The organism is Caballeronia sp. LZ034LL (assembly GCF_031451215.1).
Classification (GTDB): domain Bacteria; phylum Pseudomonadota; class Gammaproteobacteria; order Burkholderiales; family Burkholderiaceae; genus Caballeronia.
In genome coordinates, this window is sequence record NZ_JARUXR010000001.1 from 1,745,815 (window position 1) to 1,839,668 (window position 93,854).

The 93,854-nt window shown below is 64.5% G+C and carries 80 protein-coding genes and 7 tRNA genes (1 of these 87 running past the window's edge); 37 read left to right on the top strand and 50 right to left on the bottom strand.

The genetic code is table 11. From position 1 onward, the window contains the following. From QCE83_RS08000 to QCE83_RS08010, 3 genes are all read left to right on the top strand, one after another. Positions 1-826, top strand: the 3' portion of a protein-coding gene (locus tag QCE83_RS08000) for a quinone-dependent dihydroorotate dehydrogenase (protein WP_309808532.1). It extends 197 nt beyond the left edge of the window; only the last 826 of its 1,023 coding nucleotides appear in the window; its start codon lies off the left edge, out of view; the stop codon is at positions 824-826. Between the two features lie 125 nt (positions 827-951). Then, positions 952-1,752 (top strand): cystine ABC transporter substrate-binding protein, encoded by an 801-nt coding sequence (locus QCE83_RS08005; protein WP_309808534.1) that lies wholly within the window; start codon positions 952-954, stop codon positions 1,750-1,752. A 148-nt stretch (positions 1,753-1,900) separates the two neighbouring features. Next, the gene (locus QCE83_RS08010; RefSeq protein ID WP_309808535.1) at positions 1,901-2,560 is read left to right on the top strand and encodes an amino acid ABC transporter permease; all 660 of its coding nucleotides are present in this window, start codon (positions 1,901-1,903) and stop codon (positions 2,558-2,560) included. Between the two features lie 18 nt (positions 2,561-2,578). Here QCE83_RS08010 and QCE83_RS08015 read toward each other — a convergent pair whose 3' ends face one another. The 4 genes from QCE83_RS08015 to QCE83_RS08030 all read right to left on the bottom strand — a co-directional run bounded on the left by QCE83_RS08015 (position 2,579) and on the right by QCE83_RS08030 (position 6,904). Next, on the bottom strand, positions 2,579-3,577 hold the full coding sequence (locus tag QCE83_RS08015) for a Gfo/Idh/MocA family oxidoreductase (RefSeq protein ID WP_309808536.1): 999 nt from the start codon (positions 3,575-3,577) through the stop codon (positions 2,579-2,581). Between the two features lie 152 nt (positions 3,578-3,729). Beyond that, positions 3,730-4,491, bottom strand: a complete 762-nt coding sequence (locus QCE83_RS08020) for an FCD domain-containing protein (protein ID WP_309808537.1) — start codon at positions 4,489-4,491, stop codon at positions 3,730-3,732. A 505-nt stretch (positions 4,492-4,996) separates the two neighbouring features. Further along, positions 4,997-6,148, bottom strand: coding sequence for a glycosyltransferase family 4 protein (locus QCE83_RS08025; RefSeq protein ID WP_309808538.1), 1,152 nt, complete (start codon positions 6,146-6,148; stop codon positions 4,997-4,999). A 219-nt stretch (positions 6,149-6,367) separates the two neighbouring features. Continuing rightward, positions 6,368-6,904 carry a GNAT family N-acetyltransferase gene (locus tag QCE83_RS08030; protein WP_309808539.1) on the bottom strand — a complete coding sequence of 179 codons (537 nt, stop codon included), beginning with the start codon at positions 6,902-6,904 and terminating at the stop codon, positions 6,368-6,370. A gap of 373 nt (positions 6,905-7,277) precedes the next feature. On the opposite strand from QCE83_RS08030, the gene QCE83_RS08035 reads away from it, so the two are divergent. From QCE83_RS08035 to QCE83_RS08045, 3 genes are all read left to right on the top strand, one after another. Next, entirely contained in the window at positions 7,278-8,303 is a 1,026-nt protein-coding gene (locus QCE83_RS08035) for a DUF1839 family protein (protein WP_309808540.1), read from the top strand. Positions 8,304-9,315: 1,012 nt separating this feature from the next. Next, positions 9,316-10,062: a Crp/Fnr family transcriptional regulator gene (locus tag QCE83_RS08040; RefSeq protein ID WP_014191659.1), complete on the top strand. Its 747-nt coding sequence runs from the start codon at positions 9,316-9,318 to the stop codon at positions 10,060-10,062. 31 nt (positions 10,063-10,093) lie between these two features. Continuing rightward, positions 10,094-11,509 (top strand): undecaprenyl-phosphate glucose phosphotransferase, encoded by a 1,416-nt coding sequence (locus QCE83_RS08045; RefSeq protein ID WP_309808541.1) that lies wholly within the window; start codon positions 10,094-10,096, stop codon positions 11,507-11,509. Between the two features lie 90 nt (positions 11,510-11,599). On the opposite strand, the gene rpiA is transcribed toward QCE83_RS08045, so the two are convergent. The 5 genes from rpiA to rnr all read right to left on the bottom strand — a co-directional run bounded on the left by rpiA (position 11,600) and on the right by rnr (position 17,089). Then, positions 11,600-12,289: a ribose-5-phosphate isomerase RpiA gene (gene rpiA, locus QCE83_RS08050; protein WP_309808542.1), complete on the bottom strand. Its 690-nt coding sequence runs from the start codon at positions 12,287-12,289 to the stop codon at positions 11,600-11,602. A 64-nt stretch (positions 12,290-12,353) separates the two neighbouring features. Further along, entirely contained in the window at positions 12,354-12,749 is a 396-nt protein-coding gene (locus QCE83_RS08055; RefSeq protein WP_309808543.1) for a SirB2 family protein, read from the bottom strand. 19 nt (positions 12,750-12,768) lie between these two features. After that, positions 12,769-13,623 carry an N-acetylmuramoyl-L-alanine amidase gene (locus tag QCE83_RS08060; RefSeq protein WP_309808544.1) on the bottom strand — a complete coding sequence of 285 codons (855 nt, stop codon included), beginning with the start codon at positions 13,621-13,623 and terminating at the stop codon, positions 12,769-12,771. Positions 13,624-13,630: 7 nt separating this feature from the next. Then, positions 13,631-14,374, bottom strand: coding sequence for a 23S rRNA (guanosine(2251)-2'-O)-methyltransferase RlmB (gene rlmB, locus QCE83_RS08065; protein WP_035970564.1), 744 nt, complete (start codon positions 14,372-14,374; stop codon positions 13,631-13,633). A 123-nt stretch (positions 14,375-14,497) separates the two neighbouring features. Continuing rightward, the gene (gene rnr, locus QCE83_RS08070) at positions 14,498-17,089 is read right to left on the bottom strand and encodes a ribonuclease R (RefSeq protein WP_404984314.1); all 2,592 of its coding nucleotides are present in this window, start codon (positions 17,087-17,089) and stop codon (positions 14,498-14,500) included. 178 nt (positions 17,090-17,267) lie between these two features. Here rnr and QCE83_RS08075 point away from each other — a divergent pair. From QCE83_RS08075 to QCE83_RS08105, 7 genes are all read left to right on the top strand, one after another. Then, positions 17,268-17,354: transfer RNA gene (locus QCE83_RS08075), tRNA-Leu, on the top strand. 172 nt (positions 17,355-17,526) lie between these two features. Beyond that, positions 17,527-17,613, top strand: a tRNA-Leu gene (locus tag QCE83_RS08080). 498 nt (positions 17,614-18,111) lie between these two features. Then, positions 18,112-20,046 carry a DUF2957 domain-containing protein gene (locus tag QCE83_RS08085; RefSeq protein WP_309808545.1) on the top strand — a complete coding sequence of 645 codons (1,935 nt, stop codon included), beginning with the start codon at positions 18,112-18,114 and terminating at the stop codon, positions 20,044-20,046. A gap of 42 nt (positions 20,047-20,088) precedes the next feature. Beyond that, positions 20,089-21,330, top strand: coding sequence for a DUF2957 domain-containing protein (locus QCE83_RS08090; protein WP_309808546.1), 1,242 nt, complete (start codon positions 20,089-20,091; stop codon positions 21,328-21,330). A 19-nt stretch (positions 21,331-21,349) separates the two neighbouring features. Beyond that, positions 21,350-22,180: an OmpW family outer membrane protein gene (locus QCE83_RS08095; RefSeq protein ID WP_309808547.1), complete on the top strand. Its 831-nt coding sequence runs from the start codon at positions 21,350-21,352 to the stop codon at positions 22,178-22,180. A gap of 17 nt (positions 22,181-22,197) precedes the next feature. Continuing rightward, positions 22,198-24,648, top strand: a complete 2,451-nt coding sequence (locus tag QCE83_RS08100) for a DUF6351 family protein (protein ID WP_309808548.1) — start codon at positions 22,198-22,200, stop codon at positions 24,646-24,648. Between the two features lie 321 nt (positions 24,649-24,969). Beyond that, positions 24,970-26,196: an MFS transporter gene (locus QCE83_RS08105; protein WP_309808549.1), complete on the top strand. Its 1,227-nt coding sequence runs from the start codon at positions 24,970-24,972 to the stop codon at positions 26,194-26,196. A 71-nt stretch (positions 26,197-26,267) separates the two neighbouring features. Here the strand turns inward: QCE83_RS08105 and QCE83_RS08110 are convergent, their stop codons facing one another. After that, complete coding sequence (locus QCE83_RS08110) at positions 26,268-26,618, bottom strand: hypothetical protein (RefSeq protein ID WP_309808550.1); 351 nt, start codon at positions 26,616-26,618, stop codon at positions 26,268-26,270. A gap of 499 nt (positions 26,619-27,117) precedes the next feature. On the opposite strand from QCE83_RS08110, the gene QCE83_RS08115 reads away from it, so the two are divergent. From QCE83_RS08115 to QCE83_RS08155, 9 genes are all read left to right on the top strand, one after another. Continuing rightward, positions 27,118-29,622, top strand: coding sequence for an acyl-CoA dehydrogenase (locus QCE83_RS08115; protein ID WP_404984318.1), 2,505 nt, complete (start codon positions 27,118-27,120; stop codon positions 29,620-29,622). Positions 29,623-29,688: 66 nt separating this feature from the next. After that, complete coding sequence (locus QCE83_RS08120; protein ID WP_309808551.1) at positions 29,689-31,137, top strand: 3-oxoacyl-ACP reductase; 1,449 nt, start codon at positions 29,689-29,691, stop codon at positions 31,135-31,137. Positions 31,138-31,151: 14 nt separating this feature from the next. Next, on the top strand, positions 31,152-32,051 hold the full coding sequence (locus QCE83_RS08125; RefSeq protein WP_309808552.1) for a MaoC/PaaZ C-terminal domain-containing protein: 900 nt from the start codon (positions 31,152-31,154) through the stop codon (positions 32,049-32,051). Beyond that, complete coding sequence (locus QCE83_RS08130) at positions 32,048-33,343, top strand: acetyl-CoA C-acetyltransferase (protein ID WP_309808553.1); 1,296 nt, start codon at positions 32,048-32,050, stop codon at positions 33,341-33,343. The genes QCE83_RS08125 and QCE83_RS08130 overlap by 4 nt, the downstream gene beginning before the upstream one ends. Positions 33,344-33,412: 69 nt before the next feature. Then, positions 33,413-35,161: an AMP-binding protein gene (locus tag QCE83_RS08135; RefSeq protein ID WP_309808554.1), complete on the top strand. Its 1,749-nt coding sequence runs from the start codon at positions 33,413-33,415 to the stop codon at positions 35,159-35,161. A 15-nt stretch (positions 35,162-35,176) separates the two neighbouring features. Next, a complete protein-coding gene (locus QCE83_RS08140; protein WP_309808555.1) occupies positions 35,177-36,088 on the top strand; it encodes a DUF1571 domain-containing protein in 912 nt (303 codons plus the stop codon). A 208-nt stretch (positions 36,089-36,296) separates the two neighbouring features. Continuing rightward, positions 36,297-36,539 carry a hypothetical protein gene (locus QCE83_RS08145; RefSeq protein ID WP_309808557.1) on the top strand — a complete coding sequence of 81 codons (243 nt, stop codon included), beginning with the start codon at positions 36,297-36,299 and terminating at the stop codon, positions 36,537-36,539. Between the two features lie 90 nt (positions 36,540-36,629). Further along, positions 36,630-37,418, top strand: a complete 789-nt coding sequence (gene surE, locus QCE83_RS08150) for a 5'/3'-nucleotidase SurE (RefSeq protein WP_309808559.1) — start codon at positions 36,630-36,632, stop codon at positions 37,416-37,418. Between the two features lie 188 nt (positions 37,419-37,606). Continuing rightward, positions 37,607-38,026: a DUF2147 domain-containing protein gene (locus QCE83_RS08155; protein ID WP_309811558.1), complete on the top strand. Its 420-nt coding sequence runs from the start codon at positions 37,607-37,609 to the stop codon at positions 38,024-38,026. An 18-nt stretch (positions 38,027-38,044) separates the two neighbouring features. On the opposite strand, the gene QCE83_RS08160 is transcribed toward QCE83_RS08155, so the two are convergent. The 5 genes from QCE83_RS08160 to QCE83_RS08180 form a co-directional block, all read right to left on the bottom strand. Then, positions 38,045-38,434 (bottom strand): transposase, encoded by a 390-nt coding sequence (locus tag QCE83_RS08160; RefSeq protein WP_309808561.1) that lies wholly within the window; start codon positions 38,432-38,434, stop codon positions 38,045-38,047. Positions 38,435-38,575: 141 nt separating this feature from the next. Continuing rightward, on the bottom strand, positions 38,576-39,673 hold the full coding sequence (gene zapE / locus QCE83_RS08165; protein WP_309808563.1) for a cell division protein ZapE: 1,098 nt from the start codon (positions 39,671-39,673) through the stop codon (positions 38,576-38,578). Positions 39,674-39,777: 104 nt separating this feature from the next. Then, positions 39,778-41,208, bottom strand: coding sequence for a dihydrolipoyl dehydrogenase (gene lpdA / locus QCE83_RS08170; RefSeq protein ID WP_309808565.1), 1,431 nt, complete (start codon positions 41,206-41,208; stop codon positions 39,778-39,780). A gap of 90 nt (positions 41,209-41,298) precedes the next feature. Continuing rightward, positions 41,299-42,600, bottom strand: a complete 1,302-nt coding sequence (gene odhB, locus QCE83_RS08175; protein WP_309808567.1) for a 2-oxoglutarate dehydrogenase complex dihydrolipoyllysine-residue succinyltransferase — start codon at positions 42,598-42,600, stop codon at positions 41,299-41,301. 84 nt (positions 42,601-42,684) lie between these two features. Continuing rightward, entirely contained in the window at positions 42,685-45,549 is a 2,865-nt protein-coding gene (locus tag QCE83_RS08180) for a 2-oxoglutarate dehydrogenase E1 component (RefSeq protein ID WP_309808569.1), read from the bottom strand. Between the two features lie 450 nt (positions 45,550-45,999). On the opposite strand from QCE83_RS08180, the gene QCE83_RS08185 reads away from it, so the two are divergent. Beyond that, a complete protein-coding gene (locus QCE83_RS08185; RefSeq protein ID WP_309808571.1) occupies positions 46,000-46,545 on the top strand; it encodes a hypothetical protein in 546 nt (181 codons plus the stop codon). A gap of 134 nt (positions 46,546-46,679) precedes the next feature. Here the strand turns inward: QCE83_RS08185 and typA are convergent, their stop codons facing one another. Beyond that, positions 46,680-48,506, bottom strand: a complete 1,827-nt coding sequence (gene typA, locus QCE83_RS08190) for a translational GTPase TypA (RefSeq protein WP_309808573.1) — start codon at positions 48,504-48,506, stop codon at positions 46,680-46,682. Positions 48,507-48,842: 336 nt separating this feature from the next. Between typA and QCE83_RS08195 the strand changes: the two genes are divergently transcribed. From QCE83_RS08195 to QCE83_RS08210, 4 genes are all read left to right on the top strand, one after another. Beyond that, positions 48,843-49,358, top strand: a complete 516-nt coding sequence (locus QCE83_RS08195) for a MarR family transcriptional regulator (protein ID WP_309808575.1) — start codon at positions 48,843-48,845, stop codon at positions 49,356-49,358. 75 nt (positions 49,359-49,433) lie between these two features. Then, the gene (locus QCE83_RS08200) at positions 49,434-50,975 is read left to right on the top strand and encodes an efflux transporter outer membrane subunit (RefSeq protein WP_309808577.1); all 1,542 of its coding nucleotides are present in this window, start codon (positions 49,434-49,436) and stop codon (positions 50,973-50,975) included. A 54-nt stretch (positions 50,976-51,029) separates the two neighbouring features. Next, positions 51,030-52,301: an EmrA/EmrK family multidrug efflux transporter periplasmic adaptor subunit gene (locus QCE83_RS08205; protein WP_309808579.1), complete on the top strand. Its 1,272-nt coding sequence runs from the start codon at positions 51,030-51,032 to the stop codon at positions 52,299-52,301. Between the two features lie 13 nt (positions 52,302-52,314). Continuing rightward, complete coding sequence (locus tag QCE83_RS08210; protein WP_309808581.1) at positions 52,315-53,874, top strand: DHA2 family efflux MFS transporter permease subunit; 1,560 nt, start codon at positions 52,315-52,317, stop codon at positions 53,872-53,874. Between the two features lie 65 nt (positions 53,875-53,939). Here the strand turns inward: QCE83_RS08210 and truB are convergent, their stop codons facing one another. The 9 genes from truB to QCE83_RS08255 form a co-directional block, all read right to left on the bottom strand. After that, positions 53,940-54,878, bottom strand: a complete 939-nt coding sequence (gene truB / locus QCE83_RS08215; protein ID WP_309808583.1) for a tRNA pseudouridine(55) synthase TruB — start codon at positions 54,876-54,878, stop codon at positions 53,940-53,942. 3 nt (positions 54,879-54,881) lie between these two features. Beyond that, positions 54,882-55,268, bottom strand: coding sequence for a 30S ribosome-binding factor RbfA (gene rbfA, locus QCE83_RS08220; RefSeq protein ID WP_309808585.1), 387 nt, complete (start codon positions 55,266-55,268; stop codon positions 54,882-54,884). A 96-nt stretch (positions 55,269-55,364) separates the two neighbouring features. Then, positions 55,365-58,364: a translation initiation factor IF-2 gene (gene infB / locus QCE83_RS08225; protein WP_309808587.1), complete on the bottom strand. Its 3,000-nt coding sequence runs from the start codon at positions 58,362-58,364 to the stop codon at positions 55,365-55,367. A gap of 93 nt (positions 58,365-58,457) precedes the next feature. After that, positions 58,458-59,933 carry a transcription termination factor NusA gene (gene nusA / locus QCE83_RS08230; protein ID WP_309808590.1) on the bottom strand — a complete coding sequence of 492 codons (1,476 nt, stop codon included), beginning with the start codon at positions 59,931-59,933 and terminating at the stop codon, positions 58,458-58,460. After that, on the bottom strand, positions 59,930-60,388 hold the full coding sequence (rimP, locus tag QCE83_RS08235; RefSeq protein WP_309808592.1) for a ribosome maturation factor RimP: 459 nt from the start codon (positions 60,386-60,388) through the stop codon (positions 59,930-59,932). The genes nusA and rimP overlap by 4 nt, the downstream gene beginning before the upstream one ends. A 358-nt stretch (positions 60,389-60,746) precedes the next feature. Then, complete coding sequence (rluB, locus tag QCE83_RS08240) at positions 60,747-62,645, bottom strand: 23S rRNA pseudouridine(2605) synthase RluB (RefSeq protein WP_309808593.1); 1,899 nt, start codon at positions 62,643-62,645, stop codon at positions 60,747-60,749. 131 nt (positions 62,646-62,776) lie between these two features. Next, on the bottom strand, positions 62,777-63,718 hold the full coding sequence (gene scpB, locus QCE83_RS08245) for an SMC-Scp complex subunit ScpB (protein WP_309808595.1): 942 nt from the start codon (positions 63,716-63,718) through the stop codon (positions 62,777-62,779). A gap of 374 nt (positions 63,719-64,092) precedes the next feature. Then, the gene (locus QCE83_RS08250; RefSeq protein ID WP_309808597.1) at positions 64,093-65,328 is read right to left on the bottom strand and encodes a pyridoxal phosphate-dependent aminotransferase; all 1,236 of its coding nucleotides are present in this window, start codon (positions 65,326-65,328) and stop codon (positions 64,093-64,095) included. A gap of 87 nt (positions 65,329-65,415) precedes the next feature. Continuing rightward, entirely contained in the window at positions 65,416-66,318 is a 903-nt protein-coding gene (locus tag QCE83_RS08255) for a LysR substrate-binding domain-containing protein (RefSeq protein WP_309811562.1), read from the bottom strand. A 428-nt stretch (positions 66,319-66,746) separates the two neighbouring features. Here QCE83_RS08255 and QCE83_RS08260 point away from each other — a divergent pair, with 428 nt between their 5' ends. Together QCE83_RS08260 and QCE83_RS08265 are read left to right on the top strand one after the other, a co-directional pair. After that, entirely contained in the window at positions 66,747-67,148 is a 402-nt protein-coding gene (locus tag QCE83_RS08260; RefSeq protein ID WP_309808600.1) for a transposase, read from the top strand. Positions 67,149-67,396: 248 nt separating this feature from the next. Then, positions 67,397-67,654 (top strand): hypothetical protein, encoded by a 258-nt coding sequence (locus QCE83_RS08265; RefSeq protein WP_309808603.1) that lies wholly within the window; start codon positions 67,397-67,399, stop codon positions 67,652-67,654. Positions 67,655-67,941: 287 nt separating this feature from the next. Here the strand turns inward: QCE83_RS08265 and QCE83_RS08270 are convergent, their stop codons facing one another. After that, complete coding sequence (locus QCE83_RS08270; RefSeq protein WP_309808605.1) at positions 67,942-68,253, bottom strand: hypothetical protein; 312 nt, start codon at positions 68,251-68,253, stop codon at positions 67,942-67,944. 337 nt (positions 68,254-68,590) lie between these two features. Here QCE83_RS08270 and QCE83_RS08275 point away from each other — a divergent pair, with 337 nt between their 5' ends. Further along, the gene (locus QCE83_RS08275) at positions 68,591-69,244 is read left to right on the top strand and encodes a YdcF family protein (protein ID WP_309808607.1); all 654 of its coding nucleotides are present in this window, start codon (positions 68,591-68,593) and stop codon (positions 69,242-69,244) included. 316 nt (positions 69,245-69,560) lie between these two features. Then, complete coding sequence (locus QCE83_RS08280) at positions 69,561-69,806, top strand: hypothetical protein (RefSeq protein ID WP_309808610.1); 246 nt, start codon at positions 69,561-69,563, stop codon at positions 69,804-69,806. Between the two features lie 111 nt (positions 69,807-69,917). On the opposite strand, the gene QCE83_RS08285 is transcribed toward QCE83_RS08280, so the two are convergent. Continuing rightward, complete coding sequence (locus QCE83_RS08285) at positions 69,918-70,337, bottom strand: gamma-glutamylcyclotransferase family protein (RefSeq protein WP_309808612.1); 420 nt, start codon at positions 70,335-70,337, stop codon at positions 69,918-69,920. Between the two features lie 161 nt (positions 70,338-70,498). Between QCE83_RS08285 and QCE83_RS08290 the strand changes: the two genes are divergently transcribed. Then, entirely contained in the window at positions 70,499-71,350 is an 852-nt protein-coding gene (locus QCE83_RS08290; protein WP_309808614.1) for a helix-turn-helix transcriptional regulator, read from the top strand. 7 nt (positions 71,351-71,357) lie between these two features. On the opposite strand, the gene QCE83_RS08295 is transcribed toward QCE83_RS08290, so the two are convergent. From QCE83_RS08295 to gltX, 7 genes are all read right to left on the bottom strand, one after another. Then, complete coding sequence (locus QCE83_RS08295; protein ID WP_309808616.1) at positions 71,358-71,822, bottom strand: GNAT family N-acetyltransferase; 465 nt, start codon at positions 71,820-71,822, stop codon at positions 71,358-71,360. Between the two features lie 176 nt (positions 71,823-71,998). Continuing rightward, a tRNA-Asp gene (locus QCE83_RS08300) sits at positions 71,999-72,075 on the bottom strand. A 70-nt stretch (positions 72,076-72,145) separates the two neighbouring features. Next, positions 72,146-72,221, bottom strand: a tRNA-Glu gene (locus QCE83_RS08305). 84 nt (positions 72,222-72,305) lie between these two features. Beyond that, positions 72,306-72,382, bottom strand: a tRNA-Asp gene (locus tag QCE83_RS08310). A gap of 69 nt (positions 72,383-72,451) precedes the next feature. After that, positions 72,452-72,527: transfer RNA gene (locus QCE83_RS08315), tRNA-Glu, on the bottom strand. Between the two features lie 164 nt (positions 72,528-72,691). Then, positions 72,692-72,767, bottom strand: a tRNA-Ala gene (locus QCE83_RS08320). A gap of 151 nt (positions 72,768-72,918) precedes the next feature. Then, on the bottom strand, positions 72,919-74,328 hold the full coding sequence (gene gltX / locus QCE83_RS08325) for a glutamate--tRNA ligase (RefSeq protein WP_309808618.1): 1,410 nt from the start codon (positions 74,326-74,328) through the stop codon (positions 72,919-72,921). A 324-nt stretch (positions 74,329-74,652) separates the two neighbouring features. Between gltX and QCE83_RS08330 the strand changes: the two genes are divergently transcribed. Beyond that, positions 74,653-75,597, top strand: coding sequence for a patatin-like phospholipase family protein (locus QCE83_RS08330; protein WP_309808620.1), 945 nt, complete (start codon positions 74,653-74,655; stop codon positions 75,595-75,597). A gap of 86 nt (positions 75,598-75,683) precedes the next feature. On the opposite strand, the gene iscX is transcribed toward QCE83_RS08330, so the two are convergent. The 10 genes from iscX to QCE83_RS08380 form a co-directional block, all read right to left on the bottom strand. Next, the gene (gene iscX / locus QCE83_RS08335) at positions 75,684-75,881 is read right to left on the bottom strand and encodes a Fe-S cluster assembly protein IscX (protein ID WP_309808622.1); all 198 of its coding nucleotides are present in this window, start codon (positions 75,879-75,881) and stop codon (positions 75,684-75,686) included. Between the two features lie 14 nt (positions 75,882-75,895). Next, on the bottom strand, positions 75,896-76,237 hold the full coding sequence (gene fdx, locus QCE83_RS08340) for an ISC system 2Fe-2S type ferredoxin (protein WP_061138726.1): 342 nt from the start codon (positions 76,235-76,237) through the stop codon (positions 75,896-75,898). 27 nt (positions 76,238-76,264) lie between these two features. Further along, positions 76,265-78,130, bottom strand: a complete 1,866-nt coding sequence (hscA, locus tag QCE83_RS08345; RefSeq protein ID WP_309808626.1) for a Fe-S protein assembly chaperone HscA — start codon at positions 78,128-78,130, stop codon at positions 76,265-76,267. Between the two features lie 36 nt (positions 78,131-78,166). Beyond that, on the bottom strand, positions 78,167-78,697 hold the full coding sequence (hscB, locus tag QCE83_RS08350) for a Fe-S protein assembly co-chaperone HscB (protein ID WP_309808629.1): 531 nt from the start codon (positions 78,695-78,697) through the stop codon (positions 78,167-78,169). 83 nt (positions 78,698-78,780) lie between these two features. Then, positions 78,781-79,104 (bottom strand): iron-sulfur cluster assembly protein IscA, encoded by a 324-nt coding sequence (gene iscA, locus QCE83_RS08355; protein WP_309808632.1) that lies wholly within the window; start codon positions 79,102-79,104, stop codon positions 78,781-78,783. Between the two features lie 81 nt (positions 79,105-79,185). After that, positions 79,186-79,614 (bottom strand): Fe-S cluster assembly scaffold IscU, encoded by a 429-nt coding sequence (gene iscU / locus QCE83_RS08360; protein ID WP_309808634.1) that lies wholly within the window; start codon positions 79,612-79,614, stop codon positions 79,186-79,188. A 44-nt stretch (positions 79,615-79,658) separates the two neighbouring features. Continuing rightward, positions 79,659-80,882, bottom strand: coding sequence for an IscS subfamily cysteine desulfurase (locus QCE83_RS08365; protein WP_309808637.1), 1,224 nt, complete (start codon positions 80,880-80,882; stop codon positions 79,659-79,661). Positions 80,883-80,970: 88 nt separating this feature from the next. Then, entirely contained in the window at positions 80,971-81,498 is a 528-nt protein-coding gene (iscR, locus tag QCE83_RS08370) for a Fe-S cluster assembly transcriptional regulator IscR (RefSeq protein ID WP_309808638.1), read from the bottom strand. 129 nt (positions 81,499-81,627) lie between these two features. Next, entirely contained in the window at positions 81,628-82,110 is a 483-nt protein-coding gene (locus tag QCE83_RS08375) for a low molecular weight protein-tyrosine-phosphatase (RefSeq protein ID WP_309808640.1), read from the bottom strand. 116 nt (positions 82,111-82,226) lie between these two features. Further along, complete coding sequence (locus QCE83_RS08380) at positions 82,227-83,447, bottom strand: patatin-like phospholipase family protein (RefSeq protein WP_309808641.1); 1,221 nt, start codon at positions 83,445-83,447, stop codon at positions 82,227-82,229. A gap of 337 nt (positions 83,448-83,784) precedes the next feature. Between QCE83_RS08380 and QCE83_RS08385 the strand changes: the two genes are divergently transcribed. Beyond that, positions 83,785-84,630, top strand: a complete 846-nt coding sequence (locus QCE83_RS08385) for a 23S rRNA (adenine(2030)-N(6))-methyltransferase RlmJ (RefSeq protein ID WP_309808644.1) — start codon at positions 83,785-83,787, stop codon at positions 84,628-84,630. 19 nt (positions 84,631-84,649) lie between these two features. On the opposite strand, the gene QCE83_RS08390 is transcribed toward QCE83_RS08385, so the two are convergent. After that, a complete protein-coding gene (locus tag QCE83_RS08390; RefSeq protein ID WP_309808646.1) occupies positions 84,650-85,015 on the bottom strand; it encodes a hypothetical protein in 366 nt (121 codons plus the stop codon). Between the two features lie 110 nt (positions 85,016-85,125). On the opposite strand from QCE83_RS08390, the gene QCE83_RS08395 reads away from it, so the two are divergent. Next, a complete protein-coding gene (locus QCE83_RS08395; protein ID WP_309808648.1) occupies positions 85,126-85,524 on the top strand; it encodes a DUF305 domain-containing protein in 399 nt (132 codons plus the stop codon). Between the two features lie 99 nt (positions 85,525-85,623). On the opposite strand, the gene QCE83_RS08400 is transcribed toward QCE83_RS08395, so the two are convergent. Next, a complete protein-coding gene (locus tag QCE83_RS08400; protein ID WP_309808650.1) occupies positions 85,624-85,770 on the bottom strand; it encodes a DUF3563 family protein in 147 nt (48 codons plus the stop codon). A 230-nt stretch (positions 85,771-86,000) separates the two neighbouring features. Continuing rightward, positions 86,001-86,387 (bottom strand): Cu(I)-responsive transcriptional regulator, encoded by a 387-nt coding sequence (cueR, locus tag QCE83_RS08405; protein ID WP_309808652.1) that lies wholly within the window; start codon positions 86,385-86,387, stop codon positions 86,001-86,003. Positions 86,388-86,485: 98 nt separating this feature from the next. On the opposite strand from cueR, the gene QCE83_RS08410 reads away from it, so the two are divergent. Beyond that, positions 86,486-86,692, top strand: a complete 207-nt coding sequence (locus tag QCE83_RS08410; protein ID WP_309808654.1) for a heavy-metal-associated domain-containing protein — start codon at positions 86,486-86,488, stop codon at positions 86,690-86,692. Beyond that, entirely contained in the window at positions 86,689-87,627 is a 939-nt protein-coding gene (locus tag QCE83_RS08415) for an SDR family oxidoreductase (RefSeq protein ID WP_309808656.1), read from the top strand. Before QCE83_RS08410 ends, QCE83_RS08415 begins: the two co-directional genes overlap by 4 nt. Here the strand turns inward: QCE83_RS08415 and QCE83_RS08420 are convergent. The 3 genes from QCE83_RS08420 to imuA form a co-directional block, all read right to left on the bottom strand. Further along, on the bottom strand, positions 87,621-91,025 hold the full coding sequence (locus tag QCE83_RS08420) for an error-prone DNA polymerase (protein ID WP_309811565.1): 3,405 nt from the start codon (positions 91,023-91,025) through the stop codon (positions 87,621-87,623). The genes QCE83_RS08415 and QCE83_RS08420 overlap by 7 nt on opposite strands. 106 nt (positions 91,026-91,131) lie before the next feature. After that, positions 91,132-92,712 (bottom strand): DNA polymerase Y family protein, encoded by a 1,581-nt coding sequence (locus tag QCE83_RS08425; protein ID WP_309808658.1) that lies wholly within the window; start codon positions 92,710-92,712, stop codon positions 91,132-91,134. Next, positions 92,660-93,520 (bottom strand): translesion DNA synthesis-associated protein ImuA, encoded by an 861-nt coding sequence (imuA, locus tag QCE83_RS08430; RefSeq protein WP_309808659.1) that lies wholly within the window; start codon positions 93,518-93,520, stop codon positions 92,660-92,662. Before imuA ends, QCE83_RS08425 begins: the two co-directional genes overlap by 53 nt. Positions 93,521-93,854 lie beyond the last annotated feature (334 nt).

The window sequence follows — 93,854 nt, forward strand, 5'->3', positions numbered from 1 at the left end:
CCTCGACAAGGACGGCGCCTGCATCGACGGGCTCGCCGCACTCGGCTTCGGCTTCATCGAAGTGGGCACGGTGACGCCGCGCGCGCAGCCTGGCAATCCGCGCCCGCGCATCTTCCGCCTGCCGGAAGCCGGCGCGCTCATCAACCGGATGGGCTTCAACAACGGCGGTGTCGACCAGTTCGTCGCCAACGTGCAGGCCGCGCGCTATCGCGGCGTGCTGGGCCTCAACATCGGCAAGAACGCCGATACGCCCATCGAGCGCGCCGCCGACGACTATCTCTACTGCCTCGAACGCGTGTATCCGTTCGCGAGCTACGTGACCATCAACATTTCCTCGCCGAACACGAAGAACCTGCGCCAGCTGCAAGGCGCGGGCGAACTCGACGCCCTGCTCGGCGCGCTCAAGGACAAGCAGCAGCGCCTGTCCGACCTGCACGGCAAGCTCGTGCCGCTCGCGCTGAAGATCGCGCCCGATCTCGACGACGAGCAGATCCAGTCGATCGCGGGCACGTTGCTGGCTCACAGGATCGACGGCGTGATCGCCACCAACACCACGCTGTCGCGCACCGCCGTCACCGGCATGCCCAACGGCGAAGAAGCCGGCGGCCTGTCCGGAAGGCCGGTCTTCGACGCATCCAACGAAGTGATCCGCAAGCTGCGCGCGGAAGTCGGCACGGAGGTGCCGATCATCGGCGTCGGCGGGATTTTCTCGGGCGCGGATGCGCGCGCGAAGCTCGCCGCGGGCGCGTCGCTCGTGCAGGTCTATACCGGGCTCATCTATCGCGGCCCGGCGCTCGTCAAGGAATGCGTCGAAGCCCTCGCCTGAGGAATATAGAAATGAACAAACGATCTGACACGGCGATTGCATTTTCACTATGATCGCCGCACTTGTCGTTGCATGAAGCAAGCGGCTCGACGCGCTTGCCCTGGCCATCAGAGGAGAACAACACAATGAAACTGTCCACGCTCAAGAAACTCGTTGCCGCCAGCCTGATCGGCGCGGCCTTCACCGCCGTCACCAGCGCCGCGCACGCGGAAGACCTGCTCGACCAGGTCAAGCAGCGCGGCACGCTGCGCATCGGCCTGGAAGGCACCTTCCCGCCGTTCAACTCGAAGGCGACCAACGGCGAACTGGTCGGCTACGATGTCGATATCGCCAAGGCCGTCGCCGCCAAGCTCGGCGTCAAGCCGGAATTCGTCACGACCGAATGGAGCGGCATCATCGCCGGACTGCAGGCGGGCAAGTTCGACGTGATCGTGAACCAGGTCGGCATCACCGATGCGCGCAAGCAGACGCTCGATTTCTCGCCGGCCTACACGTATTCGAACGCGCAGCTGATCCAGCGCAACGACGACAAGCGCGAATTCAAGTCGCTCGATGAACTGAAGGGCAAGAAGCTCGGCGTCGGTCTCGGCACGAACTACATGGACATGGCGAAGTCGGTGCCGGGCATCGACGTGAAGACCTATCCGGGCGCGCCCGAGTATCTGCGCGACCTCGCCGCCGGCCGCCTCGACGCCGCGCTGAACGACCGCCTGATGCTCGCCTACCTGCTGAAGAACTCGCAATTGCCGCTGCGCACCGGCGCGAACGTCGGCGCCGGTAATCCGTCGGGCATTCCGTTCAAGAAGGGCAATCCGAAGTTCGCCAAGGCGATCGACGACGCGATGACCCAGCTCGAAGCCGACGGCACCTTCACGAAGATCTCGGACAAGTGGTTCGGCATCGACGTGACGAAGCCGGCGAAGTAAGCCGCGTTTTGCAGGGCGCTCGAGGGCGGCATCGGCGACGGTGCCGCCCTTGCCTTTTGCCGCGACGGTTTAAGATGGGCCCTTCGTGCGCGCCGCCGGGCCGGATTGCGCCCCTGAGTTGCACCCTTTCCTCACTGCATTCCCGTTCATGTCCACGACTTCCCTGCTCGTCCAATCGGCGCCCGTCCTGGCGCAAGGCGCGGTACTGACGATCAAGTTCGCGCTCTATTCGATGTTCTTCGGCCTCATCGCGGCCGTCGTGCTGGCATTGATGGGCATCAGCACGAACCGCACGCTGGTCGCGCTCGGGCGATGCTATGTGAGCGTCATGCGCGGCACGCCGCTGCTCGTGCAGATCTTCGTGATCTATTACGGCCTGCCGAGCCTCGGCATCTCGCTCGAACCGACGCCCGCCGGCGTGATCGCGCTGTCGGCGAATGTAGCCGCTTATCTGTCGGAAAGCATGCGCGGCGCGATCCTCGGCATCAACAGCGGCCAGTGGCTGGCGGCCTATAGCCTTGGCTTGTCGCGCACGCAGACGCTGCGCTTCGTGATCGGGCCGCAGGCGCTGCGCATCGCGGTGCCGAGCCTGTCGAACAGCTTGATCAGCCTCATCAAGGACACGTCGCTGGTCTCGGTCATCACCGTGACCGAACTCCTGCGCAGCGCCCAGGAAGTGATCGCGGCGACCTACCAGCCGCTGCCGCTCTATCTCGCGGCCGCCTTCGTCTACTGGGTGCTGTGCAGCGTGCTGGAATTCGTGCAGCGGCGCTTCGAGCGGCGTCTCGCGCTGCCCGGGCGTCATTGAACGCGCCCGCCGGCGGATTCAGTCGGTTTCGAAAGGAAAGCGCAGCTTCAGGTCGCGCCGCGCGGCATCGATGATCGCGATCATGCGCATCGAGGTCGCGTGGGACATGATCGGACTTTCGATCGCGCCCGCGCGCAGCAGCTCGCAAAAATGGGCGGTTTCGTAATTGAGGCCGCCGCCGCTGAAGGGCTCGTCCAGCTCGACCTTGCGGCCATCCGTATAGGCGATGGTCGCGCGCACCGGATTCCACCAATTTTCGTGAATCGTGACGGTGCCGAGCGTGCCGCCGATCAGCGCGTCGCCGCGGCCTTGCAGATCCAGGCCGCAGAACAGCTGCGCGATGCCGCGCTCGTGGCGCACGTTCAGGCTCGCGAACACATCGACGCCCGTCTCCCCCAGCCGGCCGATGGTCTGCACGTCGAGCGCCTCACCGAGCCAGTCGACCGCGAGAAACGCCTCATAGACGCCGATATCCAGCAGCGCGCCGCCGCCCGCCTCCAGCGAGAACGACGGATGATCGGACGGCACGTTGGCGATCGAGCAGCCCGCGCGCACCAGCCCGATCTCGCCGATGCCGTCCGCCTGCAAGTGCGCGCGCAGGCGCTGGTAGAGCGGATAGAACGGCGGCTTCATCGCTTCCATGAAGAGCAGCTTCGCGGCGCGCGCCGCGTCGATCATCTGCTGCAGCGTGCGCGCATTCACGGCCGCGGGCTTCTCGCACAGCACCGGCTTGCCCGCCGCGAACGCGCGCAACGCATAGTGCGGATGGCTGTCCTGCAGCGTCGCGATATAGAGCGCGTCGATGTTGTCGAGCAGCGCGTCGAAGCTTTCGCAGGCCTGGGCGCCGCAGCGGCCGGCGAGCGCATGCGCCGGCTCTGCGCGGCGCGACCAGACGGCCGCGAGGCGGGCGCCCGGCACGTGCGCGAGACTGTCGGCGAAGCGCTGCGCGATGCGTCCCGCGCCGACGATGCCCCAACGCACCTCGCTAGTGTCGCTGTCGATATTGATCTCCGGCAAAACTCCCTCCTTGTGCAATGTTCGTGGTCCGACGCATTGTGCCTGATTGCACGGCATGGCGATTTCACGGACGGCGCAGACGACAAAAAGCCGGGACATGTCCCGGCTTTCTGCTTGACGAGCGCTTTGCTCAGGCGCTGTCTGTCGACCCTTCACGCCGCGCCGGCCGACGCATTCACGTTCGGCGTGACGGGCGCGGGCTGGCTGCTGACGCGCTCCAGCGAGAACGCACGGCCCACTTCCTCGGCCGCCAGATCCACCAGCGCGCGCGTCGCGGCCTCGGCGGCGCCCGGGTCCTTCGCCTCGATCGCCTCCACCACGCTGCGCTGCGCGGCGAGCGTCGCTTCGCGCACGGACTCGATGCCGTCGACGATCGGATTCACCGTCACGAGCGCGCCGCGCACGATGGCCGTCATCTGGCGGAAGAACTGGTTGCCGCTGGCGGCCACGATGCGCGTGTGCAGCACCTCGTCGGCCGCCTGGTATTCCGGCTCGCCGACCTGCATGCGGGACAGCGCATCGAAGGCATCGCGGATGCCCGCGATCTCGTCGGGCGTCGCGCGCGCCGCCGCCAGCGCAGCCGCGCGCGGCTCGATCAGCATGCGGAATTCGATTACATCGCGCAGGAAGGTTTGATCCGGCTTGGCGCGAAAACGCCAGCTGACCACGTCCTCGTCGATCAGGCGCCAGTCGCTCATCGGGCGAATGCGCGTGCCCGTCTTGGGCCGCACGTCCAGCATATGCCGCGCCAGCAGCATGGAGAGCGCCTCTCGCATGACGGTGCGGCTGACGTCGAACTCTTTCGAGAGGATGTCTTGCGGCGGCAATATCGCGCCGTACTTCTGCTCGACGATCCCGGAGACGAGTCCGTCCATCACCTTTGCCACCAGCGATCGCTCTTTGTTTTCATCCATCTCGCTTCTCCCCTTCTCGCCTGATCCGTAGCCGTGTGTGTGGGCGCATCACTTTCGCTTTCCCCGGACTGCGAAAGGCACGACGAACGACGCTCAGTCAATTCGTCATGCTTGATACGTTGCGTCTTCGTTGCTTCGAATGCCAGTTAGGAAATTCCTGACAGGGTAATCCCTTTGGCTTCGACGTCGATGTTGGTGTGTCGTTCTTACCGCTTCACGTTGCCGTGGCACGTGTCCGTGCTGCGCTTGCGCCGCGCGCGCGCCGGCATTCGTCAGGGAAACTGAAGAATGGCGGCGTCGCAGCGCGGCGCAAGCGGTCGATGTGACGGCCCGGACGACGCTCGGACCGTTCATGCACTCATTTGAGCAAGCATCTCGTAGGCTTTCTGTGCGAACGCGAACGCTCCTCAGTTGGCATATGGCTTTTGTATGATCCGCCCGCTTGCGCCAGGCGGATGCTCAGCGGGTGTTTTGTGCCGCTTTTGCCGATTCGCCGCGTGCCCGCTCATATGGCGCCGTCGGGTGCGCGGGCGCGGCGCGCGTCCATCGCGCCCTGGCGGCGGCGCAGCGATTCGCGCTCGGCAAGCGTGTGCTGGTAAATCGCCATGTATTCGCCGCTCACGCGTTCCACCGAAAGCTGCTGCAGGTTCTGGCGCGCGCGTGCCGCGTACTGGCCGCGCGCCTGGCCGTCGATCAGCAGCCAGTGCAGCTTCGCCGCCGCCTGCGCGGGTTCGCCGGGCGGCACCAGCACGCCTGCGGCGCCGCCGTCCAGCATTTCCGGAATGCCGCCCACGCGCGTCGCGACGATCGCGCAGCCCGCCTCGCGCGCCTCGGCGATCACCAGCGGCGACGGATCCTGATGCGACAGCAGCGCGAACACGTCGGCGCTGGCGAGATACGGCCGCGCATCGGCGACGAAGCCCGTGAAATGCACCGCTTCCGCGATGCCGAGCTCCACCGCGAGCGCTTCCATGGAGCCGCGATCGGGACCGTCGCCGACGAGGTACAGGTGCGGCTCCGGCAGGAATTCGGTCTGGCCGGCGGCCTGCTCACGCACGTGCGCAAAGGCCTGCAGCAGATCCGCGATGCCCTTGCGCCGGTACATCCCGGCCACGCACACGATGTTCGGGTGTCGCAACCTCACGGGCCGGGCGGCGGGCCGCAGGACGAGGCGCGGCGCGCCGACTGCGCCGTTGAGGACGATCGACAGCCGTCCCGCGCCGATGCCGCGCGCCTCGAGATCGTCCGCCACGGCCTGGCTGACGGCGACCATGCGATCGCCGGCACGGACCAGCGCGGCGCTCTTCTGCAACTCGTGATGCACCGTGGTGACGAGCGCGAAGCGCCGGCGCATGCTGCCGAAGCGCGAGATGAGCGCGCCGGTCATCATGTGCGCGTGCACGATATCCGGATCGAAGCGGTCGATGAGGCGATTGAAGCCCGCGATCATCGACGGCACGCGCCAGGGCTGGCGCGACTGCTGCAAGGGAATGTGCGTGATGCCGTGGCGCCGCAACAGCGGCTCGAATCCGCCTCCCGACGATGCCACCACGACCTCCTGGCCCATGCGCGCCTGCACGCAGGCAAGGTCGACCATCATGTTGACGGTGCCGTTGCCTATCGTCTGCGCATGGTTGGCGAGATGGACTATTCGCATGAAAGTGTCGTTTGCACGCGCGCCGGCTTGCGCCGGCGGCGTTGTTCTTATTGTGGTCGAGGCGTGTTTCGGGGCGGCACGAGCCGCCCTCTGTGGTTGTTCTTGCCTCGATGCCCGACAGGCTCTCGCCCGTGATGCCGCCGGTGTTTCGGCCATGCCGTGCGCTTGCCCGGCGGCCGCTGCCCTTACCTCTGCTGCTGGACCTTTCCTCGCGGACTGCTACAGCAATTCGAACGTGCTCGTGTAGTCGACGGGACCCGCGAACTGCACGCGGGACGGGCTCGCCGTTTCGCGCGACTGCCGGCTCTTGCGCGTGAGACCGATGAACGGCATGCCGTGTTCGAGGAACGGTCCTTCGGTCTTGCGAAAGCCGAATGCTTCATAGAAGCCGCGCAGACTCACCGGCGCGGTCAGACGCACGCCGCGGCCCGGCCAGCGTTCGGCGGCCACGGCCAGCACGCGCTCGATCAGCGCATGCGCGGTGCCGTCGCCGCGGCGCAGCGGGCTCGTCAGGATCTTGTCGACCACGACTTCAGGTTCTTCCGCATCGCCTCCGTGAATGCGCGCATAGGCGAGCACCGGCATCGAGCGGCTCATGTCTTCCGCTGCGAACACATGCAGGCCGGTTTCATCGCGTCCATCGGGATCAAGATGCACATGCGACTGTTCGACGACGAACACCGCACTGCGCGCGCGCAAAATCAAATAAAGCTCACGCGCAGTGAGTTGTTCGAAATCCAGCGTTTTCCAGTTCATTGATTATCTCCAGGCGAGACCGGGATTAACCGGCGTTGCGACGATTCAACCTTACGTGGCGCCCCCCCGCGGCACAGTGCGCCATCGCACCGACCCGAAACGCCGCGCCGCTTCAAATAGGGCCGACCACACGCAAAAGAGGCGTCCGGGGAATAAAGACGCCAGCTCGACCAACATGGCCTTACGCGACTGTCCTTCACCGGTCAGCCGCGTGCGCGCGCATGCGTCGATAGCACTCGCGTCATCCGGCACCTTCATGGGAAAATCAAAATGCATACCGCCATCAAACGCGACAAAGACGCACAACCACAAGCCCGTCCGCTTTGCGCGACCGCGGTATCGGACGCCGGTTTTCCCGGTCCGAGGTAACGGCATGAGCGCGTTCCATACGAGCGGTGTGACGGATTCGAACGCGGGACGTTCCCGCGTCGTGTCACTCGACCCTCTGCGCCTGCGTGCACGGCGTCATCATGCCCACGCGCTGCATCGCGGCGAGCGCATCTGGCGCGAAGGCGTGGCGCCCGTGGACCTGTGGATCGAACTGCTGCACGGCAACGGCCTCGAACCGCGCGCGGCGCTCGCATTCAGCGTCACTCAGGACTTCGAAGACGATCAGTTCACGCTCGGCAAACTTCCTCCCGACGACATCGAAAAGCTCTATGGCCTGCAGGTGCAGGAACTCGCGGTATTCGACTCGCTCGAAGAACGCGCGCTCGTGCAGACGCGCCGCGCCAACATCGTCTTGCTCGAGACGGATGCCTTCTTTCTGCCCGATACCCGTGCCGATGCCTATCATCGCGAGCATGCGCGCACGACCATCGGCATCGATGTAATCGATCCTGGCGCGCGCCGTCTGGGCTACTTTCATCACACCGGTTATCACCTGCTCGACGGCGCCGACTATGACGGCATCCTGCGCCCCGCCACGGATTCTGCAGCGCTGTTTCCCCATGTCGAATTCGTCAAACATGTGAGAGATGCACTGACGGGCACGCCGCTCGCGGAGACCTCGGCCGACCTGCTGTGCACGCATCTGCTGCGCCGCCCGCTGCATAACCCGATCTCGCGCTGGCGCCAGGCCTTTCCCGCCCATGTCGAGACGATGCTCGAACGCGGCGAAGCGTATGCGCGTCACTATGCGTTCAACGTGATGCAGCAGCTCGGCGCGAACTTCGAATTGCTGGCGCACTACCTGCAATGGATGCGCGAGCAGGGCTTCGACATTCCAACGTCCGCGCATGCGGGCGCACGCAAGATCGCCAGCGAGACGATGGTGTTGCAGTGCCGTCTTGCACGTGCGTTGTCGCGTGGCCGCGAAGACCTCTGCGATGCTTCGTTCGACGTCATCGAGGAGGCCTACGCACGTGTCGTTCCTCCGCTCGCGGATATCGTCTGTTGATCATTCAATTGGCCGCTCGAAACGCGATTCGCGTTGTGATGATTCGCGTTTTGAAGCATTCGCTTTAAAACACGTTTGAGCCCATGTTTCAAGGGCTTTTTCAATCGCTTACCGGATACGGCTCATGCTCGAAAACATGACGCCGTGATGTCGGTCAGGCATCTTTTGCGCTTGTCGATTCACACGGCTCCGGCATTGTCCTCAATGAAACATTTCGGCGCATCGGAGCGATGCGCGTTCATGCTCGCCACATGGCGTTGATCCGACGATCGGAGAGCAAACGTTTTACGATCGCCAGGACATCCCATGCCGTGTTCGTGCCTTCATGCAAGCGGCATGTGGGCTGCCATTCAACTGCGGAAGCATTGAACGCATGCTCATGTCGGGGCCTGCTTCCATGCACTTTTCATCACGTGCAACGCACGCAACGTTTCCCTATCACGCGCGCTTGAAGAGCGGCATTTCCGGAGCAAGCGCAAAGCCTTGCCCATCAACGGCTCTGCAGGAATCAACAGGCGCCTTTCGTACAAGGTGTTCGCTGCCCCACTCAGGCCATGGAACACGGATGAATCATTTTTCTTTAACCCTACGAAAGAAGGAGTGTTGTCGAAGCTGTGTCGACTCACGAGGCTTGTTCCGTGGTCCTTTGACTCATTCTTCCCTTCATCAGAAGGGATTGGACTGATGAAACGAATCGGGGCGCACACGTATTCCTAAGACCACCCATGTTCAATACTGAAACAAAAACGGCGCGCTGCGGTGCATCAAGAAATTGTCCTGCGCAATGAGGCCCCGCCAGCATTGCGATTGCCCACACTGGCACAGTCCTCGCTATAAAGCTCCCGCGATCCGAAGCGCGGCCAGAACAAGAACAGAACACCGTCGACGGATTGCTACGGGGCTGGGGTGAAGCGTTTTCGATCAGGGCCGCACGAGCGATCGATTCAGAGAACGGTCACACCAGTAAATAAAAATGTGAAGCGCAACGCGCGAAGTTACGAGAGAACCAATCATGCTGACCCTCCAGTCCGACCTGCACGGCAATCACCTGCTTGGCGCACTTCCGGCCCACGAATGGCAGGCACTGACTCCGCATCTCGAACTCGTCCAGCTGCGCACCGAGCAACTGCTGTGCGATTCTGGCCAACGCATCCACCACGTCTATTTCCCGACCACGGCGATCATCTCGCTGCTCCACACGATGGAAGACGGCGGCTCGGTCGAGATCGCCGCGGTGGGCCGCGAAGGCATGACGGGCGTGCCGGTGTTGACGGGCGGTGAAACCATGCCCACGCGCGTGCAGGTGCAGTGCCCGGGTTTCGCGTATCGGATGAGCGCGCAAGCCCTGCGCGAACAGTTCGGCCGTTCCGATTTCCTGCGCCGCCTGATGCTGCTCTACATGCAGGCGCTGCTGACCCAGGTCGCGCAGACGGCTGCATGCAACCGTCACCACTCGCTCAACAAGCAACTTTGCCGCTGGCTGCTGATCGAGATCGACCGCACCGCGTCGAACGAACTCCAGGTGACGCAGCAGCTGATCGCCGACATGCTGGGCGTGCGCCGCGAAGGCGTGACCGAAGCGGCCGGCAAACTGCATGACGCGGGCCTGATCCATCACAGCCGCGGCTGCATCAAGGTCGTCGATCGCGAAGGCCTCGAGGCCCGCGCCTGCGAGTGCTACGGCCTCGTGAAGCGTGAATTCGACCGGCTGCTGCCGCGTCTCCGTGCCACCGAGGCAGCATCGGCCTCCAGCGTTTAATGGTTCAATGATGCAAGCTAAAAATCAAAACATGTTTGCGTGGTCGGCACGCTGCCTGGACGTTTCCCTGATCGTGGCCGGCGGCCTGATCGCGCATTCGATGCGCTTCGCCACCCTCGACATCAGCGACATCGAACGGCTGCTGACTGCTTTCAACTGCGTTCTCGCGCTGTTGCTGTTCCCCGCGTTCGGCGTGTACGACACCTGGCGCGGCAAGCCCCTGCCGGTCATGCTGGCGCGCGTCACGCTCGCCTGGATGGCCGTGGTGGCTGCGGGCCTGCTGCTGGCCTTCACGCTGCACCGGATGGATTCGGTCTCGCGGCTGTGGTTCGCCTATTCGACGGTGATTACCGGTGCATTGATCATCGGCATCAAGTGCGTGGTGTACAGCAGCCTGCGTGCGATGCGCGGACGCGGCCTGAATCAGCGCAGCGTCGCCATTGTCGGCGCGCAGGGTTTTGCCCGCACGCTGCTCGCGCATCTGAGCAGCACGCCGGAACAAGGCTTCACGCCGGTCTGCCTGCTCGACACCACCGGCGACGAGGAACTCCACGCCACCGGCGTCAGGCATGCGCCGACGAGCGCGATCGGCACGGGCGGTTCGCGCCTGCCGGTGCTGAACGACTTCGACGAACTCGTCGCCAAGGTGCGCGCCGAGGAAATCAACGAAGTGTGGCTCGCGTTGCCGCTCTCGCAGGAACATACGATCTATCGCTTCGTGCACGCGTTGCGGCATGACTTCGTGAACCTGCGGCTGATTCCCGATACGCGCAGCATCTCGCTGTTCAACCATTCGATGACGGATGTCGCGGGCCTGGCGACCATCAACCTGACGACCTCGCCGGTCAGCACGCTGCGCATGTGGCCGAAGCTCCTGTTCGACAGGCTGTTCGCGGCGACCGCCCTGCTCGCACTCTCGCCTCTGCTGATCGGGATTGCGATTGCGGTGAAATCGACCTCGAAGGGACCGGTGTTCTTCACACAGAAGCGCAAGGGCGCGGACGGACGGCCCTTCCCGATCTACAAGTTCCGTTCGATGGCGGTGCACAAGGAAACCAGCGGACACGTCACGCAGGCGACGCGCAACGATCCGCGCGTGACCAAGATCGGCGCGTTCCTGCGGCGCACGAGTCTCGACGAGCTGCCGCAGTTCCTCAACGTGCTGTTCGGCCATATGTCGGTGGTGGGTCCGCGTCCGCATGCGCTGGAGCATGACGACCTGTACAAGGATCTCGTCTACGGCTACATGTTCCGCTATCGCATCAAGCCGGGCATCACGGGCTGGGCGCAGGTGAACGGCTATCGCGGCGCGACCGAAAAGGTCGAGAAGATGCAGAGCCGGGTGAAGTTCGACCTGTTCTACATCCACAACTGGTCGTTCTGGTTCGACGTGAAGATCGTCGCGATGACGATGTTCAAGGGCTTCATCGGACGCAACGCGTACTGATCGGTCTCGCCAGAATCCAGAAGAAAGAAGGCCCGGCGCTGCGAAGCGGCCGGGCCTTTGTTTTTGTGCTGCCTTGCTGCGTGGCGGAGCTTACGCGTAGTCGATGCGCTCCACGCCCGACTCGGCGCCGAGCAGACAGAGATTCGCGCCGCGCGCCGCGAACAGTCCGACCGTCACGACGCCCGGCCATGCGTTGATGCTGGCTTCGAGGGCGCGGGGATCGTCGATGGAGAGGCCTTTCACGTCGATGATCTCGTTGCCGTTGTCGGTGATGAACGGCGCGCCGTCCTTTGTTACGCGCAGCACGGGCACGCCGCCGAGCGCCGCGAGCCGGCGGCCGATCGCGGTGCGCGCCATCGGCACGACTTCGACCGGCAACGGGAACGTGCCCATGACGGGCACGCGCTTGCTGGCGTCGGCGATGCACACGAACACGTCCGCGACCGACGCGACGATCTTCTCGCGCGTGAGCGCCCCGCCGCCGCCCTTGATCATGGCGCCGCTGGCGTCGATTTCATCGGCGCCGTCCACGTAGACCGGCAGCGACTCGATCTCGTTGAGGTCGAACACCTTGAAGCCGTGGCCTTCGAGCCGCGCGGTGGTGGCGAGCGAGCTCGACACGGCGCCGCGATAGCGCGCCTTCGAGCGCGCGAGCGCGTCGATGAAGCAGTTGGCCGTGGAGCCGGTGCCGACGCCGATGATCGCGCCTTCCGGCACGTTCGAGTTCACGTAGTCGGCGGCGGCCTGGCCGACCCGTTGCTTGAGTTCGTCTTGAGTCATGGGAGGGTGCTGCGCGAGAGGAGAAATTCGAATTTTATCGGACTGCGCGCAGGACGCATGCCGATCATGCCCAGCCGCGCAGGAAGCCGAGCGGATCGTGGCTGTGCGCCACCGACGCGATGTACGCGAACACCACGATGGCCAGCACGCCGTAGACGGCGCGCGCGCCCCGGGTGCGGCCGCGCTTGAGCGCCAGCGTGCCGAGCACGATATAGATGACGAGCCCCGCGATCTTCGCGCTGAGCCAGGCGGCGTTCGCGGAGAAGCCGATGATCGCGACTAGCCCGACTGCGCTCAGCAGCAGGAGCGTGTCGATGATGTGCGGCAGGACTTTGGCCGGGCGAGTGTGAAGCAGGCGTGAGCCGCTGAGCATCCAGATCCAGCGCAGCACGAATCCGGCGATGGCGAGGCCTGCGCAGGTCATGTGGAGCGTGCGCAGTGTGAGGAAGGTGTCGCCCATGGCGGATAGCGGAAAGCGGTTAGTGGTTGAAGTACTTGTCGAGCAGGGCCTGGGCGATGGCGTCACTTTCGGCGTCGGCGTTGCCCGCGTAGTCGGACGGCCGGAAATGCATCTGGAACGCGCTGAAGACGCGGCGCGTCCTGTCGTCGAGCACGCCGTCTGTGGCGACGTCGTAGCCGTAGCGCTTCAGCTTGTCCTGCAGCGCCTGCACGTCGGACGGCGCTTTCGGATCGCGGCCCGCGAGATGGGCGGCGACCGCGTCGGCATCGGGCCATGCGCCCACGCCGGCATCGTACAGCGTGCGCCAGGGAAAAAGCGGTCCTGGATCGATCTTGCGCTGCGGCGCGATGTCGCTATGACCGACGACGCGGGTCGGCGGAATCTGATAACGCGCGACGATGTCGCGGGAGAGCTTGACGAGGGCGTCGACTTGCGCGGGCGGATAGGGTTGCCACTTGCCGTCGCTGAGCGGACCTGTCGGACCTGTCGATTTTATAGGGCCGAGGTTGACGTTCTCGATGCCGATCGAGGACGCGTTCAGTTCGGTCGCGCCTTGCCATGAACTGACGCCCGCATGCCAGGCGCGCTTGTCTTCCGGAACCAGCTGATAAACGACCGGCTCGCCATGCTCGATGCACGGCGCATCGGGCACGACGTAATGGACGCTGACCTGATCGCCGGTGAGCACCGCGAGCGAGCCGGCTTCGTCGATCTCGGTGTAGTGCATCACGAGGAAACGGATGCGGGAGTCGGCGTTTTTGGCGGGGTGGGTCAGGTCGGCGATGTAGGTGCCGCGGTCGAGGTGGGTGGGGGTGCAGGCGGACAGCGCCAGGGCGGCGCAACCGAGCGCAAGACCGGCAGAACGCAGAAGCATCCCCACGTTACTTCTTCACCCCCCTCTGCCTCACCGCCTCAAACAAACACACCCCGCTCGCCACCGACACATTGAGACTTTCAACCGTCCCCGCCATCGGGATATTCATGATCTCGTCGCAGGTTTCGCGCGTGAGCCGGCGCATCCCCTCGCCTTCCGCGCCCACCACGATCGCCACCGGGCCGTCCAGTTTCGTCTCGTACAGCGACGCCGTCGCCTCGCCCGCCGTGCCGATCACCCACACGCCCGCATCCTTCAGTTCGCGCAGCGCCCGCGCCAGATTCGTCACCGTGATGTACGGCACGCTCTCGGCCGCGCCGCTCGCCACCTTCGCTGCCGTCGCGTTCAAGCCCGCCGACCGGTCGCGCGGCGCGATCACCGCATGAGCGCCCGCCGCATCCGCGACGCGCAGGCACGCGCCGAGATTGTGCGGATCGGTCACACCGTCCAGCACCAGCAGCAAGGGCGTGCCCGAAATGCCGTCGAGCAGCTCGGCCAGGTTCTGCGCGAGCGGCAGGTCATTCGCGCGCGCCACCACGCCCTGATGCTGGATGTTGCCCGCCAGCCCCCAGAGACGCGACTCGTCCGCCGCGATCAGCCGCACGCCGGCTTCCTTCGCGGTCCGCAGGAAGTCCTGCATGCGCCGATCCTTGCGCGTCGGGTCGTACAGCACCTCCTCGATCGACGATGCATCCGCCCGCAAACGTGCGGTGACTGCGTGAAATCCGTAGAGAACCTTGAGACGTGACATGACTGATTCGAACCTTCGCTGAAAACTTTAAAAGCACGACGCGGCCCGAAGCACGAAGCATCGGACCGCGCGTAATGTGTCGCAGCGCGAATGGCGCGAACGGCGCGCCGCTCGCCGGGACCGTCAGCGCTTCTTGCGCGCCGGCCGCCCCTGCGACGCCGATTTCGACGCCGCGCCACGCTTCTTCGCCGCACCGCCGCGGGCGCCGGCCGCCAGCGCCGCACCCTTGTTCGTGCCGCCGCGGGTACGCGTGCCGGGCACGGCGTCGTCGTCGGACAGCGCGTCGGAAAGCGGCCGCACGCGCGCACCTGAGCCACCACCGCCCGCCGCATCGCTCACCGCCGCCGCCGAACGCGCCGGCGGCTTGACCGGCGCGTCGCGCACGAGACGGAAGTCGATCTTGCGCGCATCGAGATCGACACGGCTCACCTGCACGCGCACGCGATCCGACATGCGATAGCGAATGCCCGTGCGCTCGCCGCGCAGCTCGTTCTTGATCTCGTCGTACTGGAAGTAATCCGAGCCGAGCTCCGTGACATGCACGAGCCCTTCGATGAACAGCGAATCCAGCTGCACGAAAATGCCGAACGACGTCACGCCGTTCACCATGCCGCCATATTCCTCGCCGAGCTTGTCGCGCATGAAGTAGCACTTGAGCCAGGCTTCGACGTCGCGCGAGGCTTCGTCGGCGCGGCGCTCGTTCGACGAGCAATGCAGCCCCAGCTCTTCCCAGATCGCGACGCTGTTGCGCGCACGGCCGCGCGCCGTGTCGTCGGCCTTCTGCATTTCGCGCGCGGCCTTCGTGAGACCCGTGCTCAGGAACACCTCGTGGCCGATCTCCGGCAGATACTTCTTGCCCTGCAGGATGGCGTAGATGGCGCGATGCGTGAGCAGGTCGGGATAACGGCGAATCGGGCTCGTGAAGTGCGCATACGCCTCGTACGCCAGACCGAAGTGACCGATGTTGTCCGGGCTGTACACGGCTTGCTGCATCGAACGCAGCACCATCGACTGGAGCATCTGCGCGTCGGGCCGGTCGCGGATCTGCGCGATCAGCGCGGCGTAGTCGCTCGCGTGCGGCTTGGCGCCGCCGGTCAGCGTCAGTCCGACGCCGCGCAGGAACGTGCGCAGGTTCTCCAGCTTCTCTTCGGTCGGCCCGGCATGCACGCGGTACAGGCCCGGATGCTTGTTGCGCTTCAGAAAATCCGCCGCGCAGACGTTTGCCGCCAGCATGCATTCCTCGATCAGCCGATGCGCGTCGTTGCGATGACGCGGCACGATCTGCTCGATCTTGCCCTGCGAATTCACGACGATATACGTCTCGGTCGTATCGAAGTCGATCGCACCGCGCTTCTGCCGCGCCGCGTGCAGCGACTTGTAGACGCCATGCAGGTTCTGCAGCTGCGGAAGGATGTCGGCGCGCTTCGCGGCTTCCGGTCCCTTGGTGTTGGTGAGCACCGCCGCGACTTCGGTATAGGTGAGCCGCGCCGCCGAATGCATCACGCCCGGATAGAACTGATAGGCCTTGATCTCGCCGCGCGCGGTGATGACCATGTCGCACACGAGCACACAGCGATCGACCTGCGGATTCAGCGAACACAATCCGTTCGACAGCTTCTCCGGCAGCATCGGAATCACGCGGCGCGGGAAGTACACCGACGTGCTGCGGTCGAGCGCATCGACGTCCAGCGCTTCGTTCGCGCGCACGTAATGCGAGACATCGGCGATGGCCACCAGCAGGCGAAAACCCTGGCCGCGTCCGACCGTGACCGGCTCGCAATACACGGCGTCGTCGAAGTCGCGCGCGTCTTCGCCGTCGATCGTGACGAGCGGCACGTCGCGCAGATCCACACGATGGCGGATGTCCACCGGCCGCACTTCGTCCGGCAGCTTGGCGGCCTGCGCGAGCGCGGCGTCGCTGAACTCGTGCGGCACGCCATACTTGCGCACGGCAATCTCGATCTCCATGCCGGGATCGTCGATATCGCCGATCACCTCGACCACCCGTCCCAGCGGCTGCGAATGCCGGCTCGGGAAATCCGTCAGGTCGACGGACACCACCTGCCCGACCTTCGCCTTCTTCGGGTTCTGCGTGATGAGAATGTCGTGGCCGATGCGCTTGTCTTCAGGCACGAGAATCAGCGCGCCGTTCTCGTTGATGAGCCGCCCGATGATGCGCTTGTTGGCGCGATCCGTGACCTCGACGATATGCCCTTCCGGACGCCCGCGACGGTCATAGCCGACGATGCGCGCCAGCACGCGGTCGTTGTGCATGACCTTCTGCATTTCGCCGTTGGGCAGGAAGAGATCGTCCTGGCCGTCGTCGCGAATCAGGAAGCCGAAGCCGTCGCGATGGCCCTGCACGCGGCCCGCAACGAAGTTCGACGGATGAGTGAGTTGATAGTGGCCACGCTTGTCGAGCCGGATTTGCCCGTCTCGTTCCATGGCCGCCAGGCGCTTGAAAAATCCTTCACGCTCCTGGCGTTTGATCGACAGCGCCTCGGCGATGTCGTTCGCGGCATGCGGAGTCTCGCTCGTGCGCAGCACGCCGAGAATCTCTTCGCGGCTGGGAATCGGATACGGATATTTGCTCAAGGGCTTGATCGTGTTGTTCTCGTTGGGCTGGAAAGTCGGCCGTCGTGTGTTGCCGTTCGCGCCTGCATTGTTCGCTTGCTCGTTCGCCTGCAGCGTTCGTCTGATTCTAACACCCGCCATTCAGACGCCACTGACCTCCCCGCCCGCTCCACGGCGCCCGGCAAGGCTGCGGACGTCGATGGCATAAACGCTTGACAGACTCGTTACGGTCGATATAATTGCGTTCTCTGCTGTTGAGCAACCCGCCAAAAACGGTCTGCACCAACGAATTGAAGAAATTGAAGCAGAGCACACCCTTGCCCAGGTGGCGGAATTGGTAGACGCACTAGGTTCAGGTCCTAGCGGTGGCAACACCGTGGAGGTTCGAGTCCTCTCTTGGGCACCAGATGTTTGAAAAAGCCACCTTTGGGTGGCTTTTTCTTTTTATGCAGGGATCGTGTTTCCGGACGGCTTCAGGTGGGTGCTTCAGGTGGTTTTTTGAACATCTCCAGTTGTCAGACTTTTCGGTTGACACGGTTTCGGTTCCCGCTAAAATAGCGGGCTCGCTGTACCCCTTGGCCCAGGTGGCGGAATTGGTAGACGCACTAGGTTCAGGTCCTAGCGGTGGCAACACCGTGGAGGTTCGAGTCCTCTCCTGGGCACCAAGGTCCTCTTTCGCGAGACGCTGATCGAAGCGCATCGCACGCAAAAACCCCACGCACTGACGTGGGGTTTTTCGTTTCCGGCTCTGCTTTGCAGCCCGGATCTGAGCGCGTCACCCCTCTTCCCTATTTCAGTCGGAATTTAATTCACGATTTTCACCGTGAAAATCATGATGAACGGTTCCGTTTTCCAATTCAATTCAATTCACCCGATTAACCCCAGCATCTGATTTAGAAGGTTTCATCGATTGACACTGAAAACCGCCTTTATCAGAATCCGGCTTCAGAACGATGACCGCTACAAGTCATTACGAAAAATCCTTAGTCAATGGCCACTTCCCAGACGCATGGGACGGATTTCTTTCGTCAGTGTCATCGATTAACGTTCGGAATAATAAATCTGACGTTCGCATTCGGCGAACGATATTGAAACATAAAAGAAGCGTCAGCCGATAATCGACGACGCGCTTAATCAATAAATAGAAAAACAGGAGACGTGGAATGGCGCTCCGCCATTTTAAGAACCGGTTCGCCTGTGTTGCCGCTCTCGCCACTCTGGCTTCGTGCAGCGACGGGAATGTCAGCCAACCCGCCGCCATCAACGTGCCGCAGTGTTCGGGATCCGCCTGCGGGGCGCAGGGGCAGCCCGTTTCCGCACCGACGAGCAACGCACAGCTGTGCCCGGCCGATCAGGCCATATCCGGCAACACGTATCTGGGTGGGGCTGGGAGCGGCGAGGTGGTGAGTCTCCATATCGACGCAACAGCGATGACCTACACGCTGAAGTGGCTGGAGTCGTCGGTGCCGCTGGCTGCGGGTACGCTGACGCCCACTCGAAAGGGCGTGACGATTTCCGGCAATCTGACCCATCCGCCCGCCGGCACGCTGCCGACCGCTCAACAGACCCGCTGCGCATTCGTGCTGATGCCTGGCAGCAGCGACTCCGGCTATTCCACGTCGAATGACTTCAATCAAGCCAATCCACCGACGATTCTTCTGGGCTTCGGCATCGCGGGAGGCGGCATTCCCGGCGCGACGATGGAATTCGACGGCTATTCGGCCATCGCGACGGTCGCGCAGAATCCCGGCTTACAGCAGTTCCTGGGTATTTTGACGAATGCGAACGATCTGCAAACCGCCAGCGCGTTCCTGAATAATGTGATCGCGCCGCCCTTCAGTTTCGCGGGAATCGCCTGGGCGTTAATCCGAGGAGGCTTTGGTGCGGTTGGAATTACTCCGGATCAATTGAACATGGTGCAGCAGGTCCTGATCGGGCTGCAAACACCGGCTGTACAGCAAACTCTGGTCGAGGTTCAAAGTACCCTGAATACCAATCCCCAGGCTCTGAATTCCTTATTGAACAGCAGCCTGAAAATCCCTTCCATGATCGGTGCGGTTCCGAACCGGCACGTCGATTTTTATCCGTTCCTCGGTTTCTCCAGTGTTTCGAATAATCCTGCGGACCTCCAGGGAACGTATAACGGCCTGCTATATCACGTCGTTCCGTCCGGCGGCTATGCAACCAGTGGCACGATCACCCACGAAACCTTTGATAAAGACGGACATTGCACCAGCACCAACGCCGTCAATACAAATTACACGTCGAGCGCCACTGGCTGCCTGACAACCGGCGGCGCCTGGGCCATCAACCCGACCGGCTATTTCGACAGCGCGGCGGCGCCCCAGATCGGCACGCAATTCAGTGCGCTCTTCAGCCCGTCCCAGATCCAGGCCACCGTTGCGACGATCAACGGCATAGTCGGCGGCTTGAGCAATCAAACGCTCATCGGACTTTCGGGAATCGTGGATCCGGCCGTGGTACCTGTCCTGCAGCAGACGGCCCAGGCCCTCGGCGGCACGATCCCCCTGCTCTCCGCGCTGACGCTGCCGAAGGCCGGCCTGATTGCATCGGCGCATATGGTTCTAGGCCAGCTGAACGGCGCAACCATTCCGGTCATTGTGCGAACCGGCCTCATGATTCCCGGCACCGCGCCTTACTTCACCAATGCACAGGTCGACGACGAATCCGGCATTGCCGTCCTGAGCCCCGCAACCGCGCTGAAGAGCGGCGCGATCGACGGCGCTTACGCCGGGGCCGACTCCAATTTCAAGTACACGGGAACGGTCATCAACGGCGCCGCCGGATCGTTCATCGACCCGACAAGCCAGCAGCCTGAAAGCGCATTCACGCTCGACTACGGGCAGTCGACGCCCGGCCTCATTCACCTTGCAGAGAGCGGCAATGCGCCGTACCAGGGCGACCTGATTACAGCAGGCGGCCTGTACGCGGCCTTGATTCAAGGCTCGGCGAACGGCGGCCTCGCGTCGACCTCGTCCGGAATCGGGATGGGCGCCGCCATCACACCGGCTGCGGCCTCGCCCTACTTCAGCGTAGGCGCGCTGTCCGGCGCGGCCGCCCAGCCCGGCAATCCATAAGAAGACAGGCGCTTTCGAACGGAAGCGCCGCGGAGGAGATCCATGAAAAACACCATCCGATCGACGATGGCGGGCGCCGCGCTTGTGCTCTCGGCGTGCGGAGGGGCGACCGACAACACGACGCCGCTAGTGCAGGCGTCACTGTGTCCGTCGTCGCTCGACTACGGGACGGTCTTCACGGGCGGTGCCGGCGACGGCGAACTGGTCAGGATCCAGCTCGACACCACCCGACTCACCTGGCAGGTCACCTATGTGGCATCACCGATCCCGCAAACGCCGGGCACCGTGGTGCCGACACGCGCAGGCACGCTCGATAGCGGCACGCTCACCCCGGAAACGCAGTTCGCGACGCAAAGTCTCAACCGCTGCGCGTACCGGCTGAATGGCGCGAGCCTCGATCCTGCACGGCCGGCGCGCGTGTTCGTCGGCGACGGCGTGGTCGGCGGCACCATTCCGGGCAAGGAGCTGGCGTACGCGGGCAACGACGGCGCGGGCGCCATCCCTGACACGACCTTTCCCTACTTCCCGTTCATCGGGTTTGCGACGCTCGATACGAATCTGGCCGACATCACCGGAACGTACAACCAGATCGGCTACGCCCAGGTGCTCTCGCAGAACTTTGCGCCGACGACCATCAACGCCAGCGTGACGATCAATCCGGACGGCAGCTGGTCGCGCTGCGACACGACAGGCCTCTATGCCGGCACATGCAGACAGCCGGGCACGAACCTGACGGCTTCCTCGAACGGCAGCGGCGCGTTCGAGACGGATCACTACCAGGGGCAGATCCAGCCGACGCTGGCGCCGGTGGCGCAGGCGAAGGGCTACCTGATCGTCGGCACGTTGCGCGGCCAGCGGGTGCCGATCATGATCCGCACCGGTGCGGCAAACCCGGGCACGCAGCCTGACGCGAACGGCGTCCCGCCCCTGACCGCCGACGACGAATCGGGCATTGCCATCCTGGCGCCGCAAACGAAGCTTGGCTCCGGCGCCCAGAACGGCGAGTACATCGGCGCCGACAGCCGGTTCGACTACCGCGCGACCGCGCTCGCCGACACACGGGCCACGCTGTTCGATCCGTTCAACGCGTCCCAGGCCTCGCTGGCGACCGTCCTGACGCTCGACTACACGCAGACGCTGCCGGGCGCGATCGGCACCACGCACGCGGATGCGGCCAGCGCAACGCCCACCGGCACGTTTCTTTTCACAGGAGGCGTGTTTGGCTTCCTGGACATGTCCACTCCCGCGTCGCCCTACTTCCTGATCGGCGCGTTCGTGCAGTGACGGGAACCCGGAGCCTCCGATGAAACGAATCTTCCATGCCGTGGCGTGTGCGGCGTTCCTGCTGCCCTGCATCGCGTCGGCACAAAGCGCGGGCAGCAACGTCGTGTCGCTGGGATGGCTGCATGCGTTTCCGCAAGACAGCAGCAGCTCGCTGACCACGTACGTCGCACCCACGCCGATGAACGGCGCGCTGGGCCTGCCGCCGTCGTTCAATTCCCCGGGCACGGGCTTAAGCGTCGGGCAGGCAGACACGCTCGGCATCACCTTCTCCCACTTTCTGACGGATCAGTTTGCCGTCACCGCATTGGCCGGCGTGCCGCCGAAGTTCCAGGTGTACGGAAGCGGCACGATTACCCCACCCGGCCCGGCAGGCACGCTGGGCACCCAGAACATCGGCCTCGGAGCGGTCAATCCCGTCGTGAAGTCCGCGCGCCTGTGGAGCCCGGCTGTCATCCTGCAGTATTACATCGGACAGCCAACTTCCCGATTCCGGCCCTTCCTCGGCGTCGGCGTCTCGTACAACTGGTTCAGCGACGTCCAGCTTGGCAACAACTTCATCGCGCAGACACGTAACACGCTGGGTCAGGTTCTGGCGGCGGGCGCAGGAAAACCCGGTCCGACGCAGGTGTCGGGCGATGCATCGTCGTCATGGCAGCCGGTGTTCAACGCGGGCTTCCTGTTCAACATCACGGAGCACTGGGGATTGCTTGCATCGCTGTCCTATATCCCGTTGAAAACCACCTCTTCGGTGACGATCAAGGCTGCCGACGGCACGACGCTCGCCGTATCCAAGTCCGACTTGAAGGCGGATCCCCTGATCACGTTTCTCGCCGTGTCCTACAAATTCTGAACAATCGGGAACTAGCGATGGCAAGCCGACTTCACTTCCTCAGACAGCACGGGCTGCTGGCATTGGCGTTATCGCTGCTGGTCGGATGCGGCAGCGGGTCCGGGTCGAACGACTCGTCTTCGAGCCCTTCGACCAATACCGGAGCCGCGGGAAGCAACGCCGCCACAACCGCTTCCAACGCGCCTCCACCCGTCATCAAGGTGCTGTCCGGCCGCGCGGATCTGGTGAGCGGCGGCGATGCCCTGATCGAACTGGACCTGCCGCAAGGCGCGGACGCACAGAACATCTATGTATCGCTGAACGGCATCGATGAGCGCAAGGCGTTCGCTTACGACGCCTCGGGCGCCTACATCGGGCTCGTGACCGGCTTGTCGCCGGGATCCAATACGTTATCGGTATCGGGACCGGGTTTCACGACGGCGCAGCAGACCCTCATCGACCATTCCGCGGGTGGGCCGGTGTTCTCCGGGCCCCAGATTCAGCCCTGGCCCTGCCAGCCGGGAGCGACCGACGCCCAGTGCAACCAGGCGCCCATCTACAGCTGGCTCTATCTGTCGACCAATCCGTCACTGCAAGGGCTGCAACCCTACAACCCGGCCCGGCCGCCGCAGGATGTCGCCTCCGTCACGACTGAGCGGGGCGTGACGGTGCCGTTCATCGTCCGGCTGGAAACGGGCTATCAGGACCGCAGCCAGTATCAGATCGCGACGCTTTACCAACCGGCGCTGGCGTGGACCGCAATCAGCCCCCAGCCGCAATTCAATCGCACGCTGTATATCACGCACGGCAGTTCATGCGGGGTCTCCTTCGGCGAGTCTGCCAATCCATCGGTCGTCACGGATGGCTCGCTCGCCGCCAATGACAGCGTGCTGTATGCGCTGGGGAAAGGATTCGCCGTGCTGAGCACCGCACTGGCCAATAGCGGCATCGATTGCGATGTCGCCATTCAGGCTGAATCGCTCATCATGGCCAAGGAATATTTCATCAAGAACTATGGCCGCCTGCGCTACACCATCGGGATAGGCGGCTCTGGCGGTTCCCTGGCCGAGCAATGGATTCAAAATGCCTATCCCGGCGTGTATCAGGCGTTGCTGGCGTCCGCCGCATTCCCCGATGCCTGGGGGTCCGCCGCGCAGTTCGCGGATAACCACCTGTTGCTGCGCTATTTCGGCCAGAACGGCGTCAGTGCCAGCGGAGTCCCCTGGAGCCCGCTAGCCCAGCAGGCTGTCTACGGCGATTCCGGCAGCCGGTGGGGTACGCAGGACGTCGCAAACGCAGCGTACATACTGAGCATTATCACGCCAACAGCGCTTACTTCGTCGCTGGTCGGTCTGGCGGGAAGCAGTGCTGTCCCTGCGAACGTCGATCAGAATATTTTCTTGACGGATCTTGTTTTGTTCCCGGCCGTCTATCCGGATGGCATCCCTGCTTCGCCAACCGCGAGCGGTTCATGCGCGGGAATCAACAACCCTGCCGTCATCTTCAAAGCGGACACCAACCCCGGCGGCGTTCGATGCAGCATCACCGATCTGGCCGCGAACATCTTCGGCCTGCGTGCGCAAAGCGTCTGGTCGGCGGCCGAACAAGCGCTGGGTCACGGTTTCGCGGGCCGTCCGTACGACAACGTCGGGGTACAGTACGGATTGAGCGCGCTTCAGGACGGTGCGATATCGCCGGCGCAGTTTCTCGATCTCAATCAGAACATCGGCGGCCTGGACATCAATGGCGCTCCCACTGCAACGCGCGTGACGGCGGACGAGCCGGCGCTCCAGAATGCCTATCGGGCAGGCATGATCAACGAAGCCAATCACCTGGGCGCTACACCGATCGTGGATTGCCTCGGCCCCAACGCGGCTGGCCACGACACCTCGCGCACGTTCGCGCTTCGAGCTCGCCTGGATCACGCGTTCGGGAATCACGCCAATCATGTGATATTCGGCGGTCCAGCCTTTTTTTACGGTGACGCGACCTGCTTTCTGGAAGCGTTCAAGACGCTGGAAACCTGGCTGAACAACATCGAGGCCGACGCCAGTGCGCTATCGCTCGCGCAGAAAGTGTCGGCGGACAAGCCCGCGAACGCCGTGGACAGCTGCTTCGATGCAAGCGGCAACCTTCAGCCTGGGCTGTGCAGCAACAGCGTCATACCGGTCTATCAGACGCCGCGCATCGTGGCGAGGCAGTCCGTTGCGATGGATGTCAACAAGTGCGGGCGCAAGTCGCTGAACCGGTCGGACAATTACGGTCCGATTCCATTCAGCGATCAGCAATGGGCCCAGATGCAGGCGATCTTCCCTTCCGGGATCTGCGATTTCTCCCAGCCCGGCGTCGATCAGACCGGTACCGTTCCGTGGATGACGTATCAGAACCAGGACGAATCGGTGATCTATGGCGGCCAGGCGATGCCTGCCGCTGACCGGAACTGGAGCGGCGGCTGGGCCAGCCCGGCATTCGCCCTGTCTCTGTATTAATGACGAGTTTTGCCAGTATCCAAACCAGCGTCACATTCAGAGACTCTTCAGAATCTTGCATATCTCGGGATGTTTTCTTTCATTAATGATTCACGCACTCACCGAAATCAACGAAACTGAATCACTCGTGTATTAATTGATTCAGATTCACTGCCAGTCTGCTCCAAACAAGAGCAGTTTGATCAAGCATGAGTTGGCCGGCCGCCGTAGACTCGCCGTTGCGCGGGGCCGGTGAGCCGTCGCGCCTGCGGGCGGCGCATATATTGCTGCGTCGCTCTCTGTTGATCTGCCAATTCGATTCAAACAATTCCAACGGAGCACGTGGCAATGAACTGGACGCGCGAACAGAGAAACGTAACGATCGCCGCTTATCTGGGCTGGACGCTCGACGCATTCGATTTCTTCCTGATGGTTTTCGTATTGAAAGACATCGCCGCCGAATTCAATACGAAAATCCCCGACGTCGCATTCGCCATTACGCTGACGCTGGCCATGCGCCCGCTCGGCGCGCTGATATTCGGACGCCTCGCCGACAAGTTCGGCCGCCGCCCGACACTGATGGTCAACATCGCGATCTATTCGATGCTGGAGCTGCTCTCCGGCCTCTCGCCCAACCTGATGACACTGCTGGTCCTGCGTGCGCTGTTCGGCATCGCGATGGGCGGCGAATGGGGCGTCGGTTCCGCGCTGACCATGGAAACCGTGCCGCCTTCGGCGCGCGGCTTCGTGTCCGGCCTGCTGCAGGCGGGCTATCCCAGCGGCTACCTGCTGGCCTCGATTGTTTTCGGCGTGCTGTACCAGTTCGTGGGCTGGCGCGGCATGTTCTTCGTCGGCGTGATCCCGGCCCTGCTCGTGCTCTACATCCGCGCGCATGTTCCCGAATCCCCCGCCTGGCGCGCGATGGAAAAGCGCCCGCGCCCGAGCCTCATCGCCACGCTCAAGCGGAACTGGACGCTGTCGCTCTATGCAATCGTGCTGATGACCGCGTTCAACTTCTTCTCGCACGGCACGCAGGATCTCTATCCGACCTTCCTGCGCGAGCAGCATCATTTCGATCCGCACACCGTGTCGGTCATCACGATCGTGCTCAACATCGGCGCGATTGTCGGCGGGCTGTTCTTCGGGTCGCTGTCCGAGAAGATCGGGCGGCGTCTGACGATCTTCATCGCCGCACTTATCGCGTTGCCGGTGCTGTACCTCTGGGCCTTCTCGACGACGCCGGTCATGCTGGCGATCGGCGCGTTCCTCATGCAGATCTCCGTGCAGGGCGCGTGGGGCGTGATTCCCGTGCACCTGAACGAGATCTCCCCCGACGAGATTCGCGCGACCTTCCCCGGACTCGTCTATCAGCTCGGCAACCTGCTTGCCGCCGTCAATGCGACGATGCAGGCTGAGATCGCCACATCGCACGGCAACAACTACGGCATGGCCATGGCGATTGTCGCGGGCGTGGTCGCGGTGGTGATCGCGGGGCTCATCTTCTTCAGCCGCGAACGCAGGGGTATCGACATGACGCGATCGGCGGAAAGCGCGGGCGCCGGCAGCTAGACGCTGCGCGCAATGCGGGATCGACCAGGCGCGCGGACCTTATCCGCGCACCTCGCCCCTTCCGATCACTGCTATGCCTTGATCTCACCCTTGAGCGCGAGCGTCCGCAGGCTCTGAAACGCGCTGTCCTCGTGCGCATGAGCGGCACACGCCTCCCGCTCGCGTCGCAGGCGGTTCAGGATGCGTTCGGGCACGCCGAGTTCCTGGCAGATCGCAGCCGGCGGGATGGCCTGCTCCAGACAGACGAGTCCGATGTACCTCCCGACCGACGTCAGGCGTCCTCCAGGATCCCGGTACAGCGAGAAGCCGCTCGCGCAGCCCGCGGCCTGGATCGTCGCGATCAGCGATTCGTCCAGCGGCACGCGCAGGTAACGGCATGCGCCGTTCGTCCCGAAGAAAATATAGAGCACGTAACCCTGCATGCAGGCCCAGTCCGGAAACGTGGCTTCAACCGGAACAGCGCCTATGTTTAGCCTCTCCAAGTGATCGAGATGGTTCGAGTTCAACTATGCTCCTCCAACCACGTGCACGTGCAGGTGGTCGCAACTAGAAGCACTCCGAGTTGTGACTGGCTGTGGTGGACTCCGGCAAGATGAACCCACAGCGCCCTTTTGATCCCCGCTCCGCGCGGGGATCGATATCGACGGCGGCACACCGGCCTTCGAGGCCATGCGCGAGACCGAAACGCACCCATTCTTGCTCGCCCGGTCCCAACTCGAAACGCGAAATTTCCCCATTTTGAGTTTTTCAGAGTTATCGCAGCCTGGAGCGGCATACCTCCCGATCAAGCCTCTGCCTGACCACTGGCTTCCACGCTGTTCATCTGTTTAGAGGCACGCATCAACACGGACGGCACGTGACGTGCTGCTTCCATCGACATGGAGAGCCTCGTGCCCGAGGCTTCTGGTCCCGGAGGCCGTGATGCTGGCTCTGTACGTCGTCATCTTCCTGCTGCTTACCGGCGCGCTGACGTTCTGCCGCGCACCCGCGCTCGTGTGGCTTGCGGCATTCGCACTCTGGGTCGGCGCGGGTCCCTTGACCAGCGTGACGGGAATGGCGGCAGCGGCATTGCTGGCCATCGTCTTCGTGCTGCCCGCACTGCTGCTGGCGATCCGCCCGCTGCGCCGCGCGCTGCTCAGCCGGCACGTGTTCGCCGTGTTCCGCCGCATCCTGCCGGACATGTCCTCGACTGAGCGCGATGCCATCGAAGCCGGCACGGTCTGGTGGGACGCCGAGCTGTTCTCCGGACGCCCGCACTGGGATGCGTTGCTCGCGCACGGCGCGCCGACGCTCACGCCTGAGGAACAAAGCTTCATCGACAACGAATGCGCGCGTCTTTGCGAACTCGCCAACGACTGGGACACCACGGCGGTCTGGCAGGATCTGTCGCCGCAGGCATGGCAGTACGTGAAGGAGCAAGGCTTCCTCGGCATGATCATTCCGAAGCGCTATGGCGGAAAGGCCTTCTCGGCGTATGCGCATTCGCAGGTCATCATGAAGCTGTCGACGCACTCATCGGCGGCTGCCGTCTCCGTGATGGTCCCGAACTCGCTCGGCCCGGCCGAACTCCTGCTGCACTACGGCACCGAGGAACAGAAGAACCACTATCTGCCGCGGCTCGCGCGCGGCGAAGAGATTCCCTGCTTCGCGCTGACGAGCCCCTATGCCGGCTCCGATGCCGCCGCGATTCCCGATGTCGGCATCGTGTGCCGCGGGCTGCACGAAGGACGCGAGACGCTCGGTTTCCGCGTCACCTGGAACAAGCGCTACATCACGCTGGGCCCGATCGCCACCGTGCTCGGCCTCGCGTTCCGCGCGCTCGACCCGGAGCATCTGCTCGGTCCCGACGACGCGCCCGGCATCACCTGCGCGCTGATCCCGACGCGTCATCCGGGTGTGCATATCGGCCGGCGCCACTGGCCGTTGAACGCGGTCTTCCAGAACGGACCGAACTGGGGCACCGACGTCTTCATCCCGCTCAACTGGGTCATCGGCGGACGTGCGCAGGTGGGCCGCGGCTGGCGCATGTTGATGGAGTGCCTGGCCGCGGGCCGGGCGATCTCGCTGCCGTCGTCGAATGTCGGCATGGCGAAGCTCGCGGTGCGCGGCACCGGCGCCTACGCGGCGGCGCGGCGCCAGTTCCGCATGCCGGTCGGGCGCTTCGAGGGCATCCAGGAAGCGCTCGGCCGCATGGGCGGCAATCTCTACGTGATGGACGCCGCGCGCCGCCTGTCGGCGCAGGCGGTAGATCTCGGCGAGAAACCGTCGGTCATCTCCGCGATCGCGAAATATCACATCACCGAGCGCGCCCGCAAGGTCATCAACGACGGCATGGACGTCGTCGCGGGCAAGGGCATCTGCATGGGGCCGTCGAACTTCCTGGCGCGCGCCTACCAGCAGATGCCGATCTCGATCACCGTCGAAGGCGCGAACATCCTGACGCGCTGCCTGATCATCTTCGGCCAGGGGGCGATCCGCTGCCATCCTTACGTGCTCAAGGAAATGGCCGCGGCGCGCGAGGCCGATCAGGCGCGCGCGCTGCACGCGTTCGATGACGCCTTCTTCGGCCACGCGAGCTTTCTCGCGTCCAACGCGCTGCGCAGTCTGGTGTACGCGTGCGGCGGCGGCGCGCTGATCCGCCGGCCGGTGCGCGCCGATGCGCGTCTCGCGCCGTACTATCGCGCGGCGACGCGGCTCTCGACGGCCTTCGCGTTGTGCGCCGATGTCTCCATGCTCGTGCTGGGCGGCGAGTTGAAGCGGCGCGAGCGTCTGTCCGCGCGGCTGGGCGACATCCTTTCGCAGCTCTATCTCGTCTCCGCGACGCTCAAGCGTTTCGAAGACGAAGGCCGCCCGGAAAGCGACCTGCCGCTGGTGCGCTGGGGCGTCGAGGATGCGCTGCATCAGGCGTGCATGGCGTTCGACGGCCTGCTCGCCAACACGCCCAACCGCGCCGCGTCCGGGTTCCTGCGCGCGCTGGCGTTTCCGTTCGGCCTGCCGCACGGACCCTGCGCCGATGCCCTCGGCAATGAAGTCGCGCGCCTGCTGCAAACGCCGGGCGAGGCGCGCGAGCGGCTGGTCGCGGGAGCGCACGTTTCGCCGAACGAGCACGATCCGATCGCGCGCGGCGAGAAACTGCTGGCGTTGACGCCCGCTGTCGCCGCCGTCGAAACCCGTCTGCGCGATGCCGTGAAAGCCGGCCAGATTGCCCCGCTGCCGCAGAGCCCGGAGGCCGTCGAGGCCTGGGCGCGGACGGCCGAGGCGCGCGGTCTGATCGATGCGGGCGAGCGGAGTCTGCTGGCCGAATGGGCCGTCCATGCACGCGAAGCCGTGAAAGTCGATGATTTTTCTGCAGACTTCGGTATCCTCGAAGCATTGCAGAAACGTCGCGAGGCGCTCGAACAACAGGCGCCCGAGACGATCGCCTGAACCGCGGCCCGTGCCCGTCGATCCAGGAGACCTCCTCCGCGCCGCCCGACGACCGAACGCCAATCGATGAAAGACCGCTACCTCGACTTCGTCAATTCGCCTTTCGGCATGAGCATTGCCCGCTCGCTCGGGCTGCCGCGTCCCTCCATGCTGCGTCGCCTGCGCCCCGGCGAGCCCGAATTCCATGGCCTTGCTGCAATCGGCGCGGGGCCATCACCCGCTCTCTTCGACGCCCTCATGAACGTGCTCGCTGCGCTCGGCATGACGGGCGTCGCGCACGCAAGCGCGGCCGGCTGGCTGCCGGTCGCCGCGCGCCACGGCGCGATGAGCGGACGCTTCGAGCCGCGCGCGAGCAGCGCGCGCGACGATGCCCGCACGGATGATCGCGTGCAGGCCTTGATCTTCGACGCGACCGGCATCGAGGACAGCAGCCAGCTTCACGCGGTGTATGCCTTCTTCCACGACGCGCTGCGCTCGCTTGCGAAAAGCGGACGCATCGTCGTGCTGGGGCGGCCGCCCGGGACCTGCACGAGCGTCGCCGCCAGCACTGCGCAACATGCGCTGGAAGGCCTGGTGCGCTCGCTCGGCAAGGAGGCGCGCAACGGCATCACGTCGAACCTGCTGCGCGTGGCCGAAGGTGCGGACCTCGAAGCCGCGCTGCGCTTCTTTCTCTCGCCGCGCTCCGCTTATGTGTCGGGACAGGTGGTCACGCTCGACGCTCCGTCCAACCCTTCCGCCGTACCTCTCGACTGGAGCAAACCGCTCGCGGGCCGGCGCGCGCTGGTGACGGGCGCGGCGCGCGGCATCGGCGCGGCGATCGCGGCGGTGCTGGCCGGGCATGGGGCGATCGTCACCGGGCTCGATGTCGAAGCCGCCCGCGACGCGCTCGACCAGACCATGCTGTCGATCGAAGACGCGTCGCCTTCGGGCGGCGCGCATGCAGCGCTCATCGCGGACATCGCCGCACCCGAGGCGCCCGAGGCCATCGCCGCCGCGCTGCGGGCAGCGGGCGGCATCGATATCGTCGTGCACAACGCGGGCATCACGCGCGACAAGACCATCGCGCGCATGAGCGCGGAACTGTGGGACAGCGTGATCGACATCAACCTGCTGGCGCAGGCGCGCATCGACGAGGCGCTACTCGCCGGAAACGTCCTGCAGCACGGCGGACGCATCGTCGCGGTGTCGTCGATCAGCGGCATCGCGGGCAATCGCGGCCAGACCAACTACGCGACCTCGAAAGCCGGCGTGATCGGCCGCGTGCATGCGATGGCGCCGCCACTCCGCGCGCGCGGCATCACGATCAACGCGGTGGCGCCAGGCTTCATCGAAACGCACATGACCGCGCGCATGCCGTTCAGCGTGCGCGAGGCCGGCCGGCGGCTCAATTCGATGGGCCAGGGCGGCCTGCCCGTCGATGTCGCCGAGACCGTCGCCTGGCTCGCGAGCCCGGGCAGCGCGGGCATCACGGGCAACGTGGTGCGCGTGTGCGGTCAGAGCCTGATCGGCGCGTGAGGAGCCAGCCCGCCATGCACGCACCGACCCTGCCGCGCGCCCGCACCGTCGTCGTCGAGACCTTGCCGCCGCCCGCCCGGCTCTACGGCCGCGCGCTGCCCGGCTTGTTCCGGCGCAGCCACGCGCCGCAACTGCCTGCCATCCGGCTGGTGCGGCCCGATGTCAAGCTCGACCCCGAGGCCATCGGCCGTTATGCGCGCGTCTGCGGCTTCATTCCTGAGCAGGGCGTGCCGCTCACCTTTCCGCACGTGCTGGCGTTTCCACTGCATCTGATGATGCTGACCGATCCGTCGTTTCCGTGGTCCGCGCTCGGCGTCGTGCATCTCTCGAACCGCGTGCACCTGCGCCGTCCGCTGATGGCGGGACAGGCGCTGCGCATCGAAGTCGAATGCGGGCCGCTGATGCCGCATCAGAAAGGTCAGGCCTTCTCGCTGCACACGCGCATTTTCCGGCGCGGCGAAGCCGTCTGGGACGGCGACAGCGTCTACCTGAAGCGCGGCGTGCGCAGCGCGAGCGCTCCTGACGCGCCGGATGCGGTCGAGGCAGTCGCCCGCCCGCTGCTTGCCCGCGAAGCGCGCTGGCAACTGCCGCCGCAACTCGGCCGCGATTATGCGAAAGCATCCGGCGACTTCAATCCGATCCACCTGCACATGCTCACGGCAAAGGCGTTCGGCTTTCCGCGCGCGATCGCCCACGGCATGTGGACGCTGGCGCGCACGCTCGCGGCGCTGCATCCGGTCAAGGCGCTGGCCGCCGGTCACGCGCACGGCGATTTCAAGACGCCGCTGTACCTGCCCGGCGAAGCGACGCTGTGGAGCGCGGCACCCTCGTCCGTCGCGCGCGATTTCGAAGTGCGCGATATCGCGGGCGATGTTCCGCATCTGCGCGGCCACTTCGAATGGGAGCTGCCATGAATGCCGTGCGCCGTGTCGCGATCATCGGCAGCAACCGGATTCCGTTTGCGCGCGCGAACACGGCGTATGCACAGGCGTCGAATCAGGACATGCTGAGCTTCGCGCTGCAAGGGCTGGTCGACCGCTTCGACCTGCACGGCATGCGCGCAGGCGAAGTCGCTGCGGGCGCGGTCGTCAAGCATTCGCGCGACTTCAACCTGACGCGCGAGGCGGCGCTCTCGACCACGCTGGCGCGGGAAACGCCCGCCTACGACGTGCAACAGGCTTGCGGCACCGGCCTCGAAACGGCGATCCTGGTCGCCAACAAGATCGCCCTCGGGCAGATCGAGATGGGCATCGCGGGCGGTGTCGATACGGCTTCCGACGCGCCCATCGCCGTGAACGAACGGATGCGGCGGATCCTGCTCGAAGCGCATCGCGGGCGCTCGGCGGGACAGCGCGTCGGCGCACTCGCGAAGCTCCGGCCCGGCATGTTCTTCAAGCCGCAATTGCCGCGCAACGCGGAGCCGCGCACCGGCCTCTCGATGGGCGAGCACTGCGAGCTGATGGCCAAGCGCTGGAAGATCTCGCGCGAGGCCCAGGACGCGCTCGCGCTGGAAAGCCACATGAAGCTGGCCGCGGCCTATGCGCGCGGGTTCTTCAACGACCTGATGACGCCCTACAAGGGACTCACGCACGACAACACGCTGCGGCCCGATCTGTCGTCCGACCGGCTCGCACAACTGAAGCCTGTCTTCGACCGCGACGCCGGCACGCTGACCGCGGGCAATTCGACGCCGCTCACCGACGGCGCCTCGGCGGTGCTGCTCGCGTCCGAGCAATGGGCCGCCGAACGTGGGTTGCCGGTGCAGGCGTTCCTGAGTTTTTCGGCGACGGCGGCCGTCGATTTCTTCGACCAGCGCGAAGGCCTGCTGATGGCGCCCGCCTACGCAGTGCCGGCGATGCTGGCGCGCGCCGGCCTCACGCTGCAGGACTTCGACTTCTACGAGATTCACGAAGCGTTCGCCGCGCAGGTGCTGTGCACGCTCGCCGCATGGGAAGACGACGAATACTGCCGCACCGCGCTGGGCCTGGACGGCCCCCTCGGCGCGATCCCGCGCGAGCGTCTCAACGTGAACGGCAGCTCGCTTGCGACCGGCCATCCGTTTGCGGCGACGGGCGGACGCATCGTGGGCACGCTCGCGAAGATGCTGGCCCACGCGCCGCCGCGTGCCGACGGCCAGCCGCTGTGCGGCCTGATCTCGATTTGCGCGGCAGGCGGCCAGGGCATCGTGGCGATACTGGAACGTTGATTAGCACGTAGCAAAAGCAGCAGCAAAAATAAAAGGCGCGGCGGATCAGGCGCGCCAACGGAGACACGCATGAGCCCGGGACACGCAGGGCCGCGCGCGGCGTTCGAGCCGCACGCGACGGACGGCATCTGGTACGCGTCGTATCCGCCGGACGTGGCGCGCGAGATCGATCCCGAACGCTATCGCTCGCTCGCGCATTTCTTCGACGACTGCGTCGCGCGCTTTCGCGAACACATCGCCTTCGTGAGCCTCGGCTCCGAGATGAGCTTCGCGACCCTCGGCGCGCACGCGCATGCGTTCGCGTCGTATCTGCAAGGCATCGGCGTGAAGCCCGGCGATCGCGTCGCGCTGATGATGCCCAATACCCTCGCCTATCCCGTCACGCTCTTCGGCACGCTGCTCGCGGGCGCGATCGTCGTCAACGTCAATCCGCTCTATACCGTGCGCGAGCTCGGTCATCAACTGAAGGACAGCGGCGCGCAGACGGTCGTCGTGTTCGAGAACTTCGCGAAGACCGTGCAGGACGCACAGCCGGGGACGCGGGTGCGCAATGTCATCGTGACCGGCATCGGCGATCTGCTCGGCGGCGGCCTCAATCTCAAGGGCCGCGTGCTCGACCTCATCCTCCGGCATGTCAAAAAACAGGTGCCCGCCTACGCCCTGCCCGATGCCGTGCGCCTGCCGCAGGCGCTCGCGCGCGGTGCGCGGCGCCGCTTCGAACCCGTGCGCGTGGGTCTCGGCGACATCGCGTTCATCCAGTACACGGGCGGCACCACCGGCACCGCGAAGGGCGCGATGCTCACGCATCGCAACGTGATCGCCAACCTGCTGCAGGCACTCGGCTGGGCGCGCAGCCGGCTCGTCGACGGGCGCGAGATCGTCGTCACGCCCTTGCCGCTCTATCACATCTATTCGCTGACGGTGAATGCGCTGACCTTCCTCGCGATCGGCGCACGCAACGTGCTGATCGTCAATCCGCGCGACCTGCATGCGCTGATGCGCGCGTTGCGGCACGAGAACTTCACGGCCATTACCGCGCTCAATACGCTCTACAGCGCACTGCTCGACAACGACGACTTTCGCCGGCGCGACTTCTCCTCGCTCAAGCTCGCGATGGCCGGCGGCATGGCGACGCAGCGCACCGTGGCCACGCGCTTCAAGGAACTGACGGGACAGACGCTCATCGAAGGTTATGGCCTGACCGAGTGCGCGCCGCTCGTCTGCGCCACGCCGCTCGATGCGCACGGCGGTCATGCATTCGACGGCACCATCGGGCTGCCGGTGGCCTCCACGCTGGTGCGCCTGCGCCGCGAAGACGGCACTTGGGCGGCGGTCGACGAAGCGGGTGAACTCTGCGTGCACGGCCCGCAGGTGATGAAAGGCTACTGGAACCGGCCGGAAGACACCGCGAAAGTCATTGACGCCGACGGCTGGCTCGCCACCGGCGATATCGGCGTGATGGATGCGCGCGGCTTCATCCGTCTCATCGACCGCAAGAAGGACATGATGATCGTGTCGGGCTTCAACGTGTATCCGAACGAGATCGAGGACGTGCTCGCCGCGCATCCGAAGGTGCGCGCGGTCGCGGCGGTCGGCGTGCCGGACCCGGTGACCGGCGAACGCGTCAAGGTATTCGTCGTGAAGCGCGATGAATCGCTGACGATGGAAGAACTGGTGAAGTTCGCCCGTTTACACCTGACCGGCTACAAGGTGCCCGCCTTCGTCGAGTTCCGCGACGCGCTGCCGCAGACGACCATCGGCAAGGTGTTGCGGCGCAAGCTGCGCGAAAGCAAGGCGCCGATGAACCCGCCGGACTGATCATCGGAGAACCTGATGCCGCACACGCGACGCCGTGGCGCTTCGACCTTGCGAAACGCCTGCGCCGCGCTCCAGGCGTGTGCGATTTTCGCCAGCGCGCTTTCATGCGCCCAGACGCCTGACACGCCGCCCATTGCCTCCGCGACCGCCGCCGCCGTGCTGCCCGCGAATCTCGACGCCGCGGGCCAGGCGCAGTGGCTCGCGCAGGCGGCGTCGAGCGGCGCACTCGCGAGACTCGACGATGCCCAGCTCGTCGCGCTGTTCCGCGCGCTCGATCCGGGCGCGCTGCCGCGCTATCTCGAACAAGGCTTGAGTGCCTTCGCGTCCTACGAGTTCACGATGGTGCGGCGCGAGCGGATCAAGGGCGCGTGGCCGAAGCGTGCCGATCACATGCTCGTGCGGGTCACGCGCGAACCGCTGCGCATCTATGCGCGCTGGCTGCCCGACGGCGCGCACGCGGGCCAGGAAATCATCTACGACGACTCGAAACGTCCCGACCAGCTCTACGGCCATCTGGGCGGTTTCCTGGGCGTGCTGCCCATCTGGACCTCGGTGAACGGCACGCTTGCGCGTTCGCAGTCGAATCATTCGATCCGCGAGCTGGGCGTCGAGGCGATCACCCGGCGTTTCATCGACGAAGGGCAGCGCTTTGCGGAAGCGGGCATCACGCAGCCGGCGGATATCGAAGTGAAGACCGTGCGCGGCGTGCGCGTGGTGGCGCTCACCTACGAGACACCGACCGGCCAGCCGGCGTTCTATGCGAAAAAGGAAGTGCTTGGCCTCGATCTCGAGCGCCCGTTCTTCCGCTCGCTCGAATCCTTCGACAACGACGGCGAAATCTTCGAAAGCGTGGTGTTCGAGCGCGTCGAGCCCATGCCGTTCGACGACCTCACGTTCGACCCGAAAAACCCCGACTATCGCTTCTGAGCGCGACGCTTGCAAGGCGGCGCAATGTGCGTGCAAGACGTGACATTCAATGTAACAACTGCGGCGGGCGTGGAGCGCGATTTTTAAGTCTCGCCTAAGTGTCGGCCGATAACCTGCGCGCATTCCATCGACATCAAAGCACGCGCTACACCCCGGTATCGCCGGGACCCAGGCGCCGCACATCGTCATGCACACTTGAGGAAATACAATGAACTTCGTCCGTCCGGCTTCGGCTCCCGTCCGAGCCATCAAGCGGCTCCTCAGCCATCACGAAATCGCCACGCTGCTCCTGCTGCTGCACGCGCCCATCGACGTCATGGCGGCCACGCCCGACGTCGCCTCGCTGCAGGAGTATGGCTATGTCGAGATCGTGTCGCCGGACGCGAGCGGCCCCCAGGTGCGCCTGACCGAAAACGGCAACGCTGTCCTGCGCGGTCTGGGCGTCAAGTAAGCCCGTTGTATCGGGGACGCGAAGGCCCCGTCATGCGAACTCTGCAATAATCGGTCGATCCCTTTCACCATCGACCAGGAGTGATTCGCGATGTCCGCCTCTTCGCCCATCTTGCAACGCGTGCTCATCACCAACGACGACGGCATCGACGCCCCCGGACTGGCCGTCCTCGAGGCCGTGGCGTCCGAACTCGGGCACGAGGTCTGGGTGGTCGCGCCGGAGCACGACCAGAGCGGCACCTCGCATTCCATCAGCCTGCATTCGCCGCTGCGCGTATCGCGCCGGAGCGAGCGACGCTTCGGCGTGCAGGGCACGCCCGGCGACTGTGTCGTAATGGCCGCGCGCCACCTCATGAAGGACGCGCCGCCCACGCTCGTGCTGTCCGGCATCAATCGCGGCGCGAACCTCGGTGTGGAGACGATGTTCTCGGGCACCGTGGGCGCCGCGATGACGGGCTTGCTGCTCGGCTTGCCTTCCATTGCGCTCAGCCAGACCTTTCGCGATCGCGACAACGTCCGCTGGGACACGGCGCGCATGCTCGCGCCCGGCGTGATCCGTCAGTTGCTGGCGATCTCGCACGACGCGCCCACCTGCCTGAACGTCAACTTCCCCGACTGCGATGCCTCCGCCGCCGGACCGCTCACGGTCACGCGCCAGGGCGTGGGTCTGGTCGAAGGCATCGACGTGGTCGCCGAGGTGGATCCGCGCGGCATCGACTATCACTGGCTGCGCTTCCAGCGCGGCCCGCGTCCGAATTCGCCCGATAGCGAGACCGCGGTGGTGGGTTCCGGACGTGTCGCGGTAACACCGCTGCACTTCGATCGCACCGACGAGCGTACCTTCGCCACGCTTCAGGCGGGACTGGCGCGCAAGGGCTAAGGCGGACCCGCGCGGGCGCGCGCTGGCACGACTAGAAGCTTCCCTCTCGAATCCGCGCGTCGCTTTCCCGTATGCTGAGCCGGTCCGGCGGCAGCGTGCGCGCGCCCGGCCGGCCACAATCAAAATCAGAACAAGGAGGCAACATGACCCGTTTCATCGGTCCGCGCGGCGTGCGTTCCCTGCTCGGCATGCTGTGCACGATGCTGGCCGCCAGCGCGTTCGCGCAAAACGCCACGCCGGTCGGCACCTGGCAAACCATCGACGATCAAAGCGGCAAGCCGAAGGCGATCATCCAGATCGTCGACGAAGGCAACGGCCAGCTGTCCGGCAAGGTGGTGCGCGGCATCGGCGAATTCGATCAACCGGACAAGCGCTGCACCGCCTGCACCGACGAACGCCACGATCAGCTGGTCAAGGGCATGACGATCATCACGGGCATGCGTCAGGACGGCGACACGTGGGACGGCGGCCATATCCTCGATCCGGACAGCGGCAAGCTGTACAAGTGCAAGATGAAGCTCGACGACAACGGCCAGAAACTCGTGGTGCGCGGGTTCATCGGCGTGTCGCTGCTGGGTCGTTCGCAGACCTGGCTGCGGCAGCAGTAAAGCCGACGGGCGGCGGGCTCAAGCAGCCTGCCGTTCCGCCACTTCGGCCTGCACCTCTTCGAGCGCACATGAAGCCGCGTGTTCGAACTCCGCGGGCACGCGCATGCGCGACATCATCAGCGTGTACAGCGATTCACCCGATGGCCCGAACAACTGCGTCATCACGCGCAACAGCACACCCGATTCATACCAGGCCTTGAAACGCCGATGACACGTCTGATACGACGGGTACTTGCGCGGCAAGGTGGACCACGACGCGCCGCTGTACATCACCCACAGCACGCCATTGAGTACCGCGCGCGTATTGGCGAGCGGCCGGCCGCGCAACTCCGAGCGCGGCCGTAGTTCGGGAAGCAGCGGCGCCACCATCTGCCATTCATCGTCGGACATATCGCGGTAGGGCTTCACGTTCATCTCTCCAATCGCTGACTGATAACCGGGATCGACAATACCGAGTCCCTGCCAGCCCGCACATCAGAGTGATCCGAATCTTGAAAATGCCCTCTAGCCTTACGCCGTTTGGACGGTCGTCCTTCGCCTGTTCTCTTATTAATTAAATGTAATATCCGCGACCCGGCGTGGCGCTTCGAGGTATTCCTTCGACTGCATTTCGACGATCCGCGAAACAGTGCGCGCGAATTCGTTCGCCATCGGTCCTTCGACGTAAAGCTCCTCTGCCGGCACCGCGGCGGACATCAGCAGCTTGACCTTGTGGTCATAGAACACGTCGATGAGCCACGTGAAGCGGCGCGCTTCCGAGGCCATGCGCGGACTCATCTGCGGAACATCGGACAGGATCACCGCGTGAAACCGGTTCGCCAGTTCGAGGTAGTCGTTCTGCGAGCGCGGACCGCCGCACAGCGTCGCGAAGTCGAACCAGACGACACCATCCGCGCGACGCAGCGCCTTGATCTCGCGCTTCTCGATGTGCAGGATCGGACTCTCGTCGGGCACCGCCGCGAGCTTCGCGAAATCGGCGCGCAAGGCCTCGCTCGCCGTCGCGCCGAGCGGCGTGTGATACGCCTTCACCTGCGACAGCGTGCGCTTGCGATAGTCGGTGCCGGCATCGACGTTGAGCACGTCGAGATGCTCCTTCAGCAATTCGATGGCGGGCAGCAGGCGGTCGCGATGCAGCCCTTCCGGATACAGCGTGTCCGGCTCGTAGTTGGACGTCATCACGAACTGCACGCCCGCCTTGAACAGACGGTCCAGCAGGCGATAGAGGATCATCGCGTCGGCGATGTCGGACACGTGGAACTCGTCGAAGCAGATCAGCCGATAGCGCTTCGCAATGCGTTTCGCGACTTCGTCGAGCGGATCGGCCTGGCCTTTCAGCTCTTCCAGCTGGCGATGCACCTCGCGCATGAACTCGTGAAAATGCAGGCGCGTCTTGCGCTGCACCGGCACGACCGCATAGAAGCTGTCCATCAGGAAGCTCTTGCCGCGCCCGACGCCGCCCCACAGATACGCGCCGCGCGGCAACTCCGGGCGCACCAGGAACTTCTTCAGCGCGTTCGAGCGGCGCGCCTTGTAGGCGACCCACTCGTCATAGCAGCGCTGCAGACGCGCGACCGCCGCGAGCTGGGCCTCGTCCGATTGATAACCCCGCGTGCGCAGTTCGTTTTCGTAGTATTCGGTGACGTTCATGATGCCGCGTCTGTGCGTCGATGACGTTGAAAGTGACGAAGGCGAGCGGTTTGATCCGCTCGCCTTCGTTGCGATGCCTTGCGTATTGCCCGAAGCCGAGCTGCTTACATGTTCAGCGCGCGCTTGTCGACGGCGAGCGCCGCTTCACGCATCACTTCCGACAGCGACGGATGCGGATGGCAGATCCGGCCGATATCTTCCGAGGCCGCCTTGAACTCCATCGCCACGACCGCTTCCGCGATCAGGTCCGATGCGTCCGCCGCAATCACGTGCACGCCGAGGATCTCGTCGGTCTTCGCGTCCGCGATCATCTTGACGAAGCCTTCCGCCTTGCCGATACCCAGCGCGCGGCCGTTGGCCATCATCGGGAACTGGCCGGTCTTGATCTCTCGGCCTTCGGCCTTGAGCTGCTGTTCCGTCTTGCCGACCCACGCAATTTCCGGTTCCGTGTAGATGACCCACGGCACGCAGTTGTAGTCGATATGCGGCTTCTGACCGTCGATGATCTCCGCCACTGCCACGCCTTCGTCTTCCGCCTTGTGCGCGAGCATCGGGCCGCGCACCACGTCGCCGATCGCGTAGACGCCCGGCACGCTGGTCGCGCAGTGATCGTCCACGTCGATGAAGCCGCGCTCGTTGGCCTTCAGGCCGATGGCTTCCAGACCGAGGTTGTCGGTGTTCGGCACGCGGCCGATCGACACGATCAGGCGATCCGCTTCCAGCTCTTTCGCGTTGCCCGCATTGTCCGTGTAGGCGATCGACACGCCCGCGTCCGACGTCTTCACTTCGCCGATCTTCACGCCGAGGTGAATGTCGAGACCCTGCTTCTTGAACTGCTTGGCGGCTTCCTTCGCCAGCGCTTCGTCTGCTGCGCCAAGGAACTGCGGCAGTGCTTCGAGCACCGTCACGTCCGCGCCCAGGCGGCGCCACACCGAACCGAGTTCCAGACCGATCACGCCCGCGCCGATCACGGCGAGCTTCTTCGGCACGGCGTCGAACGACAGCGCGCCTTCGTTGTCCGCGACGATCTTGTTGTCGACCGGGATGTTCGGCAGATGACGCGCCTTCGAGCCCGTCGCAATGATCACGTTCTTCGCCGTGACGACTTCCGTCTCGCCTTCGCCCGACACTTCGATCTGCACGCCGGCGTCGTTCTTGCCGGTGAACTTGCCATGGCCCTTGAGCCAGGTGATCTTGTTCTTGCGGAACAGGAATTCGATGCCCTTGGTCATCTTCTCGACGATGCCGTCCTTGCGGGCCAGCATCTTCGAAACATCGAGCTTTACGTCCGACACAGTGATGCCGTGGTCGGCCAGATGCTTCGACGTGTTCTCGAACTCCTCCGACGACGCCAGCAGCGCCTTCGACGGAATGCAGCCCACGTTGAGGCAGGTGCCGCCGAGCTTCAATGCGCCCGCCGGGTTCTTCCACTTCTCGATACACGCAACCGTCTTGCCGAGTTGCGCTGCGCGAATCGCCGCGATATAGCCGCCCGGGCCCGCGCCGATCACGACGACATCAAATTCCTTGGACATGACTTTCCTTGATCGTGACTCCGCTCTTGCGGAGACGCCTTTCCGAAGGCGCGCGCGAGCCTATCGCGCGCGCCCGAAGGCACTGAGTTCTTACAGGTCCAGCAGCAGACGGGCCGGATCTTCCAGCGCATCCTTCATCGCGACCAGCGACAGCACGGCTTCGCGGCCGTCGATGATGCGGTGGTCGTACGACATGGCGAGATAGTTCATCGGACGGATGACGATCTGGCCGTTCTCCACGACCGCGCGTTCCTTCGTCGCGTGCACGCCGAGAATGGCCGACTGCGGCGGGTTGATGATCGGTGTCGAGAGCATGGAGCCGAACACGCCGCCGTTCGAGATGGAGAACGTGCCGCCCGTCATTTCCTCGATCGACAGCTTGCCGTCCTTGGCCTTCTGGCCGAATTCGGCGATCTTCTTCTCGATGTCGGCGAGGCTCATCTGGTCTGCGTTGCGCAGGATGGGCACCACCAGGCCGCGCGGCGAACCGACCGCAATACCGATGTCGAAGTAGCCGTGATAGACGATGTCGTTACCGTCGATCGACGCGTTCACGAGCGGGAACTTCTTCAGCGCGTGCACGGCGGCCTTCACGAAGAACGACATGAAGCCGAGCTTCACGCCGTGTTCTTTCTCGAAGCGGTCCTTGTACTTGTTGCGCAGCTCCATGACCGGCGCCATGTTGACTTCGTTGAACGTCGTCAGGATGGCGTTGGTCTGCTGCGACTCGAGCAGACGCTCGGCGATACGGGCGCGCAGACGCGACATCGGCACGCGTTGTTCCGGACGGTCCTTGAGCCACTGGTCGGCCGAACCGGGTGCGCTGACTTGCGGCAGCGCAGGCTTCGCGGCCTTTGCGGGCGCCGGGGCTGCTGCGGGCTTGGCCGATGCAGCTGCGGGTGCGCCCGCTTGTGCGGCGAGTGCGTCGCCCTTCGTGATGCGGCCGTCGCGGCCCGAGCCCGACACCTGATCCGCCGACACGCCCTTCTCGGCCAGGATCTTGGTCGCAGCCGGCGATGCGGCGCCGCCCGTCGATGCGCTGGCGGCAGCAGCCGGAGCCGATGCCGTGGCGGCAGCCGGTTCGGCTTGCGGCGCGGGCTTCACTTCGGCGTCGCCGGCAGCGGCGGCGGCGGGTGCTTCGCCGGCCTTCGCTTCGGTGTCGATCTTCGCGATGATTTCGTCGGCGGTGACGATGTCGCCGTCATGCTTGATCACTTGCGCGAGCACGCCGGCCGACGGCGCGGGCACTTCGAGCACGACCTTGTCGGTTTCGATTTCGATGAGGATTTCGTCCTGGGCGACAGCCTCGCCCGGCTTCTTCTTCCACTGCAGCATGGTGGCTTCCGAGACCGACTCGGAAAGCTGGGGAACCTTGACTTCTACGATAGCCATTTCTGTATTGTCCTGATGCGTGTTCGTGTGTGTTCGAGCGAAGAACCGGCGAGCGTGCGCTCAGCCGGTTCCTTCAAGCGATGCTTACTTCGCGATGACCTGCGCGCCCTTCAGGCGGCCGAACGCGCCTTCCACGAGCGCCTTCTGCTGCTCGTAGTGCTTCGCGTAGTAGCCGACCGCGGGCGACGCCGAAGCCGGACGGCCGCTGTAGGCGAGCTTCATGCCTTCGCGCATGCCTTCGCGCAGATGGTGCTCGATGTAGAACCAGGCGCCCTGGTTCTGCGGCTCGTCCTGCACCCACACGACTTCCGTCGCGTTCTCGTACTTCTTGAGTTCCGCGTCGAACTGCTTGTGCGCGAACGGATACAGCTGCTCGATCCGGACGATCGCGACGTCATTCGCCTTCGCTTCACGGCGATGCGCGACGATGTCGTAATACACGCGGCCCGAGCAGCAGATCACGCGCTTGACCTTCTTCGGCTCGATGCTCTCGTCCACTTCGCCGATGACCGGCTGGAACGAACCCTTCGCCAGTTCCGACAGGTCCGACACCGCTTCCTTGTGACGCAGCAGCGACTTCGGCGTGGCGATGATCAGCGGCTTGCGGAACAGGCGGATCATCTGACGGCGCAGCAAGTGGAAGATCTGCGCCGGCGTCGTGGGCTGGACCACTTGCATGTTGTGGTCCGCGCACAGTTGCAGGAAGCGCTCGATACGCGCCGACGAGTGCTCCGGACCCTGGCCTTCATAGCCGTGCGGCAGCAGCATCGTGAGGCCCGAGACACGGCCCCACTTCACTTCGCCCGACGAGATGAACTGGTCGATCACGACCTGCGCGCCGTTCACGAAGTCGCCGAACTGCGCTTCCCACGCGACGAACGTGTTCGGCTCGGCGGTCGAATAGCCGTACTCGAAACCGAGCACCGCTTCTTCGGACAACACGGAGTCGATCACATTGAACTTGGCCTGGCCTTCCGCGATGTTCTGCAGCGGAATGTACGTGCCGTCGTTCCAGCGCTCGCGGTTCTGGTCGTGCAGCACCGCGTGACGGTGCGTGAACGTGCCGCGGCCCGAGTCCTGGCCCGTCAGACGCACGGCGTAGCCCGATGCCACCAGTGACGCGAACGCGAGATGCTCGCCCATGCCCCAGTCGAGCTTGGCTTCGCCGAGACCCATGGCGCGGCGGTCGTTGATGACGCGCTCGACCAGCGGGTGAACCTTGAAGTTTTCCGGAATCGTCGTGATGCGCTCGGCCAGACGCTTCAGTTCCGCGAGCGGCACGGCGGTGTCGGCCGCGTCGGTCCACTTGCGGTTCAGGAACGGCACCCAGTCGACCGCGTACTTGCTCTTGTAGTTCGAGAGCACCGGATCCACCGTGTGATGGCCTTCGTCCATCGCCTGGCGGTATTCCTTGACGAAGTTGTCCGCGTCCGCTGCCGTGATGACGCCCTGCTGCACCAGCTTCTCGGCGTAGACGGCGCGCGTGCCCGGATGCTTCGCGATGGTCTTGTACATCAGCGGCTGCGTGACCGCCGGCGTGTCCTGCTCGTTGTGACCCAGCTTGCGGAAGCAGATGATGTCGACGACCACGTCCTTGTGGAACTTCATGCGGAAGTCGATGGCCAGCTGCGTGGCCAGCACGACCGCTTCGGGGTCGTCGCCGTTCACGTGCAGCACCGGCGCTTCGATCATCTTGACCACGTCCGAGCAATACAGCGTGGAGCGCGCGTCGCGCGGGTCCGACGTCGTGAAGCCGATCTGGTTGTTGATGACGATATGCAGCGTGCCGTGCGTGCCGTAGCCGCGCGTCTGCGCGAGGTTCAGCGTTTCCATCACGACGCCCTGGCCGGCGAATGCAGCGTCGCCGTGCACTTGCACCGGCAGCACCTGCAGGCCTTCTTCGTCGCCGCGGCGGTCCATACGCGCCTTCGCCGAACCTTCGACCACCGGGTTCACGATTTCCAGATGCGACGGGTTGAATGCGAGCGACAGGTGGACCGGTCCGCCTTCGGTGGACACGTCTGACGAGAAGCCCTTGTGGTACTTCACGTCGCCGGCCGGCAGGTCATCGACGTGCTTGCCTTCGAATTCGGCGAACAGGTCCGCCGGCATCTTGCCGAGCGTGTTGACCAGCACGTTCAGACGGCCGCGGTGAGCCATGGCGATGACGATTTCCTGCACGCCGCTCTTGCCGCCGTGACGCACGACTTCGTCCATCGACGCGATGAAGCTCTCGCCGCCTTCCAGCGAGAAGCGCTTCTGGCCGACGTACTTGGTGTGCAGGAAGCGCTCGAGGCCTTCGGCGGCCGTCAGGCGATTCAGGATGTGCTTCTTCTTGTCGTTCGAGAAGTCGGGCGTGGAGCGGATGGACTCCAGCTTTTCCTTCCACCAGCGCTTCTGTTCCGGGTCGCTGATGTACATGTACTCGGCGCCGATCGTGCCGCAGTACGTGTCGCGCAACGCCTTGACGATGTCCCGCAGCGATGCCTGTTCGAAACCGAAGTACAGGTTGGTCGCGTTGAACACCTGGTCCATGTCGGCTTCGGTGAAGTCGTAGAAACCGGGTTCGAGTTCGGGAATGGCGGGACGCTCGCGGCGCTTGAGCGGGTCGAGATTGGCCCACTGCGAACCGAGGAAGCGATAGGCGCCGATCAGCGACTGGACGTAGACCTGCTTGCGCGCAGTAGTGAGGTCGCCGGTGCTGGCGCTTTCGCGCGGCAGGAAGGCATTGGCCTTCGCGCGCTGGGCGAAGGATTCGACGATGGGGCCGTGAGCCACGTCGTTGTGGGCCGTGCCGTCGGAGGCGGGCACGTTCTGCAACGCGTCGAAATAGGCGCGCCAGGTCTCGGGCACTGACGCAGGATTATCGAGATATTGCTCGTACAACTCTTCGACGTACGGAGCATTACCGCCGAACAAATAAGAGTTCGACTGGAATTGCTTCATCATTTTACGCTCACCTTTCTTCGAGTTTCTCGAGGAAGTGCGGGTTACAAAACCTTCCGCGCCACGGCCTGACCGTTTAGCGGATTGCGCGAATCAAGTCTGCTTGGAAGGACCTAATAGCACTAGCTAATCCGAGAAGCATAGCACAGAACACCATTGCTCTGAAGTTCAGGAAGCCCGCAAACGCTTGTCCCATGCCGACGACCGGGATTGCAAGCGGCACTTTGCCGTCGCTCGCCGCCGGTTTCGACGCATGCTGAAGCGCGCGGTGCGATATCGGCGCGATATCCGCGCGATATCCGATTGACACCGCGACCGACCTCAAGCTTTGCACACTGCATTACCCGAGCGAACTACGTCGCGACGGGTCGGAACGCGGCAAGGATCGGACATGCCGAGACGTGGCGCTTCCGGATCGCAACCCAACGCACGCAATGTGCTTCAGGAGTGAATATGCTATCCAGCTTCAATTTTTCAAACGCTTCGTCCCAGTCTTATCAGGGCATGTCGGGCGCGCCTCTCGTGCCGCCAGTCGTCACCAGCCGGTCGAGTTCCACGCAGTCGTCGTCTTCCGGATCCGGCAGCAACTATTCGACCTCGTCCACCTCGTCGGTCAGCGCGCCACCGACCCCTTATCCATCGACGCCGACCGCTTTCTACGGCTCGGATTCAAATACGGATGAGTTCTCGTCGATGATGAGCGACCCGAATGTGGTGGCCCAGATGCGGGACGCAGCGGTGGATCGGGCGGGGCAGATTCTCGCGGCACAGGGCGCACAGCAGCAAGTCGCACCGCAGATCATCCAGCCGCAGATTGTTCAACCGCAGATCGTGCAGCCGCAGGTCGTGCAGCCGCAGGACACGCAGGCTCAGGCTCCCGCCGAGCAGCAAACCCAGGGACCGCTGACGGCCGCGCTCCATGATGTGGCGAACTTCGGGCAACACGTCCTGCAAACCGTTCTGCAGCCCTTGGCCGGCCTTGCTGATCTGGTGAAATAAGCCGCCGCGCGATAGCTCAGGCAAGAAGCTATTGCACATGCTTCGCGCCTGAGACAAAAAAGCCCGGCGGTGCATGACGCACCGCCGGGCTTTTCATGGTTCGCTACGCGCCGCGAACCGCGACGCGCGTCCTCTTACTCAGCGTTGGCTTCGCGGCTGGCGCGACGACGCTCGTGTTCCTTCAGGTGACGCTTGCGCAGACGGATGTTCTGCGGCGTGACTTCGACCAGCTCGTCATCGTCGATGAACTCGACCGCGTATTCCAGCGACATCGAGATGGGCGGCACGAGGCGCACGGCTTCGTCGGTGCCCGACGCGCGCACGTTGGTCAGCTGCTTGCCCTTGATCGGGTTCACGACGAGGTCGTTGTCGCGGCTGTGAATGCCGATGATCATGCCTTCATACAGCGCATCGCCCGGCGACACGAACATGCGGCCGCGATCCTGCAGCTTCCACAGTGCATAGGCGACAGCCGCACCGTCGTCCTGCGAGATCAGCACGCCGTTGCGGCGCTCGCCCACCGAGCCTTCCTTGACGGGCGCGTACGAATCGAACGTGTGGCTCATCAGGCCCGTGCCGCGCGTGAGCGTCAGGAACTCGCTCTGGAAGCCGATCAGGCCGCGCGCCGAAATCTTGTACTCGAGACGCGTGCGGCCGCGGCCGTCCGACGTCATGTCGAGCATTTCGCCCTTGCGACGGCCCAGCTCTTCCATCACGCCGCCCTGATGCTGGTCTTCGATATCCACCGTCAGGTTTTCGTACGGCTCGCACTTCACGCCGTCGATCTCCTGCAGCACCACGCGCGGACGCGACACCGCGAGCTCATAGCCTTCACGGCGCATGTTCTCGACCAGAATGGTCAGGTGCAGTTCGCCGCGGCCCGACACTTCGAACGTGGTTTCGTCGCCGGTGTCCTTCACGCGCAGCGCGACGTTGTGATTCAGCTCCTTCGTCAGACGGTCGCGAATCTGGCGGCTCGTCACGAACTTGCCTTCCTTGCCCGCGAGCGGCGACGAGTTCACGAGGAAGTTCATCGTCAGGGTGGGTTCGTCGACGGTGATCATCGGCAGCGCGTCGGGCTGTTCCGGCGAGCAGATGGTCACGCCAATGCCGATTTCCTCGATGCCGTTGATCAGCACGATGTCGCCGGCCTGCGCTTCCTCGACCTGCACGCGCTCGAGGCCGTGGAACGACAGCACCTGGTTGATCTTGCGGTTCAGGATCGCGCCGTCCGGACCCGAACGCACCGCCACCTGCATGCCGGGACGGATGCGGCCGCGCGCCACGCGGCCCACGCCGATACGGCCCACATACGAGTTGTAGTCGAGCGAGGTGATCTGGAGTTGCAGGGGACCGTCCGGATCGGCCGGACGAACGGGAACGTGCTGGAGAATGGCTTCAAACAGCGGGCGCATCGTGCCTTCGCGCACTTCCGGATCAAGGCCGGCGTAGCCGTTCAGGCCCGACGCGTAGACGACCGGGAAGTCGAGCTGTTCTTCGGTGGCGCCGAGCTTGTCGAACAAGTCGAACGTCTGGTTGATCACCCAGTCGATACGCGCGCCCGGACGGTCCACCTTGTTGATCACGACGATCGGCTTCAGGCCGAGGGCGAGCGCCTTCTTCGTGACGAAGCGCGTCTGGGGCATCGGGCCTTCGACGGCGTCGACCAGCAGCAGCACGGAATCGACCATCGACAGCACGCGCTCCACTTCACCGCCGAAGTCCGCGTGTCCCGGCGTGTCGACGATATTGATGTGCGTGCCTTCGTATTCGACGGCGCAATTCTTGGCCAGAATCGTGATGCCGCGTTCCTTTTCGATGTCGTTCGAGTCCATGACCCGCTCGGCGACCTGCTGGTTTTCCCGGAACGTGCCCGACTGGCGGAGCAACTGGTCGACGAGCGTGGTCTTGCCGTGGTCGACGTGGGCAATGATGGCGATATTGCGGAGGGCGCGAGTCATATAGAGGTATCTTGGTTGTGCGCCGTCGAGCGAATCCCGAATCCCGTTCAGGGGATAGGCGAGACTTCTATGCCCGGCAGCCCCTCAAGAACCGTCATGCAAGCATGACTTCGCGGGCTCGGCGCGGTGAGAACCGTAAATTATAGCACGCACAAATGTCGTTCCCTCGCAATAGGACGCAACCCGGGACCGTTTTGCGTACCGCGCCGGCATAACAGCCCTACCACCTGAAGCCCCCACGACTGTTAAGTCTTTTCCGAAAACATTCTTGCAGCCCAGGAGACGCTTACTTATAATCCTGCCTAGTCAACTATTGCAAGCGCACCAAGTTTTCTCATGAGCGACGCCCCGAAATCCACCGCGATCAGCGAATACGTGCTTAACGAGAGCGTCGGGTATTTGATCGGCCGCGTGCGCTCGACCATGTGGAACATGGTCACGCAGCACACCACTTCCGAACTCAACATCACCGGCACGCAGGCCAGCATTCTCTTCATGCTGGCGGTCGGCAAGTGCGTGACGGCCGCCGATATCGCGCGTGAATACGGCATCGACGCCAGCGCGGTCACGCGGCTCATCGACCGGCTGGAGAAGCGCGGATTGCTGTCGCGGGTACGCAGCGAGGAAGACCGGCGTGTCGTGCGGCTCGCGCTGACCGACGAAGGCCACGCCACTGCCGAGCGGGTGCCGGCCATCTTCACGCGCGTGCTCGATCACCTGCTCACCGGCTTCACACCCGAGGAAGCGGGCTTCCTGAAAAGCATGCTGCGGCGCATCCTCGCGAACTCGTGCGACCCGTCGGTGGCCGGCCTGGCCTGCGCCACCGACCGTGCCGCCAGTTCCTTGCGATGACAAGCAAATCGCCGATCGCCAGCTTGCAAACTGATTGCAATGTCCATTATTGATGCTCATCTCGAGAGACGGGAAATGAAACACCTCTCCTTGTCCGCGCTTCGCTCCGGAGCCCGGCCGCTCAGCCGCGCCAGAAGCGCCGCCGTGGCTGCGGCGGCCGCCTTCGTGGTGGCGGGCTGCGCGAACTACGCCGGCATTTCCAGCGACAAGACCATCGCCACGCCCGACAATTTCGCGGCAAGCGAAAGCGTGCCCAGCCAGGGCGGCCAGTGGCCGACGCTCGACTGGGCCCGGCAGTTCGGTGATCCGCAACTGCCGCAGCTGATCGACGAAGCGCTCGCCGACAGCCCGACCATCGCGCAGGCGCAGTCGCGTATCGCGAAGGCGTCGTCGTACATCGAAACCTCGCGCTCGGCGCTGTATCCGAAGGTCAACGGCTCCTATTCGTGGACCCGCGAACTCTATTCGGGCAATGCCCTCTTCCCGCCGCCCTACGGCGGCACCTGGTTCAGCGAGAACAACGTGCTGGCGAGCGCGTCGTGGGACCTCGACCTGTGGGGCAAGAACCGCGCACGGCTGAATCAGGCGGTCTCGCAGCAGAAGGCCGCCGAAGCCGACATGCAGCAGGCGCGCGTGACGCTCGCGGCCTCGGTGGCGCGGACCTATAACCAGCTCGCGCTGCTCTACGCGCTGCGCGACGTCGCCGCGCGCGAGATCGCCAACCGCCAGGATGTCGGTCGCATCACCGACGGACGCGTCGCGGCCGGCATCGATACGAACGTCGAACGGCGCACCGCGGAAGGCAATGTCGCGACCAGCCAGACGAATCTCTCGGAACTGGATGGCCAGATCGAGACGGTGCGCTATCAGATCGCCGCGCTGCTCGGCAAAGGCCCGGACCGCGGCCTGCAGATCGCGAAACCCGCACTCGATCAGAAAGTGGACGTGACCCTGCCTGACAACGTCCCCGCCGATCTCGTCGCGCGCCGCCCGGATATCGTCGCCGCGCGCTGGCAGGTGGAAGCCGCGACGCACAACATCAAGGAAGCGAAGGCCGAGTTCTTCCCGGACATCAATCTCGCGGCCGGCTTCGGCTTCGATGCGTTCGGCTGGGGCCGCTTCCTGCAATCGAGCAGCCGGCAGATCCAGGCGGGGCCGGCGGTGCATCTGCCGATCTTCGACGCCGGCGCCCTGCGCGCACAGTTAAAGGGCCGTTACGCCGACTTCGAGGGCGATGTCGCGAACTACAACCAGACGCTGATCAACGCGATGAACGACGTGGCCACCAACATCTCGGCCATCCGCTCGCTCAACAAGCAGACCGCCGACGCCCAGCGCGCCCTCGCGGCTGCGGAGAGCGCGTATCAGCTCGCCGTGATCCGCTATAAGGCGGGACTCTCGCCGCAGTTGCAGGTGCTGAACGCCGATTCGAACCGGCTCGCCAACGAGCAGACGTTGACGAACCTGCGGCTGAAGCGCACCGACTTGCAGATCGCGCTGATCAAGGCGCTCGGCGGCGGCTTCGACGCCGCCAGCAGCAATCTGGCGATCGACGGCAGCGGACAGCAGCAGGCGGCAAATCAGGCCACGAATCAGGCCACGGCGCCGGCGCAATAAAGCGCACACACAGAACACGCATCAGGACATAACAGGAATACTCGGAGTCATTTCATGAGCGACCCTCAACAAAACGCCGCGGCCGCGCCCGCGCAGAAAGCGGGCAACGGCAAACGCCGTCGGCTGATGACGCTGATCGTGCTCGTCATCATCCTCGCCGCCGTCGCGTACGGGCTGTACTACTTCCTCGTCGCGCGCTTCCACGAAAGCACCGACGACGCCTACGTGAACGGCAACGTCGTGCAGATCACGTCGCAGGTCGTGGGCACGGTCATCTCCGTGAACGCCGACGACACGCAGACCGTGAAGGTCGGCGATCCGCTGGTCGCGCTCGATCCGGCAGATTCGAAGGTCGCGCTCGACCAGGCCGAAGCGAACCTCGCGCAGACCGTGCGCCAGGTCCGCACCTTCTTCGTCAACAACAACCAGTACGAAGCGCAGATCGCGCTGCGCCGCTCGGACCTTCAGCGCGCGCAGGACGACCTGAAGCGCCGCATGATGGTCGCGCAGACCGGCGCCGTGTCGCAGGAAGAGATCTCCCATGCGCGCGACGCCGTGCGCGGCGCACAGGCATCGCTCGATGCGGCCCAGCAGGAACTGGCGTCGAACCGCTCGCTGACCGCGAACACGACCATCGCCGATCATCCGAACGTGCTGGCGTCCGCCGCCAAGGTGCGCGACGCGTACATCAACTTCGCGCGCAACACGCTGCCGGCGCCGGTGACGGGCTATGTGGCGAAGCGTTCGGTGCAGGTCGGCCAGCGCGTCTCGCCGGGTAATCCGCTGATGGCCATCGTTCCGCTGAACGCCGTGTGGGTCGATGCGAACTTCAAGGAAGTGCAGCTGAAGCACATGCGCATCGGCCAGCCGGTCGAGCTCACGGCCGATCTGTACGGCTCGGGCGTCGTGTTCCATGGCAAGGTGGTCGGTTTCTCGGCGGGCACGGGTTCGGCGTTCTCGCTGCTGCCCGCGCAGAACGCGACGGGTAACTGGATCAAGGTGGTGCAGCGCCTGCCGGTGCGGATCGAACTCGATCCGAAGGAACTGGAGCAACATCCGCTGCGCATCGGCCTGTCGATGGACGTCGACGTGACCATCAAGAACGACCAGGGCGGCCAGCTCGGCAACGCGCAGAACACGGTCTACCAGACCAACGTGTTCGACAAGTATGGCGCGGAAGCGGACCAGGAAATCGCACGCATCATCCAGCAGAACGCGGGTACCGGTACGGGTTCGCAGGGCGCGGCGGCATCGACGTCGTCGAGCTCGTCGAGCAAGCCGCGCGGCAAGGCGACCCAGTCCGCCTCGGCCACCAAGCTGATGTAAGCGGGCCCGCGTCATGTCTACGCAAAACGTCGTCCATCCGCCGCTGTCGGGCGCGAAGCTCGTCATCGGCACGATCGCCGTGTCGCTCGCGGTCTTCATGAACGTGCTCGACACGTCGATCGCGAACGTCTCGATTCCGTCGATCTCGGGCGACCTCGGCGTGTCGTCGGACCAGGGCACGTGGGTCATCACGTCGTTCGCCGTCGCCAATGCCATCTCGGTGCCGCTCACCGGCTGGCTCACGCAGCGCATCGGCCAGGTGCGGTTGTTCCTCGGCTCGATCATCCTGTTCGTGATCGCGTCCTGGCTGTGCGGCCTCGCGCCGACGCTGCCCTTCCTGCTCGCCGCGCGCGTGCTGCAGGGCGCCGTGGCCGGACCGATGATCCCGCTGTCGCAGACGCTCCTGCTCGCGAGCTATCCACGCGAGAAGGCGCCGGTCGCGCTGTCGATGTGGTCGATGACCACGCTCATCGCGCCGGTCGCCGGGCCGATTCTCGGCGGCTGGATCTCCGACAACATTTCCTGGCCGTGGATCTTCTACGTGAACATCCCGGTGGGGATCATCGCGGCAGGCGCGACCTTCGCGATCTTCCGCGACCGCGACTCGGCGATCCGCAAGGCGCCGATCGATTCGGTCGGCCTGGCGCTGCTCGTGATCTGGGTGGGCTCGCTGCAGGTCATGCTCGACAAGGGCAAGGATCTCGACTGGTTCAACTCCACGACGATCGTCGTCCTTGCGCTGGTCGCGGTGATCGCGTTTGCGTTCTTCATCGTGTGGGAGCTGACGGCCGAGCATCCGGTGGTCGACCTGTCGCTGTTCGCGCTGCGCAACTTCTCGGGCGGAACGATCGCGCTGTCGGTGGGCTACGGGCTGTACTTCGGCAATCTGGTGCTGTTGCCGCTGTGGTTGCAGACGGTCATCGGCTACACCGCGACCGACGCGGGGCTCGTGATGGCGCCGGTCGGACTGTTCGCGGTGCTGCTCTCGCCGATCACCGGCAAGTTCCTGCCGCGCACCGATCCGCGCCGCATTGCGACGGCCGCTTTCATCGTCTTCGCGCTGTGTTTCTGGCTGCGCTCGCGCTACACCACGGGCGTCGATACCTGGTCGCTGACCTTGCCCACGCTGATCCAGGGCATCGCGATGGCGGGCTTCTTCATTCCGCTCGTGTCCATCACGCTGTCGGGGCTGCCGGGGCACCGGATTCCGGCAGCGTCGGGTCTCTCCAACTTCGTGCGTATCATGTGCGGCGGCATCGGCACGTCGATCTTCTCGACGGCGTGGGAGCATCGGACCATCGTGCATCACGTGCAACTGACGGAACAGGCCAACGCTTTCAATCCGAACTTCGCGAATTCCATGCAGCAACTGAACGGCATGGGGTTCTCGCAGGAGCAGACCTACGGCCTGTTCAACAGCATGGCGACCCAGCAGGCCGCGCAGCTCGGGGTGAACGACATGTTCTATATCTCGGCGGGTATCTTCATCGCGCTGATCGCGCTGATCTGGATCACGCGGCCCGAACGCTCGGGCGGCGGGGATTCGGCGGCGGCGGCATCGGCTGCGCACTGAGCGCATTGAACGCGTTGCGGATGCTGCAATGACAAAAGCCTGGATGAGAATCCAGGCTTTTGTCTTTATTGCGCCGTAACGATCAACCGTTCCGGCGCCAGCACGCCCTCGCCCGCGCGCGCCACGCCCAACAGCCGGCCATCTTCCTGCGTGTAGACCCGCACGCGTCCGTCATCGAATGGCGACGAGACGAGGTCCGCGAGCCGCAGACGCTGGCCGTGCAGGAAGCGCTTCGCCGCGTCGGCATCGAGGCGAATCTCGGGAAAGGTCGACAGCAGCGCGTCCACCGGCTGAAGCCGTTCGTCGCGTTGCGCTTCGCTCAGATCGGCGAGCGCATCGAGCGTGACCGCGTGTTCGAGCGTCAGCGCGCCGACGCCCGTGCGTCGTAACGCCGTCAGATGCGCGCCGCACCCCAGCGTCTCGCCGATGTCCTCGGCAAGCGTGCGCACGTACGTCCCCTTGCTGCACGTCACGCGAAACGTAACGAGCGGCAACGCGCACGCCAGCATCTGCAATGCGTGGATCGTCACTGGACGTCCCTCGCGCTCCACGGTCTGACCCGCGCGCGCGTATTCGTAAAGCGGCTTGCCGTCGCGCTTCAGTGCCGAGTACATCGGCGGAATCTGCACGATGTCGCCGAGAAACTGCTGCATCGCGCTAACCACGGCCGCTTCGTCGCAGGTCACGTCGCGCGTCTGCACCGCCTCGCCTTCGGCGTCGCCAGTGGTCGTGCGCACGCCCAGACGCAGGGTCGCCTCGTAGGTCTTGTCGGCTTCCAGCAGATCCTGCGAAAACTTCGTCGCCTCGCCGAAACACAAGGGCAGCAAACCGGTTGCGAGCGGATCGAGCGTGCCCGTATGGCCGGCCTTCTTCGCGAGGTAGATGCGCTTCGCCTTGATCAGCGCGTCGTTGCTCGACAGCCCGAGCGGCTTGTCCAGCAGCAGCACGCCATCCAGCGCGCGGCGCGGAAGCTTCGGCCGCGACTGTTTCTCCGAACCGCTCATGGCTTACGCGCCTTCCTGACCGTCGTCGGCGTCTTTCGCGCGCGTCGCGTTCGCTTCGTCGATCAGGCGCGACATCTCCACCGCCTTCTCGATCGTCTTGTCGTAGTGGAAATGCAGCGTCGGCACCGTGTGGATGTGCAGGCGCTTGAACAGCAGATTATGCAGATGCCCGGCCGCGTGATTCAGCCCTTCCTGGGTCTGTTGCGGATCGCCGGTGAGCGTCGTGAAATAGACTTTCGCGTGCGCGTAGTCCGGCGTGAGCTCGACGCTCTGGATCGTCACGAGCCCGATGCGCGGATCCTTCACTTCGCGCATCAGCTCCGACAGGTCGCGTTGAATCTGGTCCGCAATCTGCACATTGCGGTTCGCGGAGGTCTTTCGTTTAGCCATGATGTTTGTTTCCATATCTCTTTCGCGCCGCTGCAAATGAAAAAGGCGGAGCGAGCCTTCAGGCCCACCCCGCCCTCTATCCAGCGGCTCAGCGCATTACAGCGTACGTGCCACTTCGGTCACTTCGAAGACTTCGAACTGATCGCCTTCGACGATGTCGCTGAAGTTCTTGATCGACATACCGCACTCGAAGCCCTGACGCACTTCCTTGACGTCGTCCTTGAAGCGCTTGAGCGAATCCAGCTCGCCGGTATGGATCACGACGTTGTTGCGGATCACGCGCACCGACGAGGAACGCTTGACCACACCGTCCGTGACCATACAACCCGCGATCAGGCCGACCTTCGGCACGCGGATCACCTGGCGCACCTCGACCATGCCCGTCACCGTCTCGCGCTTCTCCGGCGCGAGCATGCCGGACATTGCCGCCTTCACCTCATCCACTGCGTCATAGATGATGTTGTAGTAGCGGATGTCGATGCCGTTCGCCTCGGCCACCTTGCGCGCCTGAGCATCTGCACGCGTGTTGAAGCCGATGATGACCGCCTTCGAAGCCGTGGCCAGGTTGACGTCCGACTCGCTGATCGCGCCGACCGCGCTGTGCACGATCTGCACGCGCACTTCGCTGGTCGAAAGCTTGAGCAGCGACTGCACCAGCGCTTCCTGCGAGCCCTGCACGTCCGCCTTGACGATGAGCGGCAGGTTCTGCACTTCGCCTTCGCCCATTTGCTCGAGCATGTTCTCGAGCTTGGCGGCCTGCTGCTTGGCCAGCTTGACGTCGCGGAACTTGCCTTGACGGAACAGCGCGATTTCGCGCGCCTTGCGCTCGTCCGGCAACACGATGACTTCTTCGCCCGCCGCCGGCACTTCCGACAGACCCTGGATTTCCACCGGGATCGACGGACCCGCCGACTTCGTGGGCTTGCCGGTTTCGTCCAGCATGGCGCGCACGCGGCCATATGCACTGCCGGCCAGCACCACGTCGCCGCGGTTCAGCGTGCCCGACTGCACGAGGATGGTCGCGACCGCGCCCTTGCCCTTGTCCAGCTTCGCTTCGATGACGAGACCCTTGGCGGCGGCTTCCACCGGCGCGGTCAGTTCCATCACTTCGGCCTGCAGCGAGACGTTTTCCAGCAGGTCGTCGATGCCCTTGCCGGTCTTCGCCGACACTTCGAGGAACGGCGAATCGCCGCCGTACTCTTCCGGCACCACGCCTTCCGCGACGAGTTCCTGCTTCACGCGGTCCGGGTTGGCATCCGGCTTGTCGATCTTGTTGATTGCGACGACGATCGGCACGCCGCCCGCCTTCGCGTGAGCGATGGCTTCCTTCGTCTGCGGCATCACGCCGTCATCGGCGGCAACCACCAGGATGACGATGTCGGTTGCCTTCGCACCGCGCGCACGCATGGCCGTGAAGGCCTCGTGACCCGGCGTGTCGAGGAAGGTGATGACGCCACGCGGCGTGTCGACGTGATATGCGCCGATATGCTGCGTGATGCCGCCCGCTTCGCCCGCCGCCACTTTCGCGCGACGAATGTAGTCGAGTAGTGAGGTCTTGCCGTGATCGACGTGACCCATGACCGTGACGACCGGCGGACGCGGCAGCTTCTCGGCCGTGTCTTCCGTGGCTTCGCCTTCGATCAGCAGCGCTTCCGGGTCGTCCAGCTTGGCCGCGACCGCGCGATGGCCCAGTTCCTCGACGACGATCATCGCCGTTTCCTGGTCCAGCACCTGGTTGATCGTGACCATCTGGCCGAGCTTCATCATCACCTTGATGACTTCCGAAGCCTTAACCGACATCTTGTGCGCGAGATCCGCCACCGAGATGGTTTCCGGCACGTGCACTTCGCGCACGATGGGTTCGGTCGGCGCCTGGAACGACGTGTTCTGGTCCTGATGCTTGCCGCGACCCTTCGGACCGCCGCGCCAGCCGCGATCGACACCGCCGCTGCTGTCGCCGCGCGTCTTGATGCCGCGGCGCTTCGATGCGTCGTCCTGCCAGCCGCCCTTGCCGCCGGCCTTTTTCTTGTCGCCGGCGCCTGCGGGCGCCGTGGAGGCGGGCGCTGCCGTGGTGCCGGGCGCCGGGCGCTTGGCCACTGCCGGACGGGCCGCCTGCGCACCTTCCGGCTTGGCCGGCTTGTGCAGCGTGCCCTTGGCCTCGGCGGCCTTCGCCGCTTCGGCCGGCTTCGCGGCGGGCGCCGGTTCCGGCGCCTTCACCTGCGCCTTGCGCGGCGTGTTCATCATTTCGCGGATGGCGCGCGCTTCGGCTTCGGCCGCCGCACGACGCTTCGCGATGGCTTCCTGCTCGAGACGCGCCTTTTCCGACGCAGCACGTGCGTCTTCTTCCGCCTTCTTGGCGGCTTCGCGTTGCGCGGCGCGTTCGCTGGCGGCCTTTTCTTCGGCAGCCTTTTCCGCGGCTTCACGCTGCGCGTCTTCGTTTTGCTTGGCCTCGGCGGTTGCCTGGGCGCGCGCTTCTTCACGCGCTTCCTCGCGGGCTTCCTGACGCGCGGTCTGCGCTGCACGGGAGATTTCCGCCGCCTGGGCCGCGGCCGCCGCACGGCGCTCCGCTTCCTCTTCCTGCTTGCGACGTTCGGCTTCCGCCGCTTCCTCGCGGGCACGGCGCTCGGACTCTTCCTGCTCGAGCTTCGCCTGACGCTCCTTCAGCTCGCGCTCTTCGCGCTCGAGCTGCTCGGCGGCGTGGCGCGCTTCTTCCTCGCGCCGCTGCAGTTCGGCTTCGTCGACCTCGGGTTCCTCGACGTGATTCGACGCCGCTTCGCCCTGCTCCATGCCGGGCTCGTCGCGCTTCACGAACACACGCTTCTTGCGCACCTCGACCTGAATGGTGCGAGCCTTACCCGTTGCGTCGGATTGCTTGATCTCCGACGTATGCCGGCGGGTCAGAGTGATCTTGCGTTTGTCGGCATCGGCGGAACCGTGCGACTTGCGCAAATGATCGAGCAGGCGCGCCTTGTCCGTCTCGGAGAGATCGTCGTTCGCGCTCGCTTTCTGTACGCCAGCCGCCTGCAGTTGTTCCAGCAGTACGCCTGCAGGCATTTTTAGTTCCGCGGCAAATTGGGCTACGTTGTTACTCGCCATTCATTCCTCTTGATGCAAGGACAGATCCTTGCGGTTAGATCGGGGTCACGCGGCCAGACAGGCCGCCAAATATCAGTGCGCCATGGTCATTTCTCACTGGAACCAGTGTTCACGTGCTTTCATGATCAACGCCTTAGCGGCATCCTCTTCCATACCGGTCATTTCAACCAGTTCGTCGACTGCCAGTTCCGCGAGGTCGTCGCGGGTCTGAACCTGGTGCTCGGCGAGTTTCGCGAGCAGCTCGTTGTCCATGCCTTCGAGACTCTTCAGGTCGAGCGCGACGCCTTCCACCTTCTCTTCATTGGCGATGGCCATGGTCAGCAGCGCATCGCGCGAGCGGTTGCGCAGCTCGTGCACGGTGTCTTCGTCGAAGGCTTCGATTTCGAGCATTTCGTTGAGCGGCACGTACGCGATTTCTTCAAGGCTCGTGAAGCCTTCGTCGATCAGGATGTCGGCGACTTCCTCGTCCACATCCAGACGCGCCATGAACAGGTCGCGCAACTTGCCACGCTCTTCGTTCTGCTTCAACGCCGATTCGTCCGGCGTCATGATGTTGATCTGCCAGCCGGTGAGTTCGCTTGCGAGTCTCACGTTCTGGCCTGCGCGGCCGATGGCGACGGCGAGCTCGTTCTCGTCCACGACGACGTCCATAGAGTGCTTTTCTTCATCGACGACGATGGACTGGACGGCTGCCGGCGCGAGTGCGCCGATCACGAACTGCGCGGGGTCTTCCGACCATAGCACGATGTCGACGTTCTCGCCACCGAGCTCATTGCGCACGGCCTGCACGCGCGAACCGCGGATGCCGACGCAGGTACCGATGGGATCGATGCGCTTGTCGTAGGCAATCACGCCGATTTTCGCACGCACGCCGGGATCGCGCGCAGCCGCCTTGATTTCCAGGAGGCCTTGTTCGATTTCCGGCACTTCGAGTTCGAACAGCTTCATCAGGAACTCGGGCGCGGTGCGCGAGAGCTCGATCTGCGGGCCGCGCGCGGTGCGGTCCACCTTCGCGATGTAGGCGCGCACGCGGTCGCCCACGCGCAGGTTTTCCTTCGGGATGAGCTGGTCGCGGCGCAGCAGCGCCTCGACACGGCCCGATTCGACGATGAAGTTGCCCTTGTCCAGGCGCTTCACCGAGCCGGTCATGATCTTTTCGCCGCGCTCGAGGAAGTCGTTCAGGATCTGCTCGCGTTCGGCGTCGCGCACCTTCTGCAGGATGACCTGCTTGGCGGCCTGCGCGCCGATGCGGCCGAATTCGATGGAGGGAATCGGCTCTTCGATGAAGTCGTCGACTTCCGCGTCGGCCTTCTGTTCCTTCGCTTCGAACAGCAGGATTTCCTGATCCGGCTCCTGCAGACCGGCTTCGTCCGGCACCACGCGCCAGCGGCGGAAGGTTTCGTGCTCGCCGCTTTCGCGGTCGATCGCGACGCGGATGTCCACGTCTTCTTCGAAGAGCTTTTTCGTAGCAGAAGCAAGCGCAGCTTCCAGCGCTGCGTACACGACGTCCTTGTTGACGTTCTTTTCGCGTGCCAGCGCATCCGCCAGCATCAATACTTCGCGACTCATTGTTTGCGGCTCCTAAAGTCAACCTTGGGGACGAGACGTGCGCGATCGAGGTCCGCGAGCGTGAAATCCAGCATCGCGGCGCCGTCCTTCCCTTCAAATTCCAATCCGATCGTTTCGCCTTCGGGGGCGTGCAAGATGCCACGGAACGACTTGCGCCCGTCCAGCGGTTTTTTCAACGTGATGGCGACTTCGCTTCCCGCGAAGCGCTCGAAATCGGCCAGCTTCTTGAGCGGCCGATCGAGGCCTGGCGACGAGACTTCGAGCCGGCCGTAGTCGATGTTCTCGACTTCGAACAAATATTGGAGCTGGCGCGTGACCTTCTCACAGTCTTCGATGGCGATACCGGCCGGCTGGTCGATATACACACACAGCAACCCGCCTCCCGACCGTTCGAGATCGACAAGCTCGTAGCCGAGGCCCGAGACCGTGGTTTCTATCAATTCCGTCAGTTGCACAGTAACTCCAAGGTGTTCGCGCGCTCCACGCCGAAACACCCGCGGGCAGCGCCTACATGCGGGCGCGCACCCCTGCTCCCGAGATGCCGAACCGAAAAGCCAAAAAAAAATGGGCCAATGCCCATCTTTTTCAACCAGGTCGCACCCGGGCAGCAGAAAAACTACGTGCCCAGCGACTTCGTAATTTTAGCCGTTTTTCGCGACGAACGCAAACGTACGGCACGCTTTCAGGCCCGTTGAAGCCCTGTTGATGCCGGTTTCAACGCGTCTGATCCCGGTGCTGCAAGGCCGTTCGCCGTCGCTGCGCGTGGGAACGAAGGCGGGCTGGCGCCTGCTCGCTCCCGCCTTGCTCCGCGTCTTAACGCCCGCGCGAGCGATTACGCGCGCCGCGATTCGCGCCGCCCGGCTTGCCCTGCCCGCCGGCCGGCTGACCGCCGCCCGAGCGATTGCCGCGCGGTGCGTTGTTGCCTGGACGCTTGCCGGCGCCGGCCATGCCCTGCGTATTGCCTTGCGGACGCGCGCCGCGCTGCCCCGGCCGGCCGCCGCCGTTGGCGCGATTGCCGTTCGGCTCCTGGCCGATGCGATTGCCGTTCGGCTCCCGGCCGCCGCGACGACCCGCGCCGCCGCCATTGCCTGCGTTGCCCGTATTGCCGCCGAGTCCGCCCATGCCGCCGAGGCCGAAGCTGCTGGCCATGCCGCCCGGCTGCCCGCGGCGGCCGCCACGACCCGGCGTCGTCTGCTGCGTCATGCGCGAATGCGAGCTCAGCACCGGCTCGCGCGTGATGAAGCCCATCGACGTCTGCATCGGGTCGGGCTGCACGCGCGGCGCGGACTGGCGTCCACCCTTTTCCTCCGTCGGCAGCTTCAGTCCGACCGACGCCATCAGGCTGCGCACCTGATTGTCCTCGAGCTCTTCCCAGCGGCCGCGCTTGAGGCCGCGCGGCAGTGCGATCGGGCCATGGCGCGTGCGGATCAGGCGGCTGACCATCAGGCCCGCGGCCTCGAACATGCGGCGCACTTCGCGGTTGCGGCCTTCCGCCAGCGCGACGTGGTACCAGTGATTCGTGCCTTCGCCGCCACCGTCCTGGATGCGCAGGAAGTTGGCGGGGCCGTCGTCGAGTTCGACGCCCTTGAGGAGCTTCTGCTTCATCCCTTCCGACAGCTGCCCGACCACGCGCACCGCGTATTCACGCTCGACGCTATAGCGCGGATGCATGAAGCGGTTCGCCAGGTCGCCGGAGGTCGTGAGCAGCAGCAGGCCTTCGGTATTGAAGTCTAGACGGCCGACGGCGAGCCACTTGGCCGTCTTCATCGACGGCAGCTTGTCGAACACCGACGGACGGCCTTCCGGGTCCGCATGGCTGACGATCTCGCCGGTCGGCTTGTGGTACAGCAGGATCCGCGGCGGCTTGCTGGCGAGCTTGCGGCGGACCGGCTTGCCGTTGATGCGCACCTGATCGGTCGGCATGATGCGCTGGCCGATGTGCGCCGGCTCGCCGTTCACCGACACGCGCCCCGCGATGATCAGCTCTTCCATGTCGCGACGCGAACCCATGCCCGCGTCGGCGAGCACCTTGTGCAGCTTCGGCGCGTCATCGTCCGGCTCCAGCACGCGCTTTTGCTGCTGGGCCGCGCGGCCACGACGCAGCATCGGTGCGCGGACGCCGCCGGTGTTGTCGGCGTCGAAGGCCGGCGAGGTCACGTAGGCGAAGACGTCGTCGACCGCTGCGGCCGCGGCGCTTTCGACCGTCGCGGGGCCGCCGTCATTGCGCTTGCCGCGCTTCTGCTGCGGCTGGGCCTGCTTGCGGCGCGCGCCTTCGCGTGCGGGCTGGGCAGGCGCGGCGGCCTGGCCGGTAGCGGCTTCCGCAGCCTGGAGCGGCGCCTCGCCGCTGGCCTCGCCCGCTTCGGCGCGCGGGTTCTTGCGGCCGCGCGGCTTGGCGCCTTCCTTGCGCGGGCCCTTTGCGTTCGGATCCTTGCGCGGCGTGCGCACCTGGGCTGCCACGACGCCGTCCGGCGGCGTTTCGGTCACGGCGGCCGGCGCGTCCGGCGATGCTTCGCCGCCCTTCGTCTTGGCGACAGCGCGACGCCGTGCGATCAGGCTGCGCGGCCCGCGGCGCAGACCGCGGCGCGGACGATCGTCGCCCTCGCCATTCTCGTCGTTGCGCGTGCGTTCGCCGGCATCGGCCGACTCGGGTGCATCCGCGTCGTGCACGCGGCGTGCGGATTCAGGCGAATCGCTGTCGTGGGAGTGTGTCAAAACAACCTCAAATGTCGAATTGCGCGCCCATCGCGGGCGCGACAAAAAATCCGCTGATCGGTCCGGCTGGTCGTCTCGAAATGTTCTTTATGGAGAGCCGGGTTCCGGATCAGGGGCCATGCGTCTTTGCGTCAGGCGCGGCGCGCCTTCGGTTCTTCGGAGTCGTTGTCCAGTTCGTCTTCGTACACTGGAGCCGCGTCTTGCGCGTCGTCGCGCGGCGCCGGAGTCAGAGCCGGCGCGGTGTGCGCATCCTGCGCGGTATTCAGTTGTTGCGGGTGAAGCTCGGCGGAAACGGCTTCGGCCGGATCGATGCCATCCGCTGCGGCCTGCGCAGGTTCCGTACCGTGTCCTGCGTCTTTCTCGCCCTGCTGTCCTTCGAGGACTGCGGCGGGCGCCTGAGATTCCTCTTCCGGCTCGGCGGACGCGCCCGATGTATCGAGCGTCTCATCGGCGTTGACCGGCGCCTCAGGTTGATGTTCCCCGGCAGCGGAAGCATCCGTTGCCGCGCTTTCGGGAAATTCGATCGAATGCTGCGCGAGCAACGACGCTTCGAATTGCGCCGACGGATTATCCAGCGCCGGCAGTTCGTCGAGCGCGCTCAGGCCGAGGTCGTCGAGAAACTGCTTGGTCGTGGCATACAGCGCCGGACGTCCCGGCACATCGCGATGACCAATGACTTCAATCCAGCTGCGGTCTTCCAGTTGCTTCACGACCTGCGTGTTCACGGTCACGCCCCGAATCTCTTCGATATCGCCTCGCGTCACCGGCTGCCGATAAGCAATGATCGCGAGCGTTTCGAGGACCGCGCGGGAATACTTGGGCGGCTTCTCCGGATGCAGGCGGTCGAGATAAGTCCGCATCGCCGGCTTGCTCTGGAAGCGCCAGCCCGAGGCGAGCGCCACGAGTTCCACGCCACGGCCCGACCACTCGGCCTGAAGCGCTTCGAGCAAGGTGCGCACGGTGTCCGCCGAGATGTCGTCGGCGAACAACTTGCGCAAATCATGCAGCCTCAGCGGTTCCTGCGCGCAAATCAGGGCAGTCTCGAGGACGATCTTCGCCTCTTGGGTATTCATGCAGCTTGGGTCAACCCTGTATGGTCAATGATTCGATTCAAAGCGAGCTTGAGCAGATTCGAACGCCACCGAAGCGGTGCGAACGATAAAGCTGTACGCGGAATTTCAAGACGCGCTCGCCCGATTTCTCGCCCGATCGGAACCGGTCATATTGATTGGGAGCACGCACCGGGGAGAGGCAGCATTGGGCGTTCGGTGAGCGAGCGCCGGGCCAGTCCAGCCGGTCGAGGTGGCGCTTTCCAAGACGAAAGCGCGTGACTGAGCGCCATATTACGCAAAAAGAACCGGGGCGTAAAGGTGAAGCAGCATCGCGGCCGAAACTCACTCGACGGCGCCGGCAGCCGACCGGTAGTGTCGGCCTGCCGGCATTCCGCCTACGCCGCGCCGCGCGCCGCCAGGAAGCGCCGCAGACGCTCGACACCCGCATCGAGGCGCGCCGGATCGCAGGCGTAGCACCAGCGCACGAAGCCTTCGCCTTCCGCGCCGAACGCACTCCCCGGCGCGAGCCCGAGCCCGGCGTCGCGCACCAGCGACTTGCACAAGTCGAGGCTGTGCGCCGCGCCCGGCAGCGAGAAGAACAGGTACATGGCGCCGTCGGGCGCGCGCACGTCGACGCCTTCGATCCCCTGCAACGCGCTCACGAGGTGATCGCGGCTCGCGCACAGATCGGCGACGAGCGACTGCGTGAAGCTCTCGCCTTCCGCGACGGCGACCACGCCCGCCCTCTGCACGAAGGACGGCGCGCACGACGTGTTGTATTCCACCAGCTTGCCGAGATCGTCCATCAGCTGAGTGGGCGCGACGAGCCAGCCCAGCCGCCAGCCGGTCATGAGCCAGGCCTTCGAAAAGGAATTCACCGCGATCACGCGCTCGTCGCGCGCGGCGAGATCGAGGAAGGAAGGCGCGGCGCCGCCGTCATCGCCGTAATAGAGACGCTCGTAGACCTCGTCCGCGACGATCCAGATGCCATGGCGCCGGCAATGCGCCAGCACGGCGCGCTGGTCGTCGCGGCTCATGGTCCAGCCGGTGGGGTTGTTGGGCGAGTTGATCATCAGCATGCGCGTGTCGGGCGTGAGCGCAGCCAGCAGACGGTCGAGATCGAGCGTCCAGCCGTGTGCGCCGTAACTCAGCGACACCGTTTCGACGCTCGCTCCCAGAATTTTCGGAATCTCGACGAGATTCGGCCACAGCGGCGTCACCGCGACCACGCGATCGCCCGCGCCGACCACCAGCTGGGCCGCGAGCATCAGCGCATTGACGCCGGCGCTCGTCACCGCGACGTGTTCCGCCGAGGTCGCGCCGTGCAGGCCGCTCACATAAGCGGCGAGCGCCTCGCGCAGCGGCGCGATGCCGAGATTGTGCGTGTAGAAGGTGTCGCCGTCGGCGAGCGCGCGGCTGGCGGCATCGCGGATGAAGGGCGGCGTCACTCGATCGGATTCGCCGAACCAGAACGGCAGGACGTTCGGGACGCCAAATCCCGCGTTGGCCACTTCGCGGATCTGCGACGGGCGCAGCGCCCGCACGGCATCACGCGCATTCGGCGCACCGAATCCGTGCGGGCTGCCTAGTTGACTCAATTCGCTGATCACTGCTCCTTCCGATTCCCTCATTGCCCGCCCCGTTGCGTTGTCGATTCAAGGAAATCAAGTCTAACGCGCCGCTGCCGGTTCAGCGGCGCAGCGCCGGTCCAAGCCGGTTCAAATCAGATCTTCCGCACGGCGCGGCAGCGAGGCGATCAGCGACCAGACCGACTCGGCCGCCGGCGACAGCGAGCGATCGCGCCTGCGCACGAGTTCCACCGTGCGCTCCGCCCGCGGCTCGAGCGGCAACGCCACCAGCGACGACTCCGCCGGCAACGGCAGCGCGAGCCACGGCAGCACGCTCACGCCGACGCCCGCCTCGACGAGCCCGAATACCGTCGCCGAATGCCCCAACTCCTGCACGACCTGCGCGTCGACGCCGTGCTCGCGCATGACGGCATCGATGAGCGGCCGGCTGCCGGAGGCGTAGTCGAGCATCACGAGGCGCTCGCCGGCGAGCTTCTCCCATGGCACGGCTTCCCGGCGGCCGAGCGGATGATCGCGGCGCGCCACGAGGCAGAACGAATCGGTCATGACGGGCTCGCCGTACAGGTCATCCGACGCAAACGGGCCGATCACGACGCCGAAATCTACCTCGCCGGACTTGACCTTGCGCAGGACGTCGGACTGGACGTCGTCGCGCAGGCCGAGCGAAATCAACGGGAACTGCTTCAGGCACGAAGCGACGACGCGCGGCATCAGCCGGCACGCGATCGTCGGGCTCGCCGCGACGATCACCCGCCCGCGGCGCTGCTGCCCCAGGTCGCGGACTTCGCGCAGCGCCTCGTCCAGATCCGCGAGCAGCCGCGACACCGTGCCGACGAGGTTCAGGCCGACATCGGTCAACTGCACTTCGCGGGTCGTGCGATCGATCAGCTTGAAACCAATCTCGCCTTCCAGTTCCCGCACACAGCGGCTGACAGCCGACTGCGTGAGGCCGATTTCATCGCCCGCGCGGCTGAAGCTGCGCAGGCGCGAGACCTCGATGAAGACGCGCAGCTGCCGCAGGGTCACGTTCAAGGGCGCGTTCATTCCGTTCGCTCATTAATTTGGTTGTTTCAGTCGGAATTATAGGTTTCCCTTGCCGGAATGGTTGCGCGAACGACCGTTTCGCTGCGGTGCAGCACATTCCGGAAACGCACGCCGGATGGGCCTATTGCACTGGATTGGTGATTGTCCCGATTTCTTAATTGGTTCATTTCGGGTCTGATACGGGCCATGCTGACATCGCGTCAGCCTACTGCCATGCGGGTTTCCCGGATTTCGCGACACGCATGGCACGGTTCTCGCATTTCATTGCGCACAGAGGTCGGAGCACTTGCACGGAAACACGAAATGATCGTTCACCGTTATCCGTTCCGGCCTTTCCTGGGTATTCGTTCATCGGATTCCGACCAGAGTGCGCGGCGCGGGGCAGCGCACCGGGGTTAGCTTCGCTGAGGTGAGATATGGTGCTGTTCGACGATTTGAGAGATAACGAGTGGGCGCTGGTTGAGGCGTTGTTCTGTGCCGAGCCGGCCCGTAGCGAGCGGCGCGGCCGTCCGCGCGTCGAAGCGCGTGCGGTGGTCAATGCCGTGTTGTGGGTGCTCTCGACAGGCGAAGGCTGGTCGAAGCTGCCCGGCCGCTACCCTTCCCCGCCGACCTGCCGTCGACGCTTCGACGAATGGCAAGCCGACGGCACGCTGGCCGAGATCGTCAAGCGCCTCGCGGGCAATGGCCGCGAAGTGTCGCTACGCGGCCGCATCGGCTCGAGCGCTGCCAAGCCGCCCACGCCGCCGAGCCGCGACCGCCTGCGCGGCGCGTTCTGGACCAACCCGGAATCGTGGCGCGCTCCGGCAAAGATGGCCTGACCATCCTGCCGTGCCGAGGCCGTCGTCAGGCGGCCTCGATGCCTCCTCGTCCTGCTGCGCAAGCTTGCCCTGCGCCCTGTTTCTTCTCTCCATCGCTTGGTCCGTGCGGCTCTGTACGCTAGCAGAGCTCGTCGGCGCACGCGTGGAGCGAAACAACTCTTTACTATTCCTTACAGCGCGGACGCGGCCCGGCGCTTAATTTGGTGAATGATCGAACAAGCTCCACGAGGGCTTGGAGGGATTTCGCCATGAAGGCATCGACTCTGCTCGCCCCCGGCGCACTGGTTGCGCTGATGAGCACGACGGCGATGAGCCAGGCTCAGCCGCCGCCTGCCGCGTCCGATTTCCATGTCAGCACCCGGGCAGCCATGGAAGCGCCCCAAGGCGGTCCGCGTACGCGCAGCGTGACGCCTCCGGCGCCCCGTGGCGACCTGCGCGGCGATATCGCCAGCAATGTGCGCGCACGGCCGGACGCCGAGCGCGACGGACGGCCGCAACATCATTAGGTTTGGCTTTTAACGAGTGCGCGCGTGATCCCGCGTTCGCGCGGCAAGGCAACGAGACAACGAGAAGGAACCCTGCTCGTCAACGACAGTCACAGGTTTTGCCATGCACGTAGCGTGGCAACAGTGAGATCCGGAATGCCCGTATCCTCGTGATACGGGCTTTTTTTTGGCTGCCGCTCCGGCGGCCGCATTCGGACTTGGATCAGGCAAACAGGCGAAGCGTATCCCTCGGCCTTCGCCGATCGCTTGCCGCCCGAAACAGGACGACGAAAGCGCTGTCCTGCAGACTAGACCTTCGCCTCCGCCAGCGTTTCCTGACCGCCGAACGTGTAGCGTTCCGTGCGGCGCAGGTCCCAGTCGGTGGAGCGCTCGTCGCGCGAAAGTCTCGAGAATTCGTTTTTTCCCCGCTCGGTCACGACAGCGATGTCGACCGGGGCATGAAAGCCTGGCGCGGGCGCGACGGTACGCTGACGGGTCAATTCCAGCAGGCCAAGCGCGCGCAGGAGATCGAAGACATTGGGGCGTTTCGCCCAGGGAACCTGACGATACTGCGCTCGGCGAAGTGCTTCGAGTACGGCTTCGTTGGAATACGTGGTCATCTCGTTCTTTCTTCCTATGCAGCCATGACGACGCTCGTGACGGTCGCAAGACGGTCCGCGACGTCGACTAAACGCGGCGCGCCGAATCTCGTTTGCGAGCAAGGCGACTCGCAGCCGAATGTTTGGCCGCCGCTTGCGTTAGGTGCTGCTTTCTATTACAAGCCCCCGATGAGAGCGCGCTGATCACGCGCTTTGCTGCCAACCCGCCGATGCGCCCCAATGTGCGCGATGACGAAACGATTTGTCTTAAAACCAATACGTTACCCCAATCAAATTGGTTCTATTCACTTTATTCCTGCTTTTTTTTGCATCATTCGCGCTATGGCGACGCCGTCGCGTGCAGATCGCAATCGTCATGGCGACGCTGGCGTGGGGCGTCGGAGCGGGCTGGTTCGCCGCGCCGCTGCTCGCTGTCGCGCAGCGCGGCTACGTCCGTACGGCCGCGCCCAGCTTCGGTCCGGACACGATCATCGTGCTGATGGGCGGCGGAACCGATCGCAGCGACACGGGGCTCGTGCCCAAGCCCGACTCGATGCAGCGCATTGCGGCGACAGCCGCGCTGTACCGTGACTGCCGGGCAGCGGCGCGATCGTGCAAGGTGATTGTGAGCGGCGGGGATCCCGAACATCACGGCCAGGCCGAAGCCGACAAATACGCGCCCTATGTGCTCGCCCAAGGCGTCCGGCCCGATGATCTGGTGCGTGAGAACCAAAGTCTCAATACCTGGCAGAACGCCCGCAACGTCGCTGCCATTGTGGGCCGCGCACATGACAATCGTTTGATCATCGTAACCTCCGCCTATCACATGCGGCGTTCGCTCCGCGCGTTTCAGGCGTTCGGCTTCGATCCCCAGCCCTACGTATCCGGCGCCCGGCGCGGCCACGTCACGCTTCTTCCGCGCCTCGGAAGTGTCGAGACGAGCGAGATCGCGCTGCACGAACTTGTCGGGCTGGCGCGATTCAGGGTGTATCGTTGGTTGCACCTGTATTGAATCGAAGTCGCGAAATCGGACGAATCGTCTGAAAAGCGCTGGGGTTCGGCTGTATCGATTGATCAGTACTAGCAACTGAAACAATCCGCCGATATGATTTTCAACGGTCAAAACTGGCAAGGCGCTGGACTGGCGCCGGACATCGCCCGACACGTCTGTCCTGTTCCGCGCCTATTATAGGAAGGTCCGGATCGCGGACACTCGGCTTCAAGAAGGATGCTCGCTGGCAGCGGGAGCGTTTATTGCTCACACCCAAGCGCTTTTCCACCGGATCGGACAGGCGATTCCCGGGTTCAACACCTACTAGGAGGTAACAATGAAGAAAGTGTCCCTGGCTGTTCTGTTGTCCCTCAGTGCAATCGCGACAGGCGCTTATGCGCAGAGCGATCAAGGCGTGACCATGAGCACCGATCCCGCCAAGATTTCCGACATCGAAACGCGTGCGCAAAACCTGCAGTCGCAGCAGGACAACACGCAAAACATGCATTCGCAATCGTCGTCGCACAAGTCGATGCATCACAAGAAGTCACACAGCAAGGCGATGAGCGGCTCGAGCCAGTAACGATCGAACCGCCCTTTTTGCTTCGGGGCCATTCACGCCGCCTTTGATGCAATATCGCGTCAAAGGCGGCGCGGACATATGCAGCAGCGCTTCCTGCGTTGGCTTGCCGGCTTAACGGGTTCGGCTGGCGCGATGCGCGACCCAGTCGCCGCTCTCGATGCGCGACAGACCCGCTACCGCCTGCGCCGTGACGGGATAGATCATGCAGTCGAGCCGGTCCCTGCGGCCGTCGAACTCCACTTCTACGTGCAGCCGGTGCGCCCGGAACAGTCCTTCCACGCCCGGATAGACTTCCTCGATTTCATCGAGCACCGGCACCAGCGCATCCTCGATGCGGTACACATCGCCGTGAACCGGCTGTCCCTGGTCATCGATCACGAGGCCCGGGTAAGCGCCGAAATCGAAGAGCTGTCCTTGGACGTGCGCCCGGCCCAGGCACTGAGGCGCCGCAATGCCGTGCCGTTCGGCCGCCTGGTTGATATCGTTCGCCTCGCCCGCGCGCAGCGTGCCGTACACGAAAACGTATTGCATCGGGAATGCCGCTCCTGTCGTTGATTTCATCGATGGCGAATTATGCGCCGGCCAAGTCCGCCTGCGAGCTGGGCCAAAAATAGCTGCTTTCGGCTAACATCGTCGGCTGATAGCTGCGTGTCGGCGTGCGGCCAACCTGCACCTCCATTCATCGGGCACATATGGTCAACCTGGTCGAAGCGGCATCGTCGGACGAGGAAGTCGAGCATCTCGACATCCCGCCCGAGCATGCGCCCACGCTCGCCCATCCGATTCGCGTACGCTCCAGACCCGTGCCCTATGGCGTACGGATCGCCCTGCACACGCATCCGTGGGCGCAAGTCGCCTATACGTCGCGTGGCGTGTTGCGCGTCGCGACCGTCGATTCGACCTGGATGGTCCCGCCCTCACGCGCCATCTGGGTGCCGCCGAATGTCACGCACGAAGTGGTGATCGTCGAGGATGCCTACCTGCGCACCCTATATGTCGATGCGAGCGTGGTGCCCGCGGGCCTCGGCGCGTGCCGCGTGGTGGAAGTGTCGGCGCTGCTTCGCGAGGTGATCGCCGCCCTCGATGACGCTTCCATCTTGCCGGAGCGGGAACGGCTGCTCGGCACACTCGCGCTGGACGAGATCATCCGCTCGGAACCTCTGCCCCTCTCGGTGCCGATGCCCAACGAGAAGCGCCTGCGCGCGCTGTGCAACGCCGTGCTCGCCGATCCGTCTCATTCCGATCTGGAGCGCTGGTCGTCCGAGGCGGGCGCCAGTCCGCGCACCATCGCGCGGCTGTTCAGGCGGGAGCTCGGCGTCAGCTTTTCGCAGTGGCGCCAGCAGGCCGTGCTCGCGCGCGCGATTCCGTTGCTGAGCCAGGGCCGTCCGCTCGCGCAGGTGGCGCGCGAACTCGGCTATCAGAGCCAGAGTGCCTTCTCGGCGATGTTCCGACGCGCATTCGGCGAAAGTCCGCGTGCCTTCTTCGCGCGCGACAACGGTGACAGCCGTGAAGATCGAAGCACGCGCGATCCGGACAGCGCTTGAGGACCGGTCAGACGCGTCGCACCATGTGACGGATCGCGCCGAGTTGCGCGAGACGCGGCCCGGCCAGCCGATAGCCCATGCGCAGGTATAGACGAGCCGCGGGGTTGTCGACGAACACGCGCAACTGGCATTCGGCCAGCCCACGCGCTCGCGCCCAGCGATGCGCCGTGTTAAGCAGGAACGTACCCGCCCCGCGCCCGCGATACCCTTGCGCGATCTGCACGTCGCGAATGTGCAGTGAGTCACCCTCTTCGGTGACACGCATGACGCCGATGGGCGTGCCATCCGCCTGCAGGATGAAATTTTCGGATTCGCGCCAGCTGGAAAGAAAGAGATCGCCGCGCCAGACGAGATTGTGGCGTCGATAGTAGCCAGCCATGTTGTCGTGCATGAGCGCTTCGGCGAATGCGAAGTCGGCCATGGTCGCCTGGCGTAGTTGATACAGCGAGAGGTCTTCGGTGGGGTCGAGCATCGCCGGGTGCGGGCACGAGAACAGGTGCCTCAACACTAAGTCAGTGCGGGCGGGCTGGCAATGGCCATTACTACGGGCGATCGTCCGTTCATCCGAGTACGAAACGGAAGGCAGCATTAAGGCGAATCAACCAGCCAAAAAAAATCCAGCCCAAAGGCTGGATTTTTCTTTTCTGCTGGCGGAGCGGACGGGACTCGAACCCGCGACCCCCGGCGTGACAGGCCGGTATTCTAACCAACTGAACTACCGCTCCACTTTCTTGCTATCGGTGCGTCATGTCACTGACGAACGCTGCAGCGCTTTCTGGCAGCCGCCGATAAATCTGGCGTCCCCTAGGGGATTCGAACCCCTGTACTCACCGTGAAAGGGTGATGTCCTAGGCCTCTAGACGAAGGGGACTTCAACTTCTTGCAACTCTGCGGCGAAAAAAAACCGGCTCTCAATAGCCGGAGTGTTTTTGCTCGCAGTATTCAAACCAAGTGTTGGCGGAGCGGACGGGGCTCGAACCCGCGACCCCCGGCGTGACAGGCCGGTATTCTAACCAACTGAACTACCGCTCCACTTTCTTGCTATCGATCCGCCGTGTCACCGACGAACGCTGCAGCGCTTTCTAGCAGCCGCCGATAATCTGGCGTCCCCTAGGGGATTCGAACCCCTGTACTCACCGTGAAAGGGTGATGTCCTAGGCCTCTAGACGAAGGGGACAGAAACTTGTTGACTCTGTCTTACTACTGTCTCGCGAACTTACTTGCCGCCGGTCAGCGAAGACCGAAATTCTATACAACTTCGTGCTGTTTGTGAAGTATTTTTTGCGACTTCCAAGCTTCTGGAGAACAACTTCGCCCTACTTCACCTTGCTCGACTGTTCTTGGTGGAGGTAAGCGGGATCGAACCGCTGACCTCTTGCATGCCATGCAAGCGCTCTCCCAGCTGAGCTATACCCCCTTGCAGAACAGAAACGAGATTGTATAGGGCGTTTTCGTAGTTGTAAATACCCTCTGACGATCAAATCGCAAATTATTTGGCTCGTCCCGTGCAGTTGCACGCAATCGATGGAGCCCGGCACTTTCCCACGCGCGCCGGGCCCGACAAAACATCAACTCGCCGCCTTTCCCAGGCGATTCACGACCGCATCGCGACCGAACAACATCAGCACGGCGTCGATGGACGGGGTGTGCGTCGTGCCTGCCACCAGCAGCCGCACCGGCATGGCGAGCTGCGGCATCTTGAGCTTGTGCGTGCCGAGCGTGGCCTTGAGCGCGGCCGAAATCGCTTCCTTGGTCCATTCGACCTCGCCGAGCGCCGTGCGCAGATCGGCGATGGCCGGACGCACCGCATCCGTCACGTGCTGCGCAAATGCGTCGGGCTCGATGGCCGGCTCGCCGTAGAACATCGCGGCGTTATCGGCGATCTCTTTCACCGTCGATGCACGGTCCTTCAGCAGGCCGATCACCTGATCGAGCGGCGCGCCGGCAGCGAGCGCGGCGGCATCGATGCCGCCGGCGAGCAGGAACGGCCGGGTCAACTCCGCCAGGCGCACGTTGTCGGCTTCCTTGATGTAGTGCGCATTGAGCCAGTTGAGCTTGTCGTGGTCGTACTGCGCGGGCGACTTGCCGAGATGCTCGAGATCGAACCACTCGACGAACTGCTCGCGCGAAAAAATCTCCGCGTCGCCGTGCGACCAGCCGAGGCGCGCGAGATAGTTCACCACCGCTTCCGGCAGATAGCCGTTGTCGCGATAGCCCGTCACGCTCATCGCGCCGTGACGCTTGCTCATCTTCTCGCCCTGCTCGTTCAGTACGGTCGGCAGATGCGCGTACACCGGCGTGTCGCCGCCGAGCGCGCGCAGGATGTTGATCTGGCGCGGCGTGTTGTTGACGTGATCGTCGCCGCGGATGACGTGCGTGATCTTCATGTCGAGATCGTCGACGACCACGCAGAAGTTGTAGGTCGGCGTGCCGTCGGGACGCGCGATCACGAGGTCGTCGAGTTCCTCGTTCGAGATCTCGATGTGGCCTTTCACCGCGTCGTCCCACGCGACAGCGCCCGTCAGCGGATTGCGGAAGCGCACCACCGGCTCCACGCCCTCGGGCACCGGCGGCAGCACCTTGCCCGGCTCGGGACGCCACGTGCCGTCATAACGCGGCTTTTCGCCGGCGGCGCGCTGGCGCTCGCGCAGGGCGTCGAGCTCTTCCGTGGACATGTAGCAGTGGTACGCCAGCCCTTTCTCGAGCATCTGCGCGACGACCTCGCGATAACGGTCCATGCGCTGCATCTGATAGAACGGGCCTTCGTCGAAATCGAGTCCGAGCCAGTCCATGCCTTCGAGAATCGCGTCGACCGAGGCGTCGGTGGAGCGCTCGAGATCGGTGTCCTCGATGCGCAGCACGAAGGTGCCCTTCATCTTACGCGCGAACGCCCACGGATACAGCGCGGAACGGATGTTGCCGAGATGGATGAAGCCGGTCGGGCTCGGAGCGAAGCGTGTGCGGACTGGGGTGGTCATTGCTGTTTACTCGATGAGGGCGCTGCCGCCGCGCGGCCAACCCGGAGCGGGCGGCGCACGGCCGAGGCCGGAATGCGATCTGGCGGACCGCGTGCGCGACGGCCGTCTGAGACGGCCAGCGCACGGCGTGGCGCACGAAACAGCCGCACGAAACATCTGCACGCGAAGCCCGCCCAAAATGAGCCGAAATTATACTCGCCGGCCGCATCGTGTCGGCCCGCGAGCCTTTGCTTTATGATGTGCGCGCCTGATCGTCACCTGTCCACGCAACCTCCCCGACGCCTCGCGCCATCCGTCCGGGACCCGCTGCATCCGGAGCACGCCTTGAGTTCATCGTCACCCCGTCTTTCACGCCGCGCGTTCTCGCTCGCGGCTGCATCGTCCGTTCTTGCCGCCTGCACCACGACCAGCAGCGGCGTGTCGGGCGAGACCGCAGCCGTCCCGCCCCGGCAGGAACCGCCCCGGCAGGAACCGCAGCGGCCGGTGCGCATCGGCCTGGCGCTGGGCGGCGGCGCGGCGCGCGGCTTCGCGCACATCGGCGTGATCAAGGCGCTCGAAGCGCGCAACCTGCACGTGGATCTCGTCGCCGGCACGAGCGCGGGTTCGGTGATCGCGGCGCTGTATGCGTCGGGCATGAACGGCATCGCGATCAACAAGCTCGCGCTGACCATGGACGAAGCCTCCATCAGCGACTGGGCCATGCCCTTCCGCACGCGCGGCATCCTGCAGGGCGTCGCGCTGCAAAACTACCTCAACAAGACCCTCGACAACCGGCCGATCGAAAAGATGGCGCGGCCGCTCGGCATCGTCGCCACGGATCTCAGGAACGGCCAGCCGATCCTCTTCCAGCGCGGCAACACGGGCATTGCGGTGCGGGCGTCGTGCAGCGTGCCGTCGATCTTCGAGCCGGTGAAGATCGGCGATCGCGAGTATGTGGACGGCGGCCTCGTGAGCCCGGTGCCGGCCGCGTTCGCGCACAAGATGGGCGCGGACTTCGTGATTGCCGTCGATATCTCGGCGCGCCCCGAAAGCGGTCTCACGACGAGTTCGTTCGACGTGCTCATGCAGACCTTCACGATCATGGGCCAGACCATCAAGGCCTACGAGCTCGACAAGTACGCCAACGCGGTGATCCGCCCGAACCTCAACGCGATGAGCAGCAGCGACTTCAGCCAGCGCAACGCGTCGATTCTCGCGGGTGAAGAGGCGGTGGCGAAGATGTGGCCGACGCTGCAACGCCAGTTGCAGGACAAGGGCGTGCGCGTCTGAACATCTGAACGCAACGGGCACAAAAAAACGGCGGCTTCCTGTGTGAAGCCGCCGTTTCTCATTTCAAGCCGGACAAGCGTGAGGGATCAGTAATCCGCATCCTCGATCCACGCTGCCTGGATCGATTCCAGGATCTTCTCGTTGGACTTGTCGGGATCGTCGTCGAAGCCATCGAGCTCGGTGATCCAGCGGTGCAGGTCAGTGAAACGCACATATTGAGGATCGATATCCTGATGCGCGTCGGTGAGAGCCATCGCGATCTCCTGAGTATCTGTCCACTTCATGGGCGAGCCTCCTGTCAGTGATTTTCCTTGGCGTGATTGATGGTGTAGCGCGGGATCTCGACCACCAGATCCTCGTCGGCCGGCACCATTGCCTGACATGATAACCGCGATGTAGGTTCCAGCCCCCACGCTTTATCGAGCAGATCGTCCTCGAGTTCCTCGGACGGTTCGAGCGCGTTGAAGCCTTCCCGGATGATGACGTGACAAGTCGTGCACGCGCACGACTTCTCGCACGCATGCTCGATCTCGATGCCGTGATCCAGCAGATTGTCGCAGATGCTCTTGGCCGTATCGGCGTCGATCACCGCGCCGTCCGGACACAGCTCCACGTGAGGCAGTACAACGATTTGAGGCATTTTTCGTAAGTTCTCGAATGGGGATGATCAGACGTCGTCGAGCTTGCGGCCCGCGAGCGCGCGACGAATGCTCTTGTTCATGCGGCGCGCGGCGAATTCGTCGGTGGCCGTGGCAAGCGTCTTCGTCGCCTCCTCGATCTCTTCCGGCGACTCGCCCTGCGCAACCTGTTCCAGCGCCGCGGTGAGCGTGTCGATCTCCGCGCGCTCCTGCTCGTCGAGCAGTTCGCCGTCGGATGCGAGCGCCGCGTGCGTCGCTTCGATCATGCGCTGCGCTTCCACCTGCGCCTCGCGCAGCGCACGCGCGCGCATGTCGATGTCGGCGGTCTTGAAGCTTTCTTCGAGCATGCGCGCGACGTCGTCGTCAGCGAGGCCGTAAGACGGCTTCACGATCACCGATGCCTCCACGCCCGAGGTCTGCTCTCGCGCGAACACGGACAGGAGACCGTCGGCATCGACCTGATAGGTCACGCGGATGCGCGCGGCGCCGGCGGCCATCGGCGGGATGCCGCGCAACTCGAAACGCGCGAGCGAGCGGCAGTCGGACACCAGTTCGCGCTCGCCCTGCACGATGTGAATGGCCATCGCGGTCTGGCCGTCCTTGAAGGTCGTGAAGTCCTGCGCGCGCGCGGTCGGGATGGTGGAATTGCGCGGGATGATCTTCTCGGTGAGGCCGCCCATCGTCTCGACCCCGAGCGACAGCGGAATCACGTCGAGCAGCAGCCAGTCGTCGCCTTCGCCGCGGCGATTGCCGGCGAGCAGATCGGCCTGGATTGCGGCGCCGAGCGCGACGACCTGATCCGGATCGAGATTGATGAGCGGCGGCTGGCCGAAGAAAGTCTCGACCGCGCGGCGGATCACCGGCATGCGCGTCGCGCCGCCGACCAGCACCACGCCCTTGATGTCCTGCGCCGTCACCTTGGCGTCGCGCAGCGCTTTCTTCGTCGGCGTCAACGTGCGCGCAACGAGCGCCTGCGTCAGTTCGGCGAACTGCGCCTCGCTCACGGCGACATCGATTTCTCCGCCAGTCGAAAGCATGGCCTGCACACGCGTCTCGGGCACATCCGACAGCGCTTCCTTCGCCGCGCGCACGCGGTCGAGCAGCAAGCGCACGTCTTCGGGCGCATCCAGCGCCACGCCCGCCTGCGCCAGCACATGGCGATACAGCGCGTGATCAAAGTCGTCGCCGCCGAGCGCGGAATCGCCGCCTGCCGCGAGCACCTCGAAGACGCCTTTCGTCAGCTTCAGGATGGACAGATCGAAGGTGCCGCCGCCCAGGTCATAGACCGCGTAGAGCCCTTCGGCGCCGTTGTCGAGACCGTAGGCGATCGCCGCCGCCGTCGGCTCGTTGAGCAGCCGCAGCACGTTCAGGCCCGCGAGCTTCGCGGCGTCCTTGGTGGCCTGGCGCTGCGCTTCGTCGAAATAGGCGGGCACCGTGATGACCGCGCCGACGAGATCCTCGCCGAGCGAATCTTCCGCGCGATAACGCAGCGTGGCGAGAATCTCCGCCGACACTTCCACCGGGCTCTTCACGCCGTCGATGGTGCGGATCTGCACCATGCCCGGCGCGTCGATGAATTCGTACGGCGCATTCTCCGCGCCCTCTACTTCGCTCTTGCCGCGGCCCATGAAGCGCTTCACCGAGACGATCGTGTTGCGCGGATCGAGAACGGCTTCTTCCTTCGCGATACGGCCGATGCGTCGTCCGCCCTTCTCCAGATAACGCACGACCGACGGCAGCAGCACATGGCCGTCCTCGTCGGGAAGCGCTTCGGGGACACTGTTGCGCACGGCCGCGACGAGCGAATTCGTCGTGCCGAGATCGATGCCGACCGCCACGCGCCGCTGATGCGGCGCCGGCGCCATGCCGGGTTCTGAGATTTGCAGTAAAGCCATCGTTGGTCTTATGGGGTGGTGACGGCGAGCGCGTCTTTACGCGTGCTCCAGCCGTTCGATTTGCGCGCCGATTTCCTGCGCCACGCGCTCGATGAACATCAGTTGCCGCACAGCCTCGCTCGCGGCCTGGTCGGACTGGCTGTCGAGCAGTGCGGCGAGCTTCGTGAACCGCACGCGTTCCTCGTCGCGCAGCTCGTCGAGCAGCGCTTCGAGCGCGCCGACGTTCTTCGCGCCGGCCGCATCCTCGATATTCTCGCGCCATTCCATCTGCTGCATCAGGAACGCGGGCTCCATGGCCGTGTTGTTCTCCGCGCCGACGTCGATACCGCGCAGCGACAGCATGTAGCGCGCGCGTTTCAGCGGATCGCGCAGCGTCTGATACGCCTCGTTCGCGCGCGTGGCCCATTGCATCGCGAGGCGTCGCTGGGCGTCGCCGGCCGCGGCGAAGCGGTCGGGATGCACCTGCGCCTGAACGGTGCGATAGGCGTCGTCGAGAGTCTGCTGCTCGATGGCGAAGGTCTGCGGCAGGTCGAAAAGCGCGAAGTGGGTGTCGTTGAGCGAAGCCATGACGATGATGAGGTTTCAGGTTGCGCGAATGAAAAAGGCGGCCCGCGCCGCCTCTTTTGCCGTTGCTGCCGGCGCCCTGCGTGTCACACGCGGAACGATTCGCCGCAGCCGCACTCATCTTTCGCGTTCGGGTTGTTGAAGCGGAAGCCTTCGTTCAGCCCTTCGCGCGCGAAGTCCAGTTCGGTGCCGTCGAGATACGGCAGGCTCTTCGGGTCGATCACGATCTTGACGCCCGCCGTTTCGAACACGGTGTCTTCCGGCGCGAGTTCATCGACGTATTCGAGCTTGTACGCCAGACCGGAACAGCCCGTGGTGCGCACGCCCAGACGCAGGCCGACGCCCTTGCCGCGCCGCGTCAGGTACTTCTGCACGTGTTGTACCGCCTTGTCCGTCAACGTGATTGCCATGATCTTTCGCTTCTCGTCGCTTTAACCGTACTTCGTCGTTCAAACGGACGTCATGCTCGTGCATGGCGCCCGCATCGAACCTTACGCCGCGTGCTGCTTCGCCTCGCCGGATTCCGCTGCCGGAGCCGCGCTGCCGTGACGCTGCTTGTAATCCGCCACGGCCGCCTTGATCGCGTCTTCCGCGAGGATCGAGCAGTGGATCTTCACCGGCGGCAGCGCCAGTTCTTCGGCGATCTGCGTGTTCTTGATGCTCATCGCTTCGTCGAGCGTCTTGCCCTTCACCCATTCGGTGACGAGCGAGCTCGATGCAATCGCCGAGCCGCAGCCGTAGGTCTTGAACTTCGCGTCCTCGATCACGCCGTCCGCGCCGACGCGGATCTGCAGCTTCATCACGTCGCCGCAGGCCGGTGCGCCGACCATGCCGGTGCCGACGGTGTCGTCGTCCTTCGAGAACGAACCGACGTTGCGCGGGTTTTCGTAGTGGTCAAGGACCTTGTCGCTATAAGCCATTTTCAATCTCTCCTGTATTCGGGTCGCGTGCGCTCAGTGCATGCTCAATGAGCGGCCCACTGGATGCTCGAGATGTCGATGCCGTCCTTGTGCATTTCCCAGAGCGGCGACAGGTCGCGCAGTTTGGCAATCTTGTTCTTCAGCAGGTTGATGACGTAGTCGACGTCCTGCTCGGTGGTGAAACGGCCCACCGTGAAACGGATGGAGCTGTGTGCGAGTTCGTCGTTGCGGCCGAGTGCGCGCAGCACATACGAAGGCTCCAGCGACGCCGACGTGCACGCCGAACCCGACGACACCGCGACGTCCTTCACCGCCATGATCAGCGACTCGCCTTCGACGAAGTTGAAGCTGATGTTGAGGTTGTGCGGCACACGCTGTTCCATGTCGCCGTTCACATACACTTCTTCCATGTCCTGCAGGCCCTTCAGCAGACGGTCGCGCAGCATGCGGATGCGCTCGTTTTCCGTGGCCATCTCTTCACGCGCGATGCGGAACGCCTCGCCCATGCCGACGATCTGATGCGTCGCGAGCGTGCCTGAGCGCATGCCGCGCTCGTGACCGCCGCCGTGCATCTGCGCTTCGATGCGCACGCGCGGCTTGCGACGCACATACAGGGCGCCGATGCCTTTCGGGCCATAAGTCTTGTGCGCCGAGAACGACATCAGGTCGACCTTCAGCTTCTGCAGGTCGATTTCGATCTTGCCGGTGGCCTGCGCCGCGTCGACGTGGAAAATGATGCCCTTCTCGCGCGTGATCTCGCCGATCGCCGCGATATCCTGGATCACGCCGATCTCGTTGTTCACGTTCATCACGGAGACCAGAATCGTGTCCGGACGAATGGCTGCCTTGAGCTTCTCGAGGTCGATGAGACCGTCGTCCTTCACGTCCAGATACGTGACTTCGTAGCCTTCGCGCTCCAGCTCACGCGTGGTGTCGAGCACGGCCTTATGCTCGGTCTTCACGGTGATGAGGTGCTTGCCCTTGCTCTTGTAGAAATGCGCCGCGCCCTTGATGGCGAGGTTGTCCGATTCCGTCGCACCCGAGGTCCAGATGATCTCGCGCGGGTCGCAGTTGACGAGCGCCGCGACGTTCTCGCGCGCTTCCTCGACTGCCCGCTCCGCATCCCAGCCGTACTGGTGGCTGCGCGAGGCCGGATTGCCGAACTGCTCGCGAAGATACGGGATCATCTTGTCCACCACGCGCGGGTCGACGGGGGTCGTCGCGCTGTAATCCATGTAGATGGGCAGGTGGGGAATATCGTTGTTCATCAGTCGCTCCGGGAAAATCGGTCAAAGCTCCGGCTGGGACGCGCCTTGCATCATCACGCGCACGGCTCGTGCCGCGCGGCGGCGCAGGTCATCCGGCCAGATTGAAAATGGAATTCGGACCCTTGGGCACGACCCGCGTGGCCTCGACGCCGGACGATTCCGTGCGGCGATCGCGCAGCACCGCCGCCGAACCTTCGCGCGCACGCTGCTGGTCGACCAGATCCTTCAACGAAACGGAATCCAGATACTCGACCATCTTCTGGTTCAGCGTGGCCCACAGCTCGTGCGTCATGCAATGGCCATCGTGCTGCTTGGTGCCTTCGCACGCGCCCTTGCCGCCGCATTGAGTGGCGTCGATGGGCTCGTCGACGGCGATGATGATGTCCGCCACCGTGACGTTTTCCGCGCGGCGCGCAAGGTTGTAGCCGCCGCCCGGTCCGCGGACCGATTCGACGATCTCATGGCGCCGCAGCTTGCCGAAGAGCTGCTCGAGATAGGAAAGCGAGATGCGCTGGCGCTGACTGATGCCTGCCAGCGTCACCGGGCCCTGCTCCTGGCGCAACGCCAGGTCAATCATCGCCGTAACGGCGAAACGGCCTTTCGTGGTGAGTCTCATAATGGGGAGCTAACGCTAATACTCGATGATTTTCGTCAAGTATAAATATCCCACAGTTTTAGTCAAGTATCCGGGACGAGATAAGTAGTTTTTTAATTCCGCCTGGGCGTTGCGGATGGCGGCGGAGCGCTACGCGGAGAGGCGCGCCTGCAATGCTCTCAGCAAGCCCTCGCAGGCGTCTTCACACTGATCGAGCACGGTCTCGAAACCCGCCTCGCCGCCGAAGTACGGATCGACTACCACGCGGCTGTCCTTGCGCGTGGCGAAGTCCATCAGCAGGCGAATCTTGTCGCGATGTTCGGGCGGACAGATGGCCATGAGCGCGGCGACGTTGGCGTCGTCCATGGCGACGAGCAGGTCGAAGCGCGCGAAATCCGCGGCGCCGATCTGCCGCCCGCGCAGCATCGAGAGGTCGTAGCCGCGCTTCTTCGCGGCCGTCTGGGCGCGCGCGTCCGGAGCGTCGCCGATCTGCCAGTCACCGGTGCCGGCCGAATCGATCTCGATCTGGCCGGCCAGGTTCGCGCGCTCGACGAGATGCCGCATCACCCCTTCCGCACTGGGCGAGCGGCAGATATTGCCGAGACAGACGAAGCAGACCGAGATCGGAGTCATTCGGAGTCGGAGGAATCGTGATGGGCGGTCGTGGGACGCCGCCCGAAGCGCTCCGGATTATACAAAGAGGGAGAATTTTCCGCTCAGGACGGCCTCCCAGGCTCCGCGGGTCACATTCAAGGCTCGTCGCGATGGATGTCGTGCGTGGCGAAACGCGCTTCGCCGTTGGGCATCTCGAGCCAGTCGCGGTGCGCGAGCGTGCGGCGGATGTCGGACAGGCCGCTTTCCCAATGCTCCTGCATCGTCGACAGCCCGAACTGATAGTCCTTGAAGTGGCCCTCGTACTCCTTCTGGCGGTAGATCAGGTGGATGATGTTGTAGCGCTTCGAGCACGCCAGTTCCTCCGCGCGCCGGCACCATTCGTCGTTCTTGCGGATCTCCTCGGGCACGAGGTCGAGCACGTGCTGCAGCACGTTGCGGGCGCGCTGGGACCGCTGCATCTGGTCGGTCACGAGGCGTGTGCGGCTGGAATACTGCACGTCCTTCACGCGCCCCATCACGTCGACGATGCTGTCCGGCACCGGCCCGCGCGCGCTCCATAGATCGACCTGGAAAGCGAGCGTGTCACGGCGCGGCGTGGCCATGGCCACTTCGTAGAGCGGCGTGTTCGACATGAGTCCGCCGTCCCAGTAAAACTGCCCGTCGATCTCGACGGCAGCGAAGCCCGGCGGCAAGGCTCCGGACGCGATGAAATGCTCGGCGCGCAGGCGGATCTGCGTGTTGTCGAAATAGGCAAAGTTGCCGGTCGCGACGTTCACCGCGCCGACCGACACGCGCGTCTCGCCCGAGTTGATGCGGTCGAAGTCGCACAGGCGCTCCAGGGTGGCCTTGAGCGGTGTGGTGTCGTAATAGCTGGCGGTCTGCGGCGAACCGGCGGCAATGGGCGACGGCGGCGGAAAGCGCGGGATGAAGAAGCCTTTCTGCCCTTCGACGAGCGCACCGAATGCCTGCCAGGCGGTGAACGCCTTGCGGATTTCGTCGGCGGAGTCGAACAGCGCCCGTTCGACCAGACCCGGCAGCGGGAAGCCGAACGCCGGCTGGCAGATGGTTTCCCAGAACTCGAGCAGCCGCGTCACGCGCTGTTCCGGCGCGTTTCCGGCGATGATCGCCGTGTTCAGCGCGCCGATGGAAATGCCGGCGATCCAGTTCGGATGAATCCCTGTTTCGTGCAGGCCCTGGTAGACCCCGGCCTGATAGGCGCCGAGCGCGCCTCCGCCCTGCAGCATCAGCGCGACCGTCTCGTAGGGCGGCAAGCTAATGGCCGACGCCGCGCTTCCCGCGGCCTGCGGCCTGACCTTTCCCCGTGGCACTGCGTTCTGATTTTCGATTTCCGACATTCCGCCTACGCCTCCTCGTTGCATGGAACCGGCATGACGCACGCGCAAGAAACGGCGCACGTGAGTGAACGACATCGAAGCAATGACACCATTCATAGGCGCCGCCATCAAGCTGGCCGATCGGCCTAGGACAAGTCGTGCGGGTTCGTGACCCTGGCCATTCGGCCGACTGTTGCGACGCGGCACGACGGGCTATTGTGCATGAAGGCCGTGACGCGCTGACGCAAACCGGGCTGCGGCCCGGCCGGCGGTCTCGGCTAGAATGAATGCCCTCTTTGAGCGCCCTGGTTGCGCTCCGTTTTATTGCTGCTTCTCATGCCCTCGCGGGCCTTTCGTCATGCTCAGTTACCGTCACGCCTTCCACGCGGGCAATCACGCCGATGTCCTGAAACACGCCATCGTCATCCAGATGCTCCAGTACCTCGGGCAGAAGGACAAATCGTATTGGTACATCGACACGCATGCGGGCGCCGGCGTCTACGCCCTCACCGAGGGCTTCGCTGCGAAGAACGCCGAGTTCGAGACGGGGATCGGCAGGCTGTGGGAGCGGGATGATCTGCCGCCGCTGCTGGCCGACTATGTCGCCGAGGTCAAGGCGCTGAATCCCGACGGCGCGATGCGTTTCTATCCCGGCTCGCCCTATCTTGCCTGGCGCACCATGCGCGAGCAGGATCGCATGCGTCTGTTCGAGCTGCACAGCACGGAGATCGACGTGCTGCGCCACAATTTCCGCGACGCAGGCCGGCGCGCGATGATCTACGCCGGCGACGGCTTCGACGGCATCAAGGCGCTCCTGCCGCCACCGCCGCGGCGCGCACTCGTGCTGATCGATCCGTCGTACGAGGACAAGCGCGATTACGCGCGCACGCTGGAATGTCTTGGGGAAGGCCTGAAACGGTTCGCAACGGGAACCTATGCGGTCTGGTATCCGCTCGTGACGCGCGTGGAATCGCAACGGTTTGCGGACCAGCTGAAGGCCATTCGGCCGAATGGCTGGCTGCACGCCAGCCTCACCGTCAGAAAGCCGCCTGCGGACGGGCTGGGCCTGTTCGGCAGCGGCATGTTCGTGCTGAACCCGCCGTACACGCTCGCTCGCGATCTGAAGGAAGCGTTGCCTCGTCTGGTCGAGCTGCTTGGCGAGGACAGCGGCGCTTCGTTCAAGCTCGAACACCGCGGCGACTGAAGCCGTCTGCCAGCAAGTCTTATGGATGAGGCGCACCCGGCGCGCGGCCGCGTCCGCCGCGTCCCGGCTGGGTCGGCACGCTGCTCTGGCCGGAGCCCGGATACTCGACATAAGGCGAAACGACGATCGGCGGCTGCGCCTCCTGCGGGGGCCCTGGCAAGGTCTGCATCGGCACCATGCCCGGACCGCCAAGCGACCCGCTTTGCAGCACCGTGCCGCTCACTCCGCTGTGAATGCCGGTTTGCGTATCGAGCACGAGCGGTTCGCCTCCGGCCTTGGCTTGCGCCGGACTGAACCAGCACAAACCGGCGGCGAGCGCGGCATAAGCGCGCAGCGTGCGTATCAGAAGCAGTGCCGGACGCGGAGTCGTTGTGGAATGGCGCATCGCTCGCTCTTTATGTAGACGAAACCGCTTTACATTACCGCGGTGGCAAGCTTTAGGCTAGGCGCCGTTGCCCGAAGCAGCACCCGAATGCCCCTTCTCCAGGAGAAACGATGAAATCAACAAAAATCGCGCTTGCCGTTCTCACCGCCTGCCTGAGCGCAGGCGCAATGGCTCAGGATGCGCCGGCCGCGAGCGACGCCATGCCGGGCATGAACATGGAACAGCACACCCCGAAGCCGACCGACGTCTCGTCCACCGCCGCCTATCAGGCCGCGGACCAGAAGATGATGACGGGGATGTCGGGCATCGAATACACGGGCGATCCGGACCGCGATTTCGTCGCGCACATGATTCCGCATCACCTGGGCGCGGTGGAAATGGCGAAGGTGGAGCTGAAATACGGCAAGGACGCGAAGCTGCGCAAGCTGGCGAAGGACATCATTACCGCGCAGGACAGGGAGATTGCGTTCATGAAGCAGTGGCTGGAGCAGCATCCGCGCAAGCCTTGACGCGCACGGCTTGGCTCTGCGTCGCCAGAAACTTGCGTTCGCGCTGGCCAAAAGACAAAAGCCCCGCAATGCGGGGCTTTTTGCTTTCACGACCGACGCTTACGCGTTGTAGCCGTTGGATTCCAGCGAGCGGATACGCTGTTCGAGCTGGACGATATCCGTCGATTCCGACAGATACGCTTCGCGACGACGCTGCTCAGCTGCTTCAAACCAGATGCTCAATTTTTCGATGATGTACGCAACCATGATGTGCTCCAAGGTATCTAGACGATCCCTGGCGGTTGGGTCAGGGATTACCCGTTAGGGAATACCCGGATTATAGGGAAGTTTTTTGGCCCTGTGTTAGGAAATGCTTGAATACTGTGCATTCTGTTTCGGAATGGTGCGGAATTCGGAACTCTTCAAGCCGCTGTTTTTCATGAAGATCCCAGCTTCCGGCCGTGAAACTACCGATGGATCAGCACAATCTTGGTGCATCACTGCGCCAGCTTGTCCAATATCGGGCAATCCGGCCGTTCATCGCCGTGACAGTGATTGGCGAGGTGAGCCAGCGTTTCGCGCATCTCGGTCAGCTCGGCAATGCGCCGGTCCAGTTCCGCAACGTGCTCCATCGCGATCGATTTCACTTCCGCGCTCGCGCGCGTCCGGTCGTGCCACAAGGCCAGCAGCTTGCGAATATCTTCGACGAGAAACCCGAGCCGACGCGCCTGCCGCACGAAGCGCAACGCATGCACTTCCTGCGCACCGTAGACGCGATATCCCGACGACGTCCGCCCCACCGGATTGAGCAGTCCGACACTCTCGTAGTAGCGGATCATCTTGGCTGTCAGGCCCGAGGCGCGGGCCGCTTCGCCGATGTTCATCGTGCGCTCCTGGAAAAAAGTCACTTCGACTCTACACCTTCCCACGATGGCAAGGTATACGATGTATTTCATCGAGCTTTTTCACGAGGAGAATCGCAATGACCGAATTCGAAGTTCAAGGCATGAGCTGCCAGCACTGCGTGGGCGCCGTGACGCGCTCCATCAAGGAAATCGATCCGCAAGCACAAGTGCGCGTGGATCTGGAACGCGGCCGGGTCGCGGTCGACTCGGCGCAATCGGCCGATGCGCTGAAAGACGCCATCGATGAAGCCGGCTATACGGTGGTCAGCGTCGCTTCGGCATGAGTGGCGACCACGCTTTCACCGTCGCGCTGATCGGCGCGTCGGGCCTGCTCGGACGAGCGGTCGCCGCCGAACTGGCGCACGCGGACAGCGCCAGGACATGGCGCGTCGTCCCCACTGCGCGCAGCCGTGCCGGCCTGCACGACGTCCGGCTCGATCTGCTCGACCACGACGCCGTCCGCACTTTCCTGAAAGACCTGAAGCCGGATGCCATCGTCGTCGCGGCAGCCGAGCGGCGGCCGGACGTGTGCGAAAACGATCCCGCGCTGGCCCGCGCCCTGAACGTGGACGCCTTGCGCGAGATCGCCCGCGAGGCGCGCGCGACTGGCGCATGGGTGCTGTCGATCTCGACCGACTACGTGTTCGACGGCGCCTCGCCGCCCTATCGCCCCGACGACGCCCCCGCGCCGCTCAACGCCTACGGGCGCAGCAAGCTGGATGGCGAGCGCGCGCTGCTCGAATGCGATCCGGCGTCCTGCGTGCTGCGTCTGCCACTGCTTTACGGGCCTTGCACCGACTGGAACGAATCCGCGGTGACGAGCCTGACGCCGGCCATCGTCGCATCGGCCGATGCCGCGCACCCCGGCGCGCCGATGGACGCCTGGGCGACGCGCTATCCGACCTTCACGCCCGACGTCGCCGTGGTGATCCGCGGCATGCTCGAACATCACGCGCGCGGCGCGACGATTTCCGGCATCACGCACTGGTCCGGCGACGAGCCCATGACGAAGTTCGACATCGCCGGGCGCATTGCGCGGACCCTGAAGCTGGACGCGCGGCTCATCGCGCAGCACGCTTCGACCGACGCGACGCCGCGTCCGCGCGACTGCCATCTCGATTCCGCCCGGTTGGAAGCGTTGGGCATCGGCAGGCGCACGCCGTTCGATCAGGCGATCGCCGGCCTGCTTGCCAACTATCCGGACCTTACAGATCAGTGAAAATCGCGGCTCGTCGCGGCGAGCCGGCCGAGTAACGCGCTATGGTCTTCGAGCCGCTGCGCCACCAGGTGCCGCACGTCGCCGTCCTTTTGCCAGACGCCGTGCACGCCGAGCAAGGACGCGCCCAGCAGCACCTTGCGCTGCTTCTCGACAAGGCCCGGCCATACGATCACGTTGATCGAGCCGCTTTCATCCTCGATCGACACGAAGATCGTGCCGTTCGCCGTGCCCGGTCGTTGCCGCACGGTCACGATGCCGCACGCCCGCACGAAGCGCCCGTTGGCGGTCTTCTCCAGCTCGGCCGCGCTCTTGAAGCGCATGCGCGCGAGCCTGTCGCGCAGCAGCGCCAGCGGATGACGATTGAGCGTCAGCCCGAGACTCGCGTAATCGTCGACGATCTCGCGTCCCTCCGACGCTTCCGGCAACGCGAGCGGCGTTTCGCTCATCGGCGCGTCGCGCAGCAGTTCCGGCGCGCGCTGCTGTGCGGTGACCGCCCACCACGCCTGACGCCGGTGCCCCGCGATGCTCGCCAGCGCATTGCCGGCCGCCAGCACTTCGAGCTCGCGGCGGGAGAGCGCGGCGCGGCGCGTGAGGTCGTCGACATCCGCGAACGGCGCCTGCGCCCGCGCGGCCATGATCCGCTCGGCCGCCGCCTGCGACATGCCCTTGATCTGCTGCAAGCCGATCCGCACGCCCGGCCCCGTCGCGCCGTACTGCCGTGACGGCAGCTTGACGCGCGCGCTCAGCCGGCGCGCTCCGCGCCGCATCGTCTTGCGAAAGATCTGATCCGACGCTCCCGCTCCATAGAACTGCTGGCGGCGCTGCTCCTTGCCGGCATCAAAGACGAGACGCTCGCCGTTGCCCGAACGCGCCTCCAGCACCGACTCCCAGTCGCTCAGCGAAACATCGGGCGGAAACACGTTCACGCCGTGACGCTGCGCGTCCTGCACGAGCTGCGACGGCGAATAGAAACCGAGCGGCTGACTGTTCAGCAAGCCCGCCAGAAACGCTGCGGGCTCGTAACGCTTGATCCATGCGCTCAGGTAGACGAGCAGCGCGAAGCTCGCCGAATGGCTTTCCGGAAAACCATATTCGCCGAAGCCCTCGATCTGCTTGCACACGCGTGCAGCGAAATCGTGCTCATAGCCGCGCGCCAGCATCTTCGTCATCAGATCGGCCTGATATTTCTCGAGATGACTGCCGCGCCGCCAGGCTGCCATCGCGCGTCGCAACTGATCGGCTTGTTCGGCGGTGTAGCCGGCCGCGACCATCGCGAGCTTCATCACCTGCTCCTGGAAAATCGGCACGCCGAGCGTGCGCCCGAGAACCGGCCGCAACTCCTCTTTCGGATATTCCGCTTCTTCGAGTCCCTGCTTGCGACGCAAATACGGATGCACCATGCCGCCCTGAATGGGTCCGGGCCGTACGATCGCCACCTCGATCACGAGGTCGTAATATTTGTTCGGCCGCAGGCGCGGCAGCATGCTCTGCTGGGCGCGCGATTCGATCTGGAACACGCCGACCGTATCCGCCCGGCAGCACATCTCGTAGACCGCCTTGTCCTCGCGGCGAATGTGCTGGACGCCGAAATCCGGAATGCCCCGGCGCAACGCGACAAACTCGAGCGCGCGACGGATCGCCGACAGCATGCCGAGCGCGAGCACGTCCACTTTCAGGAGTTTCAGCTGGTCGATGTCGTCCTTGTCCCACTGGATCACGCAACGATCCTTCATCGCGGCGTTTTCGATCGGCACGAGCCGCGACAAGCGTTCCCGCGCAATCACGAAGCCGCCGACGTGCTGCGACAAATGCCGCGGAAAGCCGCGCAACTCGCGCGTGAGCCGGATCAGATGCTTGGTCACATGGGAATCGTCGCTGAAGCCGGCTTCGCGCAGATAGCCCGCCACCGCCGACGGTCCGTCCCACCACTGCTGCGACTTGCCGATCCGCTCGATCAGCGACGCATCCAGCCCGAGCGCCCGGCCGACGTCCTTGAGCGCGCTGCGCGTGTGATACGTGATGACCGACGCCGCCAGCGACGCGCGATGCCGCCCGTACTTCCGGTAGATGTACTGGATCACTTCCTCGCGCCGCTGATGCTCGAAATCGACGTCGATGTCCGGCGGCTCGTTGCGCGCCTGCGAAATGAAGCGTTCGATCAGCAGCCCCATGCGGACCGGATCGAGTTCGGTGATGAACAGGCAATAGCAGATGATCGAATTCGCCGCCGAGCCGCGGCCCTGACACAGGATCTTCTGACTGCGCGCGAACGACACGATGTCGTAGACCGTCAGGAAGTACTTCTCGTACTTCAGCGCCGCGACGAGCGCGAGTTCCTTGTCGATCAGGCCGATCGTGTCGGCATCCAGTCCGTCCGGCCAGCGCACGCGCGCGCCTTCCATCACCCGTTTGCGCAGATAGCTGGCAGGCGTTTCGTCGCGCGGCACGAGTTCTTCGGGATATTCGTATTGCAGCTCGTCGAGACTGAAGGTGCAGCGCGCGGCCAGCCGGAGCGTTTCCCGGATCGCCGCCGCCGGATACAGCGCCCCGATGCGCAGCCGCGTGCGCAGGTGCCGTTCCGCGTTCGCTTCGAGCGCATAGCCGCATTGCGCGAGCGGACGGCCGAGGCGGATGGCGGTCAGCGTGTCCTGCAAGGGCTTGCGCGAGCGCGCGTGCATCAGCGCGCCGCTGGCCGCGACGAGCGGCAAGCCGCTCGCTTCGGCAATCACGCGCGACGCAGCGAGACGTTCGTCATCGCTGCCGTCCTGCCAGAGCTCCAGCGCAAGCCACGCGCGCCCGGCGGCGAAGCCGGCCAGCCAGTGCGCGCGGTCGAGCGTTTCGGCAAGCGTCGCCGAACGCTGCGGCACCAGGATCAGCAGGCAGTCGTGCAGATGCTTCAGATGGGCGATGTCGCCGCGCAAGTCGGTGGCGTCGAGCGCACTCGACGATGCCGCCGGATTCGTGAAATCCTCCGGGCCGAGTTGATAGCGGCCCTTCGGCGAGCGCGAGCGCGCCAGCGCAATCAGTTCGGACAGGTTGCCGTAACCGGCCCGATTCGTCGCCAGCGCAATCAGGGTGCAGAAGGGACTGCCGTCGGCATCCGTCAGATGCAGTTCGCTGCCGATGATCAGCTTCAAGTGCTGTCTTTTCGGCGGCGGCTCGCCGGCCTCGCTGGCGGCTTTCGCGGCCGCGTCCGCTTGCGCTTCGATGTCCTTGATCGCCGCATGTGCGCGCACAACGCCCGCGAGCGAACATTCATCGGTGATCGCGAGCGCGGTGTAGCCATGTTCGAGCGCGGCGGCAGCCAGTTCCTGCGGATGCGACGCGCCGCGCAGGAACGAAAAGTTGCTCAGACAATGCAGCTCGGCATAGTCGGGCAGCAGCGCGGAGGCGGACATCGAACCGAGGAAGGTCCGCCTTTCGTTGCCTGCGCCCTCGCCTTCGTCGCCTTCGTCGCCTTCGCCCAGGCCGATGATGTCGTTCAGATCGTCGTCCATCGCGGCATCATCCGAAAAAACCGTGCAGGAACCAGAAGCCGGTCAGGCGCTCTCGATACACCCAGAACATGCGGCCTTGATCGTCCCCGGCGACGTAGTAATCGCGCTGCACGCCGTTGCCGTCCCACCAGCCCGCCTCGATACGCTCCGTCCGGCTGATCAGCTTCAGCGGCCGCCGGTAAAACGGCCGCTCGTTGCGCAACATCAGCTTTTGCGGGGTGTCGAGGATCCACGCCGGACGCGGCTGCGAAGGCACCGCGCGATCCGGCAGTTCCAGGGACGCGTCGATGGCGGTTTCTGTTTCGGCTTCTGTGTCGGTTTCAGTCTCGACCTGCGCGGTCTTTTCCGCCTGCTTCTTCTTGCGCTTCGGCTTCGCTTCACTCGCCGGCTTGTACGCCTCGACCGTCATCGCCGCCTCCGGACGATGATCGTCATGTTCGACCAGCTGCACCACGTTCTCCGCGCCCAGCCGCGCACTCAGACGCTCGAGCAGTTGCGCCAGCGAATCGCTCTCGGAGCCGGGCATCGGGAACAGCGTGTCCGGCGGCGGCGCGTGCTCGCTGACCTTGTCGGCCAGCAGCTTCATTTCGATCACCGGCGCGGCCAGCGTCGTCTGATTGAGCTTTTCGCGCAGCAGCCAGAGGATGTGTTCGGCATCGCGTGTCGGCACGGCCCACGCCACCTTGAAGGTCGATGTCTTCGGCGCGTGACGCGCGGCCAGTTCATGTTCGAGCAGCAACGAAAACTCGCTGACCGCCGCGTGGTGCGCGCTCAGCCAGCCGGCCAGTTGCAGCACGAGACGACGCGCCGCGAACAGCAAGGCATCGGCGCTTTCCACGCGCGCCTGCAACTCGAGTCGTGCTTCGAACGATGCCGGCGCGCAGAACGCCTCGCGTGGATCGGGCGCCTGCCCGTATGCCTGCGCGAGCCATTGCAGGATGCCCGGCCCGAAACGGCGCGCGACGCCCTTGCGCGGCAGCCGGCGCAAATCGGCGAGGGTCGCGCAGCCGATCTGTTCGAACACGTCGCCATGCGAATGCGCCGACGGCACCAGCGATACGGGCAAGGTGTCGAGCACCTGCACGAGCGTCGCTTCCTTCACGATGCGCACGCGCCGCGCGACCCGCCGCGTGCGGGCGTGCGCGAGCAGCCACGCGCCCCAGGCAGTCGGCGCGCATCCCATGCGTGATGTGAAGCCGCAGCCCTTGATCGTCGCCGCGGCCTTCGAAAGCAAGGCGCGCAATCCGCCGAAGAGACGCATGCTCGCGCCGACCTCGAGCAAGACGGTGTTCGCGTGCGCCAGCACGACCTTGGGCGTAAACGCGAGCAGCGCCAGCGCCACGGCTTCGAGGGCGCGCTGCTCGGCGTTGAGATCGACGGCGAGCAACGTCAGGCGCGGCGCGAGCGCGAACGCGTGCGAGCGCGTGCTGCCGGGACGCACGCCGAGCCGGAACGCGACGAGATCGGGCATCAGGATGCGGGCGTGATCGGCGAGCGCGAAGCAGGACTGCTCGGGATCGTTGAGACCGCCGGCATCATTCGCCGATGCCGCTCCAGGCGAGATCGGGCTGGCCGATGCTGAGGGCATCGATGGCGGCCTGACTGCTTCGAGCGATAAAAGCGGCAATGTCACCGCTATCCACAACATGTTTGACCTCTCGTGCTTTCCTGCTGAGATGCGCGCGGCGAATGTGTTCGGGCAGCGCGGGCAACTGCAGCGGCAAGCTCAATTGCAACGGCTTGCCCAGTAACGGGCCTCGCCGCTTGATGATGTCGATTTCCAGCATGACGGCCTGCATCCACTCGCGGCGGTTCATGGTCTGGGCGTGGGCGGGAAGGCGCGGCTTGCAGACCATGCGCAACGGCGCCGCCGACGATTGCCTGGCTGCCTTGAGCGGCCGGAACAGAAACGCCAGCGACTGCGCTTCCTGTGCCGCGACCTGCAAGCGCCGCAGCGCTTCGGGACGCACTTGCGGCAGCCAGACCAGCACAGCGCCGATGCCTTCCTGCTTCAGCGATTGCTCCGCGGCCCACAGCGTGTGCTCTTCCGGCGCCTTGACCCAGACGAGCTTGTTCACGGCGATGTTCATTGCCTTGAGGGCAGCGAAGTTGGGTGTCCAGGGAGGCGCGACAAAGATGACCGACCGGCCTTTGCCGACCGTCAGTTCGCGGAGCGTGCGCGCGAGCAGCCTGATTTCCCCGACGCCGCTCTCTTCGATCAGCAGTTCGGTGACCATACCCGGCATCCAGCCGGTGCCAGGCAAGAGCAGATCGAGCATCCGATAGCCACTCGAAACGACGTTCGATTCGGGATCGTTGATCGGACTGCCCTGCCAGAGCTGACGCTGCAGATGCGATGTCAGCCCGATATCGAGCAATGAAAGTGCGGCACCCATGAGCTTTCCCCGTCCGCAAATGCTCGGATCTGCCCAGGGCTAGAGCATCCGATGGCCTGTGGTTTTACTGTATATTTATACAGTATTTGTTGCGGGAAGGTAAACGGCAAAGAGGCGTGCGGAAAGCGCGCTGAGGGGAGGTAAAGTGGGATATGGGGTGAGAGGCTGCGGTGCGAGCTGAGTCGGTCAGAAACGCAAAAACCCCACCTTTGTGGGGTGGGGTTTTTGTTTGGAGCATGAGGAGCCTGACGATTACCTACTTTCACACGGGTGATCCGCACTATCATCGGCGTGGAGTCGTTTCACGGTCCTGTTCGGGATGGGAAGGGGTGGT

Excerpts from the sequence above, each read along its gene's own strand:
- QCE83_RS08005 (WP_309808534.1), top strand. The coding sequence starts at position 952 with ATGAAACTGTCCACGCTCAAGAAACTCGTTGCCGCCAGCCTGATCGGC.
- QCE83_RS08010 (WP_309808535.1), top strand. The coding sequence starts at position 1,901 with ATGTCCACGACTTCCCTGCTCGTCCAATCGGCGCCCGTCCTGGCGCAA.
- QCE83_RS08020 (WP_309808537.1), bottom strand. The coding sequence starts at position 4,491 with ATGGATGAAAACAAAGAGCGATCGCTGGTGGCAAAGGTGATGGACGGA.
- QCE83_RS08025 (WP_309808538.1), bottom strand. The coding sequence starts at position 6,148 with ATGCGAATAGTCCATCTCGCCAACCATGCGCAGACGATAGGCAACGGC.
- QCE83_RS08030 (WP_309808539.1), bottom strand. The coding sequence starts at position 6,904 with ATGAACTGGAAAACGCTGGATTTCGAACAACTCACTGCGCGTGAGCTT.
- QCE83_RS08035 (WP_309808540.1), top strand. The coding sequence starts at position 7,278 with ATGAGCGCGTTCCATACGAGCGGTGTGACGGATTCGAACGCGGGACGT.
- QCE83_RS08040 (WP_014191659.1), top strand. The coding sequence starts at position 9,316 with ATGCTGACCCTCCAGTCCGACCTGCACGGCAATCACCTGCTTGGCGCA.
- QCE83_RS08045 (WP_309808541.1), top strand. The coding sequence starts at position 10,094 with ATGTTTGCGTGGTCGGCACGCTGCCTGGACGTTTCCCTGATCGTGGCC.
- rpiA (WP_309808542.1), bottom strand. The coding sequence starts at position 12,289 with ATGACTCAAGACGAACTCAAGCAACGGGTCGGCCAGGCCGCCGCCGAC.
- QCE83_RS08055 (WP_309808543.1), bottom strand. The coding sequence starts at position 12,749 with ATGGGCGACACCTTCCTCACACTGCGCACGCTCCACATGACCTGCGCA.
- QCE83_RS08060 (WP_309808544.1), bottom strand. The coding sequence starts at position 13,623 with ATGCTTCTGCGTTCTGCCGGTCTTGCGCTCGGTTGCGCCGCCCTGGCG.
- rlmB (WP_035970564.1), bottom strand. The coding sequence starts at position 14,374 with ATGTCACGTCTCAAGGTTCTCTACGGATTTCACGCAGTCACCGCACGT.
- rnr (WP_404984314.1), bottom strand. The coding sequence starts at position 17,089 with ATGGCGGGTGTTAGAATCAGACGAACGCTGCAGGCGAACGAGCAAGCG.
- QCE83_RS08085 (WP_309808545.1), top strand. The coding sequence starts at position 18,112 with ATGGCGCTCCGCCATTTTAAGAACCGGTTCGCCTGTGTTGCCGCTCTC.
- QCE83_RS08090 (WP_309808546.1), top strand. The coding sequence starts at position 20,089 with ATGAAAAACACCATCCGATCGACGATGGCGGGCGCCGCGCTTGTGCTC.
- QCE83_RS08095 (WP_309808547.1), top strand. The coding sequence starts at position 21,350 with ATGAAACGAATCTTCCATGCCGTGGCGTGTGCGGCGTTCCTGCTGCCC.
- QCE83_RS08100 (WP_309808548.1), top strand. The coding sequence starts at position 22,198 with ATGGCAAGCCGACTTCACTTCCTCAGACAGCACGGGCTGCTGGCATTG.
- QCE83_RS08110 (WP_309808550.1), bottom strand. The coding sequence starts at position 26,618 with ATGCAGGGTTACGTGCTCTATATTTTCTTCGGGACGAACGGCGCATGC.
- QCE83_RS08115 (WP_404984318.1), top strand. The coding sequence starts at position 27,118 with ATGCTGGCTCTGTACGTCGTCATCTTCCTGCTGCTTACCGGCGCGCTG.
- QCE83_RS08120 (WP_309808551.1), top strand. The coding sequence starts at position 29,689 with ATGAAAGACCGCTACCTCGACTTCGTCAATTCGCCTTTCGGCATGAGC.
- QCE83_RS08125 (WP_309808552.1), top strand. The coding sequence starts at position 31,152 with ATGCACGCACCGACCCTGCCGCGCGCCCGCACCGTCGTCGTCGAGACC.
- QCE83_RS08130 (WP_309808553.1), top strand. The coding sequence starts at position 32,048 with ATGAATGCCGTGCGCCGTGTCGCGATCATCGGCAGCAACCGGATTCCG.
- QCE83_RS08135 (WP_309808554.1), top strand. The coding sequence starts at position 33,413 with ATGAGCCCGGGACACGCAGGGCCGCGCGCGGCGTTCGAGCCGCACGCG.
- QCE83_RS08140 (WP_309808555.1), top strand. The coding sequence starts at position 35,177 with ATGCCGCACACGCGACGCCGTGGCGCTTCGACCTTGCGAAACGCCTGC.
- QCE83_RS08145 (WP_309808557.1), top strand. The coding sequence starts at position 36,297 with ATGAACTTCGTCCGTCCGGCTTCGGCTCCCGTCCGAGCCATCAAGCGG.
- surE (WP_309808559.1), top strand. The coding sequence starts at position 36,630 with ATGTCCGCCTCTTCGCCCATCTTGCAACGCGTGCTCATCACCAACGAC.
- QCE83_RS08155 (WP_309811558.1), top strand. The coding sequence starts at position 37,607 with ATGCTGTGCACGATGCTGGCCGCCAGCGCGTTCGCGCAAAACGCCACG.
- zapE (WP_309808563.1), bottom strand. The coding sequence starts at position 39,673 with ATGAACGTCACCGAATACTACGAAAACGAACTGCGCACGCGGGGTTAT.
- lpdA (WP_309808565.1), bottom strand. The coding sequence starts at position 41,208 with ATGTCCAAGGAATTTGATGTCGTCGTGATCGGCGCGGGCCCGGGCGGC.
- odhB (WP_309808567.1), bottom strand. The coding sequence starts at position 42,600 with ATGGCTATCGTAGAAGTCAAGGTTCCCCAGCTTTCCGAGTCGGTCTCG.
- QCE83_RS08180 (WP_309808569.1), bottom strand. The coding sequence starts at position 45,549 with ATGATGAAGCAATTCCAGTCGAACTCTTATTTGTTCGGCGGTAATGCT.
- QCE83_RS08185 (WP_309808571.1), top strand. The coding sequence starts at position 46,000 with ATGCTATCCAGCTTCAATTTTTCAAACGCTTCGTCCCAGTCTTATCAG.
- typA (WP_309808573.1), bottom strand. The coding sequence starts at position 48,506 with ATGACTCGCGCCCTCCGCAATATCGCCATCATTGCCCACGTCGACCAC.
- QCE83_RS08195 (WP_309808575.1), top strand. The coding sequence starts at position 48,843 with ATGAGCGACGCCCCGAAATCCACCGCGATCAGCGAATACGTGCTTAAC.
- QCE83_RS08200 (WP_309808577.1), top strand. The coding sequence starts at position 49,434 with ATGAAACACCTCTCCTTGTCCGCGCTTCGCTCCGGAGCCCGGCCGCTC.
- QCE83_RS08205 (WP_309808579.1), top strand. The coding sequence starts at position 51,030 with ATGAGCGACCCTCAACAAAACGCCGCGGCCGCGCCCGCGCAGAAAGCG.
- QCE83_RS08210 (WP_309808581.1), top strand. The coding sequence starts at position 52,315 with ATGTCTACGCAAAACGTCGTCCATCCGCCGCTGTCGGGCGCGAAGCTC.
- truB (WP_309808583.1), bottom strand. The coding sequence starts at position 54,878 with ATGAGCGGTTCGGAGAAACAGTCGCGGCCGAAGCTTCCGCGCCGCGCG.
- rbfA (WP_309808585.1), bottom strand. The coding sequence starts at position 55,268 with ATGGCTAAACGAAAGACCTCCGCGAACCGCAATGTGCAGATTGCGGAC.
- infB (WP_309808587.1), bottom strand. The coding sequence starts at position 58,364 with ATGGCGAGTAACAACGTAGCCCAATTTGCCGCGGAACTAAAAATGCCT.
- nusA (WP_309808590.1), bottom strand. The coding sequence starts at position 59,933 with ATGAGTCGCGAAGTATTGATGCTGGCGGATGCGCTGGCACGCGAAAAG.
- scpB (WP_309808595.1), bottom strand. The coding sequence starts at position 63,718 with ATGAATACCCAAGAGGCGAAGATCGTCCTCGAGACTGCCCTGATTTGC.
- QCE83_RS08250 (WP_309808597.1), bottom strand. The coding sequence starts at position 65,328 with ATGAGGGAATCGGAAGGAGCAGTGATCAGCGAATTGAGTCAACTAGGC.
- QCE83_RS08260 (WP_309808600.1), top strand. The coding sequence starts at position 66,747 with ATGGTGCTGTTCGACGATTTGAGAGATAACGAGTGGGCGCTGGTTGAG.
- QCE83_RS08265 (WP_309808603.1), top strand. The coding sequence starts at position 67,397 with ATGAAGGCATCGACTCTGCTCGCCCCCGGCGCACTGGTTGCGCTGATG.
- QCE83_RS08270 (WP_309808605.1), bottom strand. The coding sequence starts at position 68,253 with ATGACCACGTATTCCAACGAAGCCGTACTCGAAGCACTTCGCCGAGCG.
- QCE83_RS08280 (WP_309808610.1), top strand. The coding sequence starts at position 69,561 with ATGAAGAAAGTGTCCCTGGCTGTTCTGTTGTCCCTCAGTGCAATCGCG.
- QCE83_RS08285 (WP_309808612.1), bottom strand. The coding sequence starts at position 70,337 with ATGCAATACGTTTTCGTGTACGGCACGCTGCGCGCGGGCGAGGCGAAC.
- QCE83_RS08290 (WP_309808614.1), top strand. The coding sequence starts at position 70,499 with ATGGTCAACCTGGTCGAAGCGGCATCGTCGGACGAGGAAGTCGAGCAT.
- QCE83_RS08295 (WP_309808616.1), bottom strand. The coding sequence starts at position 71,822 with ATGCTCGACCCCACCGAAGACCTCTCGCTGTATCAACTACGCCAGGCG.
- gltX (WP_309808618.1), bottom strand. The coding sequence starts at position 74,328 with ATGACCACCCCAGTCCGCACACGCTTCGCTCCGAGCCCGACCGGCTTC.
- iscX (WP_309808622.1), bottom strand. The coding sequence starts at position 75,881 with ATGAAGTGGACAGATACTCAGGAGATCGCGATGGCTCTCACCGACGCG.
- fdx (WP_061138726.1), bottom strand. The coding sequence starts at position 76,237 with ATGCCTCAAATCGTTGTACTGCCTCACGTGGAGCTGTGTCCGGACGGC.
- hscA (WP_309808626.1), bottom strand. The coding sequence starts at position 78,130 with ATGGCTTTACTGCAAATCTCAGAACCCGGCATGGCGCCGGCGCCGCAT.
- hscB (WP_309808629.1), bottom strand. The coding sequence starts at position 78,697 with ATGGCTTCGCTCAACGACACCCACTTCGCGCTTTTCGACCTGCCGCAG.
- iscA (WP_309808632.1), bottom strand. The coding sequence starts at position 79,104 with ATGGCAATCACGTTGACGGACAAGGCGGTACAACACGTGCAGAAGTAC.
- iscU (WP_309808634.1), bottom strand. The coding sequence starts at position 79,614 with ATGGCTTATAGCGACAAGGTCCTTGACCACTACGAAAACCCGCGCAAC.
- QCE83_RS08365 (WP_309808637.1), bottom strand. The coding sequence starts at position 80,882 with ATGAACAACGATATTCCCCACCTGCCCATCTACATGGATTACAGCGCG.
- iscR (WP_309808638.1), bottom strand. The coding sequence starts at position 81,498 with ATGAGACTCACCACGAAAGGCCGTTTCGCCGTTACGGCGATGATTGAC.
- QCE83_RS08375 (WP_309808640.1), bottom strand. The coding sequence starts at position 82,110 with ATGACTCCGATCTCGGTCTGCTTCGTCTGTCTCGGCAATATCTGCCGC.
- QCE83_RS08380 (WP_309808641.1), bottom strand. The coding sequence starts at position 83,447 with ATGTCGGAAATCGAAAATCAGAACGCAGTGCCACGGGGAAAGGTCAGG.
- QCE83_RS08385 (WP_309808644.1), top strand. The coding sequence starts at position 83,785 with ATGCTCAGTTACCGTCACGCCTTCCACGCGGGCAATCACGCCGATGTC.
- QCE83_RS08390 (WP_309808646.1), bottom strand. The coding sequence starts at position 85,015 with ATGCGCCATTCCACAACGACTCCGCGTCCGGCACTGCTTCTGATACGC.
- QCE83_RS08395 (WP_309808648.1), top strand. The coding sequence starts at position 85,126 with ATGAAATCAACAAAAATCGCGCTTGCCGTTCTCACCGCCTGCCTGAGC.
- QCE83_RS08400 (WP_309808650.1), bottom strand. The coding sequence starts at position 85,770 with ATGGTTGCGTACATCATCGAAAAATTGAGCATCTGGTTTGAAGCAGCT.
- cueR (WP_309808652.1), bottom strand. The coding sequence starts at position 86,387 with ATGAACATCGGCGAAGCGGCCCGCGCCTCGGGCCTGACAGCCAAGATG.
- QCE83_RS08410 (WP_309808654.1), top strand. The coding sequence starts at position 86,486 with ATGACCGAATTCGAAGTTCAAGGCATGAGCTGCCAGCACTGCGTGGGC.
- QCE83_RS08415 (WP_309808656.1), top strand. The coding sequence starts at position 86,689 with ATGAGTGGCGACCACGCTTTCACCGTCGCGCTGATCGGCGCGTCGGGC.
- QCE83_RS08420 (WP_309811565.1), bottom strand. The coding sequence starts at position 91,025 with ATGTCCGCCTCCGCGCTGCTGCCCGACTATGCCGAGCTGCATTGTCTG.
- QCE83_RS08425 (WP_309808658.1), bottom strand. The coding sequence starts at position 92,712 with ATGCCCTCAGCATCGGCCAGCCCGATCTCGCCTGGAGCGGCATCGGCG.
- imuA (WP_309808659.1), bottom strand. The coding sequence starts at position 93,520 with ATGGGTGCCGCACTTTCATTGCTCGATATCGGGCTGACATCGCATCTG.